A 115343-nucleotide genomic window follows, 5' to 3' on the forward strand; every position below is an offset into this window, starting at 1 on the left:
GTTCATGGCGTGCTGAATGATCTCTTCCGTTTCCGTGTCGATCGAGGAGGTCGCTTCATCCAGTATCAGGATTTTCGGGTTGAAGGCCAAAGCTCTCGCAAAAGAGATCAGCTGGCGCTGGCCCGAACTCAAGGTGCTGCCTTTTTCCACGACCGGTTCATCGATGCCTTTTTCGAATTTTTCCAGAAGGTCTTCGCCCCCGACGTCGATAAGTGCCTGTGTGGCTGTTTCTCTGGAAATAGACGGATTGTCCATCGTGATATTCGTATAAATGGTCCCCGTGAAGAGGAACGGATCCTGGAGCACGATGCCCATATCGTGACGGACAGATTGTCTTGAACAAGCTTTGGTATCCTGACCGTCGATGGTGATTTTACCGGTCTGCGGATCGTAAAAACGGAACAAAAGATTCATGATGGAACTTTTCCCGGATCCGGTGTGACCGACCAAGGCCACAGTCTGTCCGGGCTCGGCTGTGAAGTCGATGTCGGTCAGGACTTCCTTGTCTTCTGTGTAACTGAAGTGAACGCTGCTGAATGACACCCGTCCTTCTGTGACTTCGAGCGACTCAGCCGCATTGTCTTCGGCCTCCATATCCATCAGCTCAAAGACCCGGTCTCCCGCAGCAATAGCCTGCTGGACAAAAGCGATCTGCTGGATGGTCCCTTTGATCGGTTCATACAACCGGCTGACATAATCCCCGAACAGATAGAGCATCCCGACCGAGATCCCCAGCACACCGTTGATGTACCGGGTACTGAAGTAGACCATTAACAGCAGCAGCGAGAAGCGTCTCAAGAAGTCAGCAAAGGTCCACTGAAACGCGGAATCCAGGATGACGTACTTGCGCATCACATCATACCATTTGTCGTTGATTTCTTCGAACTCGCCCTGGATCTTTTCTTCCTGCCCAAAAGCCTGCACGATCTGCATCCCCTGGATCGACTCGTTCAGCTTGCCGTTGATATCCGAGTTGAGGTCCCGTTCCTTCCGGTGAAAATCTCGGGCATACGTCGTATAATACTTGTTCCATAAATACATGACCGGGATCAGGATAAGCAGGGTCAGCGCCAGCCCCTGATGGAAAAAGGCGATCGCCAGATAGGCCCCGATGATATAAAAGACATTGATCAGGATCTGACCGACTGTGGCGACATAAAACTGCTTTCTCAAACTTTCAGTATCATTGGTGATCCGGGCCACGATGCTGCCGGCCGGCTGATTGTCGAAGTAATTGATCGGCAGCTCCTGAACGTGCGTGTACAGCTGATCACGCAGGATCTTGATGACCCCGTTGGCTGCCCGCATCCGATAGATGGCTGAGAAATAACGAAGGATGACGGTCGACACTGTCAGACCGAAATACACAGCAATCAGTTCTATGAGTGTGCCTGTCACAGCTTCACCTTCCTGTGCAGCCGGTGTGATGACGTTATCGATGACACGCTGGGCAATGATCGGTGCGGCCAAGTCTGTCATGGTCGATAAAATCACCAGACTGATCCCAATGGCAAAGTACCCTTTGTAATATTTCATATATTTAAGGAGACGTTTCACTGTTTTCATCTGCCGTCACCCCTTCCATTTTCGTATTCCGGTCGCAATCCGTCCGGAAAATCTTCAGTGCTGTCCGGTGCTGACCCTTTGATTTCCTGCTTCATGAACTGCTCATAATACCAGCCTTTTTCTGCGATCAGTTCATCATGGGTCCCACGCTCAATGATCCTGCCGTTATCCAGCACAATGATTTCATCTGCTCCCTTGACCGCCGACAGCCGGTGGGTAGCGATGATCGTCGTCTTGCCTTGTCTCACATCCTGGATATTGGTGATGATATTCTGCTCTGTCATGGCATCCACCGCTGATAAAGAATCATCCAGGATCAGTATTTCAGGATCCTTAATGAGCGCACGCGCGATCGAGATGCGCTGTTTCTGTCCGCCAGAAATGGAGACGCCTTTTTCTCCGATCATCGTATCCAGACCGCGTTCCATGTTCTTTAAGTCCTCTTCAAAGGAAGCCAGCCGGATACTTCTTAGAATATCCTGGTCCGAGGCTTCTTCTTTACCGAATGCGATATTGTCCCGCACACTACGGCTGAAGAGGACATGATCCTGCGGGACATAGCCGATCAGGGCTCTGACCGATGGATCCTGGTAGTCACTATACGCCCGCTGTCCCATATTGAATGTCCCGGATCCGGACGGGAACTGGTTTAAAAGCTGACGGATCAGGGTCGTCTTCCCTGAACCGGTCTTGCCGACGATCCCCAATGTTTTGCCTTTGGGGAGGGACAAGTCGATCGTATCCAGATTGATCGTTTCGCTGGACGTGTATCGGAAGGTAAAGTCTCTGAAGTCGAAATCGTCGACTGTCCGGGCGTCGACTGTCCCTTCGAAGGTCAGTCCGTCTGTGGCATGGGTGATCTCTTCCACCCGACGCATGGAGGCACTGCCCTGTCTCAAGATCAGAATAAGTTCAGACACGGAGACGATCGGCCAGATCATCATCCCCAGATACATCTGAAAGGCAATGATATCCCCTACAGTCAGAACCCCCTCTGAGACAAGTATGGCACCGTAGCTCAATGCAATCATGGTACTGATGCCCGCAAACGCTTTGACGGTGGGGGCAAAGATAGCTGCGATCTCATTGACGCGGTTATTCTTTTTCAGCAGGTCATTGGTCTGATCCTTGAATTTTGAGATGAAGTCGTCCTCTTTGACATAGGCACGAATGACACGCATGCCGTCGATCATTTCCAGAACATCGTCATTGACAGATGAGAAGGATTTCTGAGCGATTTCGTACGCTTCATCAACCTGTGCCCCTTTGACTTTGATGATATAAGCCATCGGAAGCAGCGGGATTACGGTCGCAAAGGTCAGTGACCAGCTGACGGTGAGGCCCATCATGACGACTAAGGTGGCGGTAAAGCCTGTGGCACTCATCAGGACCAGCATGCCGTATCCCGCCGTGTCAGCCAGCGCTCTGATATCCTGAGTCCCGCGCGCCATCAAGTCACCTGTGCGGAATTTTTCAAAATATGGTGCCCGCATGCGCAGAAAGTGGCGCATCAACGTGCTGCGCATCTGCCGCTGCAATTTATAGGCGCCGGCAAACAGCCCATACCCCCAGATAAAATCCAGTCCATAGGTGATAAAGACCAGAGCGGCAAACTGTATCGTATAGAGACGGAGCAGTTCCCCATCCATTTCACCGGTGACGATCGCATCGACGAAACGGCCGATGATAAAGGGAATAATGACTGCAAAAACATTCGACAGGGACAGTGTGACAAACGATATGATGTACTGCCATTTATGTTCTTTAAAGAAAAATTTTAACTTGATCAAAACATCAAACATGGATGGATCCATCCTTCCTCTATTAAAGAAGCGCTGTTCATTGTATGATTTCGGCTGCTTTAATAACTCTTGATTTTAATACTCAGACAAAAAAAGACAGTCTACCCCCTTTTAGAGAATAGACTGAATCACCCATAACGGGTTTATACTTATCGTTTGCTGATCAAACGGATTCTAGTGTATCTTCCAGGAGGAGTGCACATGACTCGTTTTGCGTTCAATTGGTTTATCGGCGAAGCCTCTACGGGCGTTTACTGTAATCGTCATTGGTGATCCTCCTTCCTGATTTATGTAATAGTTATGAAAACTCTTTTCGCTTACAACTATACACTGAAACGTTTTCAAATACAACAACCATTCGGACTTTTTTAACATTTTTCGGTATCGGATGGATCTGGGCCTGACGCCCAGATCCTTGTGAAGGGCATTTTCACGTGGAGGTTGAACGTGCCCGTTCAACTTCATTCTTGAAGATCTTACGGTCAACACTGAAGCGAGCGGGCCTAAGTTGTCTACCGAAAAGCAATTTTCGCGCGAGTGAACACTTTTGAAGGCTAAATGTCGTGCTCATCTCCACATCTGTGCACCAGTCGACACTTTTGGATGCCCAATGTCGCACTCGTCTCCACATCGCCGCACCAGTCGACACTTTTGGATGCCCAATGTCGCACTCATCTCCACATCGCCGCACCAGTCGACACTTTCTGGCCCCCAATGTCACACTCATCTCCACATCTCCGTATCAGTGAACATTTTCGAGGACTCAATGTCGCACTCGTCTCCACATCTCCGCACCAGTCGACACTTTCTGGCACCCGATGTCGCACGCGTTCAACGAACGTCCTGTGAGCCGACATTGATCGATGTTCCCAGCATCCCCTGCTTCCATAAGCCACAGCCCCAAGCTACCCCTAGACATAAAAAAGAACCTGGACTCTTAAAAGGCGCAGTCACTCATCCAAGCAACTGCATCCTTTCAAGAATCCAGATTTTCAGTTGATGCGCTTATAGAGCTCGATCATCTCTCCGGCCAGGTCACGGTAGGTCATCGCGTTCATCAAATGATCCTCGGCATGGACCAGGAGCAAATTGATTTCCACATTTTCTCCGGATGCTTCCTGAGACAGCAGATCCGTCTGGACTTTATGCGCTTGACTGATCGACTCATCCGCCCCGTCAAGCTTTTTCTGAGCGCGTTCGTAGTCATTGTCCTTAGCGGCATGGATGGCTTCCATCGCGCTGCTTCGTGCATCGCCCCCATGCATGATAAGGGTCATTACAACTTCCATGATTTCATCTCTACGTTCAGGCATGTCTCGTCCTCCTTAAACAGATCTGCTATTCAGTTAGTTTCAAGGCCGTGTTCAACACGTTCTCACCGTTCATGGTCCCGTAGTCCCGCATATCGATGACTTCAATAATGATATCATTCTTTTCAGCCAGGTCTTCAAATTTCGGTTTCATGTACCGCACTTGAGGTCCCAGCATCATGATGTCCACTGGTCTGTCTTTCAGTTTATCTTCCGCTTCCGTTCCTGAAACAGCAAAGATATGAACATCGAGACTTCTTTGCTCAGCAATTTCCTGCATTTTAGTGACTAAGATACTGGTACTCATTCCTGCTGCACAGACGAGCATGATATTTTTTGTTGCCACATCGACCACTCCCAACAATTATTTTCACTTTATCTGAGACACGTTTAAAGCGATTTCTTTAGATTAATCATACACCTCAGGTCTTTTCGTGTCTAGCAAAGCGCGGCGGGAATGCCTGGCTGTCTCTTTAACTCTGCTGTCTGATCTGATCCAGCACTTCATGGACGTTATAGGAAAGGGTCAGCCACTCGTCCAAGGCTTCTTTATTCCCTGAGGTTTCAGGGTCCTGCATGACATCAGCAAATGCTTGGGCTTCCCAGATCAGCGGATTGTCAGCTGACTTATCCAGCTCGACTGTTTGACTTTCACGTGTTTTGGCATCCACCAGTTCGGCCTGTTCAACACCGGTGATGGCATCCAGGACCAGGGTCTGATCCAGACTGTAAACTTCTGAAGGCACCGTCGCGGTCATGATTTTACCGTAATGCAGCGTGACATCGAAATCGGCATACCGAAGGACAGCTGTCCCTTTGCCGTCAACGCCCGTGCGTACTTTCTGTGAGAAGGCATGGACCGATTCAGGTCGGCCGAACCAGCGCAGTGCGGCATAAACGGTATAGATCCCTAGATCATTGACCGCTCCACCATCAAACTTTGGTGAAAAGATCGGCGGTTCTTCTCCGGCTAATACGTTGTCGTAACGTGAAGAGTATTTGGCATAAGTCAGGGTCGCGCCGTATATGCCTTTGAAATCTTTGATTAGCTGGGTCAGTTTCTCGAAATTCGGTTCAAAAATATGACGAGCCGCTTCAACGACGACCACGCCTTTTTCCTTTGCCAGTTCTGTCAACTCTGTCCACTGGTCCAATGAGGTGACCATCGGCTTTTCGACGATCGCATGCTTTCCGTGTTCAATGACGGCTTTGGCCTGACTGAAATGCAGACTGTTAGGTGAAGCAACGTAGATGACGTCTATGTTGTCGTCACTCAGGAAGGCTTCAAAGTCGTCGTAAGCCGCTTCTGCCTGATAGCGTTCCTGGAAAGCCTCTGCTTTTTCCATATGGCGGGAGTACACCCCCTGATAGGCGTATGCGCCACTCTTTTGGGCTGCTTCAATAAACTGTTCCGTGATCATACTTGTTCCGATGGTACCTAACCTCAATTTTGTCATAAAAATCTCTCCTTTACTTCATTGTAAACAATCGATCATGCAAATGAAACAGATAGTCACTTCAACTTATGGTACTTTCTGACAATCCATTCAGTGTGATGGTGACGACTTCCGGACGGTTGTTGATGCGGACGGGAAAGGATGAGTTACCTAAACCGCGTGAGATGATCATGCGCTTAGACGGATCTTCCTCATGGGTGAAGAGCCCAAAATCATATTTAGGGAACAGCCCCTGACCCGGTGCGAACACACCCCCTATGATCGGCAGACGGAACTGTCCGGCATGTGTGTGGCCGCTTAATATCAAATCGGGCGTTTTGGTTTTATCCAGCATATAATGAACAAAATATTCCGGTCTGTGTGCCAGCAGGATTTTGGGAAGGTCCACCATTTCCTTCGTCAGCGTGATCGGTCCGAGTATCGGTTGAGGCAAGCTGGACTGATCCTGTCTTTCGGTCAGTCCCATGAGGGTGATGCCTTCTGCTGATCCTTCCGGCAAAACCACCGCTTCATCTATCAGCAGTTTCACATCCGCCGTCTCCAGAATAAATTGATAGTCACTGAACGAGCCACTCATGATGTCGTGATTTCCTGTGACGGCATACGTCGGCGCGATCTTCGCACACTCTTCGACAAAGCGCCGTAATGGTGTGTCGACGAAATCATCGAGGCCTGCCTGAACAAGATCGCCTGTAAGGAAAATATAGTCCGGCTCCTGTTTTTCAGTCGTATCGAGAATCGTCTCAACAAAACTTTTATTAGTTTTCGGATTCAAGTGAAGGTCGCTTAAATGCACGATCTTCTTCCCCTGCATCGTCTTGCTTAACTTTGGGATCGTTATAGTGTAATGGGAAATGTCAATCATATAAGTTTGTATGTAAATATACACGAGTGCTGCGATACTGAGCACTAAAAATATCCAAGCCATTGTTCTTCCTCCAATATATTGATCTGTGCTGAAAAATCTACCCCTATTGTAACACAGAATGCGTCATGTAAGCGTTCATTATTCAACTGTGATAAACTATGACTAGTTAAACCACTTGTGAGCATACAGGGTTCACTATGCAAAACGAACACGGCCTGCATCATCAGCAGCCGAACCAGGCGAGTACGTGAGCAAAAAATTTCTGTAAAAGTGACTGACTTTGCCGATCATTTAAAGAACGAACCTGCGAGGGTGATTGAGCGGAAAGATCTCAAGGCCATTATTTTAGTGAACCGTGAAAAGTGGAACGGAGACTCCTAAAGACTTTCACCTGTTCGCTCTCACAAAGCGGGATAAATCAAATAAAGGAGACGATCACCTTGTCAAAAAAAGATAAAGCATTCCGTAATGAACCGAGGGAAAACCTTGTTCCCCAGGAATTCCTTAAAGACGAAAAGACTGAAGACAATGCATTTGTGTCCGGCCCTGCTGACGAGGTCAATGAAACAAAGACAAATGAAGCAGAAAAAGCGGATGACACAAAAGCCAAAGATTTTGAGAAATTTGACGTGACGAAGGCGGAAGATTTAAAAGAAGTTAAAGAGGAAGATCAGTAAGTAAGATAATGGGAGATATTAGAAGGTATTGAAACAGATGCATAAAATGAATGGATAAGCGACAGTGCAGGCGATCCTGTGACTGATCGCTTATTTTTCTTGGAAGTAGTAAAGATTTTCGAATGAGATGGAGCGGATGACTTTTCTTTCATAAAAGTCTTCCTGCATGAGTGATACCGTTGCGGCTTTCATCTGAAAGAGGTCTCCCCATTCCATTTGGTAGCGATGCAGGATCAGATCCAGTGGACAGTCCAGTTCTCCGTCGGCATTTTCGATCAGTTCATGTTCTCTTATTAACAGTTCTTTTGATTCAGTTGGTGTGTCGATGACGTAGACAAAACGTTTTTTCATGAGTACCCCTGCTCTCTGACAAGTTATACGACCTATAAGTATTCGTTATTTGTCCCAATTATACTAGAGAAGCCAGGGAGTGTCTGTGTCTAAATTAAGTCATTTGTGAATAATTTCCGCTGGATCGGCAGCTTTCAGTCTTACTTATTTTCATCTCAAATAAATGAAACAAAGTTAACAAGTTGGCTTGCATGAGCATTCATAAGTTGCCAGGAAAAATCAGAAATATCCGAGTGAAAACGTGTATAAATTGTGAACACTTCCGGACTTTCCAAGGAACACTATTCAGTCTGCTCACTAATTTCCGGCTTTTTTTATTGTATGCCTTTTCACTTCTTAAACGGGAGCAATAAATTATTTAATCATTTTATAGTCATATCAGCCTGAAACCGGACACAATCACTTCATGCTGCAAAGAAAGCATTTTCAACCAAATAACCAGTTATTTTTTCTAAAAAAACACTTGTAAAGTAGAATTGAATCCTATAGAATGAGAATCATCATTAAATTCTCATTATTTTTTAATGTAAAAAAACAAGGAGTGATATCATGGAACAGAAAAGAGAACACTGGGGTTCCCGGTGGGGCTTCATCTTAGCAACGATGGGATCGGCAGTCGGTCTTGGTAATATCTGGCGCTTTTCATACGCAATGGGATCTAACGGTGGTTCAGCATTCTTAATTATTTATTTACTCAGCGTTATTCTGATAGGTTTCCCAGTTATGCTTATTGAATTTTCGATCGGCCGACGCGGTCAGGATGACGCCGTCCAATCATTCAAAAAAATCGCGCCGAACACATACTGGTATGTTGCAGGTGGTTTAGGGGTCCTGGCAGCCTTTCTGATCCTGTCGTTTTACGGCATCATCGGTGGCTGGTCTCTGCGTTATACATTTGAGTATCTCGCTGGCGGCATCGCCGGAGATTCACAGGCGTTCTTCCTTGACTTCATTGCTCAGCCCGTCGCCCCTATTTTCTGGTCACTGATGTTTATGGGGCTGACCGTCGTTATTGTTTTACTGGGTGTCCAGAAAGGGATTGAGAAATCCAGCAAATGGATGATGCCGATCCTTAGCCTGCTCGTTATTGGTCTTGCTGTCTACAGCCTGACTTTAGGCGGAACAGCCGAAGCCTTCGCTTTTATGTTCCAGCCGGAATGGTCAGCCTTTACTGACCCAGACGTCTATATTGCCGCTTTGGGACAAGCCTTCTTCACCCTGAGTCTGGGCATGGGCATCATGCTCACATATGGCAGTTATCTGAAACCGGAAGAACGTCTGACATCCTCGGCGGCCGTTATTATCCTTCTGGATACAGGCTTCGCGCTTGTTTCAGGGCTTATGATCTTCCCGGCCCTCTTCGCTTTCGGACTGGATCCAACTGAAGGCGCAGGTCTTGTCTTTATCGTCCTTCCAGTTATCTTTGAAGCTTTAGGCGGTATCGGTGTCTTTGTCGGCCTGCTGTTCTTCGTTCTTCTATCTATCGCTGCTCTGTCTTCAAGTATTTCTTTACTTGAAGTATCCGTTGCCTTCCTGATGGATCGAGTCAATATGACACGTAAAGGTATTACCTTGCTTTTAGGAACGGTCATCTTCTTGTTAGGTATCCCTTCTTCACTCAGTCAGGGTGCCATGGAGATCACTGTTTTAGGCAGCAGTTTCCTGGACTTTATGGATCTCCTGACAGCGAACGTGCTGCTTCCATCAAGTGCCCTGCTGTCTGTCTTGTTCGTGGCATGGACCTGGAGCAAGGAGGATGTGTTTACGCATACGGATCTGGATAAAAGTTCCATGCGCAACTCTTTCTATGGCCTGTCACGTTTCTTCGCTCCAGTCGCCATCACGCTCGTTTTAGGCTTCGGCGTATTCAACTGGCTCTTCGTATAAGCAGCTATTACACTATAACGTAAACACCCGAACACTTCTGTAGGGATCTCTAAATCCCGACAGAAGTGTTTTTTGTGTGAATGCCTAGAAATTACTTGATTATTCGATTGCAAACTGAAATCCAGTCTTCTAGCACTTATAAGTGTGCCATTCGACAGGTAGGGACCCGGACAGCCGTTCTAAGTGTCGAGTTCGAGGTACTTCGGTAAGTAGGCTGCCATAGACTGAATGTAATAGCTGAAGTTGCCTGCCATTCGACACTTACAGTTGATCATATCGTTCCTAACTACCGAACGAGAGCTTTTTCGGTAAGTAGGTTCTGAGCCTCTGATCCAAAGTGTCGAACCATGCTTATATTCGTCAGGTAGCGCCCCCTTTTATCCACCTAATTACTGAACCTGACGGATTTCGGTAACTAGGTGCTTATACTTGCTGTCTAACTACCGAATGCTCCATTATAGCCTTTCAAAGGAATTCATTCACACAAAGAAAAATCCGGAAGAGCTTAAAGGCTCTTCCGGATTTCTTCTTATTGCTTTTAACTCTTAATTATAGATTCGATTTGTCGCTTGAGGAGCTGCCTGGTTTTGAGCTTTCTTTATCGATTTTCTGGTCAGCGCGCTCCAGTTGTTTTCTGGCAAAGTCGCGGCCGCCCAAACCGAATGAGATAGCAAATGCTACGGCTAACCCACCGATGATGAATAAGAAAGCAAGGTTTACAATGTTAGAACCGAAGTTCAGCTGGTCTAATGCCATGAATAAGGCAAAGACGATCACAATATATTTGACTAATTCTCCGGCAAACTTGCTGCCTGTTGAGCTCTTAATAGCGGACGCCAGCATTTTTCCTCCAATAAATGCCAGTCCGATAATGATCGCTGCGAATAAAATGTTCGGCAAGTAAGCAATGACGGCTGAAACGATACTGTTCAGCATTTCCAGATTGAGGGCATTCAATGCTTCAACAAGGAAGAATAGTCCGATCAATGCTGCTACTGTGTTGCCGATGATTTTAGCTAAGTCAAGGTTCATGTTCCCTGATTTGTTCAGGTAAGAAGAGTACTTGTTGAAGCCTGTACCTCTTAGCAAGTCAGTAAGCATGTCTCCAGTAAATTTGGCTATGACGACACCCACGGCAAGCAGGACGATCGCTACCAGAATGTTTGGAATGGCATTAAGGATGGAATTGAGTACTTCGCTGATCGGTTCAGCGATCGTGTCGATGTTGAGCACATCCAGTGCCATGAGGATGATCGGGATGAGGATAAGCACATAAACAGTGTTGGCCAGTACTGATGCCAGGGTCTGCTTATTGTCTTTTACTTTGTCTGCATCCATATCATCGTCATTGGTTGATCCAGCGAACTTGCTCATCATTCTGTCAATGTTCGCTGCCACACCAAGGTTATAGACTAAGTTCTTAACGAATTTAGCTACGTAGAACCCTAACACTAGTATGATTAGGGCTGCAATGATGTTGGGCAGGAAGGCCAGGGCTGTATCGATCATATTGGTTACAGGTTCGCCGATCGACTCCAGTCCGAATGTGGCAAAAATACCGGGCAAGAATAATACCCAAACTAAGAAATACCCCACTTTACCTAACGCTATGACCATTGAATTGCCCTGATCGTTGGTGTCTGCTGCTCCCCACCGTGCCAGCTTACCTGACAAGTTGGTTGCGTCCAGTCCTTTGACTATGGCTTTCTTGACCAATGTTGCCACAATCCATGCAACAAGGATCAGCAGGATCCCCATCAGCAACTGCGGCAAATAATCGATGAAATTCGCCAGTGCATTTTCGAACGAATTAGCTATGTTATCCATTAATAACCGACTCCTTTTCCTTTAATTTTGTTCTTATCTGAACAGTTCAAGTATATCGCTCACTGTATATTTCGCCAAATAATATGCATTGATACAAAAAACATCCCTGTATAAAAACAAGGATGTCTTACCTATTATTCTTCTATATACATATAGTTTTCTGGTTTTTCATCCAGATAAAAGACGCCGACGCCTCCGATACCCAAATGGGCCGCAAGCACTGCGCCGATGTCGAAAATCTGTACTGAGGCTTCGGGCAGGGCTTCCTTGACCATGGCTTCCAGTTTAAGCGCCATTCCATAATCATTGACGTGACTGATAGTAATCAGCTGATCGGTAAAGGACCCGACACCTTTTTTCATGTCTTTGATGATCCGCTTATAGATGCGTTCCTGTCCGCGCACCAGTTTCTTCAGATAAATGCCTGTTTCATTGACAGACAGATACGGTTTGATGTTCAGGGCATCTCCGGCAGACCCGGCCACTTTCGGAAGCCGTCCGCCTTTGACGAGCCACATGAGATTATTCAGCGTGAAATGATACTGGATATGCTCGGCGTTCCATTTCGTCTGCTGAACGATCGTTTCAAAATCCCGTTCGTTCTTCACCATCTCCATAGCCTGAAGTGCTAAAAGGGCTCCCCCGCCGGATCCGCCTTTAGAATCGATGACGGCAATATTCATATCTGGATAGGTGCTGCGGTATTCTTCCACCACCGTCCGGGCGACCTGGTGCGTTCCGGAAAACTGACTGTAAATGGTGATGTAGATCACATCATCCCCCTGTGTACTGGCTTTATCCAGCATATCTAAAATGGCTTTCGGTGAGACCTGGGAGGTCTTTGGCAGGATGCCCTGTGCCATTTTTTCATGGACCTCTTCAAGTGAAATCTCCACCTGATCCAGATGATCTTTTTCATCGATGATGACGCTCAACGGTAAAAAGTCGTAGTCATAGGTTTCTTTCATGTAATCATTCTGGTCGATCCCTGAGTCAATAACTATTCTAATCATGCATTTCTCCTTGTATGAACTTAATTAAGTATTTGTCTTATTTCTTCCGGGCTTACCGGGTCATCAAAATAGCGATTCCAGATTTTCTGAAGGTGCGCCACCGAAACGTTCCCGTAGATCGCCAGGGATTTTTCTTTCCAGCTGTTCAGCAGTTCGGCTTTTCTGTCCCCTTCATGGGAAGGTGCTTTTCTGGCGGTGCCCCTGTTAAGTATTTCATTCGTTTCACTGTCCAGATCCATGCGGTCCTTGACGCTGAACAGGATATCTTCCGGGATCAGCAGCAGGATGCCGTCTCCATCACGGGCGACGAAGAAGAATCCTTTTATTATCAGCGGGATAAAGCCCACGATCTCACTCAAGTCACTGACCCGGTAAACGTTTGTCTCCCGGTCAGGCAGACGCTCAAGGACCTCTTTCAGCACGGGATGATAGATCGTCTCGGCCAGCTCAGTGATTTTTTCGGAGAGTATGGCTGATATCTTCGTCTTGTTCCAGCTTTTTCTGACAGCCACGGACTGGCTCTCGGCTAGTTCCAGCAGGTCTGCTTTCGTGTGACCTTTCAGTAGATCGAACAGTTCGGTCTCTCCATCTTTCCATTTGATAAATGACACATTTTCAGGTGTATTAGTCATGATGATGTCCTTTCCTTTCATCGTTTATCTTTCACGCACTGACTTCTGATCATGCTTCGATCCAGTTGAAATCAAGGATCTCCACTTCATAGTTTTCTTCGATTTCCCTGAGTGCGGCTTCCAGTCTCCTGCGGCAGAGCATGCGGTCGTTCCCGACGATACCGAAACCGATCACGGCTTTATTGTGCAGCTCCATATCACCCACTTCAGCAGCGGCCAAGTGGTGACGATTTTCTGTCCGTCTCAAAATGCTTTTGATGACACTGCGCTTTTCTTTCAGGGAATAGGAATCGAAGATCAATAGGGTTACTTCTACGCCCATCAGGACCATTCCTGCTGCCTCCTTGCTGATTATCGTATCCAGTCTATCTCAGTCATTTCTCAGTCACTTACTCAATTATAACATATTCCATTTTCACATAAACAGTCAACATTTTCTTGTCCGGCCTTAGGGAGGAGCACACACTATATAGTTCACGTTTCGAACATCTTACAATAAGAGCTGTCACAAAAGAATAGACCGCCCGGCAAAGCCTCAACAGAACCCATTGGTCACATTTTTTTACGCACACCTTCACATTTATATGTTAAACTATATAACAGTTACGTTATCATTTTATTTTTAAGGAGACTATTATGCAGTATTTATGGTTAGTTATTAAAGGATTGTTTATCGGTATTTCTAATATTATTCCAGGTGTTTCCGGCGGGACGATGGCTGTGTCGTTCGGCATCTATGATGATGTCATCCATGCTTTCACTCATGTCAGAAAAGAGTTCAAGGCGAGCATGCGTGTGCTGCTGCCGCTCGTCGCAGGGGCTTTGATCGGTGTTGCCGGCTTTTCCATGGTCATCGAATGGCTGCTGGCTGAACACACGTTATACACGGCTTTTGCTTTCGTAGGTCTGATTTTAGGTGGTCTGCCTATTTTGTCCCAGTCGTTCAAAGAGAGTTTGTTTGAAACGAAACGCAAAGCGACCCCTGTCCACCTGATCCTGTTTGCGGTCTTTTTCGTCCTCGTGTCCTGGATGGGCGTGGCGGATGTTTCGGGTGGCGGACCTGAAACGATCAGCCTGGGCATCGGTCCAGTAGTCGCCCTGTTCTTTGTGGGACTCGTATCTGCCGCAGCCATGGTAGTCCCGGGGATCAGCGGCTCACTCTTGATGCTGATCATGGGGTACTATTACGCCGTCGTGTATACGATCAACGGCTTCACTACGAATCTGGCGGCCTTTAATATCACTGAGCTGATCCCTTTCACCGTGCTGCTGATCGCTTATGCTTTAGGTATGGTGGCGGGCATCATTTTGATCAGTCAAGTGATCGATTATTTCTTCACCCATTATCCGAGCTTCACCTACGCATCGATCCTCGGACTCGTCATGGCTTCACCTGTGGCAGTTATTGCCAATACAGATGCGCTGAACGATCTGACGACAGGCAATGCCGTTATTAAACTGGTCATCGCGCTGGTGATCGCTTTAGCCTGCTATGGCTTGACGTTTGCTTTAGGCAAGACCGACGATGCCACAGAAGAACTGCCCGAAGAAACACGCGCATAATAAAACTGAACCACTTCTTTGTTTAAGTCCATAGACATTAAATGAGGGGTGGTTTTTTATTACATTTATTTAATTTAGAAAGGAAGATCATCATGAACGACCGGATCACACAGTTGAAAGAAAAGGAACCCGCAGACAATCCCTACGTCGTCTACTGGATGCAGGCCAGTCAGCGGACGGAGTATAATCATGCGCTGGAATACGCGATAAAGAAGGCTAACGACCTGAATAAGCCGCTTCTCGTTTACTTTGGCCTTACCGCTGATTTTCCTGAAGCCAATGCCAGGCACTATGCTTTCATGCTCCAGGGACTTCAGGAGGTCGAAAAAGAACTGAACAAACGCCAGATCGCTTTCGTAGTGCAGAAAACTTCTCCGGAAAAAGGGGCGCTTGCTCTGTCAGAAGAGGCTGCCTTGATGGTCGTGGATCGCGGCTACTTGCGTATCGAAAGGGACTGGCGCAGTCAGTTAGCGGATGAGATCGCCTGTCCGCTCATTCAGGTCGAAACGAACGTCATCGTGCCCGTGGAGGTCGCATCAGATAAAGAAGAATATGCGGCACGCACGATTCGCAGCAAGATCCACAAGCAGCTTGATGACTATACCGGACCTTTTTCAGAAAGTAAGGTCGATCGACCATCCGCCGATCTGGATCTGCCCTTTGAAAAAGTCGACCTGACAGATATTCCCTCCCTTCTTGACGACTTGGGCTGTGACGCGAGCGTGCCCCCCGTCGACTGGATCACGGGCGGGACTTCTAAAGCCAAACAACGGCTGGCTGCGTTTATTGAGGAAGACCTTGCAGATTATGCTGAAAAGAGGAACGAGCCGGGTCTTTCAGTCACGTCTGACATGAGTCCTTATCTTCATTTCGGTCAGCTCTCACCTTTGTATATCTACCACCAGCTGGAAAACGTTCCTTCATCAGAAAATAAGAAGGCCTTCATCGAGGAATTCGTCGTGCGCAGAGAGTTGAGCATGAATTTCGTTTTCTACAACGAGGCCTACGACACCTATGATTGCCTGCCGGACTGGGCCAGAGAAACCCTGGCCGAGCATGCCGAGGATGAACGCGAAACGGTCTACAGTCTTTTAGAGCTCGAAACGGCGGACACAGGGGACCCTTACTGGAATGCCGCCCAGTCAGAAATGGTCAAGACCGGTAAAATGCACGGCTATATGCGCATGTATTGGGGAAAAAAGATCATCGAATGGACAAAGACGCCAGAAGATGCCTTTTTAAGGGCGCTTTATCTCAACAACAAGTATCATCTCGACGGCCGGGATCCTAACAGCTTCACCGGCATCGCCTGGGTCTTCGGCAAGCATGATCACGGCTGGAAAGAACGTCCTGTTTTCGGTAAAGTCCGTTACATGAACGCCAATGGGCTTGAACGGAAATTCGACATGTCGGATTATCTGGCGCGTATCGGAATGTTGGCAGAGGATAATTAGCTTAAAGACCAAATGATTACACTAACGAACTGACAAGAATTGGCATGCCAGTTATTTCTGATGATTCGGAGAGATTCAGTGAGGTAAGCCGGTCACTTTTGAGGCTGAGATCAACGGTGACTTGTCTTATAGACTTATTTAAAGCAGGCGCGATCAGAAAAATTGCATGCTTTTAGAGAAGATAATCGAAAGAAGTACCGGCTTCTGTGAACTGGGACCCATTCACTCCTTCAGTCAACATTTACTGTAATACTTATAGAAACTGCATGATTGTAGTGTAACGGGTAGATAAAAGTTCTGGCATCTTTTATCTACCCGTTTCTAAAATTTCTGCTGAGTTATTAGAAGACGGGGCTTCTTTTTACAACCAAAAATGTCTTCAGTCTGGAGCGATCAAAAGAAGGGCTTTCTTTTAACCGCTCACCGCCATAACCTAATAGAGTTGGGGAAAGATCGCCTTTCTTTTACTGACTGGGCTCAAACTGTAAACAGGAGTTAGCAGAAGAATGCCCTTCTTTTATCAATTGCACTCTTTCAAAGCATTGAGTTGATAGAATCCTTCCGTAATGATGACCGGTACCAGCTCGGGACGGATCGCTGAAACAAACAGTGCAGCAGTGAATCTGAACTGCTTAAAGGAGCAGTCATAAAAAAACATTGAAAGTGAAAGATCCGGCAGAAGACGGTTGAAGCTGTCTCTGCCGGATCTCTTATTTATATAAACTGCTTTTCAAGATAAGTCCGATTCAAATCTGACGTCCTAGTTTCCGCGCAGTTCCTCGACAGGTCGTAATTCTTCGTCGTCTCCGTCTTCTAATTCCTCAATATACTGAGTCATTATAGCAATTTCTTCCCGCTGAGCTTTGATGATATCATCAGCCAGTGCGCGTACCTGAGGATCACTGATTTCTGCTCGTGTACTCGTTAAAATAGCTATTGAGTGATGTGGAATCATGGCTTTCATGTAACTGACATCCTGAACGGTCGTCTGGCTTCTTTCCAGATACAGTCCTAAACCGAACACGAGGACCGCCGATCCTAAAATAGCATAATTGATTTTTTTGTTCTCATACATCTTCCACATGAACAAGAGCATAACGACTGCCATCCAGGCACCCATGAAGAAGGCCATGTAGAGTTTCGATTCGCTGAACCAGAAATGATCGATCTCAAGAATATTGAAGTACATTAAAAAGTACATCCCGACTGTTGAAGTGAGTATCATAAGTCCAAAGCGTATATAATTTTTCATTTAGTCATTGTCCTCTCTGTGTCATTTTGTCTAACGTGTCTTGTAAAACCGATTCTGTCTTGTCGTCAAAGGCAACGAACAGGACCTTATCGATCGTGTCATCATCCTTTGTCTGTTCGTACACCGTACGGATGGCGATCTCACTGGCTTCTTCAAGCGGATAGGCGTATATGCCGGTACTGATGGCCGGGAAAGCGATGGAACTGATGCCCTTTTCCTTAGCGATGGTGATACTATTTTTGTAGCAGTCTCTCAGTTTTTCCGATTCACCGTGTTTACCGTCCCGATAGACCGGACCCACGGCATGGATAACATAATCAGCCGGCAAATCGAACCCTTTGGTCAGTTTGGCTTCACCGGTCTCTGCTCCGCCCAGCTTTCTGCACGCCTCTTTCAACTTTGGCCCGGCCGCGCGGTGAATAGCGCCGTCTACGCCTCCACCTCCCAGCAGGGATTTGTTGGCGGCATTGACGATCGCGTCGACTTCCAGCCTCGTGATGTCGCCTCTGTGCACTTCCCACTTCATGTATGTCCTCCTTTACAGAAAATAATTGCAAGGTCTGATCGATGACCGCCTGCTGGTATCTCCAGTCCGGAGTCCATTCGATCCGTGCTGAAGGCACCCACACCGTTTTTTTTGTGACCTCCTTATCAATATCGTATAACTTAGGCTGATTTTAGGCAAATAAAAAGCTTAGTCCCGACAGCAGCGTGTTTGAAGCCGTGGATCAGCTTTTTACACACTACTATAGGACTAAGCTTTTAACAGTTAGCCGTTATCTGTAATATTTTCTGTGGTATCGATTTTCTTACCAAAGATATAAATGACGGCAACGACCGCTATCAGAGCTATCGGCAGGACGAGCATGACGGACATACCGAACGCGGACGGGATATAGCCGAAGAGGATGGATATGCCGGCAACCACAAGCGCATAAGGCAGCTGTGTCTTTACATGATCCAACAGGTTGGACCCGGCACCCATCGATGACAGGATCGTTGTATCTGATATCGGAGACGAGTGATCCCCGAAGATGGCCCCTGTTAAAACAGCACCGGCTGACATGACGACAAAGTTCGCATCGCCCGGCTGCATGGCTGTAGCCAGCGGGATAGCCAGCGGCATCAGGATACCCATCGTACCGTATGACGTTCCGGTAGCAAATGAGATGATCGCACCCAGTAAAAAGATGACGGTCGGCAGCAGGAACGGCGGCATCGCGTCACTTAGTAAGGACACAAGGTAATCGGCTGTCCCCAGTTCGCCCATGACGCCTGAAAGTGACCAGGCCAGTAGCAGGACGACCCCTGTGATCATCAGGGTCTTCATACCGTTGACCCAGATGTCAATCCCTTTACTGAAACTGAAATGCCCCTGCAGCTTGCCCATGATCAGGGCAATGATGCTGGCGACCAGAGCAGCCTGGAATAAAACGACGGAGGCATCGGATGCGCCGAACACTTCTCGTAATGTGACGAAAGAGAATGGCGCATTTTCGATCGTCTGAATAAGTGCGGCATTATCCGAGCCTAATATAGCTGAACGGCCGTCAGTATAAAAGCCGATGAAACTGAACAGGATAAGTGAACCGATCGGGATCAGTGCGTTCCACACTGATGGTTTGCCTTTGACAACAACTTCCATTTCTTCGTCAGCGTTATCCAGATGGGAGCCCTTGGCAATGAGTTCGTGCTTGTCACGCGAACGTTCCTGTGCTTTACGCATCGAGCCGAATTCTCTCAAAGTCAAGGACGTTACCAGCACAAAGACCAGCATCAGAATGTTATAAAAACGGTAAGGGATCGTCTGAAGGAAAATCCCGTAGGCATTGACGTTCTGTCCAATGGACTGGTAAGCATCGTTGATCAGTCCCACTTCATAACCGATCCAGGTCGATATCAAAGCGATACCCGCGATCGGTGCGGCTGTTGCATCAATGACAAAAGCCAGACGCTCACGTGAGATCTTCATTTTGTCTGAAACGGGACGCATGATCGGTCCGACGATCAGGGCATTGGCATAATCATCAAAGAAAATCAGGAGACCCAGGAGCCACGTGATCACTTGGGTGCTGACCGGTCCTTTTGCCCGTTTAGCCAGACTTTCAGCAATCGCACGTGCCCCGCCTGTTGAGGTAATAAGTGCGATCAGTCCACCGATCACAAGCACCTGTAAAATGATCCCGGCGTTCCACGGGTCAGAAAGCGACCCCAGGACATAATCCACGATATCTGTAAAACCGTAGAGCATACCTAAAAGGATACTCGCTCCTCCGGCATACTGAATAATGATCGTCCCGGCAAAGATGCCTAAGAACAAGGACAGGACGACGTTTTTAGTGACAAAAGCCAGGATAATGGCCACGATCGGCGGAATCAGCGTCAAGGGCCCCATGGATTGAGCCAGACTGGCTTCAGTCTCTGCCGCAAATACAGGCAGCGGAAGGAGCCACATTAAACCAGCTAAAGCAAGCAGCGGGCTCAGTCGTTTGAGTTGTTTTTTCATTGTTATTCTCCATTCTGTCTAGTTTTGTATAGAAAAAAGCATCCAAGGGCACAATTCCTCAGATGCTTTAGATTCGCATAGTTAAGGATAGTGCTCCACGCAAGCGTGACAGTCATACGCTTATTAAACGTATGCCCAGGAAAACGAGATGACGCTCAGCTTTCCTTCGGCAAAGAACCCTTTCCTGTCATTCGCGGGCAGTCACGCCTCCAGACAGTACTCTTATTCTTCGCACCTCTATCTTATCTTCTATTTTCAACGTCTTTCAGTTTACCTTATTAACTCAGGAGTTTCAAGGGAAAATTTTAATTTGTGCTTTCTGCCTGTGTCATATGTCTAAAGTGTTTCGCACGCCTTGTATGTATGCATCTGGAAGGACACCAGACCTCGCTTGATTCTTTCCTTCATTTTCATTCCCTTTCCACGACTCCACAAAAAATACCGCGTGAAATGAATCTTCACGCAGCCGGCAGTATACACCTTTTCTGTTGTAAATGTAAGTCCCCGGGCAAATCAATCCAGCTCAAAAAGCCCGATCAGTTGTTGTAGTCTTTGTTATCCTGTTTATCTTCGGTTAAGTAAGCCTGATCTATTTTTTTACCTATCACAAAGAATGTCAGAAACAGACCTGAAATAGATGCTGCCAGACTTCCTGCCACAGAAACCGCCGTGATGATCAGTTTTTTTGTTCTACTCATTTTTTCAGCCTCCCATGATGTCATAGAGCCCGCGCTTCATCAGAAAAATATGTGTACATATTTTTCCATTTTTGTTTTTTACTTGTACTACTCATGCCCTTTAGACTTAAATTAGGTCAGGTGCGTGTCTCCCACTCTTTAATCTTAACAAAAATCATAGAGAAGTACTATTTTTTCAATCTGCCGCTCTTTTTCTTTTACAAAACGTGCGACCGTTCCAGGCTATTCTTTATTTGAGCGGGTCACTCTGTGCCAAGAGGAACAGACTCACGAGTCAGCTGTCGCTGCCCTTGTCGTTTTTTTCTGAAGGGGGGCACAGTCACCAAACAAGTCTCAGTGAGTTGGTCATTTCATGACAAAACTCACTGCCCCCGTTACTACCTCATGATGAGCGGGTCACCTTATAAAGGAAAGGACTGACCCGTGCTTGATCAATACACGAGTCAGTCATCTAAATTAAATAGATAAAAATCAGTTTAGTACGCTTTGTTCATGCCGCCGTCGACCAGCAGCTGCTGACCTGTAATATAGGTGTTGGCTCCTGAGACGAGAAAGGCTGCCGCCTTGGCCAGTTCTTCCGGCTGACCATAACGGCCCAGCGGGATTCCCGCTTCAATGGAGTCAGTGACCTCAGCAGCGGTTTTCCCTTCACGTTCGGCCCGCCTGCTGTCAAGTTCCTGTAACCGGTCTGTTTGAATGCGCCCGGCTCCGATCGTATTGACCAGGATGCCGTCTCCGGCCAGTTCCTGTGAAAGGCTTTTTGACAGCCCGAGGATCCCCATCCGAAAGACATTAGACAGAATCAGACCGTCGATCGGCTGCTTGATGGAAGACGAGGCATTATTCAAAATGCGCCCCCTGGTTTCTTTCAAGTCAGGCAGGATTTCCTTGATCATCCGGATATAGCTTAAAAGGGTCAGGTCAAAGGCGTCCTGCCAGTCTTCATCTGTGAACGTCTCAAATGAGCCGGCTGGCGGCCCGCCGGTGTTATTGACGAGAATACTGATCTGTCCAAACGCTTTCCGTGTAGAGGCTGCCAATTCTTTGATACTCTGGGCATTTGTGAGATCCGCGACGCAACAGGAAACCCTTCCTTTGGCATCCATTTCGATCTCACTTTTTGCCTCTATAAGCGTTTCTTGCGTCCGGCTCGCAAGCATCACATTGGCCCCTTCTTTTGCCAGTTCATGGGCGATGGCTTTTCCGAGTCCCGAACTTGATGCCAGGACCAGGGCTGTTTTTCCTGAAAGTTCTAAATCCATCCTATCCTCTCCCTCACTTGTCAACTTATCTGCAGCAACACGTTCCAGCGTTCCCCTCTTCGCCTAAGGCACTACTAAAGAACAGCCCTTTTACTCAGCACCTGTCTCTCTCTGATACGTTACGACCGGTTTTCTTGCGGCGGTCACTTCATCCAGCCGTCTGACGGATTTTGTATAGGGTGCACCGGTGACGTGTTCCGGATTTGCTTCGGCTTCTTTAGCGATCTCGATCATGGCATCCGCAAAGGCATCGAGTGTTTCTTTGGCTTCTGTTTCAGTCGGTTCGATCATCAGGCACTCTTCCACGATAAGCGGGAAGTAGACCGTCGGGGCGTAAAAGCCGTAGTCCAAAAGACGCTTGGCGATGTCCAGTGTTCTGACACCCAGTTTTTTCTGGCGATTGCCGCTCAAAACGAATTCGTGCTTGCAGATCGATTTGAATGGCGTGTCGAAATACGGTTCCAGTCTTGCTTTCAGGTAGTTGGCATGTAAGACGGCATCTTCAGAAACCTGTCTGAGGCCTTCTGCTCCCATCGAACGGATGTAGGCATAGGCGCGTACGTTGACGCCAAAGTTGCCGTAATAGCCTTTCACGCGACCGATCGATTTGGGATGGTCGTAAGTCAATTTGTACATATCTTCATTTTTTTCGATGCGCGGTGACGGCATAAAGTCAGTCAGATAATCGACCACGCCGATCGGACCGGATCCTGGTCCTCCGCCGCCATGCGGTGTGCTGAATGATTTATGCAGGTTCAAGTGAACAACGTCAAATCCCATTTCCCCAGGCGTTGATTTGCCTAAGATCGCATTGGCGTTGGCGCCGTCATAGTACAAGAGCCCGCCGGCATCATGAACGATCCGGGCGATCTCGACGATATCGACTTCGAACAAGCCCAAAGTATTCGGATTCGTCAGCATCAGTCCGGCTGTGTCCGGTCCGATGGCTTCTTTCAGCGCTTCGACGCCGACACGGCCTTCTTTGTTGGATTTGATCTCAACCACATCGAATCCGGCTACGACTGCACTTGCCGGGTTCGTTCCATGAGCGGAATCGGGAACCAGGATCTTCTTGCGCTGTTCGCCTTCCCCATTTGCTTCATGGAAAGCTTTAAAAATCAGAAGGCCGGACCATTCGCCCTGAGCCCCCGCTGCCGGCTGCAGTGAGATGGCATCCATGCCGGTCACTTCTTTCAGGTTTTCCTCCAGTCGGTACATCAGTTCCAGGGCACCCTGCGCCGTCATTTCCGGCTGCAGCGGATGGATGTTGGAAAAACCGCTGTACCTTGCAATATCTTCGTTGACTTTCGGGTTGTATTTCATGGTACAGGATCCAAGTGGGTAAAAGCCGGTTTCCACGCCAAAGTTTTTATTGGATAATGCCGTATAGTGGCGCATCACCTGGAGCTCGGAAATTTCAGGCAGTTCAGCCGGTATCTCTCTTTTTAGATGAGCGGGAATGACGGCGTCCAGGTCCGTCTTTTCGATCGACGATTCCGGAAGGCTGTATGCTTGACGTCCTTTTCTGGAAATCTCAAAGACTAAATCGTTATAGGTTGTATGCATCTATTTTCCCTCCCCTGTTAAAACATCGACCAGTGTATCCATCTCTTCTTTCGTCCGTTTCTCAGTGACACATAAAAGCAATGCGTTATCCACACCCAGATAATCGGACACATCGTAGCCTGAAACAATGCTCTGTTCCAGAAGTTTCTTGGACACCTCTTCGATCGGCTCGTTGCATTTGACAACAAACTCGTTGAAGAAGGCATCATCAGACAGGATCTCCAGCCCTTTGGCTTTCAGCTGATTTTTCACGTAATAGGCATGACTGATATTCTGGTGCGCCATTTCCTGCAGGCCGACTTTCCCGACAGTGGACAGGAACACAGAGCTGGCCAGAGCAGTCAGTGCCTGGTTGGAACTCATATTGGACGTGGCTTTCTCTCGGCGGATGTGCTGTTCACGTGTCTGCAAGGTCATAACGAACCCGCGCTTGCCGTCCTCATCCGTAGTCTGGCCCACGATACGGCTCGGGACTTTACGCATGAACTTCTTCTTCACGGCAAAGTAACCGCAATGTGGTCCGCCAAAACTCATCGGCAGTCCTAAAGGCTGGGTGTCACCGACAACGATATCGGCGCCCAGTTTCCCTGGCGATTCAAGCAGTGCCAGCGCTAAAGGATTAGCCATGACGATGAGCAAGGTTTTTGTTGTGTCACACAACTCTTTGACTTTCTTCAAATCTTCGATGGTGCCGTAAAAGTTCGGGTATTGAATGATGACGGCAGCCGTCTGGTCGCTCACCAGCTCTTTCAGTGACTCCATATCGGTATACGTGCCATCCAGGCTGGCTTCTTTCACGCCGTATTCCATACCGTAAGCATAGGTCCCGACCACTTCTTTGGCCTGCGGATGGATGGCGCCGGAATAGACGACTTCATTCCGTTTCATCGCAGATGTAGCCAGATTGCAGGCTTCCCCAAGTGATGTGAACCCGTCATAGAGACTTGAGTTGGCGACATCCATGCCTGTGAGTTCGCACATCATGGTCTGGAATTCAAACAGGGCCTGAAGTTCTCCCTGACTGGCTTCCGGCTGATAGGGTGTGTAGGCCGTCATGAATTCAGAACGCAGCAGCACATGATTCACGACACTGGGAATATAGTGGTCATATGTACCGGCGCCAATAAAATACGCGTGGGTATCGGTCGTGATGTTCACGTCGGCGAGTGCCTTCATATAACGGGTCAGCGCCTGTTCACTCAGGGCTTCTTCCAGCTCGACGGTCTTTTCTTTCGTTGCCCGGGTGGATTCAGGGATATCTGAAAACAATTCTTTGATCGACGACACGCCGACGGTCTCCAGCATCTCTTTTCGATCTTCTTGGGTCGTTGGCAGGTAACGGTGTTGGTTGTCCAAACTTATCACTCCTCATGTGGCTTTTCCACATCATTCTTATTATGAAACGTTTAACGCAGTCTGTAATAAAAAGGTAGAAAGAAAAGGACAGTTAGAACCTTTTCTTTCTACATGGTCATAGGTTACAGTGTTTAAAGTGTATCCAGATAATCCTGATACGCTTTTTCATCCAGCAGGTCGGAGGTGTCGACGGCATCTTTGGACTGCAGTTCGATGAGCCAGCCTTCTTCATAAGGAGATTCATTCATTTTTTCCGGTTCGTCTTCCAGACTGCTGTTGACTTTTGCCACAGAACCATCCACTGGTGCATAGATCTCAGAAGTTGATTTGACAGATTCGACCGTGGCAAATTCATCTTCCTCGGATAAATCCGTCCCCACTTCAGGCAGCTCGACAAAAACGATATCGCCTAATTGCTCGACGGCGTATTCTGTGATGCCGATACGTACATAATCATCATTGATCACTTCGACCCATTCGTGTTCTTTAGTGTAGAATAATTTAGCTGTATCTGTCATTATGCATTCTCCTTTATTTATAAGTTTTTAGTGTCATCAGTTCTTTAAGAAGTTTTTCTTGGTGACCCTTGCATCCACTGTGTTTTTGCGGATCTGTATCCTGACGGTGTCGCCCAGCTTGATGCCGGCTTTTCTGATGCGCATGAAACCGATGCTTTTACCTAAGGTCGGTGACTGGGTCCCCGATGTGACCTCGCCGATCTCTTCATCGCTTTCGTTGAATACAGGATAGCCTTCTCTTGCGATCCCTCGGCCCTGGACTTCAAAGCCGCGTAACAAGTACGTCGTGCCTGTTTCTTTCTGTTCTTCCAGTGCTTTCTGACCGATAAAGGGTTCCGATTTGTCCCATTTAACGGCGAATCGAAGGCCGGCTTCCAATGGCGTCACTCGTTCGGAAAGATCCTGTCCGTATAACGGCATCCCGGCTTCAAGACGCAGGGTATCGCGTGCGCCCAGACCGCATTCCTGCAGCTGATACGCTGCGCCCGCTTCCAGGAATTTCTTCCAGAGCGTTACTGTCTGGTCCCATTTCACATAGCATTCAAAGCCGTCTTCTCCGGTATAACCGGTGCGTGACAACAGGACGTTATCCAGACCTTCCGCCGAAACATTTTGTCTGAAGTGATAATTCTCGAGGTCCAGTACTTCTTTTCCGAAGACTTCGGCGACGATATCCTTGGCTCGTGGACCCTGGATAGCGATCAGCCCCGTGTCTTTGGACAAGTCGGTCAGCTCGATACCTGCTCCCTTATGCTCATTTAGCCACTGCCAGATTTTCTTTGTGTTCGACGCATTCGGCGTCAGCAGATAGTCGGTCTCACTGAGCTTGAAAATGATGATATCGTCCAGGATACCGCCCGTTTCATTGGTGACCAGCGTGTAGACGGCCTGGTCGGGATCGATATTTTTCACGTCATTCGTGATCAGGCGGTTCAGCCAGTCGGTGGCCTTGTCGCCCGACACTTTGATCTCTCCCATATGCGACACATCAAAGATTCCGGCGTGTTCCCGGACGGCCTGATGTTCTTCTTTCAATTTTGTAAACTGGACAGGCAATGCCCATGATCCAAAATCGATCAGTTTGACATTGTTTTCCTGATAGTACGGATATAACGGCGTGCGCTGCAACTCAGTTTCATCATTTGCCAAAGCTATCCCTCCACACATTTCTTCTGACAAAGTTTTCATCTTTCCCCACTCTGTCTTTTCCTATTCATTTTAACATGATTCCCTTACTTCTGAAACTAGAAAAGGGGAAGATGAGAAATTTAAGTAAGCGCATTCATAACTCTCTAATCTTAGCCTGTTCACCTGCTTCTCTTTTAAGACTTTCAGGGACTTATGCTATACTTGAGGTACTATACAAGGAGGTCACTTTCATGGAAAAAGCAATGTCAGATTTTGTCTACTATAACCCTGTTAAAGTATTATTTGGAAGAAATAAGATCAGCGAACTCGGCGCCCTTATCCCGGACGGTAAAAAGGTCCTGATCACTTACGGCGGCGGCAGCGTGAAACGTTTCGGTACATTGGATCGCGTCAAGGAAGCTCTTCACAGCCACATCGTCGGGGAATTCGGCGGGATCGAGGCTAACCCGACTTATTCCACCTGCATGGAGGCAGTCGAACGGTTCAAGGAAGGCCGATACGACTACCTGCTTGCAGTCGGCGGCGGTTCAGTGATCGATGCGACCAAGTTCATCGCTGCAGCCATCGCATTCGACGGCGATCCAAAAGACATTTTTGGTCAAGGCGTCGGTAAAGGTCTGCCGGTCGAATCAGCCGTTCCTTTTGGCTCCGTATTGACTTTACCTGCGACGGCTTCAGAAATGAATGAAACATCAGTTATTACATTCAAGGAAGAAAAAGCGAAAATCAGTTTCAGTTCCAGGCACGTCTTCCCGGAATTTTCTATCCTGGAACCCGAGCTCACCTACACCCTGCCTAAACGTCAGCTGGCGAACGGGATCACTGACGCCTTCGTGCATGTCATCGAGCAGTACCTGACATACCCAGTCAACGGGATGGTCCAGGACGAATTTGCCGAAGGACTGCTGCGGGTTTTGATCGAGATCGGTCCGGATGTCGTGGATGAAGACAACCATGACTACGCCCTGCGCGCCAACTACATGTGGACGGCGACCCTGGCCTTGAATCGTCTGATCTCCCGCGGCGTACCCGGCGACTGGTCCACCCACGGCTTGGGGCATGAGATCACTGTCCTGAACAACACCGACCACGCCCGCAGTCTGTCAGCGATCCTGCCTGCAGTCATGGTGGTACGCAAACTGAAGAAATGGGACAAGCTCGTTCAGTATGCCGAAAAAGTCTGGGGCATCACAGAAGGCACCGAAGAAGCCAAGATCGATGCGGCTATCCTGAAAACGGTCGCCTTCTTCAAGTCCATCGGCATGCCGACCAACCTTTCAGACGTCGGTGTGGATGAAGCTGATATCGACACCCTGGTCAGACAGCTGAAAGACCACGGTAACGAAGCGATTTCCGAACGCGGCGACCAGACACTGGACGTCTCCTGCGAAATCTACCAGAAAGCTCTGGACCTGAACTTTTAATGGATACGTTCTTGAAGCGCTCGAAAGGAGTGACGTCTGATGAAGCAGCTAAAAATGACCCGTCTTCTGTCTTCCCTTCTCCTCTCGGGTGTCCTGCTAGCCGGCTGCGGCTGGTTCAACGATCCCGATATGGACACAGAGGATCCCGATATGGAAGAAGAAACCCCTTCTGACGAAAACGGGTCAGCAGTGCCGGAAGACGCTGAAGGAGATCCCGGCGAGGAGACTGATCCTGAGGATGAAACAGAAGACGATGATCAGGCTGAAGTGGACCAGGATCTGACCGTCTGGTTCCCCAAGTTTGAAGATACGCTTATGGATTATGAAGGGGAAGGCAACGAATTTGCGCCCTTTACCCGTTATCCGCAGTTTGTCAAAGATGAGTCGATCCAGATAGTCGAATCGACCGGTGGAACGGATGTCGTGACGATCTATGAGTATTCCGAAAATGAAGTCAGAGAAGTTTTCATACGGCCAGAAACCTATTTCCGTGAAGACTTCGCCGATACCGGTCTGGAAAGTGAGCAGGAGGACTTTGAGATCATTCTTCAGCTGCCTCTGGAAGAAGGCCATTCGTGGGAAAGCCCCAGCGGATCGACTTCTGAAATCACGGGCGTCGCTGTCGATAAAGCACTGCCTTCGGGAAATGTGACCGCTCTGGAAGTCACGCGCACATCGGAGAACGGCAGCGAAACGGTCGAGTATTACGCTGAAGACATCGGGCTGGTCGAACGGGTCTTCCGGACAGAAGAGGGTGAAAACATTATAAGCTCAACGCTCAATACACGAGCTGAAAATACCCCGGAAGAATTTCCACTGACGGTCTACAGTGTCGATGACCAGGCAATGGGCCTGGAGCGTACTTCGGTGACGATGGAACTCTATACCAACGAACCGGCCCGGCTGGCCATGGCTGAGATCCTGAGAGGCCAGGCTCCCGATACTGAAACGGCCCGGGTCATTGTGGATAGTACGGAGATCAATTTCATGTACCTGCGTCAGGACGGGGTCGTGCATGCCGACTTCTCTGTCGATCTTGCGGACATGAATGCCGGCTCCGGTGTGGAAGCGCTGATCCTTCAGGGGATCGTCAATACCATCGGCAGTTACTATAATGTGGAAGACGTCCTGCTCACACTGGACAACGAACCTTATGAATCCGGGCATATCGCTCTCGAGGAAGGCGAGACCCTGTCCGTCGACTATTCAAACATCAATGAGTAAGTAACCAAGGCTGTGCACTCTTTTGTCTTTGAGACATCGGAGTGCACAGCCTTTTTCATTTGGACAGCTTTGGATCCCCAAAGCTTTCTTATTGGTCTTGGGATTTTCGTATCCCCGTGTTTGATCGATATTGGGTGAAAGTGTCCACTCGCGAGTTCTCTCTCTCGTGAGTGCGACATTTCGAGCGTGAAACTGTTCACTCGCGGCCTCGCTCTTTCGTGAGTGCAACATTTCGAGCATGAAACTGCTCACTCGCTGATCGAGGCTTGCGTGAGTGCAACATTTCGAGCATGAAACTGCTCACTCGCAAGCTCGCTCTTTCATGAGTGCGACATTTCGAGCATGAAACTGCTCACTCGTGGGCTCGCTCTTTCGTGAGTGCAACATTTCGAGCATGAAACTGTCCACTCACTGATCGAGGCTTGCGTGAGTGCGACATTTTGAGCATGAAACTGCTCACTCGCAAGCTCGCTCTTTCTTGAGTGCAACATTTCGAGCATGAAACTGCTCACTCGTGGGCTCGCTCTTTCGTGAGTGCTACATTTCGAGCGTGAAACTGTCCACTCACTGATCGAGGCTTGCGTGAGTGCGACAATTTGAGCATGAAACTGCTCACTCGCAAGCTCGCTCTTTCATGAGTTCGACATTTCGGTCTAGATAATGCTCACTCAGTCTTTAGACGTTCTGTGAGTAGTCTCTACAGCTGTTCTTTTACTTACGAAAAGAAGCTAGCACGCGGCTAGCTTCTTCTTTAATGCTTTCAACCCTTATCCTTCAATATCAGGATCATCACTCGTTTGCTTGCTGTCGTTTGGCGTAGTGTTGCCAGCCGGTTCTGTGTCTTTGGCTGGTTCTTTAGCGTCTGTTTGCTGACCTGAATCTGAAGCGGGCTTCTTGTTTTCCTCTTTTACCGGTTCGTCTGCCGGTTCATCTTTGACGGGTGTTCCTTCCGTCTGATCTTCATCTGTTGAGTCGGTTTTTGATGGTTCGTCTGTTTCATCTTCTGTTTCTTCCGTCGGCTCTTCTTTTACTGGATCCGTCGTCTTCTCATCCGTCTCATCTTCACCATCAGCGGACTGATTTTCACCTGACTCCTTGTCAGCATCGCTGGCTGAGTCTTCATTAGAAGTATCTGGTTTCACAGACGAATCTTCTGTGGATCCACTGTCTGTTTTGCTTGTTTCCTGCTTGTCAGACGACTGGCTGGCATCATTCTCATTTGACGCATCCGTATTTTGAGAGGCTTGATCCTCTTTTGGTGCCGTCCAGTCCGACTCTGATGACGAGGCTGTTTCGGCCGTCTCTGTCCATTCTGTTTCTTCATTTGCCGACTCTTCTTCAACATCTGAATCGTCAGTCTCTTCATCCAGTTCTGACGTTTCGAGGTCTTCCTCTAAATCCTTGTCTGCCTCTTCTTCATCAGCTTCTTCTTCATTAGCGGTGCTGTCTGCTTTTTCCAGATCATCTGTCCGGTCGTCAGTATTCTCTTCAGTGGCCGTACCTTCTTCAGCCGCATCCACTGCCGAATCCACGGCCTGAAAGTCCTGTCGGTCGATACGGTGCTGGGCACGTCCGATGCCGATCGTCACAATAATAAACAAGATCAGGACCAGTGCCGATATGATGCTGGATGCCGCTTTGTTTTCTTTAATAAACGAACCTAAGGAGTGAAAACTATCAGCGAGTAACTTTTTCATAAGACGTCTCCTTTTCAACCTATTTTTAACCAGTATAACACAGCTGCCGTAAACTGATGAGCGTTTTTCGACAAAAAGCTATATATTATATAAGAATAATCAAAAAACATCCCCTTGACTGCTGCTAAACAGTCAAGGGGATGAGTCATTTTCAGTCTGTTTTAATTATTTGATCAATTCGTAAATGGCTTCTGCATAGATGGCCATAGCGTTCATCAGGTCATCCACGGCCATGAATTCATTGGCCTGGTGCATGGTGTCCACACTGTTCGGGAACATTGCGCCGTACGCGACACCGCGTTCCATCAAGCGGCCGTAGGTTCCTCCGCCAATAACCATTTCATGGGCATCCAAGCCTGTCTGACGGTGATACACATCTAAAAGTGTCGTGACTAAAGGATCTGTTGCCGGTACATAATGCGGCTCTTTCCCTACTGCTTTAGAAAGTGAGACGTCGTAGTCTGACAATTTCGTCTTGAAGGTCTCAAACAGTTCATCTTCCGTCGTGCCTTGAGGGTAACGCATGTTCACAGTTATCTTCCCGCCTTCATTCGCTTTGAATGAGAAGACGCCAGGGTTGGATGTCAGCTCACCCATGGTTTCGTCGGTGATAGCGATCCCCAGTTTTTCACCTTTAGGGTCATCGTGAAGATATAACGTCGTCAGTTCCAGGAAGGCTTTGGCATCTTTGGCAAAGTCGAAATCTGAAAGGTAACGAGCAAGGAAGGTCGCCGCGTTGACTCCGCTGGCTGGCTTACTTCCGTGAGCCGCTTTACCTGTGAATTCTAATGTTACTGTATCGCCATCCACAGCAGCTACGCCTGAGACAGGTAAGCCGTCTAAGAAATCAGCCAGACCGGACTGTAAGGTTTCCGGATTCTTACTTTTAACAACAGCGACTGCGTCTTGTGGGACCATGTTCGGACGCAGACCTGATTCAAACTGAACCAGTTCTTCTGATCCGCCGTCTACCGCCCCTTTGGTTTCGATAAAGACGGTCGCATTCCCTTTTTCACCGTTGATGATCGGGAAAGTCGCATCAGGTGAGAACCCAAAGTCCGGCTCCTGTTCTGTTTCCAGATAATGCTTGATGCCTTTCCATTCACTTTCTTCATCCGTACCGATGATGAAACGGACTTTTTTAGATACGGGCAGATCAAGCTCTTTGATCATTTTCAGTGCGTAGTAAGCTGCCACACCAGGTCCTTTATCGTCACTTGAACCACGGGCATACAGACGACCGTCTTTGATGACCGGTTCAAAGGGATCGGTATCCCAGCCTGTCCCTGTTGGTACAACGTCGACGTGAGCTAAAACGCCCATCAGCTGATCGCCGTCACCGTATTCGATGTGGCCGGCCCAGTTGTCGACGTTCTTGGTTTCAAAACCGTCACGTTCGCCTAATTTAAGAAAAGCTTCCAACGCTTCTTTGGGACCAGGTCCTACTGGGGCATCGTCTGTCGCTTTGTCATCGTCGCGGACAGAATCGATTTTCAGCAAGTCGAATAAATCTTCGAAAAACACATCCTTGCGTTTCGCCGCTTCTGCTTTCCAGTCAATATTTTGTGTCATTTAATCGTCCTCCTTGATTGAGTAGCTAAATTTACTCTCTTTTATCATTTTATCATTAATTTCATGAAACGCCAATCAATGTGTCGAATCTTTGTCGGAAGATTTCCGCCTTGGCTTTCTGCTCCGGTATTTTCCTCTCTCGAACAGTCGCTTTGGCGTGATTCTTTCGGTCAGAAGTACTAAACTAAGGGTAAGAACATTTGTCAATTTCAGGAGGGATATCACATGGAAAAAATCACTAAAGAAAAAGTCAGAGCCTTTATGCCGACCCGTGAACGCGACAGCTACAAAGGGTCATACGGTCGGGTCCTGTTCGTCGGCGGTAACGAGCATATGGGCGGCGCGATCATCCTTGCCGCTTCTGCCGGGGTATACAGCGGTGCAGGCCTGGTCACAGTGGCCACGCATCCGTCCAATAAAGCGGCTCTGCATGCCCGTCTGCCTGAAGCCATGTTTGTGGATATGACCGATTCACGGCAGCTGAAGCATTACGTCGAGTCTATGGATATGATCGTACTTGGGCCAGGCCTCGGACGTGATGAGACATCTCTTGCTGTGCTGCAGACTGTCTACGAGACCGTCAAGTCTTATCAGATCCTTTTGGTGGACGGCGACGGCATCTATCTGCATGTCAATGAGACGGTGCCTGAACCTGATGCCACGCTGATCCTGACGCCTCATCTGGGCGAATGGCGCACACTCACCCATCTGGCGCCCGATGACCAGTATGACGATGTCAATCTGGGCTATGCCAAACAGCTCAATGCCATCGTCGTGCTAAAAAAAGCCCGTACAGAAGTCTATTGTGACGATGAAGTCTGGGAAAACACGACTGGCAATCCGTCCATGGCGACCGGCGGGATGGGCGATACTTTGGCCGGCATGATCGGCGGCTTCGTTCCCCAGTTCGACACGCTCAAAGAAGGGGTCCTGTCAGCCGTGTATCTGCACAGCTATATCGCGGATGATCTGAGTCTGACTCATTATGTGACCCTGCCGACCGCAATCATCGAAGAGATCCCGAAAGTCATGAAGGAATTCTCCACAGACAAACACAGACGCTGGCTCTGATCCAGACAGCTCACAGACTCTTTGTCTTTCGATCACGCATGCGTTCACACTATTTTCCATTGCCAGTCATCATGAGAAACGATACAATTAAACAGTGACCAAGTTTACTGTGAAGGATGAACTCAAATGAAAAAGAAACTGTTGTGGATCAGTGGATGGACCTTTATCCTCGGCTTTATTCTGATGTATCTGAATTTTCAGCTCGTATACTTTCTGGGTATCGCAGCGATTTTCGTGTTTACGCTCTGGCAGATGCCAAAAGCCAGCGGTGAATATTCCGATGAAGAATATGCGTATGAAAAACGCCGGACGATCTGGACGCTCAGCATTGCAGCCGCTTATATTTCAGCCGGCTTTCTCGCACTTATTCTGCAGACGTTCGTTTTGTAAGGCAAGCCGTTCAACAATCAGAAAAAAAGACATGAACCGTTCGGTGCTCCCCTTTTCAAGCTAAAGGCGAGGCTTAGACGGTTCATGTCTTTTTCTTCCTAATTTAACTGTTTCTCAGCATGTCGATTTCTTTATCCGTAAGTGGTCGGTAAGATCCCAGTTCCAGCTGCGGATCCAGTTTCAAATCGCCCATCGACAGGCGCTTCAAGTAGATCACCGTTTTTCCGACAGCCGCCATCATGCGTTTGACTTGATGGAATTTACCTTCCTGGATGATGACTTCCACGCGTGACGTACCGGACGCTTCGTCCGTTTCCAGAATGATCAGTTCAGCCGGCATAGTCAGAAAGGATTCGTGGTCGTCAGTGAGCGTGATGCCTTCTTTGAAGGTCTTTACATCTTCTTCCGTGACCAGTCCTTCGACTTCAGCAAAATACTTCTTGTTCACATGGTGTTTGGGTGAAAGCAGACGATGAGTCAGCTTCCCGTCATTGGTCAGGACCAAAAGGCCTTCTGTATCGATATCCAGACGACCGACCGGATGCGGCTCCTGAAGACTGTCTTGAGGTTCCAGCAGATCCAGGACCGTTTCGTGGACATGGTCTTCCGTCGCGCTGATGACCCCTTGGGGTTTATTCAGCATGAAGTAAACAAATTCCTGATAATCGATAATTTCCCCTCCGACCGTCACGGTATCTGTCTCAGGATCGACATGGATTTTTGGGTCGACGATGATTTCATCATTCACTTCGACGATTTTCTTCTTCAGCAGTTTTTTCACTTCTTTGCGTGTACCTAAGCCGCTGTGGGCCAGTAATTTATCTAAACGCATAAGCTCTCCTTTCGTCTCGCTCTGTAATTTATGGTAAGTCTAGTTCATTCTCAGTTTACGTCTGACGCTGGCAGCTTTCGCTCCGACCAGTCGATCAGCCAGTCGCGTTTTCAGTGCCAGTGATCCGTATATGAGGATACCGACAACGGCAAGTATCGCCAGGGCGAGCAGTGACTGGAACCGGCTGTTGTAGTCGATAACGAAGTTCAGACCGACTTTCGTCAGTCCAGTACCTGCCCCCATCACTAGAGAGATCAGGAAGATCAGCAGTGAACGCCTGAAGAGACGTGTGGCAGAATAATGCGTGTGTTTGTGCATGATTTTCATCATCAGTCCGCAGCTGACCAAAAAGCCTGCGATTGCTGACAAGAGCATGCCATATGGTCCGACCAGCCAGACGAACAGCACTTGACTGGTGATTTTAACAGCCAGTCCCGTAAGCAGGGCTTTGATCGCCGGACGTGTCAGGTTAGAGGCCTGCAGGATATTACCCAGGACGGCATATAAAGCAACAAAAATGCTCATGGCAGCCGATACCTGTGTGATGCTGGTCCCCAGGTCGCTCTGACCGTAGAAAATGGCATACAGCGGCTCGGCAACGATAGCCATACCGATGGCCGCCGGGAACATGGCAAACAGCAGGAGCTGCACAGCTTTTGAAAACTGTCTTCTGACTTCATTCATATTCTTCTTGGCGATCAGGTCACTGATCAGCGGAACAGAAGCGATCGACAGCGCCGTGCCGAACGATGTCAGCACCATGATCAGCTTATGCGCATTCCCCTGCGTGATGCCGTAAGTCTCTTCGATCATGTCAGGACTCATATCAGAAAACGCCCGCATCAGCGGACTGTATGTCAGCTGGTCGACCATCTGGAAAACGATGATCCCTGTAGCAATGATGATAAAGGGGATCGAGGTTTTGATGATATTGACGATCAGCTGATTCGGCGACACCGATACCTTGCCTGCACTCTCTTCCGGTGCATAGTCAAAGGCCGTCTTCATATGCTTGAGGTTATAAGCCAAAAAGCCAAGCGAAAAGATCGCCCCGACAAAAGCCGCAAAGGTAGAAAAGGCCACGGCAGTGACGACTTCTCCCCCCATCACCTGTCTGATCATATAGACGGCACTTAAAAGAAAGATGATCCGGGTCAGCTGTTCCAGGATCTGCGAGATAGCTGAAGGCGCCATATTGTTGTGGCCCTGAATGAAGCCGCGGGTCACACTCTGTGAGGGGATGATAAGTAAGGCCGGCGTCAGTGAACGCATGACCAGGACGGCTTCACTCGTATTCGCCGACGGACTGGACTGAGCGATCAGCGGCGCAATGAAGTACATCACCAGCGCCGACAAGACACCAGTAAAGGCCATGATTTTAAGCCCCTGCTTGTAAATGCCTTTGGACACTTCATACTCGCCCAGGGCATTGTAGTAACTGACCTGCTTTGAGATCGCCGACGGCACGCCCGCTGTGGCCAGCGCAAGGAAAAAGCCATAAGGCGTATACCCCATCTGATACAGCGCCATGGCTGCATTTCCGGGTTCCTGACCGCCCATCCAGGCGAACCAGGGGATGACATACAAGGCTCCCATGATCCTGGACGTCATGCTTCCGGCTGTCATCCATGCAGCGCCGCTGACCATTCTGCTATCGTGAGAATCGTCTGTGTGACCTGCCTGTTTTGTTGTATCGTTAGTCATTGCATTGAAACCTTCTTTCAAAGTATCTTTTTACGTTAAGCTAAAGATCAAGTTTTATACTTTAACATTAAATATAGTGGATCATTTTTTATTCAGAAAAAAAGGAGCACGCGGCTCCTTTTGACCTAACTTCTATTTTACTGTTTTAATGATTAAGGCGCAATCTTTTAGCGTAAAGATTCACGAAACGTACCAGAATTGTCATTCATTCGTTATAATCCCTTTCTTCTGACAACTGCTGACTGGCAAACAGCTGATAGAGAGGGTGGGTTTGCAGCAGTTCGTGATGCTGACCCATGCCAGTCAACCGTCCCTCTTCGATAAATAGGATCTTGTCTGCATCCAATATCGTTGACAGCCGATGGGCAATGACGAAGGTCGTCCGTCCCTCCATCAGTTTGTTCAAGGCCTGTGAGACGATCCTCTCTGACTGACTGTCCAGGCTGGCTGTTGCTTCATCCATCATCAGGATCTTAGGGTCTCTTAAAAAGGCCCGGGCGATATTGATGCGCTGGCGTTGTCCGCCAGACAGCTTGATGCCGCGTTCACCGATCTCTTCATCAAGCTTATCCGGGAACTGCTCGATGAAGGTTTTTGCATAGGCCATTTCAAGTACTTCCCATAACCGGTCCTCTGTCAGGCTTTCCGGTTCCGGCAGGCCGTAACAGAGGTTTTCTCTTATCGTGCCTGACATCATCGCGTTCTCCTGCGACACATAGCCGATCTGACTGCGCCAGGACTGCAGACTGATCTCTTCGATGGGTAAATCCCCCACTCGGATCTCACCGCTGTCCGGCTTATAAAACCGTTCGAGCAGAGCGAAGAGTGTCGATTTCCCGCCCCCGCTCGGTCCGGCAAAGGCGATTTTTTCTCCCGGTCGTGTTTTAAAAGAGACCTGACTAATGACTTCCTTATCTGCTTCATAGGAAAAGCTCACGTTATCAAAGATGATCGGCAGATCGTCGATGGCGACGTCTTTCCCCTGAGACTTCTCTTCTTCTTTTTCTTCAAGAATATGAGCGATACGCTCTGTCGCACCGGCAGCTTTCTGGATCTGCATGAAAAAATTCATGAAGGTCGTGATCGGAAAAATGACCTGGAAGAGATACAGCAGGAAAGCGACCAGCTGTCCGGTCGTCATGTCGCCCCGCGCCACCCTTACCCCGCCATACCCGATGACGAAGACCATAACGCCCATCATCAACGTGTACATCAAAGGACCGATAATGGCGATATACTTGCCTTCTTTCAGACCGATGCGATACAGTTTGCCGATATTCTGCTCGCCTTTGTTTTTTTCGAAAACTTCTGCTGTCGAAGACTTCATCAGTCGGATCTCTGCGATCGTCTGCTGGACTTTTCCGGAAAACTGAGCCGTCTCGTCCTGCATCTCCCGGGAAACTCTGGCGATCCGCTTGCCTAATGGACGCGTCAGTATCAAAGCCAGCGGCACCGCTGTCAGCATGACCAGTGTCATCTGCCAGTCCATGACGATCAGGATGAAGAAAATCCCGACCAGGGTCAGGATCCCGTTGATGAACTGCGGAAAGAAGGATGAGATCAGGTTCTGCACGATGGATGTATCATTCGTCAGCCGGCTGACGATCTCTCCGGATGCATAACGGTCAAAAAATGATACCGGGAGCCTGATGATCTTGTTCCAGAGAAACTCTCTCAAACCCGCCACCACATGCTGCCCGATTTTATGCAAGACATAATTTGAAAAACCGTTGAATAAAACCTGTACGATGAAGATGCCGATGACGGCGGCGATCATCCACGGCGTAAAGAAATCGAAGGCGATGCCGTCGATAAACTGCTGGGTGGCCAGCGGGATCATCAGCTGGGTCAGTGTGGAGATGATGCTCCCAGCCAGACCGATGGCGATCAGCCCTTTGGATATATTAGTCGACCACAAAAGGCGGCTGAATTTTTTCAAATCCTGCTTGGTCGGTGTTTTGCCTTCTCTTTTTCTGTCCATTCATTCTCTCCTCAATCCCTGTCTCACTATATGTTATAACTCTTTCCTTTATTTTAACGTATCCAACTGAAGTAAGCCATTGAAAATGAAGAGGATGAGCCGCCCGGCTCATCCTCTATCCTCCTTTGTTCTTCATTCTCCAGTTTTCCTGATTATCATCCCCGACTTTTTCTGAAAAAGACAATTTTGTCGGTTGCTGTGCTGTTTTGCTGCGTATTACCGGAACTCGAAAGCCGGTGTCAGTTTCAGTTTTGAAATTGCATGCTTATTTCGGGAATTCAAGACCGAAAGTCACTTCCCCTTCCGAGAATATAGCGCTATTCCCGAAACTCACTGTTAAAAAGCGCGTGAGTTCCGCTTATGGAGTTCTATAGCACTATGTCAAAAATCAAATCGTCTGCGAGTACCGGTTATCAGCCGGTACAATAGGAACTCGCTCACTTTGGCTAATCCGGGTTACGGTTATCGGCTCTTATAATAGGAACCCATGCCCTTTACAACTACCCAGCTGGGGTTATGGCGCTTCATAACAGGAACCCGTTGACCAGCGATCGATCGAGTTATAGTTATCAGTCTCGGTAACAGGAACTCGCACACCTGCATCGCTTGAGCTACGGTTTAAGACGCTTTCCGACAGAAACTATTTGTTCTTTCCATCTAAATCAGTCAACCCCAGTGATGTTTTTCATTTAAATAGGAAAAGGAATCAGCCTGAGCTGATCCCCTCTCCATTGAATCCTTTTAAAAAATCAATTCGCTACAATATTGACCAGTTTACCAGGAACAACGATCACTTTGCGGACCGTTTTCCCTTCGATAAATTCCTGGATACGTTCATTTTCCATAGCCATCGCTTCCAGCTCATCCTTGGAGATGGAACTTGAGACCTGTGCCTTCGAACGGACTTTACCGTTCACCTGGAAGACCACGGTGACTTCGTCTTTGACCAGTTTCGTCTCGTCAAACGCAGGCCAAGGTTCGTAAGAAATGCTTTCTTCAGATCCGGTCACTTTTGCCCAAAGTTCTTCGCCCAAGTGCGGTGCTACAGGAGCCAGCATCTGAATGAACCCTTTAACGTACTCTAAAGGCAGACCTTCTGTCTTATAAGCCGCATTCGTGAAGACCATCAGCTGAGAAATAGCGGTATTGAACTGAAGAGCTTCAAAGTCTTCGGTCACTTTTTTCACCGTCTGGTGGTAGACCACTTCAAGCGACTTGTCGTTATAGGTCGTGATGCGGTCGCGAAGTTTGCCATCTTCGTCAACGAACAGACGCCAGACACGGTCAAGGAAGCGGCGTGAGCCTTCCAGTCCTTCTTCGCTCCAGGCGATCGCTGCGTCCAGTGGTCCCATGAACATCTCATAGACTCTCAGCGTGTCTGCTCCATACTGGTCGACCACATCGTCCGGATTGACGACATTGCCTTTTGATTTCGACATCTTCTCGTTGTTCTCGCCCAGGATCATCCCCTGGTTGTACAGTTTCTGGAATGGTTCTTTGGTTGGGACCAGGTCCAGATCGTACAGGAATTTGTGCCAGAAGCGCGCATACAACAAGTGCAGCACGGCATGCTCTGCCCCGCCGATGTACAAATCGACCGGCAGCCATTTTTTCAGTTTTTCAGGATCTGCCAGCATCTCTTGGTTGTCGGGATCGATGAAGCGCAGGAAGTACCAGGAGCTGCCTGCCCACTGCGGCATGGTATTGGTGTCGCGTTTGCCTTTCATGCCTGTTTCTTCATCTTCGACATTGACCCAGTCGGTGATGTTCGCAAGCGGTGATTCGCCCGTTCCTGACGGTTTGATTTCCGTCGTTTTCGGCAAGATCACAGGCAGTTCTTCTTCAGGGACTGCCTTTGTCGTACCGTCTTCCCAGTGGATCACAGGGATCGGTTCGCCCCAGTAACGCTGGCGGGCAAAGAGCCAGTCTCTCAGACGATAGGTCGTTTTTCGTTCACCGATGTTTTTCTCTTCAAGGAAGGCAATCATCGTGTCAGTGGCTTCTTCAAGTCCCATACCATTGATAAAATCGGAATTGATGTGCTTGCCGTCGCCGACAAAGGCTTCTTTCGTGGTATCGCCGCCTTCAAGGACAGGACGGACTTCCAAGTCGTACTTCTGTGCAAACTCATAGTCGCGTTCATCATGTGCCGGTACCGCCATGATCGCGCCCGTTCCATAAGAAGCCAGAACATAGTCGGCGATCCAGATCGGCATCTCTTCTTCAGTGACCGGGTTGATGGCGTAGGCTCCTGTGAAGACGCCCGTTTTGTTTTTATTCAAGTCTGTTCGTTCCAGATCGGATTTTTTATCCGCTTCTTTACGGTAGGCCTCGACCGCTTCTTTCTGTTCGGCTGACGTGATCTTGTCGACCAGATCAGATTCCGGTGCCAGTACTGCATACGTTGCCCCGAACAGGGTATCCGGACGTGTCGTGAAGACGGAGAAGGATGCTGATGAATCTTTGACGTCAAAGGTCACTTCGGCCCCTTCGGACTTCCCGATCCAGTTGCGCTGCATGTCTTTGATGTGTTCAGGCCAGTCCACGTCTTCCAAGTCTTCAAGCAGACGGTCGGCATAGGCCGTGATCTTGAGCATCCACTGTTTCATCGGCTTGCGGTAGACCGGATGTCCGCCGCGCTCTGATTTTCCGTCGATGACTTCTTCATTGGCCAGAACCGTGCCTAAAGCCGGACACCAGTTGACAGGGACTTCTGCCTGATAAGCCAGGTCATGTTCCATCAGCTTCGTAAAGATCCACTGCGTCCATTTATAGTACTTTGGATCTGTGGTGTTGATCTCTCTGTCCCAATCATAACTGAACCCAAGCGAATTGATCTGACGCTTGAAGGTCTGGATATTTTTTTCCGTGAATTCAGCCGGGTCGTTACCTGTGTCCAGGGCATACTGTTCAGCCGGCAGTCCAAAGGCATCCCAGCCCATCGGATGCAGCACATTATAGCCCTGACTGCGTTTCATCCGTGAGATGATATCCGTCGCAGTATAGCCTTCCGGATGACCGACGTGCAGGCCTTGTCCGGACGGATACGGGAACATATCAAGGGCATAAAAGAATTCCTTGTTGTCGTCTTCTGTAGCCTTGAAGGTATGATTTTCTTCCCAGAAATCCTGCCATTTCTTTTCGATATCGTGATGATTAAAAGACATGTTGTTTCTCTCCTTTTTTGATTAGCTTTTCTTAATCGTTGTTCGATGATTACAGCGACAAATAAAAAAGCCCATGGTCAGCATAATTTCACTGATCATAGGGCGTTAAATTCGCGGTACCACCTATATTTGCCGTCCGATACTCAAAGAATACCGGGCAGCCTCTTTCCTTAACGCGGAGAACGTCCTTAAGGCTCTGACACCTTAAAGCTGCATCGACTGCCGGCGAGTTCAGTTATCGTCTCGTGTATTTTCACCACCCATACACTCTCTAAGTCAGACAAATCACTTACTACTCCTGCAAAGCATTTAAATCTTGGTCTTATCATACCAAAGCTTTAAGACCGTCGCAACACTTATTTGACGCTGAATGCGTACTCGGACCGAAACCGGCTTTGATTTAAAAAAATCGTATGCGGGGGAATGTCTTTTTGGGCGTTGAGCATCTTCACAAGTGAACAGAAAAAGTGTCGTCACTTGTGAAGATGATCGTCAAACGTGAGCAGTGAGTCCTAAAATCTCCTCCACTTGTCCCGCAAACAGCTTATCGGAACAAGTGAAGCTAAAGTAACCGGTCACTTGTTCTAAATACCCTGCAACAAATCTGAACATAATTAAAAACCAGCCACGCGATACGCAGCTGGTTTTCTCATTATATCAGACCGTCAAACGCTGATTCACAAAAATCAGATCGCTTTTCAGGCCGTTCATTTCTTTCAGTTCGCTGACTGACAGGTTCAAACCTTTAGCTATGTGTGATAATGTATCGCCCGCTTTCACAGTATAGGCCTTGACTTCTGACTCTGATTTTACTAAGCCAGTCCTTTCAGGTTCAACCGCCGGGACGTTCACAGTCAGATTCTGACCGACAAAGATGATGTCACTGGTCAATGCGTTCCACTTTTTCAGCTGACTGACACTTACCTTGTATACTTTCGCAATGCGGGAAAGCGTGTCACCTGCTTTGACCTGATACGTCAAACGTGTATTTTTTTCAGGCGCGGATGATTCAGCGGGTTTTTCTGCCGCGTGTTCCTCTTCTTTTTCCTGTACTGACTCCCTGACAGTCAATTTCTGACCGACGAAAATGATGTCGGTGGTCAGTTTGTTTACTGATTTGAGATATGAAACAGTCGACTCAAAATGTCTGGCGATTCGACTTAAGGTATCCCCCGATTTTACTGTATAGGTTGCAGAGGACGTTGTTTGTTCTTTTTCAGTTTTTCCGCTGTTTTCCTTCACCGGTTTTTCAGCCGGCTTAGACGGTTCAGGCTGGGCTGTTTCTGCCTTGTCAACAGGAACGCTCAATCTCTGCCTGACGCGGATCAGGTCAGAAGAAAGGCCATTCCGTTCTTTCAGCCGAGCGACCGTCGTCTCAAAACGCCTGGCAATGTATCCCAACGTATCACCTGACTTGACGACATAGCTCGTCTCCTCTCTGTCGCTAGAGGGAGGGACCACTTCCGGCGTTTCCGGTTTTCCTTCTTTTTCAGTCACCGGCCGCTCTGATTCTGGTTTTGTATCAGGAACAGCTGAGTCTGGAAGGGTCAAACGCTGTCCGACATAGATCCGATCGGACAACAGCTTGTTGGCTTTCTGAATAGCGGCGACCGTCGTACCATAGCGTTTGGCTATCTGGGATAAGGTGTCGCCACGGACCACTCGTACGAAGGAGGCGGTTTGCTCCTCCTGGTCTTTTTCAGCGCTTTGTTCCTGGTCCGCCATAGGCTTTTTACTTTCTTCCGGTGTATTATCTGCTGCTGAGACGGTCAGCTTCTGTCCCACATAAATGACGTCTCCGGTCAGCCTATTCCATTGTTTCAGCTGAGAAACAGTGGTGCTGAAACGCTTGGCGATTTTTGAGAGCGTGTCCCCGCTGACCACCTTGTAACGGTCTGCGGTGCTTGCCGTTTCGGCCCCCTCTTTTTCCTCTTCGACTGGGACATCAGTCGGGCCATCTTCACCTTGATCCGGCTGCTCTGTGACATCTTCATCTTTGTCCCGGTGATCAGCCGGATGCTCTGGTTTTTCCAGGCCAACTTCAGACTGTTCACCGGTCGGTCCTGCTGGCACGACGAGTTCCTGTCCGACGAATATCAGATCACCGGTCAGTTTGTTGGCTGTTTTCAGCTCCCGCAGCGTCGTATTGAGCTTCTGAGCGATCCTGCTCAACGTATCACCGCTGACGACTTGATATGTCGTTGCATCTTCAAATGGATTTTCCGGTGTATCCGGCAGGTTATTTTCTGAACTGTCTTTATTCAGCTCGACGATATCAAAACGGGTCAGGTCGAACTGTTCAATGATCCTGTTCAGTTTGGATGCATAGGTCGGATCCGTTGCGTATCTTCCCTGCAGCCAAAGGGTTGCATCCCGGTAACTCGTTGTGTTCTCGGCCCAGGTCCCTGAGTAGAATGCTCCGTTGCTTCTCAAGCCTCTGCGCAGCAAGTCGGCATTATCCTGAAGGGATTCCTCGTAGGACGGGTATTTCTTGAAATCATCAATGATCGTGATCCAACCTGTACTTTTATAATATTCCTGCGTACGCTTGGCGACCGACTGTCCATTATAAGTTCCTTTTATGCCGAACAGATTATGGTTCGGTGGAGCGGATAAACTGCTCTTACCATAACCCGATTCAAGGCTCGCCTGAGCGATCATCACGGAGGCGTACAAATTCTGTTCACTGGCCACACGCTGAGCATAACCGGAAATGTTCTCCACAAACTCGGCAGGGGTGGCTAGATTGTTCAGGTCACTCGGTTTCGTCGGCTGCGGTTTCCGAGCTTCTTCTTTTCCAGCTTCGTTGACAGCCAGGACATGCCCGACAGATAACCGATTCACATCAGAGATTTTATTCAGTGCGGCGAGCGTGTTGACCGTTGTTCCGTAGGTCTGGGCGATTTTTCCTAAAGTATCACCTGACTTGACGACATAAACCAATGGTTCCTCTAAATCATCAGTTGTAGTCACCCGGCTTGTTTCAGTCTCCTGGACTTCGTCGCCCTTTTCTTGAGTCTTGCTATTTCTACCATCGACTGTGGATATACCATCCTCTGGCTTTGTGGGTTTTTCATTTTCTTCTTTCAGGTCACCGGTCAGTTTTTCATCATCAGACAAGTCGGTCTCAGTCGTTATAGACAAAGGAGTTCTTTTCTCACTGTCTGTTTTATTCTGTTTTTTGAAAACAGCATCATTAATATTTTTTTCAATTTCAACCGGTTTTTCTGACTTGGTATTCAGCTGCTGATTTAGTAAAATAGTAAATATAGTATCCAGCTGGTCGTAAGATAATGAATGATTATGTAATTGCTCCAGGATCTCGTGTCCCCCGGCCAGTTCGATCATTTTTATCAGCTGTTTTTTTATGAACTTTAATTCTTCTTCATCTTCCTGAGTCCGTCCACTGTCACTTTGAAGTGAACCTTCGGCTTCGCTATCAAGCGTGTCATTTGTATCGATCTGGTGATACTGCTCATACAGTTCCTGCAGTTTTTCTTGGTCTACATCTAATCCTTCAGCGTCTACCGCTTGAGGTGTTCCGCTCATAGTGATCAGTCCTGCGAGTATCCCGGTAGATACAAAGAGGAACCTGGTCCTGATTTTCAGCTTAGCTTTTGGTTCCAGGGGCATGTATTGTCTTTTAGTCATCAAAGTGATTGCTCCTTCCCGATATGAAACCGCTTATATTTATACATTATATCGCTCTTTTATGAAAGTTGAAATACGTAAAAAGTTCTAATTTATCTTTGTAACCTAATTGTAATATTATTCACGCTGTACTTTTATGCCCCACTTTTTCTGTAAATAACCTGCAGGGGGCAGACATTCACCGAACGACCGGCAAATCATCCCGGATCACATTTTAAAAGGAGGACACGGATATGCTGCATTCAGCACTTTCATATACACAAAATTTAATGAGGCAGGCTGTACGGATAGGCGATACCGTGATTGACGCGACTGTCGGCAACGGTCATGACACGTTGACGCTTGCCCACTGTGTCGGAGACAACGGACAGGTCATAGGTTTCGACATTCAAAAATCCGCCCTCGACACGACCCAAAAGAAACTGATCGAAGCCAAACTTGATCATCGCGTCACTCTTTACCATAAGGGACACGAAGAACTTAACGATGTCCTGTCTCCTTCTCAGGAAGTCTCCTTAGTCGTCTATAACTTAGGCTATTTACCTCATGGGGACAAATCGATCGTGACGCTTCCCGAAACGACTATAAAAAGTATCGAACAGGCATTAGACCATTTAAAACATTGTGGTCTGCTCCTGCTTATGATCTATTACGGCCATGAAGGCGGCCGGGAAGAAATGGAAGCCGTGACAGATTATGTAAAACAGCTGCCGCAGAATAAATATTCTGTTTTGAACTATCAGTTCATCAATCAGAAACACTCACCACCTTTTATGATCGCCATCGAGAAAAGGTAGGTTAGAAAAGCCTTCCTGCAAAGACTGATGGATGAAACCACAAAAAAACCATTCGATGAAAATCATCGAATGGTTTTTTCTTCTATCAGATTATTTAGATTTGATAAATGTCTTACCGATCGCTTTAGGTGCGACAGCTTTCCCGACGACACCGACCAATACGATAATAGTCAAGAGATATGGCATGATTTGCAGCCAGATCCCTGGTATGTCCTGAATAATTGGGATATAGTTCCCGATACGTGCCAGACTCTGAGCAAACCCAAAGAAGATAGCTGCTCCCATGGCGCCCAGCGGGTTCCATTTACCGAAGATCATTGCAGCCAATGAGATAAATCCTTGACCAGCAATGGTCAGGACACCAAATTCATTACTGATGGCCTGAGCCTGAATCGCACCACCGATCCCGCCTAATAATCCGGAAATCAGTACACCGGCATATTTCATGAAATAAACATTGATCCCTAACGTTTCTGCGGCATGCGGGTGTTCACCTACTGAACGAAGGCGCAGGCCAAAACGTGTTTTGAACATGACCACCCAAGAAATGACAGCTACCAGAATACCCAGATATGCTGGACCGGAAGTATTCTCGAAAAAGATCGGTCCGATCACTGGAATTCTATGCAGCAGGAATATATTAGCCCGACCGAAAGGTTCTGCCAATGGCCCTGTTTGAGCAGCACCATAAATAGCACGTGTCAGAAACACTGCCAGAGCAGGGGCAGCCAGGTTGATAACAGTACCTGAAATGATATGATCGGCACGGAGATGTACTGTCGCCACAGCGTGAATAAGCGAAAACAGGATTCCGATCAGAGCACCTGCAAGCAGTCCAAGCCATGGAGTCATGTCACCAAATGTACTTGTAAACGTCAGATTGAAGATAGCTGATGCGAAGGCTCCCATGACCATGATGCCTTCCAGCCCGATATTAACGATCCCGCCACGCTCAGAGAATGCCCCGCCTATGGCAGTAAAAATCAGTGGAGCGGCATAGATCAGAGAACTTGAAACGATCAACTGTAACAATGAAACAATATTCATGCCTATTCTCCTCCTTTTTCTGCAGTTTTACTGCTGCGCATTTTATCCAGTGCCACACGAATGATATAGTTCGCGCCGACAAAGAAGATGATTGCAGCAATAACGATATCGGCCATTTCATCTGGTACACCCGCGCGGTTAGGCATAAAGCCGGCTCCGACATCAAGGACACCGAATAAAATAGAAGAGAAGAATATTCCGATCGGATTACCTAAACCAAGCAAGGCTACGGCGATTCCGTTGAATCCTAAGCTTGGCAGTCCACTCTGAGTAAAAATGTTACCAAATGTACCCAAGCCATGAATGGCCCCACCTAATCCTGCTAAACCACCACTGATCAGCATGGATAAAATGATATTCCTCTCAGCACTCATACCAGCATAAGTTGAAGCATCCGGGTTCAATCCTACTGCTCTGACTTCAAAACCGGCTGTCATCTGAGTCATGAATACCCAATATAAAATAACTACAGCAATAGCAATGAATAACCCCATATTGATTCGTGATCCCTGTGTCAGGGTCGTTAACCAGCCGACTCTCAGGCTCGCATTCTCACTGACTCGTTCTGTTGTGTTCCCGGTAGTCAGGACACTTCTTATGATGTAGTTAGTTAAATGCAGCGCTGTATAGTTCAACATGATCGTAACGATAACTTCACTTGTGCCAAAATAAGCGCGCAAGGCCCCGGCAATACCAGCCCATACAGCACCGGCAATGATCGCAGCACCAATACTCAGCGTAAGCAGGATGATTCTTGGCAGATCAGGGAAACTTAGAGCTACCCATATGGCAGCAACCCATCCAGCCAGCAGTTGACCAGCGACACCAATATTGAAGAATCCCGCTTTAAATGCAATAGCAAACCCCAAACCAGTAAATGTCAGGACTGTAGCTTGTCTCATCGCTTCACCCATGAAGTAGGGGCTGTTGAATACACCCGCTAACATTGCCTGATACGCCTCGATCGGATTATAGCCGAAAAACAGCATTAGAAGAGCTCCAAAAATGAATCCTAAAAGAATGGATAAAGTAGGGATGAGCAAGGCATTTAATCTATTTTGATTCGTCGTTAGCAACAGTCTCACGCTCCTTTCCATCTTCTTCAGCAGTTCCGGCTGCTCCAGCCGTTCCCGCTTTAATATCTTTATTGGCTAATTCCTGTTTCGCTTTTTCAAGCGGCACACCAGCCATCAAGAGACCCAATTCATTTTCTGACGTTTCGTCTGCATTGACAACAGCAATGATTTTTCCATCGTACATAACAGCAATTCGGTCAGATACATTCATAACTTCATCTAATTCATAGCTCATAAGCAATACGCCTTTTCCATTATCCCGCTGTTCTATCAGACGCTTATGAATATATTCGATCGCACCGACATCCAGCCCACGTGTTGGCTGTGCTGCAATCAGTAAAGCAGGATTTCTGCTGATTTCACGCGCAATGATCGCTTTCTGCTGATTACCGCCAGACAGTGAAGCCGCTGTAGATTCTTCGCTTTGTGTACGGACATCGAACTCTTTGATCAGTTTCTTAGCGTATTCTTTGATTTTGTCATGTTTCAAGAATCCATTTTTGCTGAACGGTTCCTGATAATACTGTTGAAGACTCATGTTTTCTTCCAGCTTCATAGGCAAGACCAGACCGTGACGATGTCTGTCTTCAGGAATGTGTCCTAACCCGGTCTCAGTGATTTCACGGGGTTTTTTACCTGTGATATCCTGACCGTCAAGTTTGATCGTCCCCGATTCTACTTTGGTCAGACCTGTAATGGCCTGAATGAGTTCTGACTGGCCGTTGCCGTCAACACCGGCTATACCTAAAACTTCACCTGCTTTGACTTCAAGATCGATACCTTTTACTGCATCTAATCCACGAGATTCTTTTACAGTCAGGTTTTTGATTTCAAGAACAGGGCCTTTGGGCTTGCTGGCTACTTTATCGACTTTAAATGAAACAGAACGTCCGACCATCATGTCAGCCAGTTCCTGCTGAGACGTTGTTTTTACGTCGACCGTGTCGATACTCTTACCACGACGAATTACTGTACAGCGGTCAGCAACTTTTTTGATCTCATCCAGTTTATGCGTGATCAGGATGATCGATTTGCCTTCATCTGTCAGTTTTTTCATGATATCCATCAGTTCATCGATTTCCTGTGGCGTCAGCACCCCTGTCGGTTCATCGAAAATCAGAATGTCCGCTCCTCGGAAAAGTGTTTTGAGGATTTCAGCACGCTGCTGCATTCCGACCGTGATATCTTCGATACGGGCAGATGGATCGACCGTCAGTCCATAGCGGTCCGATAATTTTTTTACATCTTTTTCAGCGCCTTCTTCGTCCATCAGTCCGTAATGATGCTTCTCTTTACCTAACATAATGTTCTCAGCTACTGTAAATTTATCTACGAGCATGAAATGCTGATGCACCATACCAATACCTAACTGATTCGCTTTTTCTGGGGAATCAATTATTTCTTTCTTACCGTTTACGTATATTTCTCCTGAAGTCGGTTCTAACAATCCAGACAATATGTTCATCAACGTGGATTTCCCCGCACCATTTTCTCCTAAAAGGGCGTGAATCTCACCTTTTTCGACATTTAAATGAATATTATCATTCGCTTTGAATTCGCCGAATTTTTTTGTAATGCCTTTCATTTCTATGACTTTTTCTGTCTGTGCCACTACCGATCCCTCCCTATCTTCGTTATATTTTATAACATTACACATTATTACTTATTCAAAGTATTTGTGCAAGTGATTTAATTGAATTATTAGAAAAAGCGCCAGCCGATAGACCAGCGCTTAACTATTAACTTCTAGAACTCTGAACTTTAAAGTATTTAATTATTCTTGACTGTATGAAAATTCTGGTACTTCGATTTCTCCGTCAATGACGCCTTGACGAACTTCTTGTACGGTTGACCAAGCATCTTCAGACAGGTTACCTTCTACCAAGTCAACACCGCCTTCTTCTAAACCATAAGCAATCGTTTCACCACCAGGGAATTCACTCTCCATAGCTGTGTTAGCAGATTCCTGGATAGCTGTTCCTACTTTTTTGATTGTTGAAGTCAACGTCAGGTTTCCGCCGTCGTATTCGCCTTCTTCTTCCTGGTCACGGTCAACACCGATCACCCATAATTGAGTGTCTGGATCTGATTCCATACGGTTACGGGCTTCAGTAAATACACCGTTACCTACCGCACCAGCTGCGTGATAAATGACGTCTGCTCCGTTTGAGAACATACCCGCTGCGATCTGCTGACCAATACCTGCGTCACCAAATGATTCTGCGTACTGTACGTCTACTTCGATGCTGTCATCAACGTGAGCAACACCTGCTGTGAATCCTGTTTCGAAACGGTCGATGATCGGTCCGGCGATCCCACCGATAAATCCGACTTGGCCTGTTTCAGTTGTTTCTGCTGCTGCAACACCTGCTAAGAATGCTGCTTCATGGTCTGCAAAAGTAAGAGATACAACATTGTCGCGGTCAGAAACATCATCGACGATACCGAAGTGCTGATCCGGGTTCTGATCTGCTACCTGGTTGACTGAGTCTAGCAGCAAGTAACCAATACCATAAATAATGTCATAGCCGTCTGCTAAAGCCTGATTCAAGTTAGGCACGAAGTCTGCTGAGTCATCTGACTGGTAGTAAGCATACCCTTCGCCTTCTTCTAGTCCGTGTTCTTCGCCCCATTCCTGCATACCTTCCCAGGCTGACTGGTTGAATGAACGGTCGTCTACGCCACCTTCATCGGTGATCATTGCGATTGAAAAATCAACAGCTTCTGTATCTTCAGCTGTGTCTTCACCGGCATCTGATCCTGTATCTTCTTCTTCAGTTGCTGGCTCGTCAGATGCTCCATTTGATGCATCTTCACCTTGACAAGCTGCTAAAAGAAATGCTGATGAACCAATTGCGAGTAAACTTCTTAACTTCATTTTTGACACGATAATTCCCCCTACTGTTTTTTAGTTGCTTTAAGGGACAAAGAAGTTCTATTACAGAAAACCACTTGAGAATACTGTAATAGTTCAACTGTTAACCCTTTCATGGATATATAGTAACACTCCTGTAATAAAAAGGAAAGTTAAAATTTTTTAATCTTACTTTAAATCCCCCTCATTATTTACACATACTTACTGTTCTTCTGATTGAGCCCCAGTCTGATGCATCTCTTCCTCCGTGACAAGGACTTCTCTCGGTTTGGATCCTTCATGCGGGCCGACGATCCCCCTCACTTCCATTTCATCAACGATCCGCGCTGCCCGGTTGTATCCGATCCTGAAACGTCTCTGTAACAATGAAATGCTGGCCGTCTGCATATCGACGACGAGATCGACCGCATCGCTGTACAAGTCATCTTCTGATTCGCCTGCCTCAGTTTTCGGTTCATCTTTAGGGATCATTTCTTCTACATAATTAGCTTCCTGCTGATCTTTTACAAAGTGTACAATGGCTTCCACTTCATCATCTGAAATAAACGCCCCCTGCACACGGGTCGCTTTATTGGCGCCCATAGGCTGAAAGAGCATGTCTCCCCGGCCTAAAAGTTTCTCCGCTCCATTACTGTCTAAAATGGTACGCGAGTCGGTCCCGCTGGATACGGCAAACGCAATACGTGACGGAACATTCGCTTTAATGATCCCCGTGATGACGTCCACACTGGGGCGCTGCGTAGCCAGGATCATATGGATCCCTGCAGCCCGGGCCATTTGAGCAAGCCTGATGATCGCATCTTCGACTTCATTGGAAGCCACCATCATAAGATCCGCCAGCTCATCAACAATGACGACGATGAACGGCAGGGGCAATAAGCCTTCGTCATCTTCAGCGTTCTTCTTCTTGACGTACTGATTGTAGCCCTCCATATTTCGGGTACCGCTGGCCGCAAACAGTTCATAGCGCCGTTCCATTTCCTGAACCACTTTTTGCAGAGCCTGAGCGGCTTTCTTCGGGTTGGTGACTACAGGTGTCAATAGATGTGGAATACCGTTATAAACGTTCAATTCGACCATTTTCGGGTCGATCATCATCAGCTTGACTTCATTTGGTTTCGCTTTAAGCAAGAGACTGGTGATCATGCCGTTGATCGAGACGGATTTCCCTGAACCGGTCGCACCCGCGACAAGCAAATGGGGCATTTTAGCCAGATCTGCCATGGCCACATTGCCGGCGATGTCTCGTCCTAAAGGTACTTCTAAAAGTTTGTCTTTATTATTCGCTTGTCCTTCGATCGTATCTCTAAAGGATACGGTCGAAACTTCCGAGTTCGGCACTTCGATCCCGATGACCGCTTTACCAGGGATCGGGGCTTCCATACGAATGTCTTTGGCAGCTAGCGCCAAGGCCAGATCGTCAGCTAAGTTGACGATCTTGCTGACTTTCACACCGGTGGCGGGCTGGATCTCATATTTCGTTACCGCCGGCCCGAGATTGGCTTTGGTCACTTTGGCTTTGACACCAAAACTTTCAAAGGTTTCTTCCAGTTTTTTAACGTTTTTCTGGATGATCGAATATTCATCCGACTGATCAACGGCTTCGTGTTCAGCTAGAAGGGTAACAGGCGGAAGTTTATACGACTGGTTTTCTTCCTCGCCGATCTCAAACTCCACTGGGCCATCTTCGTTGCCTTCATCTGACTGACTGGCCTCTTTGGCCTTCTTCGCAGACTCTTGATTTTCCGTCTGCTGCTTGTATTTGGCCTGCAGCTCCTGATAGCCTTCGATTTCCAGTGCAGTCTGCTCAGATTCCTGCTCCTGAAGCGGTGCGATGGTGTCTTCGGAGGGATCCGCAGGCTGAGTGGCCATTGCTTTGTCTGCTTTCTTTTTCGCCTTTTTAGACTTAGCTTTGCTTCTATTTCTGGTTTTTGCTTTTTCAGAACGCTTGGCTCTTAATGCCTTGAAGCCATTACCTATCCACATAAGGACAGCTTTGAGCGCATGTCTTATGCGGTCAAACAGTTGACGGTAGGAAAACTGGAAAAAAGTCATGATCCCGAAAAAGACGAGCGCAATGATCATCAGATATGTCCCCACTACACTGAACAGGAAGTAGCTGATACTGAAGAACAGCGCACCGATCATGCCACCACCTATATCGGTCCCGACACTGTTAGACATGAACTGCGGCCAGAAAAAACGCCAAGTGGCCTCGATACTGTTTATGGAATCAGTTATGATCGGCGCGAACCATCTTGAGTGCAGGTAAACGAGCCAGGCTGTATATAAAAGCGCCCCGCCTCTCGTTCGATGCCCTTTCAAACTTGGCCAGTCCCCTTTGAGGATGAGATATATGCCTAATCCTAATAAAATAATTGCTGAAAACGTGTAGGTTTCGCCGACGAACAGACGCAGGACATTGGTAAAAAAGCGCCCAACGAATCCGAACGATCCTAATGTCAGGATACTCACGAACGACAGGATGAATCCGATCCATTCCGGAGCTACAACGTGCTGTTTTTTCTTTGGCCTTCCTCGTTTCTTTGTGCGTGCCATTTCTGCACTCCTTCCTTTATATTCTGATTAATTATAGCATGAAATGTCCTTTCAAGGTAGGTCGGCCCAAAATCTGAGTGTCCAGCGATCCTTATTCTTTGACCTTTACCGCTACAGACAAGTAAACTGTTACTATAAGAATGTATCTACAGCACTATCAAAGAGGAGGATCTAGGATGGGCTCTATTTTTAAAGATTTTTTTGATCAGGGAAAAGACAGGGAATCCAGTGGGGAAGTCATTTATGCGAATGACCCATCGGAAAATATCAGCGAACAGAAAATCAGGGCCGATATTTCTGGACGCGTGCAGGGAGTGGGGTTCCGCTTTTCTACCAAACAGACCGCGGATGAGTTAGGGATCAAAGGCATTGTGCGTAATGAACCTGATGGAACGGTTCATGTTGAAGCCATGGGTGACCGGGAACAATTGAGCCGCTTTATCGAAGCCCTGCGCAAAGGCCCTTCACCAGCGGCGCAAGTGGAAAAAGTTGTCGTGACCTATGACGAAAACATTGAAGAAAAATCAAACTTTTCCCAGGCTAATTGAATTCTTTCTTCCATTAAGGTATAGTGGTCAATAGCATGTTAGAAACCACACCACTACTTTAACTTAAAGGATTGAATAGAATTGAAAAACCGTACTAAAAGATGGCTATTATCAGGTGGAATGCTTTCCATCGTTTTATTTTTATCAGGATGTATGCGAGTCGATGAGGCCGGCGATCCTACCGGAGGGTTTTCCCAGTTCCTCTTTGACTACCTGGTTCTGCCGACGCAGCAGTTTATAGAAATTCTGGCGGATTTTACAGGCAGTTACGGATTGGCGATCATCGCCATCACTTTTATCGTTCGTATTTTGATCTTACCTTTATCGATCAAACAACAGCGTACGACTATGGAACAGCAGGCTAAAATGTCGACGGTCAAACCCGTTACCGATGAGATACAGGCCGAAATGAAAGAAACCGACGATCCAAAAGTAAAACAGGAACTGCAGGCGGAAATGATGGAGATTTACCGCGAGAACAACGTCAATATGCTTGGCGGTTTGTCCGGCTGTCTGCCTTTGCTGATCCAATTGCCGGTTTTCACCGCAATGTTCCAGGCGATCCGCATGTCCGAATCCATTCAAAGCGCCACATGGTTAGGCATCAATTTGGGTGATCCAAGTATCTTGCTTGCCGTATTTACCGGTATCCTGTATTTCGTCCAGACAAAAGTCATGCAGGCCGGCATGCCTGAAGAAACGCGCAAGCAGTCAGGTGCCATGATGTACATGAGTCCTGTGATGATCCTGATGTTCTCGATCACTGGTCCGGCTGGTTTGACCTTGTACTGGTTCGCCGGCGGATTTGTCGCGATCGGTCAATCACTGATCACGAACCTCTACTACAAGCCTAAACTGGAAAAAGAGATGGAGAAAAAGCACGGGGGCAAACCTGTCATCAAACGTAAGAAACGCAAGCGTAAAACAGTTCAAGCCACAGAAACTGAGACAGAAGCAAACCAGCTGAATCCTGCGCCTTCCGCTAAAGACAGACGACGCAACCGTAGTCCGTTTGAACAGAAAGAACGCAGAAATTCCGGTAAACAACAGCGCAATAAATAACAGGATGATAAAAGGAGACGCCGCGGCGTCTCCTTTTTCTTTTTGCCTTTTAAATGGGGGCGACGAGGTGTCCCGTGACACCTCGTTTCATTTTATCTTTTAAGGTCTTTAGAGTGGTAAGCAATCGCCCCTGGCGATTGCTGTCCTAATATGGATGCAGCATACTCAAAGTGCGCGCTCATCAAGCTTTCTGTTAGTGAGTTCGACATTCTGGTGGTGTAACTGTCGATTCACGTTCTCCGCTTTCTGCGAATTCGACATTTCGGTTTCGTAACTGTCGATTCACGTTCTCCACTGTCTGCGAGTTCGACATTTCAGTCTCGCAACTGTCGATTCACGTTCTCCACTGTCTGCGAATTCGACATTTCAGTCTCGCAACTGTCGATTCACGTTCCCCACTGTCTGCGAATTCGACATTTCGGTCTCGTGACTGTCGATTCATGTTCTCCACTCTCTGCGAGTTCGACATTTCAGTCTCGCAACTGTCGATTCACGTTCTCCACTGTCTGCGAATTCGACATTTCAGTCTCGCAACTGTCGATTCACGGTCTCCGCTGTCTGCGAGTTCGACATTTCAGTCTCGCAACTGTCGATTCACGTTCCCTACTGTCTGCGAGTTCGACATTTCGATCTCGTGACTGTCGATTCATGTTCTCCACTCTCTGCGAGTTCGACATTTCGGTCGCAAAACTGTTGACTCGTCTTCCCCACTACCCGCGAATTCGACATTTCGGTCTCGTAACTGTCGATTCACGTTCTCCACTGTCTGCGAATTCGACATTTCGGTTTCGTAACTGTCGATTCACGTTCCCCACTACCCGCGAGTTCGACATAAAGTTGATTTATTATCTCTATCGTTTAATTTAAGACTCCTTAATAATCGACCTATCCTCCTTTTAACAAACTTCCCCGCTATCCATTCGTACACTAGTGACGTGGTCAGATCTGTTTCAGGGAATAGCATCTTTATTTCGTTCATATGGTTCAACAGCAAAGCATCCGCACTAATTTTCCTTCCACAATCAAGACAGATTGCCTGACGCTCACTCAGTTTCAGATTAAATGAGCAGCAGTCCGGACAAATCAGTCCCTTCTTCAATTCCTCGTACTTATACTCCTGGGGCGTTCCTCGATACGTTTCGCCGCTTCTGCTTTCCGACTGAAGTTTATTAAGGATACGCTTGCTTTCAATAGAAGACTGGAGCTGAGCATTTTTCAGTTTGGTGAAATGCGTGCTGATTTGCGTCGGTAGAATAAATGGGTTAGTGATCCTGGCATCATACAAGGTGAAATCAGGACTGACAAAGATCACAAAGGAACAGATCTCAAGGGATTCGGTCCACTGACTGATCATCTGCTGCAGAACTTTTTCTGTCCGATACAACTGAACACTCGGACAGATAAAATCCTTGCCTTTGAGCCGACGGAACTGTCCGGCTAACTGCTGGTATTCTCCTTCATAATTTTTCACTTCATATAGATAGAGTATATTCCCGATAACAACCAGGGCATCTATCTGGGCTGTGGAACCGTTATAAGTGACTAGCCGGTCGTTTAAAACTAGAACATCCGTGCCGAGATGTTTCTGAATCAGCTGGTCAAAAAGCTCCTCTCCTTCAAAACCCTTTTTCAGATTCAGCAGGTACTGCTTCTGTGAATGTGGCAGCCGGCTTCTGCTGTTGAGCGACTCCATTATTTTTAACTGTTCCGATTTGTTTCTTGTCGCTGTTTCCATGTTGTTCCTCCTGTTCTATAGACTATTAAATCTTCCTTCATTAGTAGATATTGTCCAACCGATCAAAAATTAACTTTTTTTGTCAAAAAAAACGGACCATACAATTTGATGTACGGTCCGGAGTCTAAACTTCGCTGTTTTATTCTTCATCGATGTTATTTGCTTTCTTTTTTGGCACTGACTGATCTTCTTTAAGTTTCGGCAATTCGATCCTGAAAATAGAGCCGTGATGCAGGACACTTTCTGCCCAGATTTTTCCATGATAGCCTTCAATCAGCTGTTTAGCGATAGACAAGCCCAGTCCATTCCCGCCTTTGTGACGACTCCTTGCTTTGTCGACGCGGTAGAAACGGTGGAAAATCTTCTCGGTATCTTCTTCAGTCATCCCTTCACCGAAGTCCTGAACGGCGATCTGAACGTTCGGCCCATTGTCGGACACGCTCAAATGCACCACTTTCTGATCGGTGGAATATTTCACTGCATTGTCAAGCAGGATGATCAGGATCTGCTCCAGATGATTACGGTAAATGTTCACGAACGTTTCTTTGTGCAGATCATCATCCAGTATGAAGGTGAAGTCAGGATGGACCAGCTTGAAGTTGTTATAGGTCTGATTGATAAGTTCTCGAACGGATGTCCGTTCATTTTTATAATGGATCTCCACCTGTTCGGCACGTGACAAGTCGAGCATCTCCTGCACCAGACTCTTCATGCGTTCGATTTCCTGAAGTGACGCACTGAGTGACTCGTCTAGAACCACCGGATCGTCTTTACCCCAGCGATTTAACAGCTTCATGTGCCCTTCTACGACAGCCACGGGTGTGCGCAGCTCATGGGACACGTCTTCAACGAACTGTTTCTGCTGTTCGATGTTCCGCTGCATCCGATCAAGCATGGCATTGTAGGCATTGGCCAGCTCTGTCAGCTCATCATTCCCATCGCCCACATCGATACGTTCACGGGACTCGGGATCTTTTTCAATGATGTGCATGGCTTCGGTCAACCGACGGATCGGCTGAAGGAAGGAAATAGCTATAATATAACCGATGACCCCACTAAAGAGCAGGGCGATTACTCCGGTCAGCAGGATCGCACCTAATACACTTCTAAACAATTCGTGATAGGACGACAAGGTATTGATGACCTGGACGTAGCCGATCCGTTGATTGTTTAAAAAGGAGTACACAGGTGTGACCGCTGAAAGAGCTTCGCCGTTCGGTCCTTCTTCGATCGTTTCGATCTGAAGTGTTTCATTCGGTTCGAAAGCGATATCGACGTCATTGGTTTCGTACAATAGTTCTGCTTCAGGATTATAGACTCTGATCACGATGCTCCCCTGACTTGCACGCAAAGGGGTGCTTCGCTGATTCTGCGACTCTTCCAGTATAGGCATTTCAGGTGTCAAGTATAACTCCTGCTGGAGCAAAACATCTTCGACATCTTCTTCGGTCAAATCATAAAAATGCTGACCGAATCGTTCCGTTAAATTTACCATGACGTTTCTTACAGCCTGCTGTTCATTATCGATCATGATCTGCTGAAACGTGATGAACAGGATCGTAGAAAATATGGTATAAGTCAAGAATAATGCAATCGCAGCCCCGATAGTCCACTTCCATCTCAAAGAAATACGTTTTGTTTCGTTTATTCCTTTCGTATCAACGGCTGCTTGAGGTTTCACGTACGCATCACGTATCCTGTACCTCTGACCGTTTGAATGTAGCTTTCTTTTCCTGGCACATCGATCTTGTTACGCAGATATCTGATATAAACATCGACGACGTTGGTTTCCACTTCCGTTTCATAGCCCCAGACTTTATTTAATAGGACTTCACGGGAAAGGACCACGTTCAAGTTCTCCATCAGTTCAACGAGCAGTTCGTATTCTCTTTTCGTCAGTTCAATGATGTCGTCTCCGCGTTTGACGACACGGTTTTCTTTTTCGACCGTAATGTCTTTATACGTGATCGTCGTCTGACGGCTGACGTTTTCTTCGGTTTCGATTTCGATACGACGAAGCAGTGCACGCATGCGCGCCAATAATTCTTCGATCGCGAAAGGTTTGACGACATAATCATCGGCACCATGATCGAAGCCGGAGACACGGTCAATGACAGAATCGCGGGCAGTCATCATGATGATCGGCACATTGCTTACCTGACGGATACGCCTTGCAACGTCAATACCGTTCAATTCGGGAAGCATCAAGTCGAGCAGGACGATGTCCCATTCTTTATTTTCATCGACCGCAGCTTCCAGACCTGAACGTCCATCAAATCGGACCTCCGTCTCGAATCCTTCGTGTGTCAATTCCAGTTCGACAAAGCGAGCTAAGTTCTTTTCGTCTTCTATAATTAAAATCTTTGCCACATTTTTCACTCCTACTGTTTTTTATGCGTTTATGAGTTTAAATTAATCTGATTATTCCTGACATTACGCCCTTTCAGTTTACCACAATTCTAAATAATTAGAAATGTAAGACTCCTCTAATTTAAACATTATAACAAGTTATAAATTTTATAACAAGACAATAGCAGGTTTTCTGAAAGAAAACCTGCTATTGTTGATTATTTGATTCGATCAGTTTGGTTTAGTCCCAGCTTTCTTCGCCTTCATTACCATACCAGTCGAAGTGGAACGTTCCTTCTTTGTCGACACGCTGATAGGTATGCGCACCGAAATAGTCACGCTGTGCCTGAATGATGTTGGCCGGCAAGCGTTCTGAACGGTAGGAATCGTAATAGGCGATCGCAGATGAAAAGGCCGGTACAGGAACGCCTGCCTGCACTGCCAGTCCAACGAGATCTCTTACTGACTGCTGGTATCTTTCAGCAATATCCATGAAATATTCATCCAGGACCAGGTTTTTCAGTTCCGGTTCACGTTCATACGCTTCTGTGATTTTCTGCAGGAAGCGCGCACGGATGATACAGCCGGCACGGAAAATCTTGGCGATCTCGCCATATTCGAGGTTCCAGTCATGCTCTTTAGATGCTGTCCCCATTTGGGCGAAACCTTGTGCGTAACTCATGATTTTACTGAAGTACAGCGCTTCACGCATTTTTTCGATCAGTTCTTTTTTGTCGCCTTCGTATAGTTTAGCTGCCGGTTTAGGCAGGACTTTGCTGGCTTCCACGCGTTCTTCTTTCATGGCTGAAATATAACGGGCAAAGACAGATTCAGTGATCAGCGGCAGCGGGATCCCCAGGTCAAGCGCACTCTGGGATGTCCATTTACCGGTCCCCTTGTTGCCGGCACGGTCTAAAATGATGTCGACCATGTCTTTTCCTGTTTCAGGATCTTTTTTCGTCAATGCATCGGCTGTGATCTCGATCAGGAAACTGTCCAGTTCGCCTTCGTTCCATTCGTTGAAGACTTCTGCCGCTTCTTCATTCGACAAGCCGACCATATTTTTCATCAGGTCATAAGATTCGGCGATCAGCTGCATGTCACCGTATTCGATGCCGTTATGCACCATCTTGACGTAGTGGCCGGCGCCATTCGGCCCAATGTAAGTCACACATGGTTCGCCGTCGGCCGGTGCTTTGGCTGCGATTTTTTCAAGGATCGGTGCGACCAGATCATAGGCTTCTTTTTGTCCGCCCGGCATGATCGCAGGTCCTTTAAGCGCGCCTTCTTCCCCGCCAGAAACGCCGGTACCGATGAAGTTGATGCCTGAGTCTGCCAGTTCACTGCTGCGACGCATCGTGTCCTGATAGAATGTGTTTCCGCCGTCGATCAGGATATCCCCTTCATCCAAGTAAGGCAGTAACTGCTGGATCACAGCATCCGTTCCTTTTCCGGCTTGAACCATCAGCAAAATCTTTCTTGGTTTTTCAAGCGAATTGACGAATTCCTCCAGTTCATAGGTTGCTACGACATTTTTGTCAGGGTTTTCCTCGACCACAGCTGTCGTTTTTGATGACGTACGGTTATACAGCGACACGGAATAGCCACGGCTCTCGATATTCAAAGCCAGGTTTTTACCCATGACAGCCATTCCGATGACGCCGACTTGTTGTTTACTCATTGATCAAACTCCTCCTATTATTTCGTGCTGAATTAGTTATCTCTTTTGTTACAGAGTTTACCTTTATATATTAACAAAATATGAACACTTTTGAAACTCTCAACTTGTCCCTTGCATTTCACCGTTACTTTCAGTACACTTATAGCTGAAATGAATAAAGAAAGTGGGTGCACATCCTATGGCTAACAGAAAAGATAAAGGATCTACAAGCACAATGACTCGCATCATGATTGGTATTCTTGTTCTGACGATGGTTGTCCCAGTATTTGCTTCATTATTGAGCGTATTATAATCAACAATCAAATAAATATCCTGGAAAAATCTCTTGTCTGGTCTTCAGACAGGAGATTTTTTAATTCCAGTCGATTTTTTAGACGCGTGTTTTTTTCTTTCCGGCCAGTTTCAGTAATTCCCCTGCTGTGTCTTTCGTCAGCTGAGTCAGTTCATCTCCGGAAAGCATGCGCGCGATCTCTTCTACGCGGGCATGCTCTACAAGACGTTCCACACTCGTCTGCGTGCGTTCGTCGTCCGTGGTTTTTTTGATGTAGAGATGCTGATCAGCCATAGCGGCGACCTGCGGCAAGTGCGTGATACACAGGACCTGGGAATGCTTGGCGACCGAATAGATCTTGTCCGCGATCGCCTGAGCGACACGGCCGCTGACGCCGGTGTCGACCTCATCGAAAATGATGCTTGTGATCCCCTGCGACTGAGAGAAAATCGTCTTCATAGCCAGCATCATGCGCGACAGTTCCCCGCCGGAAGCCACTTTACTCAGTGCTTTCAACGGTTCTCCTGGGTTTGTGGAGACGAAGAATTCGATTTTATCGATCCCCTGTTCAGTCAGCACCGGATCAGCCGCTTCAGAACCTTTGAAGGCCACTTGAAATTTCACTTTCTCCATGTAAAGTTCTTTCAGCTGTTCCTGAATACTGTTTTCCAGTACGACTGCTGTCTCTTTTCTAAGCACTGACAGTTTTTCAGCCAGTTTCCGTGCTTCTGTCTGTGCTGTTTTTATTTTTTTACTTAATCCATCGACTTGTTCTTCTCTGTTTTCAAGCTTTTTCAGTTCTTTTTCTGACTTTTCAAAATGATCCAGGATGGCTTCAACAGAATTCCCGTATTTCCGTTTCAGCTGCTGAATAAAGTTCAGGCGGGTCTCGATCTCGTTGAGACGCTCTTCATCATACTCCAGACCGTCCAGTTCCGAATAAATATCACTGGCCGCTTCTTGAAGCTGGAAAAAGGCTGTAGACAAACTTTCCGCTATCTGCTTGAATGACTCGTCGATGTTTTCTACAGCAGCCATCTTTTCCATGGCCTGACCGACACTGTCGAGTCCGCTGTATTCTTCTCCTTGAAGGGCCGCATAACTGGAAGATAAGGCTTCGACGATCGCTTGATGGTTCGCCAGCTTCTTCTCTTCTTCCAGCAGCTCTTCTTCTTCCTTTGGATGCAGCTGGGCCGCTTCGATCTCATCGACCTGATACCTTAAAATATCCAGCCGCTGAGCAAGCTCCTGTTCGTTGAACACCCACTGTTCGCGTTCCTTTGTGAGCTGTTTAAAGTCATGAAAAACCTTCTGATAGTCTTTTTTCAGCTTCAACAGTTCTTTGGGTCCAAAGTAATCGAGCAGATGGCTGTGATTCTCCGTCACCATGAGTTCCTGATGTTCATTCTGACCGTGAATGTCGATAAGATGACTGCCGATTTCTTTCAGTACGGCAATCGTTACGATACTGCCGTTGATACGGCAGACGGTCCGACCGCTTGCAAAAATCTCACGCTGAATAAGCAGGGTATCGGCTTCGTGTTCGATTTCATGTTGACTGAGCAGATTCAAAAGCTCCGCCGAAGGCCTGAAACCGAATTCCCCTTCCAGGACACACTTCTTTGCACCGAAACGGACGAATTCCGTCGAACCTCTTCCGCCGGCCAGTAAGCCTACCGCATCGATGATAATGGACTTTCCTGCACCGGTTTCCCCTGTCAGGACAGTCATGCCCTCTTTAAAGTCTAATTTCAATTCTTCTATTATTGCAAAATTCTTGATTCGCAACGATTCTAACAAAGACAAACCTCCTAGTCTGTTGGTGGTCGTGTTATATAAAGGAGATGATCCTTCTCTGGAAACGTTCTGCACTTTCTTCGTCACGACAGATGATCAAAACTGTATCATCTCCTGACACACAACCGAACATCTCACTGTACTTCGCTGTCTCGATCAGAGATCCCAGCGCAAAGGCATTTCCAGGAAGCGTACGGATCAAAACAAATTCTCTCTGCGTGTCGATGGATACAAAGGCATCTCTCATCAAGCGTGAGAGTTTTTTTGATATATCGTAATTCATTTCAGGAGGAAGATTATACCGATAACCGCCGTCCTGAGCAGGTACTTTCACCAGCTGCAGTTCTTTGATGTCTCTGGATATCGTCGCCTGAGTGACCTCGATCCCTCTTTCGTGAAGTTTATCGACGAAATCTTCCTGCTTCCTTATCACATCCTGCTGAACGAGTTTCCTCAGCAATTGATGTCTTTCTTTCTTTTTCACTTTTATTCACTCCTATGCATGTTTTCCTCGTTGTCAGTTCCACAGGTCGTCAGTATATTTATACAGTTTATTCACTCTTATTATACTTCTTTTTACTGTGTATGCCAATATCAACACTTTGGAAAACCCTGTTCTTTTTAAAATAGGAACTGCATAGAAAGAGACATTTATTAATATTATAATCGATTATATACAGTGATCAGTCCACAAATAGCGCGTCGCTGATGGCACTGTTCATATGTTCCTCTTTGCTCAGCGCTATCTTTTCACTTAAAGCGATATGCGCCAGAAATTCCTTGTTTCCCTTCCCGCCTTTGATGGGCGAGGGAATCACTCGTTTCACTTGGAAGCCCTGATCATAGAGATAGTCGACACTGTCTCTCACGACATATTCATGAACGGAACGGTCAGTGATGATGCCTTTTTCGCCGACATCCTCTTTCTGAGCTTCAAACTGCGGTTTGATCAGCGCTACGACTTCGCCGCCTGGTGCCAATATCGTTTTCAATGTCGGAAAGATTTTCTGTAGAGAAATAAACGATACGTCGATCGTCGCAACTTCTGGTCTGCCTTTTTTGAAATCACCGATCGTGACATGCCTGAAGTTGGTCTGTTCCATCACTTCGACCCGCTTATCGATACGCAGTTTCCAGGCCAGCTGGTTCGTGCCGACATCCAGAGCATAGACCAGTTTCGCCCCCTGCTGCAGACACACATCAGTAAAGCCCCCCGTGGATGCCCCGATATCCAGGACGATGCGTCCAGTTAAATCGATGCCGAAAACTTCGAGTGCTTTTTCCAATTTTCTGCCGCCGCGGCTGACATAGAGCTGATCTGCCCCTTTGATATAGACCGTGGTATCCCCAGGCCATTTTTCTCCGGCAGTAAATATTTGCTCTTCCTTTTCTGTATAGGCTTTGCCGGACATAATGAACCGTTTTGCCTGTTCCCGGTCTTCGGCCCATCCTTGTGCTATAAGTAAATCATCTGCCCGTTGTTTTTTCACTTTTTCACCTCGCTGTCGACACGTTCACTTCAATTTCAGGGACAGAATAAAGGACGCCAGCAGTTCTTTGTCATAATCACTATGCCGCCTTTTTATCGCCTCGTTCAGTTCCAGCGCGTCATCCAGATGTTCATCGAAGCGCGCCTGTGCACCTTCCAGTCCAAGCAGAGCGGGATACGTGCTCTTGCCGTGTTTGGCGTCTGCTCCCACACGTTTCCCGATTTCTTCTTCTGTACTGGTGACATCCAGGATATCATCTCTGATCTGGTAAGCTACCCCCACTTTGTCAGCGATCGTATCCAGATCTGTCAACGTAACTTCATCTCTTTCAGTTAAGAGGCCCGCTGCTCTGAACGCAAAGCGAATAAGCATGCCCGTTTTGCGGGAATGTATCGAGGCGAGCTCTTCAACACTCAGGTCTTTGTTCTCGCCGTCCATATCTGCCTGCTGGCCCCCGACCATCCCCTCATGGCCTGAAGCTTGAGCCAATTCTCTGATCAGCGAAAGCTTGACTTTATCGGCAAGGTTCCCTTGCGTCAGTATTTCAAACGCTTTGGTCAAAAGTGCATCGCCAGCCAGTATAGCCGTCGCTTCAGTATACTTGATATGGCTGGTCGGTTTGCCTCTTCTCAAGTCATCGTCATCCATGGCAGGAAGATCATCATGAATAAGAGAATACGTATGGATCATTTCAAGTGCGGCAGCTGCCGGTAATGCCTGTGTATAATCTTGATCGAAGGCCCTGACCAGCGCAAGCAAAATCAGCGGGCGGAGGCGTTTCCCGCCGGCTTCAAGAGAATAGCGCATGGCCTCTTCGATGGCCGTCTGGCTTTTATTCTGAATAAGATCCGTTAGATAGTTTTCAAATGACTCTTTGTATGCTTCTGTAAACGTCTGAAACTGCATAGTCGACTCCTTTTATGTCATTAAATAATAGCTTAGTCTTCAAGTATTTCTTCATTTCCATTTTCATTGACCATTTTTGTTACTGTTTTTTCCGCATCTTCTACGATACCTTTACAATAACGACTCAACTTAATGCCTTCCTGGAACTGATCCAGTGCTTCTTCCAGCGGGACATCGCCCTGTTCGAGTTTCTGAACGATGGTTTCCAGCTCTTTCATTGCTTCGTCGAATGTTTTCTCTTTATCCATTTGTTTCTCCTTTTCATTCCATTTCTTTCTTGATTGTCTCTGCCACTCTTGCTTTTATAAGACCGTCCGATACTGTGATATCGATCGGGTCATCCGGCTTCACCTGTTCGACCGATTTCACTATGCCCCCTTTTCCCTGGGTGATGGCATACCCTCGGCTCAGAATCTTCAGTGGGGATAAGTGGTCAAGCGACTGGATCAGGTTATTCACATCGTTCTCTTCGTTTTTCACAAGTTGTCTGGCTGAAGTCATCAGCTGTTTGGTAAGTGCATCCAGATTTCCGGCAGCCTGTCTGACCTGGGTTCCAGGATGGTAGGCTTTTAGTTCCTGATCCAGTAGATGGACCCGGTACTTCTCTTCTTTCACCTGGTTATCTGCTGTCCGGATCAGCTGATCTGTCAGCTGGTCAAGGTTCTGACTGTATCCGTCATACAGGCGTCTGGGCTGTCTGAAAATATACGAACGCTCCAAACGGTCGACACGTTCCTTTTCCCGTCTGATGATCGTCGTCATTGCCTGCATCACCCGCTGACGGTTCTGACCGATTCGGCCGACTTCTTCAGTCAGTACAGGGACAGCCAGTTCTGCAGCCGCCGTCGGTGTCGCAGCTCTGATATCAGCAGCCAGATCGGCCAGGGTCGTATCGGTCTCATGTCCGACAGAAGAAATGACAGGTGTCTGTGCGTTTGCAATGGCCAGCGCCACTCTTTCTTCATTAAAAGGGAAAAGGTCTTCGAATGACCCGCCTCCACGTCCGACGATCAGCGTGTCCAGGTTATATTCATCTGCCTGACGGATACCTCTGACGATGGAATCCGCGGCTTTTTCTCCCTGGACGACAGCGGGAAACAGATACAGTTCCACGATCGGGAAACGGCGTTCGATCGTCGTCTGGATATCCCGGATAACGGCTCCGCTCTGGCTTGTTACGATCCCGATCTTTTGCGGGAACCGTTTAAGCGGTTTCTTCCGGTCGAGATCGAACCAGCCTTCATCGGTCAGTTTTTTCTTTGTCTGCTCGTAAGCGGCGTACAGCTGCCCTAAGCCTTCCGGTTCGATATGATCGACATAAAGCTGGTAGGAGCCAGTTTTTTCATACACAGACAGGCGACCGACCGCCAAGACGCTCATCCCCTCTTCGAGATCCATAGAGAGGTTCTGCTGCTCTTTGTAAAACAGAACGGCAGACAGTTTCGCCCCCTGGTCTTTTATGCTGAAGTACTGATGCCTGTTTCGTCGCTTTGGATTGTAATTTGAAATTTCTCCTTTGACGAAAACACGCTCCAGATAAGGGTCATAATCAAATTTTCGCTTCACGTAACGTGTTAACTGAGTGACTGTTAAGTACTCCTGGTCCATATCATACTTTCCTTCCTGCTTTTTCAGTGCTGTTTGTTATGTAAATAGAAAAAGAGCAGAAAAGCAGACGGTTCTCCGCCTTGCTTTTCGCCCTCGTTTACTGCTCGTCATTCATCTCAATTTTGAGCTCATCCATAACAAAAGCAGATAATTTGGGAACGACAGAAAAAGTGCTATCTATTGTCAGCTATACTCTGAAGTATACCGTTGACGAACTTACTCGACTTGTCATCATTGAACGTCTTTGTCAGTTCGATGGCTTCGTTCATGACGATGCGTTTATCGACAGCCGGCTGGTATACTAATTCGTATGTCGCTAATCTCAGCAGTAATAAGTTGGTTCGCTCCAGACGGTTTATCGTCCAGTTCTTCAAATGCTTTGTAATGGTCTGATCGATCTCGTCGCGATGTTCCTGCACACCTGTGACTAAAACTCTCAGATAAGCCAGGGCATCGGTGACGATTTCTTCACTATTTTTCTTGCCTGGTAGTGCAGCGGCCATCGCTTCTTCGATCGTACGGTCGTCTTTATGAGACAATGTACTATCCAGGGCTAACTGAATGGCTTCATCTATGGTCAATTCTTCATGGGTAGCTAATTGGAAAAGAGACTGAAAGGCTTTTTCCCGAATTACACGCCTGACAGTGGTCACTCTTCCTCATCCTCTTCTCTGTCCAAGTCAAACAAGTCCTGGAATGATGTTTTTTCAGGTACGATATCTGCAATATGGATATTCACTTCTGCTAAAGTGATATCTGTCATATGGAAGATCTGTTCACGCACTTTCTTCTGGATGGCCTGCGCCACTTCAGGTACGTTGACGCCAAATTTGAAGTAGCAGTATATGTCTACTTTCAGACCGTCTTCATCAGAAGTTAAATGCACACCTTTTTTATGATTCGGTTTCCCGAAAGCGATTTTCATTTTTTTGGTAAATTTCCCCTGCATGGCATACACGCCATCCACTTCATTCGCCGCAATACCAGCGATAACTTCAAGCACTTCGGGGGCGACTTCGATTTCACCTAAAGGATTGCTCTGGTTCGTTCTCATCACTTTTTCTTCCACTGTCGTTCCTCCTTTAAAATGGTTCAGCAAACTTTTAATTAAGCACGGGAGACATATGTGCCTTCAGCTGTATTGACGACCAGTACATCATCTTTGTTGACAAACAGGGGAACAGTCACGACTGCACCTGTTTCCAGTGTAGCAGGTTTTGACCCGCCGCCGGATGTATCACCGCGGATGCCCGGTTCAGTCTCGACGACTTTCAGCTCCACTTTTGTCGGCAATTCAACGCCTAGAACTTCACTGCCATACATCATGATGCTGACTGCCATATTTTCTTTCATATATTTCAGTTCTTCTTCGATGCGCTCGCCAGGGATCTCCAGCTGTTCATAAGTATCCGTATCCATGAATACATGGCTGCCGTTATTGTCATACAAGTACTGCATGTTTTTATTCTCTATATGCGCCGTTTCAAATTTTTCACCGGCTCTGAATGTCACATCCTGAAGAGCACCTGTACGCAGATTTTTCAGTTTAGAACGAACAAAAGCGGCTCCCTTACCAGGCTTGACATGCTGAAATTCCATGACACGCCAGATGCTTCCATCATATTCGATCGTTAATCCATTTTTTAAATCACTTGTAGATATCATTCGTTTTCCTCCTAGTTACCTTTCGACCGGAATTGAATTACCGATACGATTGCTTGCTTCTATTGTATCATGATTAAATATGAAAACCTATTTTCACAGTTAAATTTTTCTGTAAATTTAACTTTTTTAAAGCTGGATCAGTTCTTTGGTTACATTCATCAGATTACGGCTGCCGTCTTTCGTGATGACCAGATCGTCTTCGATTCTGACCCCGCCTAAACCGGGGATATAAATACCGGGTTCATTGGTGATCACATTGCCTTCCACCAGCGGTTTGTCATTGCGGAAGTTGATCCCGGGGTTTTCGTGAACCTCCAACCCGATGCCATGACCGGTAGAATGACCAAACGCATCACCGTATCCTTTTTCCGTAATGTAGTCACGAGCTATCGCATCCAGTTCTTTACCTGTGATACCAGGTCTGGCCGCCTCGTTAACTTTCAGCTGAGCATCCAAAACGATCTGGTGGATCTTTTTCAGTTCTTCGCCGGGGTCGCCTAAAGAAAAGGTGCGGGTCATATCCGAGACATACCCTTTATAGTAGCAGCCGAAATCGATCGTGATCATGTCGCCTTCTTCGATCACCTTGTCGCTGGCCACACCATGAGGCATTGCCGACCGTTTGCCGCTGGCCACGATAGTGTCGAAAGAGACACTTGTCGCACCCTGTTCACGCATCAAAAAGTCAAGTTTGTTGGCGACAGCTATTTCTGTCACTCCGGGTTTAATGAAGTTTAGAATCTCTTCAAAGGCGTTCTCCGTGATCCTGATCGCCTGCTGGATCGTTTCGATTTCGTCTTGGTCTTTGATTTCACGCAGAGATTCCAGCAGACCACTGCTCGGATTCAATTCGCATGGCAGCAAGTCTCTGATCTGATCGAATGTAGCATAGGTCACGAAGTCTTTTTCAAAACTCAACACGCTGATTTTTTCCTTTTCAACGATGGTTTTCACTTCTTCATAAATCGGTCCTGTATTTTGAATCACTTCAAAGCCGACAGCCTGTTCTGAAGCTTGTTCCGTGTACCGGAAATCTGTGACAAAGAACGCTTTAGTCTGTGTCACCACACTCAGCCCAGTTGAGCCAGTGAATCCGGAGGCATATCTAAGATTGTATGGGCTGGTGATCAGTATTGCTTCGATATTCTGTTCTTTCATCTTGTTCTGAATTTTTTCTACACGTGACATCATTACACCCTATTCTATAATTTGAATTCCACTCTGTTCATTTTTTTATGAACACTCCTTTATCATTATAGCAAAGTAGTGGTGAAAAATAAACGCACGCCGGTATGTATGTCCATTGACCGAATATTAAGAAAGAGCATACTGTTAAGACTTTTATGTCTCACTACAGAAATGCTCTATCGTCTGTCCAGTTGATTTAAAAAGTTCTAGATCCTAGTGATTGAAATCCTTTTTTTAGGTCATTCCCGAAGCAAATCATTCGTTTCCTGTAAGCGTCTCTATTACTTCCAACGTTCCAGTCGATTCCCAAGACATGCCCGTGCTGCTGTTTTCATCAGTTGAAAACACATCACCAGTGTCTGAGTCTTCTGGAATGATCAGTATGCCCTTGGGATTTGGTTCCGGTTCGATGCGAAGCATCTGACGACGCGTATAATGGTTAGTCAAATGGGCTACGAGTGAATAGTCTGTATCCGTTTCTTTAATGATTTCCACGTGACCCTGGCTGAAATAGAGGGTGGCTGCTTCCACCTCTTCCCGTACAAGTCTGTCTTTGAGCAAAGACTCACTTACTTCGATCAGTGCTTTTGCTTCATAAGCCTGACTGATCTGATGCAGCTGCATCAGCTGATTATTAACGATAGCTGTCACGGACAGGATAAGAAACGAGATGAACAATAGTAAGTGAAAAGTCGACAGCAGCAGACTACCTTCTTCATTTGTCCTTAACTTCTTATCCATCATCCACTGTCCTGTTCATTCACACGTAACTTGGCGTTGTATTCTTCTCCATTTTTAAATTCCACCCGAATCGATAAAGCTTCTTCAAGCAATGAGAATTCGACAGCCAGCACCTCCAGCAGGATCGGCTGATGACCAAGCGCCCCTACCTGCCGCCTTATGATCTGAAAACGCCGTTCATACGTGATGTTCTCTATCCGCTGACCGACTGGATCAAACTTCTGAAAAGAGATCTGTTCTCTACTAGCTGAAACATTTTCACTATCGATCAGTTCGTGTTCCAGCTGGTTGATAAAGAGATGCCACTCGATTTGCCGTTCATCTTTTATATGACTCCGTGTCGTCTGGATCTGTGAAATGGCAAATGAGAACAGCAGTACACAGCTGCTCAGGATACTTAGAGCGAGGATGACTTCCAGCAGTGAAAAACCTTTGTCACTCTTCACGTGTACGTTCATGGATTCCACTCCGCGGTTATGAGCTCGACGCTGCTGACCAGATCCTCTTCAGCGTAAATACGAATACTGCTGGCTATTTCAATGCTGTGAGCTTTTACATCACCTGATACGAACTGGCGGCTCTTCAGATCACCCTGATCGTAAAACAAAGCAGTTTCGTATAAGAAGCGGTTCAGTTCAACGTTTGTTTTGGTCTGCTCCCTTATAACCATCAGCTCCATGGCAAACGGAAAGACGACGCCTATAAACAGGGCCAGTATGCTGAGGCTGACAAGACTTTCAAGCATGACAAAGCCGCCATCTTTTTCATTCAATGACAAATCGTCCACTTCCCATCTGAAAACTCACGGTCACTCTGCCGTGAATGGTGCTGAAATTCAATTCGTTGATGTTCCCCAGATTACCTGAACTTTTTGAAAACAGATATTCTTTTGATGTGCCGTATAAAGAGATGGATTCAGGTAAATAGAGGATGTGATTGGCCGGATGATCCGTGTTTTCCGTCCCAGTGACTCTGAACCGGATCAGCCGGTTGGTCGGCCGCACTTCCATGTTCGTCCAGTGGTCGTTGACGACCGCCTCTGTCTGGATGAGCGTGATCCCCGAGCGCAGAGCTTCAAAAAACAGCTGCGTTTCCGTTTCTTTTTTCAGCTGGGCAAAGTGCATCACCGGAAAGGTGGCCAGCAGTGACACGAGCGCTAAGACCAGCAGGACTTCAATGAGTGTAAATCCGTCGTCTTTTGCGAAAAAGGTGATCATGAGCTACTCCTTCACTCAGGGTCCACTCGTTACTGTTTTCTCGCTGACCACACCATCAGTGATTGTATACTTTTCATCAGCTTTAGCGAACTGCTTATCGGTAATATATTTGGCATCTTTGAGTACCGTCAGTGAAGCCGGGACCTCGTCATTATCCATCTTGTACATATCCACCTGGTTCTGAAGCACGCTCACCAGTGCTTCCTCTCCAGTATTGGCGGCATCGGTCTGTCGTCCGGACAGGTTCGGCACAAAAAGCAGAAGCAGGACCGAAATAATGAAGAGCACCAGTGACATTTCGATCAAAGTAAAGCCTTCTTCCCGTTTTATCCATGCATTGATTTGCTTCATTTTTTTTCCTCTTTTCCTAAAATGTCTGCAGCGCATTGAAGGTCGGCAGCAGCAAAGCCGCGTAAATCGCCACGATTACAAGCGCCACGAATATAAAGATGATCGGCTGAACCCAGTTCATCACCTGTTCGAGCTGTTTATCAAATTCCTCCTCGCACTCTCTGGCATACATTTCCAGCTCCTGCCCCAAATGACCCGATTTCTCTCCCTGCCTGACCACCAGAGTGACTTCTTTTTTCAAGAAGCTCAGTTTCTGGAGACTATCATGAAAGGACTTCCCCTGCTTCATTTCCATTTCTATATGTTCGCCCATTTCAGTGATAAGTGGCGACAAGGCATTCTGTTTCATGATCGTGACGACTTCCAGGAGGCTGCTGTTACCTTTGAGCAGAAATCCCCATTCGCTGGAGAAAAACTGGCTCCAGTATAAGGTGAACAGCGACGACCTGGTCCATCGGGTCAGCCACTGCAGGCGGTTCATTGGTGTCAGTTTCCTTCCCTTATTCATGAACAGCAGAAGGATGAATAGAGCGACAAGACTGCCTGCAGCCAGGATCTCGGGCGCATGATAGACCCCTCCAACGACAAGGCGGGTCCCAATATCAAGTTGTTCTGTGTGGACAGCCGTCAATTCGCTGATGTGCGGCAGGAGGATGAACCGCATCGCCAGCAGCATGATCATCACAAATACCAGGAGAACAGCGGGATACTGTAAAAGGGCCTGCATTTTCCGTTTTCTTTCTGCCTGTTTTAGCAGCTGACTGCCCGCTTTCACCGCCGTCTGAGCCAGTTGGCCATGAAAAAGCGAGAAATACAGCTGGGCACACACCACGTCGGAAAAACCTGCCTCCTTCAACGCTGTGGAAAACAGTTCGCCGCGACTGACTTCGGTGTGAATGACTTCAATCATCTTTTTGGCATCACTTTCCACGATGGTTTCCAGAAAAACCAGTGCTTCCTGAAGGGAAAATCCGTCTAACAGCAATTGACCGCAGCGCTTCAGGAATCGCCCCTGCCTTACTGTTTCTTTATGCGTTCGAAATATAATAACGGTGGTAGGTTTTTTCAGTGATATAGCCATTCAATAACACCTTTTCCAGTAAATGATTGAAATCCCGGCTGCCGTTTTTTTCCCGTAGCGATTTTCCGGCAGCATTCTTCTCCAGTACAGCTGAAAGTTCTGCAGCGGTCATCACTTCAAATAAGGCCAGCCGCTTTTTCCCTCTTTCGTGATGCGAACAGTACGTCTGACAATTCGTTCCACACAGCGGACAGTACAGCGGCAGCAGGGTCTGAAAGGCGACGCCGATCAGGGTCTGTTTGAGTAACGATAGCCCGACGCCTAACTCCTGCATCCTTGAGATGACCCCGCTGGCATTTTTGGCATGAATGGAAGCCACTATAAGGTGACCGGTCAGGGCACCGCGTATCACCATGCGGGCTGTTTCCTCATCGCGTATCTCTCCAACAATAATAACATCCGGGTGGTGCCTTAGGCTGGACTTCAAAAGGTGCTCATAGGAGATGCCAGCTGTCTCGTTGACCTGCGTCTGAAGGAAGCTGCTTTCTTCTATCTCCACCGGATCCTCGACGGTAATGACCTGCTGTTTCTCTCCCTGCATGCGGTTTTTGATCAGGTGGTACATGGTCGTGGTCTTGCCTGAATCCACCGGACCCGAAAACAGCAGCAGGCCGGATTTTGCCTGAACCAGCCGCTCCAGTTTCTCCCACTCGTGGGAAAAGAACGTTCCCAAAACGCCCTCTCCTTCTTCTTTCTGTTTCAGCAGGCGAATGACGAGAGATTCCTGCGACTGATAGTTGCTGATCGTTGAAAATCGGCAGTCGATGGCTTTTTCGCTCAGCTGGAACGTGGTACTGCCGCTCTGGGGTCGCCGCTTCTCTCCCACATCCATGTTCGACAGGAATTTAAAGTAGGAAATGAGCCGGGTGCCTTCTTCCCGGTCCAGATAATACTGTTTCTCCATCTGACCATTCAGGCGAAAGTAAACGTCGTAATGTTTCTGTTCAGGCAGTATATGGATATCACTTGTCCGGTAAGAATCGGCCATGGTGAGCAGGTGACCGGCAAAGGCCTCTGTGTCCATCACATCCTCCCTTTCATCAATTATTTGTCCTATCTTATATATTGTCCTTTTATTTTTTTGCTCACGAAAAAAACCTTGAATAAATGGAAAAATTTTCTCCACCTACTCAAGGTCTTATTTCGATCTGTTAAGTTTTTTCGTGATCACTCATTAAACTTCTGCGTTATGGTAGACTTCACTGACATCATCGTCGTCTTCCAGTGCATCGATCAGGTTTTCAAATGTTTCTTCCTTATCGGCAGGCACCGGCAAGGTCGTCTGCGGGATCATGGTCAGCTCTGCCTGATCCAGCGTAAAGCCCGCTTCTTTTAGTGCATCTCTAACGGCAGTGAAGTCTGTAGCTTCCGTATAGATTTCAAAGACTTCGTCACTGGTTTCCAGTTCTTCTCCACCTGCTTCAAGCACTTCCATCAGCATGGTATCTTCATCTGCATCAGTCGTTTCACGGTCGATAGCGATGTAGCCTTTACGGTCGAACATGTAGCTTACAGAGCCTTTTTCGCCTAAAGAACCGCCATTACGGTCAAACGCGACTCTGATATTGGTACTTGAACGATTCAGGTTATCTGTCAACGCATGAACCAGTATAGCGATCCCGTTAGGTCCATAGCCTTCATAAACCACTTCATCATAATTATCACCTTGTCCGGCATCGGTTGCGCGTTTGATCGCCCGATCGATATTGTCGTTAGGCATGTTGTTCGATTTTGCTTTGTCCACAGCCAGACGCAGGGAGGCGTTCATTTCCGGATCCGCTCCGCCGTCTTTCGCTGCTTTGTAAATTTCTTTAGATAATTTCTGGAAGATCTTTCCACGTTTGGCATCCTGTGCGCCTTTACGCTGCTTGATATTGTTCCACTTTGAATGTCCTGCCATCACAATTCCTCTTTCCTGAATTTGATTTACATTTTTCCTTTGTTATTATACCAAAATCTCCAGCTATATCAACCGGACAGAAAAAGAGTGGTGTCGCTTACAACCCACTCCTTATCCTTTATTCCTTTCTCACTGATCAGAATCAAGATCTGAAGCGCAGTTTCTGTCGTCTTCTCCCCTTAGGTCTGGCAAGCAAGGCTATTACTACCCCGACAAGCGCACCGGCGGTATCCAGCATCACATCTTCCATGAGCGCCGTACGCTTCGGATGAAAAGCCTGTCTCAACTCATCAAAAGAAGCATAACCGACCGAAAGCAGCAGGGCCACTAAAAACGTGAGCCACGGTTGAGCCATCCGGTTTCTTAGTCCCAGGAACCAGAATAATCCCAGCAGGAAGTAGGAGACAAAATGCGCCCCTTTTCTGATGAAGAATTCTATAAATCCTATGTAACCACGTGCGGCAACGCTCACTTCGCTGCCGGCATACATAAATTCGATCCGTTCAAAAAGTCCACTCAAAGGTTCGCCTTCCAGCCACTGGTGAAGCAGGGGCTGTACATTCTGGTCTTCATACCCCATCGAGGAGCTGTAATACAGCAGAGCCATGACACCAAACGCGAGCAGCAGATATACATTGTCTATAGGTCTTACTTTTCTATTCATTCTCATACACCTCATTCAGTCAATACCTCTATTCTAACTGATGTGTCTGGATATGGAAAGAAAAAAACGATACAATAAAAACAGTCTAATTTAAGGGGAGAGATAATCAATGACAGCATCACAGAATTGGAATATGGACAGCGTCTTTGAAGGGGGAAGTCATTCAGAGGCTCTGCAATCTCGTATTAAAGAGCTAGACACACTGATCCAGGCGACTCTGACTCAAATCAGCGCATGGCAGCCTTCAAAAGATCATCCGGAGTTCAACGAACTGGCCGCATTCCTTGAAAATAGAGAAACCATCGGCAACGGCCTGTCTGAAGCCGGAACCTTTGCCCGCGGTCTGTTCTCAGCCAATACTAAAGATCTTCAGGCTGCAAAAGTGGTGAATCAGCTCAGTACCGTCGCCAGTCAGATGAGTGAAGTGGAAACCCTCTTCATGAAAAAGCTGAAAGACGTGCCGGAAGATGAATGGAACACTTTAGTAGCCACCGAACCGTTCAAACAGAGTGCCTTCCCACTGCAGGAAAAAAGGGAAAAAGGTCAGAAGTTATTATCCGAAAAAGAAGAAAAAATCATCCAGAAGCTGTCTCTGGACGGATTGAATGGGTTCGGCAATATGTACCAGACCATCGTCAACAGTGTCAGCGTGCCGTTTGAGGAAGACGGTAAGATCATTTACCTTTCAGCCGGACAGGCAGCCAACAAGCTGACAGGGTCTGAAGATCCGGCTGTCAGAGCACGTCTGTTGAAGGACTGGGAGATGGCCTGGAAAGAAAAAGCGCCGCTGTTTTCCGATACACTGAACCATCTGGCCGGGTTCAGACTACAGACCTATGATTTGAGAGACGAGAAAGATTTCTTGACGCCGCCGCTTGAATACAACCGCATGAAAGAAGAGACGCTGAACACCATGTGGGACACGATCACTGAGAACAAGCCGAAAGTAGTCACATTCCTGAACCGCAAGGCAGCACTTATGGGCAAAGACAAGCTCAACTGGGCCGATGTGACGGCACCTGTTTCTGTCGGTGATTATGAACCGAAGACCTATTCATTTGAAGAAGCACAGGACTTTGTGACCACTCACTTCGGAACATTCAGTCAGGAAATGCAGGATATGGCACAGCGGGCTTTTGATGAAGGCTGGGTCGAGGCTGAAGACAAAGAAGGCAAGCGTCCCGGGGCCTACTGCTCCAATCTGCCCGAAAGCAAGCAGTCCCGTATCTTCATGACGTTTTCAGGCAGTGCCAACAACGTGTCGACACTGGCTCATGAATTAGGTCACGCCTATCACAGCCACGTCATGCGTGATCTGCCGGCATTGAACCGCAGCTATGCCATGAATGTAGCCGAAACAGCCAGCACCTTTGCGGAAATGCTGATATCTGACGCGACTGTTGAAGCCGCTGCCTCTGAAGAAGAAAAGATCGCCCTTCTGGACAGTAAAATCTCACGTGCGGCGATCATGTTTATGAATATCCATAGCCGCTTCCTGTTCGAAAAACGTTTCTACGAAGCCCGTCAGAACGGTCTCGTCAACGAAGAGGAACTGAGTACCATTATGGAAGAGGCACAAAAAGAAGCCTTCCTGGATTCGCTGGACACTTATCACCCGACGTTCTGGGCAAGCAAACTGCATTTTTACATCACAGGGATCTCATTCTACAACTTCCCATATACATTCGGTTTCCTGTTCAGTCTGGGGATTTATTCCAAAGCCAAGCAGGAAGGACAGTCCTTCTCCGATAACTATCGCAACCTGCTGAGAGATACGGCCAGCATGACGACGGAAGACCTGGCTGAAAAGCACTTGGCAGTCGACCTGACTCAGCCGGATTTCTGGCAGTCAGCGATCGATGAGATCTTAACAGATATCGATGAGTACCTTGCATTGACCGCAGATCGTGTTTAACATCAATCTGTGAACAAAGTCGATTGGAAAGGAGCAGCACACTCTTTCAGGGTGACCGCTGCTCCTTTTTGCTTTATCTGCGTGTTGATTTCCTGATGATAGATTGATTGCGCTCAGTCAGTCTACACTTATAGCCGAGTACTGTCTATCGGACCGGCAATGGACGTGCTGAAGAGGCGTTGATACCTGAATAAGCTCAATGTCCCCTTCATTAAGCTCGCCAAGTTTATACATGGGGCTGAGTACGTCTAATGTCCCCTCCATTAGACGTACTCGCTGCTGGTCAGCATTTGGGTGCCCCTTATTCCTTCATCATTAACACTGCTCAGAATGTTTGCTCCCTCAGCACGTCGAATGCATTCGTCATTGACAGTACTCGCGCGTCATCTGAATGGAGCCCGCCTATTGCCCCCTCCATTTCCCTCGCTCACATTTTTTTCTGATCCGAGTACGTTTATTGAAGGCTGCATTCGGCTCACTCAGCATAATTCTTAGTACGACTATATCGAATTAAGACTCTGCATCTTGTAAATCCAAGAATATCTGCCTAGAAAGTGAGTCTGGTATTCTTTCGACAAGTCCTAGTGAGAACGATCCTTCATACGCTCCTCTCTTTTCCCGAATTCAAAGATCTGTTCAGCTGCTTCGACCGTTTTTTTGTCTTACTGCCCTTCCGTATAGTCGATTCTCGTCCACTGACGAGAATCATCCTTTCAACGCTAAAAGCCCTGATGACAAACCATCTCTGGTTTGTCATCAGGGCTTTTTGTTACACTATACTCTTTTTAGTACCTTCCATATCCGACAAGACGGCGTCCCCAGTAATTCGAGTGGACTTGAGTGTACGCGACACCCGTACTTGTCTGTGCACCGATGAATTGTCCGTTACCGACATAGATGCCCACATGACTCACACGTGACCCGTTTTCAGAGAAGAAAACCAGATCACCGGGACGCGGGTTCGATACCTTCTGTGAAGACGCGTATTGACCGGCGGCGGAACGTGGCAGGTTTACTCCAACTTGTCTGAAGACGTAACTGGTAAAGCCTGAACAGTCAAAGGCTCGGGTCGTTGACCCGCCGTAAAGGTAAGGTGTGCCTAACACACCATTGGCATACGAGCTGATCTCTTCCCATGTCACCCCACCGCTTGACTGTTCAGGAGCCGGTTTCGGATCAGGTTTCGGCTTGCTTGTTTCTTTAACCGGCTGTGTTTCTTGACTTGATGAAGCTGCTTCCTGACTGCTCGATGATTCAGATGATGAAGAGTGAGCTTCACCGACAGAAGCATTTTCAGCCGGTCCACTTTCCTGAGATGAAGAAGCGGCAACTTCTGCCTCTGCACGTCTTCGCTCTGCTGCTTGAGCGGCCTGGGCTGCTTCTTCTCTGGCAGCGACCAGCTCCATTACTGCTTTTTCGGCCTCTGCCTTTTCAGACAAGAAGCGGTCCCGGTCTTCTTCTGCTGTTGCTCGTGCAGAAGCAAGCTGGGCAACCAGCACTTCTTTTTCCAGACGCTGCTGTTCCAGTTCTTCAGACATGCCTTCCAGCTCAGCGGCTAAAGCATTCTGCCGGACGATCGTTTCTTCAGTCTGTTCCTGTTTTTTAATGACTGCCTGCTGATCCCTCACCTGTGCATCGACCAGTTTGCGGTTTGTGCCCACAAGGTTGGCAACGACATCGATGCGTCCAAGAATATCACTTAAGGAGTCAGCATCAATGAGGAATTCAATGAAATTGACTGCCTGACCGTCCACCTGGATTTTTCTAGCCTGTTTCTCCAGCTGTTCATTCCGCATTTCAATAACGGCTTCGAGTTCTAAAACTTCTTCCTGCAATGCTTTCATTGTTGTATGGGCTGCTTCCAGCTTTTCAACAGCCTCTGTGACCCGTTCTTCATTTGCTGAAATTTCCTCATTGATCGCTTCCAGTTCATCCTCGGTCGTTTGGACGTCAACGTGTAAAGAATCGATCGTCCCTTCCAAGTTATGTATCTTGTTTTCAGTGTCTTCGATTATATTCATGTTTTCCTGAATAGCTTCATCGTACTCGTTCGCCAGAACTTCGGGTGTAAGCGCAAGTGAACTCACTAACAATGTACTTGTCAATGCAGATACAATCAATTTCTTTTTCAACGGACTTTCCCTCCATATTTAAGTAAATTAACATCGATAAAAATATATACCCCATCAGCAATGAACATGCTTTTTCCCTGACTATGGCTAAGTATAACATGTGTAAATAATAAGCTGGTTTCATTAAGGTTACGCTTCCGTGTCACTTAGACGTCTTTCCCAAGTCCAAAAGTACCGATTACTTGCAATTTAGCGCCCCAACACCTATACTTTTTAGTGATTACACTTAATTGTTTTTATGTATTGAAATGTATCCTAGGAGGAAAAAGTCATGAGTGACTACCGCGTATTATTGTATTACAAATATGTACACATTGAAGATCCGGAAAAATTCAGAGATGAACATATGAAACTGTGTCAGGACATTGGGCTGAAAGGACGCATTCTCGTATCCGAAGAAGGGCTGAATGGCACCTGTTCAGGAACAGTCGAGCAGACAGACCGTTACATGGAAGCCGTCCGTTCGGATGAACGCTTCAGTGATATTTATTTTAAGATCGACGAAGCCGATGGGCATGCCTTCAAAAAAATGCATGTGCGCTACCGTCCGGAAATCGTTTCATTGAAGCTGGGGGAAGAAGACCATGATGCCAGCAAACTGACCGGACAATTTCTCGATCCGGTTGAATGGAGAGAAGCTCTGGAAGACGAAAACACCATCGTCCTGGATGCCCGTAACGATTATGAATACGATTTAGGACACTTTAGAGGCGCCATTCGTCCCGATATCCGTTCGTTCAGAGAACTGCCGGAATGGATCAGGGAAAACAAAGAGAAATTCATGGACAAGCGTATCGTCACCTATTGTACCGGCGGGATCCGCTGTGAAAAACTGACGGGCTGGCTGATGAAAGAAGGCTTTGAAGATGTCGGGCAGCTGCACGGAGGGATCCACCACTACGGAACCGATCCACAGACACAAGGTGAAAAATGGGACGGTAAAATGTATGTCTTCGACGAGCGTATCAGCGTCGACATCAACAAAGTGGATAAGAAAGTCATTGCCAGAGACTGGTTTGACGGCGAACCGTGCGAACGTTACGTCAACTGTGCCAATCCCGAATGCAACCGTCAGGTCATCATGTCAGAAGAGAACGAACACAAGTATTTAAGAGGCTGTACGCATGAATGTCGTGTGCATCCTCGCAACCGCTATGTTGAGGAACACCAGCTGAGCCGTGAAGAGGTTGCAAAGCGTCTTGAAGCTATCGGTGAAAGTCTTCCTGAAAAGGTATAGCTGCTTTCCCCCTCTGCGTCCGTCTTTCGCAGAGGGACCAGCTGCCCCGGCGTTTCTTAACAATTTCGACACAAAACCGGATTAGTTCCGGGAATCCCCTGCCTTTCGTTTTATTTTCTCTCTGATTTTGCTATAATATACCAAGTCATATCACTATATAAACTAAATAAGGAGCCTATAATGAAACGATCTGAAAATGAAGAACAAAAACAGTCGGAAGAAACCACAGAAACTGAACAGTCATCGCGTTTCGAATCCGTTGTCTATTACTTCGATATCTTTTACCGTGTCGTTAAAGCTTTAGTCATTTTACTCATTATCGTCCTGCTCGTTGCCGGCTCTCTTGGAGCTGGGACGGCAGTCGGATACTTTGCCTCTCTTGTTCACGGCTCAGAGATACCGGAACGGGAGGAAATGGTCGATCAGATACAAGACTACACGCGTAAATCCAGCATGTATTATGCAGACGGCAGTCTGATCAGCGATGTCCGCTCAGATCTCCTGCGTACGCCCGTCCCTCTTGATAATGTCTCAGACCTCTTGATCAATGCGGTTGTTTCTACAGAAGATGAATACTTCTTCGAACATGAAGGTGTGGTGCCCAAAGCGGTCGCCCGAGCTTTAGTGCAGGAACTTTCTGATTCCGGAGCAACGACTGGTGGATCGACTTTAACGCAGCAGCTGATCAAGCAGCAGATTTTATCTCCTGAAGTCACGCATGAGCGAAAAGCAAACGAGATCCTGCTTGCTTATCATCTGGAAAATGAGATAGACAAAGATCAGATACTGGAAGCTTATCTTAACGTTTCTCCTTTTGGACGTAACAACAAAGGACAGAACATTGCAGGTGTCGAAGAAGCTGCACAAGGCATATTTGGCGTCTCAGCGAGCGATGTATCGCTTCCTCAGGCCGCATTCATAGCCGGACTGCCACAGCGCCCCATCGTATTCAGTCCTTACACGCAATATGGTCAGATAAAAGAAAGCCATCGCTTAAGTATTTCACGCCAGCATGAAGTCTTGTTCCGTATGTACCGTGAAGGTCATATCACTCAAGAAGAATATGAAGAAGCTCGTGCCTACGACATCACTCAGGACTTTATCAATCAGGAAAACATCGACTATGATGATAATTCTTATGTTTATGACGTAGCCTATCTTCAGTCATTAGACCTGCTTGCCCAAAAATTCATGACTGAAGAAGAAGTCACGGATGAAATGCTCGAGGAAAATCCTGACTTGGCCAATGAATACCAAGATCGTGCCGAGTATGCCCTGAAGAATCAAGGGTATAAAGTTTACACGACGATCGATAAGGATATCCACGATACACTCGAGCGAGTTACAGCTGAATATATCGATCAGTTAGGCCAGGAAAGATCTTATACGTATGAAGACAGTGAAGGTGAAACACAGACAGTAACAAAGCCCATCAATACAAGTGGTGCCATGATCGACAATCAGACCGGTCGTGTACTGGGCTTCATCGGCGGACGCGATTATAACTATTCACAGTTTAATGTAGCATTCGACGGGAACAGACAACCAGGTTCAGTCATTAAACCGTTGGCTGTGTATGGTCCGGCCCTTGACGAAAACTTGATCACTCCTGCCACCATTATTCCAGATACGCCTTATACAGTGCCTGACTGGAATCCGGAAATCGGAGATTACGTGGATAAACCTGTCGGAAACGCGACAAGGATCACGAATGAGTGGATGACCACCCGAAGAGCTCTCACGATTTCTCAGAATATTCCAGCTTCCAAAATCTGGATGGAGTTAAAAGAAAAACATGATCCTGGTGCTTATGTCAGACGTGCTGGCTTAGGTCCGGAAGACATTCCAGATTCAGAATTTGATAATGCTTCTTTTGCTTTAGGAGGACTAGGTGAAGGTCCAGCTCCTGTTGACTTGATCAGCGCTTTCTCAAGTATAGGTAATGACGGCGTACACGTCGAACCCTATGTGATCGAGCGTATCGAAAACAGCAAAGGTGAAATCGTTCATGAACATGAATCAGAAGATACAAGAGTATTCAGCTCAGCAGCCAACTATCTGCTGGTTGACATACTGAGAGATGTTGCCGTTCAGGGGACAGCTCGCGGCACCATGGATAACCTGCCATTTGATGCCGACTGGATATCAAAAACCGGTACAACTCAAGATCGGGTGGATATCTGGTATGTTGCAGGTACCCCTCGCGTCACATTCGGTACCTGGATCGGTTATGGGACAAACGAAATCAAACTGGGCGATGACTTCGGTATTCATCCGAGCCGCCGTAATCGAAATTTCTGGGCAGAGCTTGTGAGCGCCGTTTACGAAGTGAACCCAGATGTCTTTGGGATCGGGGAGCAATTCCCTATGCCATCAGATGTGACGTCTGATTCTGTCATACAGGCAACAGGAATGAAGTCAGGAACTGTAGAAACACCTGGAGGCAGCACCTTCAACTATTCAGGCCCTACTCATACAGAACTCTTCAAGGAAGACAATGTACCTGGCCCAACTGTCTATGACTTTGCCATTGGAGCAAGCGATGAAGAACTGGCCCGATTCTGGGGAGGCAGACGCCCTTCAGAGGAGTCGGATGATGGTGAAGACGAGTCTGACAATGATGAATCCGACGATAACAGCGACTCAGATTCAGAATCAGAGTCTGGTGATAACGAAGAAGAGTCTGAGCCAGAAGAAGAAGAGGAAGAAGAAGCTGATTCCGAACCTGAACCTGAAGAGGAAGAAGAACCGGAATCCGATCCGGAAACGGATGAATCATCTGATGAAGACAGTAATGATTCTGAAGAATAAGATATAAGATATTAGGTTGTACAATAAAGAGACTGGGGATTCATTCCCCAGTCTCTTCTTTTATTAGCGACTAGTTCCCAAACATTTTTCCCAGGAAGTCGTCTCAATAACGCTTTAGTGACCTGTTCCTGAACAATTTACTCAGGAAGTCGTCTCAACAACAGTTTGATTCTCCACCGACATCATCGAAGAACTTGCAGCAGCTCGTATTTTTTAGGACCTTTATTACATAGCGAAAGAGGCGGGGTTACCCCAGCCTCTTCTCATCTCACCTTTTTATTTCGTCGTGCCTTTCTTCCCGATCGTATAAGGTAACGTGATCGTTTTTTCTTCTATTTCTTCTTTATTCATCAGTTTCGTCAACAGACGCATGGCTACCGCACCAATATCGTAAAGCGGCTGTTCTACTGTTGTCAGTCTTGGTCGAGACATGGCAGTCAGCTTCGAGTTGTTCGATGTGACGATTTCAAAATCTTCAGGTACGTTCACGCCACGATCCAGTGCCGCATTCAACACGCCTAAAGCCAATTCGTCATCAGCAACGACCGCTGCTGTTGCCCCCGCTTTATTAAGCTGTTCATAAACGGCTTCCCCTACTTTATATGTGTATTCAGACTGTAAGACCAATTCTTCTTCATAAGGGAAAGCGGCTTTTTCCAAGGCATGCTTGTACCCGTTCAGGCGATAAACACCATTGATCGGTTCTTCATGACTCTCTGAAATGAACGCTACTTTTTTGTGGCCATTATCGATCAGCATCGTGGTGGCTTCTTCTGTGGCTTTTTCGTAGTCGATGTTGACGCTGCCTACCTGCTCGTCCGGATCCACTGTACCAGCTAATACGACAGGTGTGCGGGAACGTGAAAATTCAGCACGCAGTTCATCCGTAATCTTGTTGCCCATAAAGATAACACCATCTACCTGTTTCGCCAGCAGTGTATTCAGTACCTGTACTTCTTTTTCTTCATTTTTATCTGAGTTTGCCAGGATGATATTGTATTTGTACATCGTCGCAATGTCATCGATCCCGCGAGCAAGTGATGAGAAATAAAGGTTGGTAACGTCAGGGATAATAACCCCTACCGTTGTGGTCTTTTTACTCGCCAGTCCACGGGCCACTGCATTCGGACGATAATCCAGACGGTCGATGACCTCTAGTACTTTCTTTCTGGTTGTTGGTTTAACGTTCGGGTTGCCATTGACGACACGTGAGACGGTCGCCATCGAGACGCCTGCTTCACGGGCAACATCGTAAATCGTAATTGTCTGTTTATCCATGATATGACTCCTTCTAAAGAGATTTGATTTTTTGTGAGCGCATTCTTCTTAATACAGAATAACAGAGTCCGCTTACAATTTCAATTATAAGATGTAATTTTCATGAAACTTTCTAACTCTTTTTCAGAAAAGGCTTTCTTCAGCTATACTATGGCCTTTTTTTCTGATAAACTTAATTTAAATTACAGAAAAGAAGGGCTACTTATGACATTGATAAAGAAACTTCAGCAGACGATGCACGATGAAAACATAGACATGCTTTATTTTGATGAACCACTGACCGTCGCTTATTTAACCGGTTTTGAAAGCGAGCCGCACGAACGTGTAGTGGCTGTTCTAGTCTTTAAAGACAAAGTCTGGATGATCGTCCCGGAACTTGAAAGACAGGCGGCTAAAACCGCTGCCGTATGCGACTTCATCCTTTCATATAGGGATGAAGTCTCTCCCTGCTCCCTCCTCAAAGATGCATTAAAAGACGAGAGCGATACGATCAAAACCGTCGGTGTAGATGAACATTCGCTCGTGGTCTCACGTTATCATGCTTTAGAAGACGTATTCTCAAATGCAGCATTCATAAACGCTACCGCGCTCATTCAGCATCTGCGAGTGATCAAGCAGCCTCATGAAATCAACATCATGAAAGAAGCCGGTCGACTAGCTGACAAAGCGCTGGAAATCGGCATGTCTTCACTAAAAAATGGCATCACTGAAGCAGAAGTCGTTGCCTTGATCGAATATGAAATAAAAAAACACGGGGTCGAAAAGATGAGTTTTCCGACCATGGTGTTATTCGGTGATCGCGCTGCGAGTCCTCACGGCAATCCGGGCAGCCGCAAGCTCCAGCCGAATGAGTGGGTCCTTTTTGATTTAGGGGTCGTTTACCATGGCTACACGAGCGATATGACCCGGACAGTCGTTTACGGTAAAGCAGATAAAAAGACGCAGGAAATCTACAAAGTCGTTAAAGATGCTCAGGAAAACGCCCAAGCTTTCGTCAAGCCTGGCGTACAGGCCGGTGATATCGACAGGACAGCCCGCCAGCATATCGAAAAGGCAGGCTACGGTGAGTACTTTTCTCATCGATTGGGACACGGGTTAGGCAAATCTGTTCACGAATATCCGAATATCGCACCAGATGTTGCACTGAAAATCGCAGAGAATATGTGTTTCTCGATAGAACCCGGTATATACATTGAAGAGTATTACGGTGTCCGTATCGAAGACTGTGTCTATGTCACAGAATCCGGAGCCATCCCATTTACCCGCACAACAAAAGAATTGATCGAACTCCCTATAACAGAATAGAAAAAGGTCCTGCCGCAAGACGTTCGTGTCTTCTTGCGGCAGGATCTTTTTGTCTGTCAGTCTATGAAAATGAAATCTTCTTTTTCAAGTTTTCTTTTGTCGAAGTCTGCCATCACAGTCAAGGTCCCATCTGATTCGAGAATAATAGCCGAGATGCCTTCAAACGACACGTATCCTGATTTTCTTATCGCCTGCTTCAATTCATTTCTGTCCACCCGCTCTCTTTTCATCGCTTTTTCCTGAAAGGTATCATTGTAATAGAGTAACGCAGGTTCCGACTTTAACATGGATCCTACCGATTTGAACCGGACAGATAACCAGGTAGCGATGTGCTGCAGGACAACCAGCATAGCGAAGGTCAGTATACCATTCCAGAAAGCATTCTTATAGTTCACGATCGTCGTAGCTAAAACCGATCCTAAAGCAACAGTCACGATAAAGTCAAAGGCATTCATCTTGGATAACGTTCTTTTTCCTGATGCTCTCAAAATGAGAACAATGGAAACGAAACTCACCACACTGATCGCAATGAGCTTGACAGCATCAATCAAACTAATGATCGTCATTTGAATCCTTCTTTCTATTTTTACTTTTTTTATCCAGGTCTTCTAATGTATCCAGGTCCTTCTCTTGACTTTTCTCTTTTGGAAGAACGGAAATCGTTCCATCTGTTTCCAGAATGACAGCCCCCACTTCTTCTATTCGACCGATTCCCTGTTCACGCATGGCCTGCAGCACCTCCGACTTGGGAATGCGTTCCTTTTTTAATATGGATTCATAATAGGTACCTTCATAAAAAAGTAATGTCGGGTTAGCTTTCAGCAGAGTGTCAAAAAAGGCGTATCTTGAAGAAAGAAGACTGGAAAAGAACTGAAACAGCAGCAGCAGAAAGATGACATATATCCCCTGATACAAGTTTTCCCTGTAATTTATCAGCATGTTTCCAAAAACCGCACCCAGTGAAACCGTAATGATGAAATCAAAGGCATTCATCTTAAGTAGTGTGCGTTTACCGGATAATCTGAGCAGAAACAGAACAATGATATAGCTGAAAAACGTGACAAGGAAAAGTTCTCCCATCTGTTCGATGTCCAAGTTCCCACTCCCCCTCTGGTGCCTGATGTGACTTTTGCCGTTTTATGTATGAAAAAGGATGCGATAACGACCGCATCCTTCATCCTAACTTATTATTATTTTTCTACTTGTTGTCAGGATTGAAATAAGTGGCATCTGTTTTGTCATCTTCTGAGTCCAACTGAGACTCGGCGCTTACTGCACGAGACGTTGTCTGCGGTACAGTCGGATCATTTTTCTTAGTTTCTTCTTTATTCATTTTTCCTTTGACTTTTTCAGCCGTTTCTTTGGCTTCTTTTTTGATTTTATCCAGATTTTCTCCGGCTTTCTCCATGTTTTCTTCAGCTTGACCACTTAACTGTTCATAACTTGCAGAAGCATCTTTCTTATAGTCTTCCGTTTTCCTGCTGACAGAATCTTTTAGTTCCATCCCTTTGTCTTTTGCTTTATTCACGTAGTCTTTGGCCTGATCCTTCGTTTTGACCGTACGGTCCTTGATGTCACCGCGTACTTCTTTACCTGACTTAGGAGCCAGAAGAAGTGCAGTCAATCCTGCCACAGCAGCACCAACGAATGTTCCGAGTACAAATCCCTTGACTTCATAGACTTTTTCGAGTTTTTGCATCAACATAATATAAAACCTCTCCTTTTTTTGATTAAATGAGTGTTCTGTTATTTTCTTCTATCTCTGCTCATTGCCGAGCCTACTCTTTTTGCAATACCCACAGAGGCTCCGCGTTTGGAAATAGTAGCTAAGCTCGAACTCAAGTTGCGTGTGGAATGATTCAGACTGGATACAGATTCGCCTAAATCTCCAACAGCTTTGAATAATGGGTCGGTCAGACCAAGTTTACCGTTCACATCATCCAATGTGACATTCGACTTATTAAGTAAACCTTCAACCTCGATCAGCAGAAGATCGGCATCTTTTGTTATCGTGCTTAGACTTTTATTTGCTTCCTCCACTGTCGTATTCAGTTCGGAAACCATTTTTGCTACCTTGAACAGCACGTAAACCAGACCTAAAACAAGTACTGCAAAAGCAATTGCTGCAATTAATGCTGCTATTTCTCCACCTGTCATAATTATCCCTCTTTCTTATATTCTGTATGAGTTAAGGTTACCACTTTAGTTGATTTAAATGCAACTAAGAAGAATTGAGCTCACGATTAAATTGTATCTTTTGAAAATCATGTTAAAATAATAATTGACTCTATCATTTATTGGAAAATAGGAAAGGAGCTTATATGGATCAACCAAATGATGTACTGCAAGATGTGGATGAGCAATTGAATTTATTTGCTGCATTCTGGGAATCCATTGAATGGCAGGAGATCGCTTTTTCGATTTTCATCATTGCCATTCAAATTTTACTGGCCGTCATTGTTTTTCTTATCTTAAAAAGGATCGGACGGTATGTGATCGAGAAAGTCTTTACCCGCTACATCAAGGAAAAGCATACGGTACCCAACCGCTTGAATACTCTGCATAAATTAAGTAAAAATATTTTCAATGCTGTTCTTTACTTTTTCCTGGTTTACGTGATCCTTGAACTTATCGGTATTCCTGTCGGTACACTACTGGCCAGTGCTGGTGTCATCGGTTTAGCGTTATCTTTAGGTGCCCAGGGATTTGTAGCTGATATCGTAAATGGGTTTATGATCCTGCTTGAAAAACAGATCGATGTGGGCGATGTGGTGGAGATCAGTGGTCTTACAGGAACCGTGGAAGATGTAAATCTGAAAACCACACAAGTAAAGGATTTTGACGGGACCCTGCATTTTATCCCCAACCGGGAAATCACTATTATCAGTAATCGGTCCCGGGCTGACATGCGTGTGCTCATTCAGATCAGACTCTATCCCTCTACCAGCTTGCAGGATGTGAGGAAAGTCATGGAACAGGTGAACAAGGAGTCGATTCCTGAATATGATGAAATCACCATTGCACCGACTGAAATTTCCTTTGTGCCTGTAGGTCCCGGCCAGCTTGCCGTCCAGATCATTATGTATACTAAATCCGGGACGCAATATGGTATGCGCAATATTTTTTATGAAAAGTATGTGGACGCGCTGACAAAAGCAGGTATCGACCTTCCCAATGTCACGCTTGAGCTGCCGAATGGTTAACTTTTGCCAGCCTGCAGTTTTATTTAAAAAACCACTTCGATCGGCTTATAACTAAGCGGATTGAAGTGGTTTTTCTTTAGCTATTGTGCAACGATTTCTTTCTCTTTAACTATATATTTCTTCTCGAACTCATGAGCGATGCGATTCGTTCCTTTAAGTATTTCGCTGCGGGTGATGATTCCTTTAAAATAGCCTTCTCTATCAACAACGGTGATAAACGCATTATCGACGAGCATATGCAGAACATCCTCCAGTTCAAAATCTTCTAATACGTAAGGGAAATCCCTGTCCATGACTTCACCGACTTCGATGTCTCCCAATTTTTCAAAATGAACATCCTGTATGTCCATGATCGTCTGCATGATCGTCGGCATCGAGATGAGCCCACGCATCTTGGACTGATCATCCAAGACCGGGACCACAGCATACTTATCGGTCGTCAGCAGCAGCAGGGCATGATTCAGTCTGTTTTTTATACCAACGACAGCCACCTGCTCAGCCGGTTTGACTAAGGTCGTTTCACTCTCGATCAGCAGTTTTTTTACCTTTTCGCCTATCATTTCTTCACTCCTCGTACCCATTCTCCTCACTTACATTGTACCCCTATTTTCTCTGAATTCCAAAATAAAGCCATCATTTTAGAGAACATTCTTAGAATTTTTCGAACATTCTTATCAATAACGCTGTTTATCGTGGTTAAGACCTTTTAATAAATGAGAAATCAATGAGGAGTTGGATCTACTGGTCAGTGAATGAAACCGTGGTATTCAAGTCAAGCAGGCTATTATGATCCTGATCGTAATATGTCAGTTCAGCTTTGGACAAGCCCTCATCCAGCTGCATTACTAGATACGTTCCTTTATCTCTATTTCTTGGCTGAGCAATACTGCCCGGGTTTATAAAGACGATGCCGGCTTCTTTTTCCACTTTTGGAATGTGGGTGTGACCGTAAAAGACAACGTTGACGTCTGCTGCTCTGGCTTCTTCGATCAGTCTCTCATACGAGCGTTTCACACTGTGTTTATGCCCGTGTACGAGCAGATAGCGTAAGCCGTTGATATATTCCGTCCGGCTCAACTGGAATTTATTCGTGATATCCATATTCCCAAGGACCGTTTTGTACGTCTGCCACAGCGGATGGTCTTCCATTAATTCTGAATCACCGCAGTGCACCCATTCATCGGTATCTTCCTGATGGATCATATAAATTTCTTCCATAAAATACGTATTTCCGTGATTATCACTGACCACTACTATTTTCATCAAGCCACTCCCTTTCCACTAGTCGTTCAGCCAGTCATCCAGATGACGTTCCAGCTTTTTCAAGGCATCTGCACGATGGCTGATCTCATTTTTCTCAGACTGGGTGCATTCGGCCAGAGTTTTCCCTTTTTCGGGCAGATAAAACAGCGGATCATAGCCGAAACCATTCTCTCCTCGAGGAACACCGGCGATTTCCCCATCCAGTCTGCCCTCGATGACCAAAGAGTCTTTCCCGGGACGGGCTAGTGCAAGGGAACAGTGAAAATGTGCCTGTCTTTCGTTCTCATTGTGATCGGCAAGTGCGTTCAGTAATTTGGCGTTATTTTTCGCATCGTTCTTCTCTTCCCCGGCATAACGGGCAGAATACACGCCCGGCTGGCCATGCAGCGCATCCACGACCAAGCCGGAATCATCAGCCAGAACAAGCGTATCCAGTTTTCCCGAAATCGTTTCTGCTTTCAGCAGCGCATTTTCATTAAACGTTTCCCCTGTTTCTTCCACGTCTTCGATATCAGGAAAATCCAGCAGCGTGACGATGCCGTATCCTTTTTTATTGAACAGCGCTTCAAATTCTTTCGCTTTTCCTTTGTTTCGTGTCGCTATGACGATCGTATTCTTTTCAGTCATCTGTTTTTTTCAACCTTTCCAGTTCAATACTTTTTATATCGAGCTGATCTGTTTCCAGCCAGTTCTCTACAATGGTCCGGAACATCGCTACCGGCCCTGTCGTAAAGATCCGGATCGTTCTCTCTTTCGCCTCGTCAGCTTCCAGCTTATTTTCATCTAAAACACTTTCCACTTCATAAGACGTCAGGGCCCCCGAATCGATTAAAGTCACATCAGGACCTAAGACCTCCTGAATAAAAGGCGCAAGCAGCGGGAAGTGTGTACAGCCTAAAATGACCGTATCCATTTCCGGCGTTTTGAACCCCGTCAGTTTATCATCGACCAGTTGCCTTGCTTCAGCAGATTCATAGGCATTGTCTTCTACAATATCTACGAACTCCGGACAAGCGAGGCTTTTGACCTGCACTCCTTTGTCTTTGTCTAAAAGTGACTGCTCATAGAATCCCGATTCGACTGTGCTGACTGTAGCCAGTACGCCGATCTGCTTGGTGCCTGTGGTCGAAACTGCCGCCTGACTTCCCGGTCCCACGACGCCAATGACAGGGACATCCACCTTGCTCCTCACTATTTCCAGGGCATGGGCAGTAGCCGTATTACAGGCGATCACGATCATCTTTACATCCTGATCCAGCAGGAACTGGACCAGCTCAAGTGTAAAGGTGATGATCTCCTCTTTTGTACGGTTTCCATACGGGCACCGCTTGGTATCTCCTATATAAACAAACGACTCGTTGGGTAACCGGTCTTTCACAGCTTTCAGCACTGTCAAACCACCCACACCTGAGTCGAGTAATCCTATTGGTTTATTCAACATATTTATACAACCTTATCTCAGTTACTGTCTTATATTTTAATTAACACGCTCACTTATAATTAAATCAGCACCTTACTATAGAAACCTCGTTAAAAAAAAGGTAAAATAAATAAGTATGATTTTTGTCTCCTCTTCCATTATAAAGAATCTTGTGGAAAAGTGAAAGACAAAACGCGTATACATTAGAGACGAAAAGCGAGAGGTGAAACTATGCACGCTGAAAACCAACACACATCCCACTTAGACAGTATCAGTCTCTTAAGAGATGCTCTTTTGCCCAACCTGCTTAAAGAAGATGAAGAAGATATATTGTATTGGGCCGGAAAAGAACTGGCTCGTTCTTTTACCTTTTCATCCCTGGAGGATCTTATTCAACAGACCCGCACCGTTTTTGCAGGCGATTTGACTCAGACAAAAGCTACCCGAAAGACCCTTCATTATGACTGGACCGGCCTTTTAGTCACACATCGGCTGTCTGATAAGACCGATCCTACTTTTTCATTGGAAGCCGGCTTTCTTGCAGAAGGCTATCAGCAGGTGACTGGCACTTACACAGAAGCCACCTATACGGTCTACCCCAAAAAATCCCTGGTCACTTTTTTACTGCAATCCGACTCTCAAGTATCTTTGAGTGACTAATATAAAAACCCATGCTCCTGACTGCTGTTATCGAAACAGCCTGTCACAGCATGGGTTTTTCCATTCAATGAATCTCTTTAATCATGTCTCTGACACCATACCGGGCACTCTTTGCGATCATTTCCACACTGCTGTTGCCATAATGTATTCCCGATACCAGCTGGCCGTATATTCTTAGATTGGAAATCGGCTTGCCTTTTCTGTCGATCGCACACATCGACGGATATTCGATCAGAGCTCCCCCATAACGATAAGGCGTCAGTATTTCATCCTCTATCATCTGTCTGACTAAAGGCTGCTGAAGATGAAGATGACGGGTCAGATCCATCTGCTGTCCTGTGCCGTTCACTATATAATCGCAGGACTGTTCTTTATGATCGTTGAACATCACATTGAACCGTTCTTTTTCTTTCTTGATAGACTGGATATCACTCAACAGCTTAACTTTACCTCCAGAGATGTCATTGATTAGATGTCGGGCTGTTTTTTGCGGGATGGGCGCTTTGAAAAACGACCACTTTCGTCCAAACTCTTTCAGGAACACATCTTTTTCTTCATCTGAAAGAGCGTTCCACAACAGGGCATAGCAGTCTCGCATCTTGCGGATAAGCGCCTGAAACTTCCCTAACTCTTCTTTGTGCTGCAGGTCTTTCTGCATGCCTTCGACCGTTCCTTCGCCCAGATTCTGCCAGACCCAAGACAGGTCGATGCCGTGGTCGGCCGTCTCTTTTTGGAACCATTCTTTGATCCGGTCAAGGGACACTGATTCTGTGTTTTCTTCTATCAGATGCTGGATGCTCTCCCGGCAGATATAGTGGGTGTGTGTTTCGGGTTCATGTCCTCTCACGGATGAGAACCGGCCTTCCAGAGATAGAAAAGTCAGTTCCGCTTTAGGATGCGTCTTTTTTATATATAAATACGTGTCAATGGCAGTCAGTCCGGTCCCGAGGATACCGATCGCCGGCGCCTCATTCTTAAATGACAGCTTTCTCACCGCCGGGTATGGGTTATAGATATAATGCGTCTCTCCCTTTAATTCATAAGGATCCTGATAAGCCAAATGACCGATACAGAGATGCACACTGTCCACCTGTTTTTCTGTCCGCTCAGTCGTGATTTTAAACTGACCGTTTTCAAGGATATTTACAGCCTGAACTTTTTCACGCACGGTCGTCACATTCAGCCTTTCAATCAACCTCAGTGCCTCTTCATATATATACTCGCCAAATAAACTGCGCGGCAAATGAGTATTTTTCAAGTCAGTCAAGTTTCTCTTTTCTTTCACCCATTCAAGGAAATCCTCCTGATTATCAAGGTCGATACTCATCGTTTCAGTATACTGATTGATCAGCAGAGCTTCGTCATCCGGCTGATAAGGAAAGCCTGTCCCGAAACCTTCGATGTCGGAGAATACTGTGATAGACAGAGGCTCTTTCATTTCCTGTGTGGTCTGTTTATCGAGTTCTTTTAAAACACTGATGCCGGCTACCCCTAAACCAATAATCCCTATATGCATGCGTCGCTCCTCCAGCTCGTCATTTGTCCTTTTAATCATACCAGAATTTAAATGTAAATTAAAAAGATGCTGACAGATCCGACCGAATTTTCATCCGTTCGACAGCCCATCTCTACTGCCAGAGGAAGAGATACGACAGGTGCGTTTCTTTCCTACAAACAAAAAAAGTGATCAATCTTCGTTAAAAGAAAAATCACTTTAAGTTTATAGATTTACGTTTAAAGATACTCTATTCAATGTGTATACTTCGTCCTCGCATACTTCGACAAACCTGACTTCTCTTGCATCCCAGGACATCAGATCATTGAACGTGTAGTTGTTTTTTCTCAAAACGACATCCAGAGGACAATCGATTTCGTCATCTGCGTTATGCAGAACATCCCGGTTTTCGACTTCCAGTTCCACAGTTTTGTCTTTACATTCGATCAAGTATCTGTACTGAATCGCTGGTGTCAATACAGACTGGTTTTCTTCACTATGAGACATTACATCACTCTCCAGGCAAGTTAAGAATAGGCGGACGATTCGATAGATATACAGTCGGATCTATAACACGATGAACATCAAAAGTGGTATGGATCCCGTAATTATTAACATCATTTTATATCACGCAAACGCAAATGTATAGTCCCTTTCCAGTTATTACTAGTTATATATGGCGGAAAGTCATAGATTAGACACATTATAATTGTAAGGATACTTAACTTACTAACTAGATTTAAAACAGAAAAAGGGAGCAAAGCGTTTGGACTTTGCTCCCGGTCAACTATTGATTATTGATGCTGTTCTAATTTAGAAAGGATCTGTTCTTTGCTGTGGTAGCCAATCAGTTTGTCTACGACTTCGCCATCTTTTGTTACGAGTAAGGTCGGAATACTCATGACTCCGAATTTGCTTGGTGTAGCCTGGTTTGCGTCGACATCCATCTTGAAGTAGTTGACACTTCCGTCTGACTCTTCATTCAATTCGTCGATGACAGGTGACTGCATGCGACAAGGTCCGCACCATGCTGCCCAGAAGTCTGTTAGGGCTAAGCCTGATTCTGTTTCCTGATCGAAGTTTTTATCTGTTAATTCTCTTACCATTATAATTCCTCCTATATATTCGCTTACTTATTAAAAGTAAGTTACTCTTTCCATTTATTAGTATAGCAAATTCTTATATTGTTGTCTACCGTTGTGTTTCGTTTTATTTAAAGGTGACGATCGTCGCGCCGCTGCCACCCTGGTTTGCCGGTGCATCATTGAATGACTTGACCTGAGAATGTTTTTTCAGATACTGATGCACGCCTTTTCTGACGGCTCCGGTCCCCATGCCGTGAATGATCGTGACTTTCGGGTAGTTCGCCAGTAGAGCCTGATCCAGATACTGATCCACTTTGTTCACAGCTTCCTCCACACGTTCTCCTCTGACATCTATTTCAGTTGACACCCCCGCGCTGGATGAACGCTTGACTGAAACACGCTGCTGGGGTTCTTTTTCAGCTGCCACCTGTACCAGGTCAGATTCATGCAGTTTCATCTTCAGCATGCCCATTTGAACGACCCAATGCTTATTATCGGCTTTGTCGATGACCGTTCCTCTTTGACCAAAGGACTGGACTTCGACGCTGTCGCCGACTTTCAGCGTTTTTTTCTTTTTCTGTTTATTGAGTACTTTATTTTTCTTCAGACTTTCTTCTTCCGCCTTCAAATTGGATAAGCGGGTCTGTGCGTCAATGAATTCGTGTTCTTTGAGCGGTTCATTCATATGACCTTCAAGCTGTTTCTGTCTCAAGTCTTTTATTATGGCTTCCGCTTCCTGTTTCTTCTTCTCTAAATAAGTGTTGGCTTCTTTCTCCGCTTTTTTACGGAGGCGTTCTTTTTCTTCCTGATACGCTTCGTATTCCGCCTTGAGTTCTCTGTGGAGCCGCTGAGCATTTCTCAGTTCTTCAGTGGCTTTGCCGGCTTCCGTTTCAGCCTGTCTGCGCTTGCCTTCCAGATCTTCGATCATCTGATCGACACTCTGGCTCTCGCCGCTCATCAGCTGTTTGGCTGAATCGATGATCATGCCATCCAGCCCTAAGCGTCTGGCGATTTCAAAGGCATTACTTCTTCCGGGGATACCGATCAGCAGACGATAAGTCGGGCTCAATGTATCCACATCGAACTCCATACTCGCATTGATCGTTTCCAACCGGTTATAACCGTAAGCCTTCAGTTCAGGATAATGGGAAGTGATCATGACGTAGCTGCCCCGCTGAGCGATCGCATCCAGGATCGCTATGGCCAGAGCCGCTCCTTCCTGAGGATCTGTCCCTGCCCCCAGTTCATCCAGCAGGATCAGGCTTTTATCATCCATCTGTTTCAGGATATTGACGATCGTTGTCAAATGTGACGAGAAGGTCGACAGGCTCTGCTCGATGGACTGTTCGTCCCCGATATCGGCAAAGACACTTGAAAAGATGCCCATCGTACTGTCTTCCTCGGCTGGGAGGAACAAACCGGACTGCCCCATCAGCTGAAGCAGACCGAGGGTTTTCAGAGCCACTGTTTTCCCGCCGGTATTCGGACCAGTCACGATCATGGTTTTGTACTCTTCGCCGATGATGATATCGTTCGGGACCACTTCATCTTCAGCCAGCAGTGGATGGCGAGCCTGATACAGCTCGACGTGGTTTTCACTGCTTACTCTCGGTTTGACCGCTTTGATCGCTTTGGCATAACGGCCTTTCGCCTGGATCACATCCAGATCGACCAGCATTTTGAGATGCTCTTCCAGCTCTTCCCTGAAGGGTTCTATCTCAACGGTCAGTTCTGCCAGGATCCGGTCCACTTCGTGCTTGGCCTCCACCTGATACTGACGAAGGCGGTTGTTCAAGTCGACGACACTCTGCGGTTCGATGAACAGGGTCTGTCCGGTCGAACTCTGGTCATGGACCACTCCGCCAAAGGTCGAACGGTTCTCTGCCTTGACCGGGATAACGTACCGGTCGTTACGCATCGTAATCAGTGCATCAGTCAGAAAACGTGCCTGAGACCCTCTGACGATACTTTCCAGTTTCTGACGGGCCCGCCCTTCCGTCTGTTTGATGCCGTCCCGCAATCCTTTAAGTTTCGCACTGGCATCGTCCAGGACGTACCCTCCCTCATCAACGATCGAGAAGATTTTTTTCTCTAAAGCATTAAAGGTCTGCAGTCCACTGATTTTGTCATAAAGGCGGTTCAGGGGGATGTCCTCTTCTTCCGCTTTTCTGAAAAATGTTTTTATTTCCCGAAGTGTCCGGAGCATTCGACCGATCTGAGCCACTTCTGTCCCGTTCAGTGTTCCCTGAACTCTTACGCGTTTCAAGTGCGGCCTTATATCTTCAAAGGCCGCCAGAGGCATACCGCCTCTCAATCGCATCAGCAGGACCGCATCCTCGGTTTCTTCCAGCTGCTCCAGGATTCGTTCCTGGTCGCTGGACGGACGGATGGTGAGCACTTTTTCTCTGCCTAATTTTGAAACGGTGTGCTGGCTCAACTTTAAGATTACTTTTTCATATTCGAGTGTTTTAAATGACGATTGAAATGTTTCAGTCATGCTTTCTCTCCTTAAATAAATGGATCAGGCTTTTCTTCTGTTCTGTCACTCTACAAAAAAGTTGATTGAAAGGCATCATACTGATGTTTTCCTTCAACCAACTCTCCTTCTTATATCTTTAAATTATTCTTCAATACCCTGTGCTACCCACCAGTCATAGACCTGCTGTGATAATTCAGGGGTGTCCGTAACGATTTCTCTGGCAAGCGCACTGGACTCGAACTGTTGTTGAATTATGGCTATCGGCATCATTGACAGTACAAAGAGAACTAAGAAAACCCCTATGTAATGAACAATGAAACTTAACACCGCTCCGCCGATCGCATTTACTGTACGCACGACCGGCAGATCAGCCAGTGCCTGGAACAAGCCGCCGATGACTCGTGTAAGCAGCCAGCCGGTAAAGAGAAGGACCACGAAGGATACCCCATTATAAAAAGGGCTGTCCAGTTCAAACAGAAAGTCCATCCCGTATAAAACGAACGGATTTGCTGAAGTGGATGAAGGTGTCGGATACGGAACGAACATTTCAGCATAATCACTGAGCATCTGATAGTAGTTCAGTGCTATCCAGAATGAAACGGCATAGCCGATCGTCAGGACCAGCTGCAGGATCAGCCCGCGTCGTGCTCCGCTATAAAGTGATAATAATAATGTAAAGATTATAATTCCTGTTAACAGCATACTTTTCTCCTTGTTCCCTGCAGTTAGTTTTCTTTTGTCTGTTCCAACTGCTTATATTTTTCTTTCCATTCGTTCAATTCATTTCGCATGGCCAGCTGATCAGATACTGCATTGATCGCCAGCAAGATGGCTCTCTTTTCTTTATCCAAACCCTTGGTCATTTCTTTCAGTTGGGTTAATTGTTCGTCTACTGTTTCAGCAACAACGCGCATGTGCTTTTCAGGCTTTGAACCAACAATTGTGTATGTTTCTCCATCTATGGTTGCTTTAAATCTTCGCTTCCCTTCGGACATGACACAGCCCCCTCGCTTCTCAAATTCTTTATTATAATAACATGAATTCGCTAAAAGTGCATTAGTTACAAGGTTTTTTATACGATTTATTGGAAGATGCAAAGCTGTTTCAATAAATCATAAGAGCAGTAAAGTCCTATATCCCCGCGTTCGACAGTCAGGTTTATTCCATTAAAGTCTAAGTGCCGAAGTTTGAATGATTCGGTACTTTAGAAGAGACCTCTTTATCCTACTAGCCGAATATCACATGTATTCGACACTTTGAAAACAGGCTTATACTTCTAATTGCCGAACATAGACGTATTCGACAATTAGCAGTGCCTGCCATTGATTTACATACCTAACTTGAGGTAATTTCGGTACTTTCCAGCCTGGAACCTTTTCCTAATGACCGAAGTTCTCATTCTTCGACAGCTACGTTATGATATCTTATTCCAAAGTGTCGAACCTACCTTCTCGCTTTCCAGTCACTGCTAAAGATATCAGACGATAAAAAGAGACTGGCCGTATATTACTTCCCAGTCTCTTTTTTATTTCGTCATAAGATTATTATTTCACTAACGGATCTCCGCATTCAGTTCTTCAACTAACGCTTTTTTGATCTGTTCAAAGTCACTTGTGACTTCCTCTTCTTTCAGCGTGGCTTCAGGATTCTGATAAGACAGACTGTACGCCATCGATTTCTTGCCCTGTTCGATATTCTCGCCCTGATAAAGGTCAAAGAGTCGGATGGATTTTAGCCATTTTCCACCGTTTTCTTTCATGACAGAAAGAACCGTTTCATGGAGGACTGTCTCGTCTACGACAAAGGCCACATCTCTTGACGTGCCCGGATATTTAGGGATAGATGAATAGATCAGCGGTTCTTTGTCTGTATCCAGCAAGGCATCCATGTCGATTTCAAATAAATAGGTCTCTTTAAGATCGCGTTCGTCTGCCAGCTGAGGATGCAGCTGACCGAGCACACCCACGACCTGACCCTGCCATCTGACTTTGGCTGTGCGTCCCGGATGCAGTTCCGGATAAGTATTGGTCGGCACGTAACTGATTTCGTCCGATACACCGATGACCGTAAACCATTCTTCCAGGATACCTTTCACTGCATAAAAATCGACCGGCTGCTCGTCTTCCTGCCAGTTCGCTTCAACACGGGATCCGGTCAAGGCTCCAGCTACATGCGTTACTTCTCTCGGCAGTTTACTGTCTGTCACAGGATAAAAGACGCGTCCGATTTCATAAAAGCCGACATGCTTGTTCTGACGGGCCACATTGTACTGCACATTGTCCAGCAGACCACTTAACAGGCTTTTGCGCAGAGCCTGATGTTCTTCACTCATCGGCCAGTCCAGTTTCACAGGTTCTCCCTCGACACGCGAAAAGGCTGCAGCTTTCTCGTTCGTCGTCAGTGCATAACTGATGGCCTGAGACAAGCCTGCTCCTTCCATGAAATGACGGGTATCGCGGACACGCTGCTGTTTGTGGGTCAGCTCCCCTGGAATCGATTCACTTTTAGGAAGGGTTGCAGGTAAACGGTTATAGCCGTGCAGGCGCACCACTTCTTCGATGATATCTGCTTCGATCTCGATATCCCAGCGTCTTGGCGGTACGGTGACAGTCAATTCACGCGTGGACGTTTCACTGTCAAAGCCTAAGCGGTCCATTAAATGAACGACTTCATCCATGACCAAATCTGTGCCCAATGCCTGATTGATCCTCTCCAGAGCAATGGTCACTTGTTTACTTTCCGGCTGGATCGCTTCGACGCGGGCAACGCCGCTTACGACTTGGCCGTTTCCAAGGTCGGCGATCAGTTGTGCCGCATGATCCAGTGCGCGTTCAATAGCTGCGGTATTCAGCCCTCTTTCAAAACGTGCACTTGACTCGCTTCTCAAATTCAGTGACTGCGCTGTTTTTCTGATGACACTAGATTCAAACAATGCGGATTCCAGTGCGATCGTCTGTGTAGCACCCGTTACATGAGTATTTTCACCGCCCATGACACCGGCTAAGGCGACTGGTTTTTCGCCATTGGTGATCACAAGGTTGCCGGGATTCAGACGGCGTTCCTGCCCGTCAAGGGTGACCAGTTTTTCATCCTGCTCGGCTCTTCTCACGCGGATCGTTTTCGACTCCAGCGCATCGTAGTCGAAGGCATGCAGGGGCTGGCCGTATTCCAGCATAATATAATTGGTGACATCAACCACGGCATCGATGGGCCGGATACCGGCATTCATAAGTTTACGCTGCAGCCACATTGGGCTTTCCTGTACCGTGACGTCTTTGATGACACGCATCTTGTAAACGGGGACATCCTGTGAGTTATCCACAGATACATGAATATAGTCACTGATATTCTCAGATCGATCTTCCGAAACGGTCACTTCAGGGAAGGCCGGTTTCTGTGACAAAATAGCCCCCACTTCATATCCTACACCGCGCATGCTCAAGGCATCGGCACGGTTCGGGGTGATGTCCAGCTCGATAAACGCGTCATCCAGCCCGATATACGGCAAGACACTGTGACCGGTCTTAGCTTCCATTGGCAGGACGTAGATCCCATCTTCCGCTTTTTTAGGCACGACAGCCTCTGCAAAACCGAGTTCCTGCAGGCTGCAGATCATCCCGTTGGATTCCACTCCACGCAATTTGCTTTTTTTGATCTTCAATCCATTCGGAAGCTTGGCGCCCGGTAAGGCAACGATCACTTTCTGACCGGCTTTCACGTTCGGTGCACCGCAGACGATCTGTTGGGGCGCCTCCTGATCGACATCGACCGCGGTCACTTTCAGATGGTCTGAATCGGCCATCTCTTCAGCTGTCAGGACTTCTCCGACAACAAGGTTATCTAACGTTAGAGACGGTAAGGTCACGTCATCCACTTCGATACCTGTCAAGGTGATCTGGTCAGCCAGTTCAACCGGCGCTATGTCGCTTAAATCTAAATATTCACTTAACCACTTCACTGATACTCTCATGCTCTTCTACCCTTTCCTCTTGAATTGTTCTAAGAACCGCTGATCGTTGAGATAAAAATTGCGGATGTCATCCACACCGTATTTCAGCATGGCGATACGATCAGGTCCCAGTCCGAATGCGAAACCGCCATATTTCCTGGAATCGACACCGGACATCTCCAGCACATGCGGATGGGTCATACCGGCACCGAGGATCTCGATCCATCCGGTCTGCTTGCAGACATTACAGCCTTTACCGCCGCATTTGAAGCAGGACACGTCGACCTCAACAGACGGCTCCGTGAACGGGAAATAACTCGGACGGAGACGGATCTCTCTTTCTTCTCCGAACATCTTTTTAGCCAGAAGTTCCAGCGTCCCTTTCAAGTCAGCCATGGTAATGTTCTCGTCAATGACCATTCCTTCGATCTGGTGGAACTGGTGAGAGTGTGTGGCGTCATCCGTATCACGACGGTACACTTTTCCGGGACTGATCATTTTAAGCGGTCCATTTGCAAAATCATGCTGTTCCAGCGTCCGTGCCTGGATCGGCGAGGTATGCGTACGCAAAAGGACGTCTGGAGTAATATAGAACGTATCCTGCATGTCACGGGCCGGATGATTTTGCGGCAGATTGACGCGTTCAAAGTTATAGTAATCGGTTTCGACTTCTGTCCCTTCGATCACCTGGTAGCCCATACCTAAAAAGAGGTCTTCGATTTCTTCCATGATCTGAGTCAGCACGTGGGGTTGTCCCGTCGTGACTTTCTTACCGGGAAGCGTCACATCGATCGTTTCTTCAGCCAGCTGTTTTTTCAGGGCTTCCTGTTCAAGCGTTTCTTTTTTCTCAGACAAACGAGCAGTGATTGCGTCACGCACTTCATTGGCTAATTTACCAAGGACCGGACGCTGTTTTGGTGTAAGGTCCTTCATTCCCTTAAGGACGCTTGTGACTTCACCCTTTTTCCCTAAATATTTGACACGCAAACTCTCCAATTCTTTTAACCCTGCCGCATTCCCTATTTCTGCTTTGGCCTCTTCAAGCAGCGCTGTTAACTTCTCTTCCATTTCCATCGTCATGCTCCTTTACTTTAACTATGCGTTTTGCATACTATCTTTTTTTGACAAAATAAAAAACCCCATCCCAATAGAGGGACGAGGTCAACACGCGGTACCACCCTTGTTCAAAAGTTTCCTTTTGCACTTCTGCATAACGGCGCATACCGAGATCACTTACCGATCTACATACCTTTCTGCTCAAAGGATCCTTACAGAGAGGTGATGAAAGTGAACTTCCGCAAATGATCCAATCGATGCTTTCAGCCGGGGCACCGTTCTCTAACCTTGTCTCATCAACGTACTCTTTTTCATCTCTTGTTTTAGTCTATTTCACAGATCCACTGATCTGCCCATTCCTGAATTTCAGTCATGACATTTTTAAGGGATTTTCCTTTTTCAGTTAAACAATAGCCTGATTTCATCTCACAGGAATCGTCCAAGTCTCTTGTTACAATATCTTCTTTTTCAAGCTCTTTCAAGCGTTCAACTAACACGCGGTCGCTGACGCCGGATATTGACTGAGATAAATCTTTAAAACGACGAGGTCCATCCAACAATACATCAATAATCAAGCCTGTCCACTTTTTACCTAGGATGGCAAAGGTCTGTTCAAACTTCGGGCAAATGACTTTATCTTGAACTGTATCTGTTGTAGCCATTTCTATCATATGCTGTCACCTCTACTTTCACACTAAACAGTATACCACTAACAGAATTAAAATGGTACGCCCCATTCCGAATTTTCAAAATTTAGATTTTCGTTCACAATTACAGAAATTCGATCAGCATGGTCGCAATAGTAAAGTAAATGATCAGACTCAGCGAGTCATTGATGGTCGTTATAAAAGGTCCTGAAGCTACTGCCGGATCGATCTTGAATTTATTGATGATGGTCGGTATGGTCGTCCCGATAACGGTCGCCAGACTCACTGTGATGAACATGGACACAGCGATGATAAAGGCCAGTACGGGATTGCCGTAAACCACCACAACGATGCCGATCATGACGATCCCGGCGATCAGACCCATGATCATCCCGGCACCCAGTTCATTTTTTATGGTCTGGAAGAAGCTGTCTTTGTCCCGGTCATCATCGACGGTCAGATTTCTGACCGCAACAGCCAGCGACTGCGTTCCCACATTACCGGCTGTCCCCATCATGATGGGCATGAATGCGGCCAAAAGGACCACCGATTCCAGGGTCTCTTCAAAGATGCCGATGAGTCCGCCAGTGATCATGCCCAGAAACAACAGGACAACGATCCAGGGAATACGCGCTTTTGCTGTAGAGAGTGGCGAAGGTTTGCGGCGGTCTTCATCTCCACGACTGATCGCAGCAAATTCGTTGAAGTCCTCCGTCGTTTCCTCTTCTATAATATCCATGACATCATCGACCGTGACGATGCCCTGCATAGTTCCGTCAAAGCCCAGTACAGGGGCGGCGAGCAAGTCGTAGTCCTGAATGACACGCGCCACGTGTTCCTGGTCATCACTGACTTTAACAGAAACGACCTGGTTGAACATGATATTTTCCACGATCTCATCTTCCGGTGACAGCAGCAGGTCTCTTAAAGACAGCACACCTACAAGTCTTTCTTTATCATCGATAACATATAAATAATAAATCGTTTCTGCTTCACGGCCGATCTTTCTCAAACGTTTGACGACTTCAGCCATAGATTCTGTATTTTTGATGGCAATGAACTCTTTCGTCATGATCGAGCCGGCAGTTTCTGCCTCGTAAGCCATGATTTCCTGAACCCGCTGGCTCTCTTCATCGTCCATCATGTCCAGCAATGTCTGATTATCTGTCTCGTCACTCTCAGTCAGGAATCGAGCCACGTCATCCGCAGCCATTGTATTGAAGACTTCAGCCATATAGGCATCCGGCAAGTACTGGACGGCAGCTTCCTGATCTTCCGTTTCCATCCATTCGAATATTTCCGCAAACTCTTCAGGCGTCAGAAATTCAGATATTTTACGTTTCTTATCTGGATACAGCAGATGAAACACTTCATGCTGGTCCCGGTCATGCAGTCTTAAAAACAGTTCTCGAAAAGCCTGCTTGTCGTTTTCTTTGGCTGCCTTAAATATGTGTTCGTAGGTTTTCTGTTTATTGCTTTTTACTAGTTTCATGGTCAAAACACCCTTCTCTATGCCGGTTTGGCGATGGTACATAATATAAAGCTAACTGGTTCTTATAATTATTGATTGACAAGGGAACCGGATCCATTCGCCTCACCTCCATTTTCCGAGAATTTTTTAAGAAGGTATCATAGAAATACATCACTGACTGATCACCTTAAAGATAAATATACAGTCAAAAAAACACGCTGCGTTATGAGCGTGTCAAGAAAATGAACGGTATGTCATCTCCCAAAACACCTCTGTCGTTGAGCTTCAGCTTCACATGGCATAGAGAAATGTTCTCAGCTACGTTAAGAATCCCCTTCATCCGAAAATTCCTGCTGACCCGTTGGCGTCTTTAGACATTTCCGGGCAGTAGCGTGTCTCCATATGGTAGCCTCACCTAACAAGGTTACTGTTATCTTTCGTACTAATCATAACGAATCTTATTTACTCAAGCAAGCAATAATTATCATATCAACTGTAACAGGAAGCGACTTTTGGGAAATGTCGATACGAAGCGTTATCTTTGTAGCAGTCTCCCAGATTACTTATACTTAATGAGTAAGGACACACGTTTCAAGTCGATTATTCAAGGAGGGTTACAATGAACAAAAGAAAACTGATCGTTCTATTTATGGCTGCCTTAACCTTAGGTGCCTGTACAACAGAGGATGATCCCGGCGAAACAGAAGGCCTGGATCCGATCGAGGAAGAAGCCGCTATAGAAGACGAACCCAACGAGGCCATCATTACAGAGGAAGATCTGGCGCCGGTGAGCGATGAAGAGCTCGAACAGGCTGAACTTGTTGAAAATCTGGACGAATATGAAGAGTTTGCTGAACAGGACGGCTTTGATCCAAACGATTATGACGCTTATTTAGTCTCAGAAGGAACAAGACGTGTCTTCGTATTCATGGAAGGCGATGTGCAAATCTTTAAAACCATTTATGTCGAAGAAGACAACAGTCTGGAGATCATCGACGTAGCCAATGAGCAAGTCATTCAGAATTCACCGATTTAAACTTTTTGATCCATTTATTTTAAGAAAGGACGGTTTTAATGAGCAGAGAAGAAAATCTTAAATCTCAAAAGCCGAAGAAAGAATATTTGATGGATGATGACCGCCAGAATCTGGACCCGGTCCCGCAAGTGGAAAGTGATGCCTATAAACCGGCAGATAAAATGAAAGGCTTCAATACCATCGTGACCGGTGCAGACAGCGGTATCGGCCGTGCGGTGGCCATTGCCTTTGCCAAAGAAGGCGCAAATGTTGCCCTGGTCGACTTAGAAGACAATGAAGATCTTAAATCAGCCAAGGCACGCATTGAAGAATTAGGCGTGAAATGCCTGACTTTTGCCGGCGATGTGGGTGACGAAGATTTTGTTAAAGAGACAGTGAAGGCTGTTGCGGATGAATGGAACACTATCCATGTCCTGGTCAATAATGCTGCCGAACAGCATGCCCAGGAAAGCCTCATGGATATCAGTGCAGAACAGCTGGACCGGACATTCCGGACGAATATCTTTTCAACTATCTTCTGGTCACGGGAAGTCTTCCCCTACTTAGCTGAAAACGGTGCGGTGATCAACTCCTCCTCCGTTACAGCTTACAAAGGATCTCCCGGACTGATGGATTATGCGTCGACTAAAGGGGCCATCATCGCCTTTACCCGGTCGCTGGCTCAGAACAAAGAGTTCATCGAGAAGAAAGTCCGCGTGAACGCTGTGGCTCCAGGACCTATCTGGACACCGCTTATCCCGGCCACTCTAGGCAGTTCTTATGAAGAACATGCGGGTGTGCCGATGGATCGTCCCGGTGAACCTTACGAACTGGCGCCGGCTTATGTCTACCTCGCCACGAGTGATTCCAGTTATGTCACCGGCCAGACGCTTCACGTCAATGGCGGCACCGTCGTCAACGGCTGAGTTTTATATATTATGTATAAAGAAACCCGATGAATCTTGGTTCTACGTCAACTAACGTTGGTGAAGAATAATAGCTAAATATTTTTAAGTTATCGGAGAGTACATCTCAGCTACCTAGGCAGCTGATGTGTGCTCTTCATTTTTTTTGACAGATTCCTGTTCTATTTGTTGATTAAGCTTGAAGTGCAATATGATTCTATTCTTGTAATTGGCAAAGTTGCGGTAGCCGTAGGCTACTCGGTTCAGGACCTTTATTTTATTATTGATGCCCTCGATCCGTCCGTTGTTGTACGGATAAATAAAGGTATGGCGTATCGCACTTAGATGTTTTCTCAACGTCCGCAGGCTTGTCTTCATCTGAGGGGACACATCCGGAGAACAAGGCTGATTCAATATAGCCGACAATCGTTCAAAGTCGTTCGCTTCAACGGCCGCAATGATAGACTGATACAAAACGTAGGTGGCCTTTAATGTTGGATCATAGGTAAGTATTTCCGATAGAATGGCTGCTTCAGTTCGTTGACCGAACAGGCGGTAGAAGGTATAGGTCGTATAAGTGATATTTTTTTCTTTCTTAAGTAACTTTTTCCAGTAGCGTTTTAACCGTCGATACTTTTTCTGATCTTCGCCATTTGAGTTGTTCAGTTGGTTCATTATTGTCACCCGTGTTTTATTCATTGAGCGATTAATAAGTTGGATGATGTGGAAATGATCAATGATAATATGAGCGTTAGGAAATAGCGTGGGTATGAAGCTCATATAACTGGCGTTCATGTCTATCGTTATGGTCTTCACTTCGCTTCTTTGCTTGAGGCTGTATCGAGACAAGAAATGTTGAGTGACATAACGACTGTCTTTAGCTGGTAAGATATCCAAAATATCGCCCGTTTCTGCATCAATGTATTCAAAAGCCATGCGCCCACTGGCGTATTTAAATTCGTCAAAAGACAAGTTTTCTGGTAGTGAATGATAATGTGGACGGTAACATTCACCTTCTGATGTAAGGACACGCTGAACACTCGCTTCTGAGACATTGGTGTGCTTGGCTATATCTTTTACCGATCGGGTTTCACCGGATTGAGTCAAGATTTGTGCTTTTATGTAGTTCGAGACGAAGCAGTTACGTTCAACGACGGGGGTCTGAGCAGTAAAACTTTTACCACAGCGCTTGCACATAAAACGCTGTTTTCTGATACGCAAGTATGTAGGCAAGATCCCCGCCATGGGAAAGGTTACCCGAGAGGTCTGAGTTCCATTTTTATAAATACTAAACCCTACATTGGGCGCCTCGCAGTGCGCACATTCTTTAGGTACATAGGACAATGTGCAGTCAATGAACTTACATTTCTTACCCTTAAAGTCACCTTTGGTGACGCAATCATCGGAAAAAGTGAGATGTTTATCTTGAATATCTAGAACGTTTCGCATATTATTTGAAGTAGGCAAGTGGGTTCCTCCTTAGGTGATGTTTTCGTCGACTATTATTCTACAGGAGAACTCACTTGTTTTCTAATATAAACAAAAGGACGTTAGTGAGATTCTCTCTCACCAACGTCCTTTATTGTACAACCTGAATCTTCTGATTCATCGGGTTTTCTCGTTATTAAGCTGTCCGGAACTGACTTTCCCGGTTATTAATCGTTCAGCTGCATACTGACTTAGTTCCCTGCCGGTGATCCCGGTAGCAGTACTTATATCAATATAAAAGTGAGAGAATTAGCGTCACTATCGATTTCAGCACTTTTTTGCGCCCAAGAAAGATCAACAGCGCCACAAAGACCCCAAGCACAACATAAATATAAGTATCCTTTACGTATTATACTGCAAATGACCAAGTCAACAAGCTGTCTTCAGTTGAGTCTGCCATTTTATTGTTGAAATGACAAACTGGCTCGTTACTCACATCCGAGTTTGCCATTTTTAGAAGAAAACGACACACTCATTCATTTTTGATTTTTGAGCCGGTCACTTTATAGTTAAAATGACCGGCTCAGGTTCCTGTTAAGTCTGACTTTGTTATTTCGAACCCAAAATGACAAGATCAGACTTATTTATATTTTGAGTGTGTCATTTCACTGCCATAATGACACGCTCAGCTCCTGTTTGTATATCGAGTGTGTCATCCATGAACTGTAACGTCACGCGCATCCACATTTTCCTCCGAGACTCGCCTCTTCTTTACTAAACGGTCCATAAAGTAAAAAAATGATACAACGAAAAAGCTGTTTCCATTTATGTCCAAAGAACTTGAACATAAGTAGAAACAGCTTCTAAACGCAATCGGTATTATAACAAGTGAACTAAGCGTGAACCACTCTTAGTTTCAAGCTCCACTCAGAAATTTTTTCTTTCACTTTCATTCTTACTGGCGTTGATACTTCATTAATGGCGCAGTATTTATCCACACACGTCACAACAAAGCTTTCTTTATATAGAGGGATTCCAGATTTTCTGGTGGTTAAAAACATATGTTTCAGGATGATATCTTTTTCAAGCTCACTTAATTCAGTCAGGCGTTGAGCATTTTTAACTGCGATTTTTGGGTGAACACAGTTGTGAGAACCTTCATTCATCGACGCGATCTCTTCTCTGCCTTCATGAAAGAAATCGTGCAGCAGACCAGCTCTGGCAACTGCTCTCACGTTAAGGTTCAGGCGTTTGGCGATCTTATAACTTACATAGGATACAAATAATGAATGGATCAGTCGTGTTGTATAGTGGTGATGTGTAATATCATCTAGTTTAAGTAAATCTTCATCTTTAAGTAAATCTTCGACTAATGTCATATAGTCTGTGTCATTTTCCCAAATTGAACGAACAAATTCCATGGAAAGTCTCCTTTTCAAACGAGTCAGTGATGTCTGCAGTCGTACGCTATGCGACTGTCCATAAATTATCTTACTCCTTAAAGTGAAAAAAGAAAAGGAAACAATCCGTTTTTAAAACGTTTTCAAGGCGTTTGTGACAATTTTGTCAAAAACGCCTGATCAATGATAAAGACTGAACATCAATATACTGGCTGCGATCGCGACGTTCAGCGATTCTGCCTGACCTTTAATAGGAATATACAGATTTTCATCCGTCTGTTCTAATATCTGAGGATTCACGCCGTTCCCTTCGTTTCCTACGATCAGGGCAAACTTTTCCTGCGGTTCTATCGAACGATACGAGACCGCTCTTTCATCTAAAGCTGTACCATAGACAGGAATACCTCTGTCTTTAAACACGCTGATCCATGTTTCGATGTCATCATGGATGATACTCAAGTGAAAGTGGCTGCCTTGAGCTGACCGCAGTGCTTTCGGATTAAACAAGTCCACGGACCCTTTTCCGATAATGACGCCTTCAAAGCCTGCAGCATCAGCGGTGCGTATCAGGGTGCCGAGATTTCCCGGGTCCTGTACTTCATCCAGCATCAAGACCGGTTTATCTCCTCTTAAACTTTCAGGTGATTCCTGACTTTTTATAACGGCCAGTACCCCCTGTTCGGTCACGGCATCGCTCAGCATGCTGGAAATTTCTTCTGTTACCTCTACAGCGTCTATCTCTCTTTCTTCATATAAATAAGCGTAGTCTGTAACCTTATCCTCTCTGATGACCAGTACGTCGATCTCAGCATCAGATTTCATGGCTTCTTCTACTAAATGCAGACCTTCTACAAGGTATCGGTTTTGTTTTTTTCTCCCTTTTCGTGTGAGCAGCTTTTTCCATTCTTTAACTTGTTTGTTCTGTGTCGATTCGATTCTCTCCATATCGGTTATTCCTCCAGGCATTAGTCTTCTTCATTCAGTATACACGACAAAAAAAAAGAGAGAAAGCTGTTTTGCTTTCTCTCCTGGTATAGAGTCTTATTTACTTATCTGATATAGTTCATGGCATTGACCGGTGTACCGTTTTTATAAACGATGAAGTGCAAGTGAACGCCTGTTGAACGTCCAGTCGTACCCATGATTCCCAGTTGCTGTCCTTGAGAAACTCTCTGTCCCGGCGCAACACTTAAGTTAGGCTGCATGTGAGCATATAGTGTTTCATAGCCATCACCATGATCAATGATTACACGGTAGCCATATGTTCCAGAGTAAGATGCTGATTTAACTGTCCCTGCACGAGAAGCACGGATCGGTCCGCCTCCAGCAATATCTGTTCCGTTATGGAACGAGCGTCTACCTGTTACAGGATGGACACGGTAGCCAAAGTGTGAAGTATATCGGCCATTTGCCGGACGTAACCAGCCGCTGTTTGATGAAGCATTACTTGAGCTGTTAGATGAGGCATTGCTTGAGCTGTTTGAAGAGGTTGTAGCTTCCTCTTTTTTATTGGCTGCGGCCGCGGCTTCTGCTTTAGCTCTTGCTGCGGCTTCTGCTTTAGCTTTCGCTTCTGCTTCTCTCTGCGCTTTTTCCTGAGCGATACGGATCGCTTCTTGTCTGGCACGTTCTTCTTCGATAATGCGCTGTTTTTCAGCTTTCATTTCTTCATTTAAAGTGCTGGTGCGTTCTGCAAGGATCGCCTGTTCGTTGATGAATGAATCTCTTTCTTCAGCAGTCATTTCATATTTCTCTGCGATCTGAACGATTTTGTCATCTAATTCTAGACGCTGGTTCACTAAATTATTACGGCTGATTTCCAGTTGAGCTTTTACTTTTTCCATCTCTTCCTGTTCAGCTTTAACTTGTTTTTCGTTTTCTTCTAAAGCATTCTGGTCGGCGATCTGTGCATCCATGATCTCCTGGTTTGCAGTAACCAGTTTATTTACGACGTTGATGCGACCAACTAAATCAGATAAGCTTTCAGCTGACATCAATAAGTCGATGATGTCTGAAGCGCTGGCGTTCGTCTGAACCGAACGAGCCTGTGATTCCAGCTGTTCGTTGCGGGAATCGATCTGTTTCTGCAGCTGTGCGATTTCTTCCTGCAGGCGTTCGATTTCTTCTTTGATACGCTGGATTTCTTTTTCCTGTTCACTGATCTCCACTACTAACGTGTCGATGTCTGCCTGAAGTGCCGTTACTTCTTTTTCCAGCTGAGCTTTTTCTTTTTCAAGCGCAGCCATTTTTTCTTCACGACTCTGTATTTCACCGCTCACTTTTTGCGATTCTTTTCTCAGTTGTTGTTCCTGCTGCTGAAGTTCATTTAATCTCTGAGAAGCATCGACTTCCATCGGACGCAAGAATGGTGCTGCAAGTAACACTGAAGCCATTGCTGTAACGATACGTTTTTTATTCACTCTGAAAAACTCCTAATCCATCATTTTTTTGATCAGCGACTCTTCCTGATCATTCTATTATTTACGTTTAAATATCAGTTTATACCTTTTAAGTTTGCTCGCTTAGAGGGAGCACTAGATATATGATAGCATAGGATAATCGAACCTAAGATTTAAATCCAATGACAAAAGATATGCGTCTTTGTTACACAACTGTATTATTTGAAGGAAAATTGGCGAACCGTAACTTTAAAAAACGCTGGTATAAAGGGATTTGTCGTTTATTTTTTGAAAATATATAAGAAATCATCTTCAAAAAGTAGTGAACAAAAGGTGACAAATCCCTTTTTCATTTGACATAATTTCTCACTTTCTCGTATAAAAATCCTCACGCTGTATCTTTGCACAGACACATTTCTTCTGCAAAGCTCCCTGTCGAGTTATGTTTGCCGTGCCTTATCGCATTTTTTTCTTTTAAGACGACATGACACTTTAGACTTACAGTTTCTCTGTGAATTTGCTATTCTATATTAAGTATAGAAAGGAAGACGAATATGGTCACGTTTAAATCCATCGCTACACACAGCGCGCTGATCGATGAGAATGAGTTTTTTGCACAGTATTATGATCCAGCTGCGTTATTCAGATATGATTCCAATTTTTTTCAGCTGAAGTATTCACCGACGCGGGAAGAATTTGAACTGATCGAATCGATGCACCTCGTTTTCTCATTAGAGAACGGTCTGAGTCATGTCAAATTCTACTGGCCCGAAAATCAGGGCATCTTGCCGGATACTTTGGACTATTTAAATGAAGCTGAGTATGGACTGGAAAAGCTTGAGCTTTACTCACTAGACCCCGCTCAATATACAGGGAAGGAGAAAAATCCGGACATTTCTGTAGAAGTCGTACAGGCTGATCAGCTGGCTTCATTCAAACGACTTAATTATATAGAAGACAAAACGGTATCTGAATCTTTCGCGGAGTCCAAACAGACTTATTATGACCGTCTTTACAGGGACGCATCGGTGACGTTTCTGCTTGCTTGCTTCCAGGGTGATCCGGCCGGTTCCTGTATTACGATCGAAAGTGACGCGGGACTGGAACTGGATGATCTCTTTACCCTTGAAACATACCGGTTCAAGGGAGTGGCGACGGCATTGCAAGCCTTCGTTATTGAAGAAGCACTGGCAAAACAGACCCTTGTCTTCCTTGCGGCGGATGCGGAAGATTCTCCTAAAGAGATGTATAAAAAAGCGGGATTCAACTATGAAGGCTTTCGTATCGGCGCACAAAAAGTTATCAAAGGAGAAGGTTAAATGAGTAAAGAGATAAGACGACTAACACAAGACGATCTTGCTTACTACCAAAACATGCAGACAGGCTTGGATGACGACTATATGTTGTGGGCCTTTCACCGTATCATCAGTGGACCCAATCATCTCTTCGGCTTGTTTGTGTCTGATGAACTCGTTGCCTTGTCGGGCTTCACCGTATTCAAAGATCACTATGCCATGCTGGGGCGTTTAAGGACCGACGAGCGTTATAGAAAAAACGGCTACGGGACAGAAATAGTCAGATACAGTTTGGAGCAGGCCCTCTTGCATCCGGATGTAAAATGGATCGGCGCCAATACTGAACAGCATAACAAAGCCTCACAGGCAGTCCTGAAAAAAGTCGGTCTGCCTCCAGTAACACTGCTTTATGCCGCTCAAACAGATTCAGTCAGCAGTCTGATCAAAGACGATTCCACGCACTGGGCTGAAATAACGGATATCTCCGAGAAGGCGGACTGGATCAGACGCACGTACCTTGATCCATCTTTTGATAAAAAGGTTTTTCCGCTTGAAGCGTACTACCCTTTCCCTGTCAGTGAAGAACTGTTCGAAGGGTCCCTTGACGACTGGCACTTTTACGAGAATGCAGATAAATCTCGCTGCGTCATCCTATGGGAAGAATTTAAAGGCATGAATTACTTACATGTAGTTTATCCGTGGCACGATTTTATGGAACAGCCGGGTTTGTTCAGAACCATTCAGAAAAATCTGAAGGCTGCCCAGCAAAAAGATCGTGACACAGTGATCTGGTGGGATCTATCTGAAAGAGAAGCTGCCCTTCTTCCAACGGATCATCCTTTCGATCTGCCTTCCCCTTGGATCCTGCATGGCTTATCCAAAGAGGCACTTTTGTCTGACGACGTTTCTGAATCATTCGAACGGGCAAACACATTGATCCAGGATGTAGAGAAAGAGCTGCAGGATTTGGAGCAGATTATTGAAAAAGAGACAGAAACGCTTGATGCACTTGAAAATCAGCTTCATGACCATACAAACAAGGAGTAAAATGCAAAAAAAAGATAACCGGCTGACTTATACTCAGCGGTTATCTTTTTTTATCTTATCTTATAACGCTTTATCGTCCACGGCTTCCAGAGCGTCATCGATCGTTTTCACGACACGCTCCAGCGAGCCTTCTTCAAAAGGTGAACGCAGATTGGCTGTTTCTACTGTTTCCAGGAAGCTCTTCGTGCCGCCTGCTTCACAGATGGCCATATAGTCTCCCCAGGCTTTGTCATCCTCATCGACGATGGCACGTTGCCAGAACTGCAGGGCGCAGACTTGTGCAAGCGTGTAGTCGATATAGTAAAACGGCGAGGCAAAGATATGTCCCTGTCTGAACCAATACGTCCCTTTATCCAGGAAATCACTTTCAGAATAATCACGCTGCGGCAGATACTGTTTCTCCAGTTTTCTCCAGC

101 protein-coding genes and 2 riboswitches (2 of these 103 running past the window's edge) are annotated in these 115343 nt (G+C 46.5%); of the genes, 21 read left to right on the forward strand and 80 right to left on the reverse strand.

Features of this window, described 5'->3' with window-relative positions:
* The 6 genes from BM049_RS04320 to BM049_RS04345 form a co-directional block, all read right to left on the reverse strand.
* On the reverse strand, nucleotides 1-1566 hold the 5' portion of the coding sequence (locus tag BM049_RS04320; protein WP_091528953.1) for an ABC transporter ATP-binding protein. It extends 192 nt beyond the left edge of the window; 1566 of the gene's 1758 nt are visible here — the first part of the coding sequence; its start codon is at nucleotides 1564-1566; the stop codon falls past the left edge of the window.
* On the reverse strand, nucleotides 1563-3368 hold the full coding sequence (locus tag BM049_RS04325) for an ABC transporter ATP-binding protein (RefSeq protein ID WP_091528955.1): 1806 nt from the start codon (nucleotides 3366-3368) through the stop codon (nucleotides 1563-1565). The genes BM049_RS04320 and BM049_RS04325 overlap by 4 nt, the downstream gene beginning before the upstream one ends.
* Nucleotides 3369-4360: 992 nt before the next feature.
* On the reverse strand, nucleotides 4361-4681 hold the full coding sequence (locus tag BM049_RS04330; protein ID WP_091528956.1) for a PTS lactose/cellobiose transporter subunit IIA: 321 nt from the start codon (nucleotides 4679-4681) through the stop codon (nucleotides 4361-4363).
* A 25-nt stretch (nucleotides 4682-4706) separates the two neighbouring features.
* The gene (locus BM049_RS04335; protein ID WP_245751856.1) at nucleotides 4707-5024 is read right to left on the reverse strand and encodes a PTS sugar transporter subunit IIB; all 318 of its coding nucleotides are present in this window, start codon (nucleotides 5022-5024) and stop codon (nucleotides 4707-4709) included.
* Between the two features lie 127 nt (nucleotides 5025-5151).
* On the reverse strand, nucleotides 5152-6135 hold the full coding sequence (locus BM049_RS04340; protein WP_091528958.1) for a Gfo/Idh/MocA family protein: 984 nt from the start codon (nucleotides 6133-6135) through the stop codon (nucleotides 5152-5154).
* A 61-nt stretch (nucleotides 6136-6196) separates the two neighbouring features.
* Nucleotides 6197-7063, reverse strand: a complete 867-nt coding sequence (locus BM049_RS04345) for a metallophosphoesterase (protein ID WP_091528959.1) — start codon at nucleotides 7061-7063, stop codon at nucleotides 6197-6199.
* A gap of 380 nt (nucleotides 7064-7443) precedes the next feature.
* Between BM049_RS04345 and BM049_RS04350 the strand changes: the two genes are divergently transcribed.
* Nucleotides 7444-7680 carry a hypothetical protein gene (locus BM049_RS04350; RefSeq protein WP_091528961.1) on the forward strand — a complete coding sequence of 79 codons (237 nt, stop codon included), beginning with the start codon at nucleotides 7444-7446 and terminating at the stop codon, nucleotides 7678-7680.
* A gap of 90 nt (nucleotides 7681-7770) precedes the next feature.
* Here BM049_RS04350 and BM049_RS04355 read toward each other — a convergent pair whose 3' ends face one another.
* The gene (locus tag BM049_RS04355; protein WP_091528962.1) at nucleotides 7771-8031 is read right to left on the reverse strand and encodes a hypothetical protein; all 261 of its coding nucleotides are present in this window, start codon (nucleotides 8029-8031) and stop codon (nucleotides 7771-7773) included.
* Nucleotides 8032-8580: 549 nt separating this feature from the next.
* Here BM049_RS04355 and BM049_RS04360 point away from each other — a divergent pair.
* Nucleotides 8581-9918, forward strand: coding sequence for a sodium-dependent transporter (locus BM049_RS04360; protein ID WP_091528964.1), 1338 nt, complete (start codon nucleotides 8581-8583; stop codon nucleotides 9916-9918).
* A gap of 549 nt (nucleotides 9919-10467) precedes the next feature.
* On the opposite strand, the gene BM049_RS04365 is transcribed toward BM049_RS04360, so the two are convergent.
* From BM049_RS04365 to BM049_RS04380, 4 genes are all read right to left on the reverse strand, one after another.
* Entirely contained in the window at nucleotides 10468-11745 is a 1278-nt protein-coding gene (locus tag BM049_RS04365) for a mechanosensitive ion channel (RefSeq protein WP_091528966.1), read from the reverse strand.
* A 134-nt stretch (nucleotides 11746-11879) separates the two neighbouring features.
* Nucleotides 11880-12758 carry a DegV family protein gene (locus BM049_RS04370; protein ID WP_091528968.1) on the reverse strand — a complete coding sequence of 293 codons (879 nt, stop codon included), beginning with the start codon at nucleotides 12756-12758 and terminating at the stop codon, nucleotides 11880-11882.
* Nucleotides 12759-12778: 20 nt separating this feature from the next.
* Nucleotides 12779-13390 carry a hypothetical protein gene (locus tag BM049_RS04375; protein WP_143079452.1) on the reverse strand — a complete coding sequence of 204 codons (612 nt, stop codon included), beginning with the start codon at nucleotides 13388-13390 and terminating at the stop codon, nucleotides 12779-12781.
* 49 nt (nucleotides 13391-13439) lie between these two features.
* Complete coding sequence (locus tag BM049_RS04380) at nucleotides 13440-13721, reverse strand: DUF503 domain-containing protein (protein WP_091528971.1); 282 nt, start codon at nucleotides 13719-13721, stop codon at nucleotides 13440-13442.
* 305 nt (nucleotides 13722-14026) lie between these two features.
* Here BM049_RS04380 and BM049_RS04385 point away from each other — a divergent pair, with 305 nt between their 5' ends.
* Nucleotides 14027-14953 carry a DUF368 domain-containing protein gene (locus tag BM049_RS04385; RefSeq protein WP_091528973.1) on the forward strand — a complete coding sequence of 309 codons (927 nt, stop codon included), beginning with the start codon at nucleotides 14027-14029 and terminating at the stop codon, nucleotides 14951-14953.
* Between the two features lie 92 nt (nucleotides 14954-15045).
* On the forward strand, nucleotides 15046-16407 hold the full coding sequence (locus tag BM049_RS04390; RefSeq protein ID WP_091528974.1) for a deoxyribodipyrimidine photo-lyase: 1362 nt from the start codon (nucleotides 15046-15048) through the stop codon (nucleotides 16405-16407).
* A 760-nt stretch (nucleotides 16408-17167) separates the two neighbouring features.
* Here the strand turns inward: BM049_RS04390 and BM049_RS04395 are convergent.
* The 9 genes from BM049_RS04395 to gcvT form a co-directional block, all read right to left on the reverse strand.
* Nucleotides 17168-17659, reverse strand: a complete 492-nt coding sequence (locus BM049_RS04395) for a DUF305 domain-containing protein (protein WP_091528976.1) — start codon at nucleotides 17657-17659, stop codon at nucleotides 17168-17170.
* A 4-nt stretch (nucleotides 17660-17663) separates the two neighbouring features.
* Entirely contained in the window at nucleotides 17664-18185 is a 522-nt protein-coding gene (locus tag BM049_RS04400) for an O-acetyl-ADP-ribose deacetylase (RefSeq protein ID WP_091528978.1), read from the reverse strand.
* Between the two features lie 243 nt (nucleotides 18186-18428).
* Nucleotides 18429-20165, reverse strand: a complete 1737-nt coding sequence (locus BM049_RS04405; protein ID WP_091528979.1) for a Na+/H+ antiporter NhaC family protein — start codon at nucleotides 20163-20165, stop codon at nucleotides 18429-18431.
* An 80-nt stretch (nucleotides 20166-20245) separates the two neighbouring features.
* A riboswitch (Lysine riboswitch) is annotated at nucleotides 20246-20413 on the reverse strand.
* 288 nt (nucleotides 20414-20701) lie between these two features.
* Entirely contained in the window at nucleotides 20702-20863 is a 162-nt protein-coding gene (locus BM049_RS11800) for a hypothetical protein (RefSeq protein WP_177188589.1), read from the reverse strand.
* Between the two features lie 476 nt (nucleotides 20864-21339).
* A complete protein-coding gene (locus BM049_RS04410; RefSeq protein WP_091528981.1) occupies nucleotides 21340-22125 on the reverse strand; it encodes an SDR family oxidoreductase in 786 nt (261 codons plus the stop codon).
* 90 nt (nucleotides 22126-22215) lie between these two features.
* Nucleotides 22216-23691, reverse strand: coding sequence for an aminomethyl-transferring glycine dehydrogenase subunit GcvPB (gene gcvPB, locus BM049_RS04415; protein ID WP_091528983.1), 1476 nt, complete (start codon nucleotides 23689-23691; stop codon nucleotides 22216-22218).
* Nucleotides 23692-25047 carry an aminomethyl-transferring glycine dehydrogenase subunit GcvPA gene (gene gcvPA, locus BM049_RS04420; protein ID WP_091528985.1) on the reverse strand — a complete coding sequence of 452 codons (1356 nt, stop codon included), beginning with the start codon at nucleotides 25045-25047 and terminating at the stop codon, nucleotides 23692-23694. It abuts the gene before it with no gap.
* 131 nt (nucleotides 25048-25178) lie between these two features.
* Nucleotides 25179-25565, reverse strand: a complete 387-nt coding sequence (gene gcvH / locus BM049_RS04425; RefSeq protein ID WP_091528986.1) for a glycine cleavage system protein GcvH — start codon at nucleotides 25563-25565, stop codon at nucleotides 25179-25181.
* A gap of 36 nt (nucleotides 25566-25601) precedes the next feature.
* Nucleotides 25602-26714, reverse strand: coding sequence for a glycine cleavage system aminomethyltransferase GcvT (gene gcvT, locus BM049_RS04430; RefSeq protein ID WP_245751857.1), 1113 nt, complete (start codon nucleotides 26712-26714; stop codon nucleotides 25602-25604).
* Nucleotides 26715-26944: 230 nt separating this feature from the next.
* On the opposite strand from gcvT, the gene BM049_RS04435 reads away from it, so the two are divergent.
* Nucleotides 26945-28138: an iron-containing alcohol dehydrogenase gene (locus tag BM049_RS04435; RefSeq protein ID WP_091528988.1), complete on the forward strand. Its 1194-nt coding sequence runs from the start codon at nucleotides 26945-26947 to the stop codon at nucleotides 28136-28138.
* A 39-nt stretch (nucleotides 28139-28177) separates the two neighbouring features.
* The gene (locus tag BM049_RS04440; protein ID WP_091528989.1) at nucleotides 28178-29362 is read left to right on the forward strand and encodes a GerMN domain-containing protein; all 1185 of its coding nucleotides are present in this window, start codon (nucleotides 28178-28180) and stop codon (nucleotides 29360-29362) included.
* Between the two features lie 767 nt (nucleotides 29363-30129).
* Here BM049_RS04440 and BM049_RS04445 read toward each other — a convergent pair.
* A complete protein-coding gene (locus BM049_RS04445) occupies nucleotides 30130-31059 on the reverse strand; it encodes a putative sodium/potassium/calcium exchanger (protein WP_091528991.1) in 930 nt (309 codons plus the stop codon).
* A 165-nt stretch (nucleotides 31060-31224) separates the two neighbouring features.
* Nucleotides 31225-32631, reverse strand: a complete 1407-nt coding sequence (pepV, locus tag BM049_RS04450; RefSeq protein ID WP_091528993.1) for a dipeptidase PepV — start codon at nucleotides 32629-32631, stop codon at nucleotides 31225-31227.
* Between the two features lie 225 nt (nucleotides 32632-32856).
* Here pepV and BM049_RS04455 point away from each other — a divergent pair, with 225 nt between their 5' ends.
* Together BM049_RS04455 and BM049_RS04460 are read left to right on the forward strand one after the other, a co-directional pair.
* Entirely contained in the window at nucleotides 32857-33702 is an 846-nt protein-coding gene (locus BM049_RS04455; protein WP_091528994.1) for an NAD(P)H-hydrate dehydratase, read from the forward strand.
* A 126-nt stretch (nucleotides 33703-33828) separates the two neighbouring features.
* A complete protein-coding gene (locus tag BM049_RS04460; protein ID WP_091528996.1) occupies nucleotides 33829-34092 on the forward strand; it encodes a hypothetical protein in 264 nt (87 codons plus the stop codon).
* A 103-nt stretch (nucleotides 34093-34195) separates the two neighbouring features.
* Here the strand turns inward: BM049_RS04460 and BM049_RS04465 are convergent, their stop codons facing one another.
* The 5 genes from BM049_RS04465 to BM049_RS04485 all read right to left on the reverse strand — a co-directional run bounded on the left by BM049_RS04465 (nucleotide 34196) and on the right by BM049_RS04485 (nucleotide 45427).
* Nucleotides 34196-34924, reverse strand: a complete 729-nt coding sequence (locus BM049_RS04465) for a pseudouridine synthase (RefSeq protein WP_091528997.1) — start codon at nucleotides 34922-34924, stop codon at nucleotides 34196-34198.
* 39 nt (nucleotides 34925-34963) lie between these two features.
* Nucleotides 34964-36628: a putative polysaccharide biosynthesis protein gene (locus BM049_RS04470; RefSeq protein ID WP_091528999.1), complete on the reverse strand. Its 1665-nt coding sequence runs from the start codon at nucleotides 36626-36628 to the stop codon at nucleotides 34964-34966.
* A gap of 205 nt (nucleotides 36629-36833) precedes the next feature.
* The gene (locus BM049_RS04475) at nucleotides 36834-38609 is read right to left on the reverse strand and encodes an ABC transporter ATP-binding protein (protein ID WP_091529001.1); all 1776 of its coding nucleotides are present in this window, start codon (nucleotides 38607-38609) and stop codon (nucleotides 36834-36836) included.
* A 749-nt stretch (nucleotides 38610-39358) separates the two neighbouring features.
* The gene (leuS, locus tag BM049_RS04480; RefSeq protein WP_091529002.1) at nucleotides 39359-41776 is read right to left on the reverse strand and encodes a leucine--tRNA ligase; all 2418 of its coding nucleotides are present in this window, start codon (nucleotides 41774-41776) and stop codon (nucleotides 39359-39361) included.
* Between the two features lie 657 nt (nucleotides 41777-42433).
* Entirely contained in the window at nucleotides 42434-45427 is a 2994-nt protein-coding gene (locus BM049_RS04485) for a muramidase family protein (protein ID WP_091529004.1), read from the reverse strand.
* A 233-nt stretch (nucleotides 45428-45660) separates the two neighbouring features.
* On the opposite strand from BM049_RS04485, the gene mnmM reads away from it, so the two are divergent.
* Nucleotides 45661-46224: a tRNA 5-(aminomethyl)-2-thiouridylate-methyltransferase MnmM gene (mnmM, locus tag BM049_RS04490; protein WP_091529005.1), complete on the forward strand. Its 564-nt coding sequence runs from the start codon at nucleotides 45661-45663 to the stop codon at nucleotides 46222-46224.
* Nucleotides 46225-46314: 90 nt separating this feature from the next.
* On the opposite strand, the gene BM049_RS04495 is transcribed toward mnmM, so the two are convergent.
* From BM049_RS04495 to BM049_RS04515, 5 genes are all read right to left on the reverse strand, one after another.
* A complete protein-coding gene (locus tag BM049_RS04495; protein WP_091529007.1) occupies nucleotides 46315-47271 on the reverse strand; it encodes an ABC transporter permease in 957 nt (318 codons plus the stop codon).
* Nucleotides 47272-47273: 2 nt separating this feature from the next.
* Nucleotides 47274-48350 carry an ABC transporter permease gene (locus BM049_RS04500; RefSeq protein WP_425426036.1) on the reverse strand — a complete coding sequence of 359 codons (1077 nt, stop codon included), beginning with the start codon at nucleotides 48348-48350 and terminating at the stop codon, nucleotides 47274-47276.
* Nucleotides 48325-49959 carry an ABC transporter ATP-binding protein gene (locus BM049_RS04505; RefSeq protein WP_091529010.1) on the reverse strand — a complete coding sequence of 545 codons (1635 nt, stop codon included), beginning with the start codon at nucleotides 49957-49959 and terminating at the stop codon, nucleotides 48325-48327. Before BM049_RS04505 ends, BM049_RS04500 begins: the two co-directional genes overlap by 26 nt.
* 162 nt (nucleotides 49960-50121) lie before the next feature.
* Nucleotides 50122-51225 carry a BMP family lipoprotein gene (locus BM049_RS04510; protein WP_091529199.1) on the reverse strand — a complete coding sequence of 368 codons (1104 nt, stop codon included), beginning with the start codon at nucleotides 51223-51225 and terminating at the stop codon, nucleotides 50122-50124.
* 198 nt (nucleotides 51226-51423) lie between these two features.
* The gene (locus BM049_RS04515) at nucleotides 51424-53781 is read right to left on the reverse strand and encodes an FtsK/SpoIIIE family DNA translocase (RefSeq protein WP_091529011.1); all 2358 of its coding nucleotides are present in this window, start codon (nucleotides 53779-53781) and stop codon (nucleotides 51424-51426) included.
* 176 nt (nucleotides 53782-53957) lie between these two features.
* Between BM049_RS04515 and BM049_RS04520 the strand changes: the two genes are divergently transcribed.
* Both BM049_RS04520 and yidC read left to right on the forward strand, forming a co-directional pair.
* Complete coding sequence (locus BM049_RS04520; RefSeq protein ID WP_091529013.1) at nucleotides 53958-54329, forward strand: acylphosphatase; 372 nt, start codon at nucleotides 53958-53960, stop codon at nucleotides 54327-54329.
* 153 nt (nucleotides 54330-54482) lie between these two features.
* A complete protein-coding gene (gene yidC / locus BM049_RS04525) occupies nucleotides 54483-55391 on the forward strand; it encodes a membrane protein insertase YidC (protein ID WP_177188590.1) in 909 nt (302 codons plus the stop codon).
* A gap of 814 nt (nucleotides 55392-56205) precedes the next feature.
* Here yidC and BM049_RS04530 read toward each other — a convergent pair.
* The 23 genes from BM049_RS04530 to BM049_RS04640 all read right to left on the reverse strand — a co-directional run bounded on the left by BM049_RS04530 (nucleotide 56206) and on the right by BM049_RS04640 (nucleotide 76035).
* Complete coding sequence (locus BM049_RS04530) at nucleotides 56206-57126, reverse strand: nuclease-related domain-containing protein (RefSeq protein ID WP_091529016.1); 921 nt, start codon at nucleotides 57124-57126, stop codon at nucleotides 56206-56208.
* Between the two features lie 139 nt (nucleotides 57127-57265).
* Complete coding sequence (locus BM049_RS04535; RefSeq protein WP_245751858.1) at nucleotides 57266-58807, reverse strand: HAMP domain-containing sensor histidine kinase; 1542 nt, start codon at nucleotides 58805-58807, stop codon at nucleotides 57266-57268.
* Complete coding sequence (locus BM049_RS04540; protein WP_091529018.1) at nucleotides 58804-59496, reverse strand: response regulator transcription factor; 693 nt, start codon at nucleotides 59494-59496, stop codon at nucleotides 58804-58806. The genes BM049_RS04535 and BM049_RS04540 overlap by 4 nt, the downstream gene beginning before the upstream one ends.
* Before the next feature lie 220 nt (nucleotides 59497-59716).
* Nucleotides 59717-61156 (reverse strand): NADP-dependent phosphogluconate dehydrogenase, encoded by a 1440-nt coding sequence (gndA, locus tag BM049_RS04545; protein WP_091529019.1) that lies wholly within the window; start codon nucleotides 61154-61156, stop codon nucleotides 59717-59719.
* Between the two features lie 370 nt (nucleotides 61157-61526).
* Nucleotides 61527-63227 (reverse strand): DNA repair protein RecN, encoded by a 1701-nt coding sequence (gene recN / locus BM049_RS04550; RefSeq protein ID WP_091529021.1) that lies wholly within the window; start codon nucleotides 63225-63227, stop codon nucleotides 61527-61529.
* A 31-nt stretch (nucleotides 63228-63258) separates the two neighbouring features.
* Nucleotides 63259-63708, reverse strand: coding sequence for an arginine repressor (gene argR, locus BM049_RS04555; protein WP_091529022.1), 450 nt, complete (start codon nucleotides 63706-63708; stop codon nucleotides 63259-63261).
* Between the two features lie 199 nt (nucleotides 63709-63907).
* Complete coding sequence (locus BM049_RS04560) at nucleotides 63908-64714, reverse strand: TlyA family RNA methyltransferase (protein WP_091529024.1); 807 nt, start codon at nucleotides 64712-64714, stop codon at nucleotides 63908-63910.
* Between the two features lie 24 nt (nucleotides 64715-64738).
* Nucleotides 64739-65620 carry a polyprenyl synthetase family protein gene (locus BM049_RS04565; protein ID WP_091529025.1) on the reverse strand — a complete coding sequence of 294 codons (882 nt, stop codon included), beginning with the start codon at nucleotides 65618-65620 and terminating at the stop codon, nucleotides 64739-64741.
* A gap of 32 nt (nucleotides 65621-65652) precedes the next feature.
* On the reverse strand, nucleotides 65653-65868 hold the full coding sequence (locus BM049_RS04570) for an exodeoxyribonuclease VII small subunit (RefSeq protein WP_091529027.1): 216 nt from the start codon (nucleotides 65866-65868) through the stop codon (nucleotides 65653-65655).
* A 13-nt stretch (nucleotides 65869-65881) separates the two neighbouring features.
* Nucleotides 65882-67228, reverse strand: coding sequence for an exodeoxyribonuclease VII large subunit (gene xseA / locus BM049_RS04575; RefSeq protein WP_091529029.1), 1347 nt, complete (start codon nucleotides 67226-67228; stop codon nucleotides 65882-65884).
* Between the two features lie 173 nt (nucleotides 67229-67401).
* On the reverse strand, nucleotides 67402-67881 hold the full coding sequence (nusB, locus tag BM049_RS04580; protein WP_091529030.1) for a transcription antitermination factor NusB: 480 nt from the start codon (nucleotides 67879-67881) through the stop codon (nucleotides 67402-67404).
* On the reverse strand, nucleotides 67878-68282 hold the full coding sequence (locus BM049_RS04585) for an Asp23/Gls24 family envelope stress response protein (protein WP_091529202.1): 405 nt from the start codon (nucleotides 68280-68282) through the stop codon (nucleotides 67878-67880). The genes nusB and BM049_RS04585 overlap by 4 nt, the downstream gene beginning before the upstream one ends.
* A gap of 53 nt (nucleotides 68283-68335) precedes the next feature.
* Nucleotides 68336-68893: an elongation factor P gene (efp, locus tag BM049_RS04590; protein ID WP_091529033.1), complete on the reverse strand. Its 558-nt coding sequence runs from the start codon at nucleotides 68891-68893 to the stop codon at nucleotides 68336-68338.
* A gap of 126 nt (nucleotides 68894-69019) precedes the next feature.
* Nucleotides 69020-70084 (reverse strand): M24 family metallopeptidase, encoded by a 1065-nt coding sequence (locus tag BM049_RS04595; protein ID WP_177188591.1) that lies wholly within the window; start codon nucleotides 70082-70084, stop codon nucleotides 69020-69022.
* A gap of 252 nt (nucleotides 70085-70336) precedes the next feature.
* Complete coding sequence (locus tag BM049_RS04600; RefSeq protein WP_091529036.1) at nucleotides 70337-70822, reverse strand: hypothetical protein; 486 nt, start codon at nucleotides 70820-70822, stop codon at nucleotides 70337-70339.
* Nucleotides 70822-71280: a competence type IV pilus minor pilin ComGF gene (gene comGF, locus BM049_RS04605; protein ID WP_091529038.1), complete on the reverse strand. Its 459-nt coding sequence runs from the start codon at nucleotides 71278-71280 to the stop codon at nucleotides 70822-70824. Before comGF ends, BM049_RS04600 begins: the two co-directional genes overlap by 1 nt.
* Nucleotides 71277-71600, reverse strand: coding sequence for a hypothetical protein (locus tag BM049_RS04610; RefSeq protein WP_091529039.1), 324 nt, complete (start codon nucleotides 71598-71600; stop codon nucleotides 71277-71279). Before BM049_RS04610 ends, comGF begins: the two co-directional genes overlap by 4 nt.
* A complete protein-coding gene (gene comGD, locus BM049_RS04615) occupies nucleotides 71587-72039 on the reverse strand; it encodes a competence type IV pilus minor pilin ComGD (RefSeq protein WP_091529041.1) in 453 nt (150 codons plus the stop codon). Before comGD ends, BM049_RS04610 begins: the two co-directional genes overlap by 14 nt.
* Nucleotides 72040-72054: 15 nt before the next feature.
* Complete coding sequence (gene comGC, locus BM049_RS04620; protein ID WP_245751859.1) at nucleotides 72055-72390, reverse strand: competence type IV pilus major pilin ComGC; 336 nt, start codon at nucleotides 72388-72390, stop codon at nucleotides 72055-72057.
* Between the two features lie 16 nt (nucleotides 72391-72406).
* Entirely contained in the window at nucleotides 72407-73471 is a 1065-nt protein-coding gene (comGB, locus tag BM049_RS04625) for a competence type IV pilus assembly protein ComGB (RefSeq protein ID WP_091529044.1), read from the reverse strand.
* Nucleotides 73419-74495, reverse strand: a complete 1077-nt coding sequence (gene comGA / locus BM049_RS04630; protein ID WP_091529046.1) for a competence type IV pilus ATPase ComGA — start codon at nucleotides 74493-74495, stop codon at nucleotides 73419-73421. Before comGA ends, comGB begins: the two co-directional genes overlap by 53 nt.
* Before the next feature lie 150 nt (nucleotides 74496-74645).
* Complete coding sequence (locus BM049_RS04635) at nucleotides 74646-75371, reverse strand: YebC/PmpR family DNA-binding transcriptional regulator (protein WP_091529048.1); 726 nt, start codon at nucleotides 75369-75371, stop codon at nucleotides 74646-74648.
* A gap of 142 nt (nucleotides 75372-75513) precedes the next feature.
* Complete coding sequence (locus BM049_RS04640; RefSeq protein ID WP_091529049.1) at nucleotides 75514-76035, reverse strand: VanZ family protein; 522 nt, start codon at nucleotides 76033-76035, stop codon at nucleotides 75514-75516.
* Between the two features lie 109 nt (nucleotides 76036-76144).
* Between BM049_RS04640 and BM049_RS04645 the strand changes: the two genes are divergently transcribed.
* Nucleotides 76145-77950, forward strand: coding sequence for a M3 family oligoendopeptidase (locus BM049_RS04645; protein ID WP_091529051.1), 1806 nt, complete (start codon nucleotides 76145-76147; stop codon nucleotides 77948-77950).
* A 785-nt stretch (nucleotides 77951-78735) separates the two neighbouring features.
* Here BM049_RS04645 and BM049_RS04650 read toward each other — a convergent pair.
* The gene (locus BM049_RS04650) at nucleotides 78736-80082 is read right to left on the reverse strand and encodes a C40 family peptidase (protein ID WP_091529052.1); all 1347 of its coding nucleotides are present in this window, start codon (nucleotides 80080-80082) and stop codon (nucleotides 78736-78738) included.
* 271 nt (nucleotides 80083-80353) lie between these two features.
* Between BM049_RS04650 and trhO the strand changes: the two genes are divergently transcribed.
* Both trhO and BM049_RS04660 read left to right on the forward strand, forming a co-directional pair.
* Nucleotides 80354-81319, forward strand: a complete 966-nt coding sequence (trhO, locus tag BM049_RS04655) for an oxygen-dependent tRNA uridine(34) hydroxylase TrhO (protein WP_091529054.1) — start codon at nucleotides 80354-80356, stop codon at nucleotides 81317-81319.
* A 180-nt stretch (nucleotides 81320-81499) separates the two neighbouring features.
* Nucleotides 81500-84130 (forward strand): transglycosylase domain-containing protein, encoded by a 2631-nt coding sequence (locus BM049_RS04660; protein ID WP_091529055.1) that lies wholly within the window; start codon nucleotides 81500-81502, stop codon nucleotides 84128-84130.
* Between the two features lie 276 nt (nucleotides 84131-84406).
* On the opposite strand, the gene ccpA is transcribed toward BM049_RS04660, so the two are convergent.
* Nucleotides 84407-85408, reverse strand: coding sequence for a catabolite control protein A (ccpA, locus tag BM049_RS04665; protein WP_091529057.1), 1002 nt, complete (start codon nucleotides 85406-85408; stop codon nucleotides 84407-84409).
* A 204-nt stretch (nucleotides 85409-85612) separates the two neighbouring features.
* Here ccpA and BM049_RS04670 point away from each other — a divergent pair, with 204 nt between their 5' ends.
* Nucleotides 85613-86713: a M24 family metallopeptidase gene (locus BM049_RS04670; protein ID WP_091529204.1), complete on the forward strand. Its 1101-nt coding sequence runs from the start codon at nucleotides 85613-85615 to the stop codon at nucleotides 86711-86713.
* Nucleotides 86714-86769: 56 nt separating this feature from the next.
* Here BM049_RS04670 and BM049_RS04675 read toward each other — a convergent pair whose 3' ends face one another.
* The 4 genes from BM049_RS04675 to BM049_RS04690 all read right to left on the reverse strand — a co-directional run bounded on the left by BM049_RS04675 (nucleotide 86770) and on the right by BM049_RS04690 (nucleotide 88870).
* Nucleotides 86770-87279, reverse strand: coding sequence for a DUF421 domain-containing protein (locus tag BM049_RS04675; RefSeq protein WP_091529059.1), 510 nt, complete (start codon nucleotides 87277-87279; stop codon nucleotides 86770-86772).
* On the reverse strand, nucleotides 87266-87808 hold the full coding sequence (locus tag BM049_RS04680; protein ID WP_091529060.1) for a DUF421 domain-containing protein: 543 nt from the start codon (nucleotides 87806-87808) through the stop codon (nucleotides 87266-87268). Before BM049_RS04680 ends, BM049_RS04675 begins: the two co-directional genes overlap by 14 nt.
* 103 nt (nucleotides 87809-87911) lie before the next feature.
* Entirely contained in the window at nucleotides 87912-88418 is a 507-nt protein-coding gene (locus BM049_RS04685) for a YtxH domain-containing protein (RefSeq protein ID WP_091529062.1), read from the reverse strand.
* Between the two features lie 41 nt (nucleotides 88419-88459).
* Nucleotides 88460-88870: a DUF948 domain-containing protein gene (locus tag BM049_RS04690; RefSeq protein WP_091529064.1), complete on the reverse strand. Its 411-nt coding sequence runs from the start codon at nucleotides 88868-88870 to the stop codon at nucleotides 88460-88462.
* Between the two features lie 164 nt (nucleotides 88871-89034).
* Between BM049_RS04690 and BM049_RS04695 the strand changes: the two genes are divergently transcribed.
* Nucleotides 89035-89916, forward strand: coding sequence for a mechanosensitive ion channel family protein (locus tag BM049_RS04695; protein WP_091529065.1), 882 nt, complete (start codon nucleotides 89035-89037; stop codon nucleotides 89914-89916).
* Nucleotides 89917-89996: 80 nt separating this feature from the next.
* On the opposite strand, the gene cbpB is transcribed toward BM049_RS04695, so the two are convergent.
* The 4 genes from cbpB to racE form a co-directional block, all read right to left on the reverse strand.
* Complete coding sequence (gene cbpB, locus BM049_RS04700) at nucleotides 89997-90476, reverse strand: cyclic-di-AMP-binding protein CbpB (protein WP_091529067.1); 480 nt, start codon at nucleotides 90474-90476, stop codon at nucleotides 89997-89999.
* Between the two features lie 178 nt (nucleotides 90477-90654).
* Nucleotides 90655-91179, reverse strand: coding sequence for a metallophosphoesterase family protein (locus BM049_RS04705; RefSeq protein ID WP_091529068.1), 525 nt, complete (start codon nucleotides 91177-91179; stop codon nucleotides 90655-90657).
* A gap of 18 nt (nucleotides 91180-91197) precedes the next feature.
* Nucleotides 91198-91806: an XTP/dITP diphosphatase gene (locus tag BM049_RS04710; protein WP_091529070.1), complete on the reverse strand. Its 609-nt coding sequence runs from the start codon at nucleotides 91804-91806 to the stop codon at nucleotides 91198-91200.
* A complete protein-coding gene (gene racE / locus BM049_RS04715) occupies nucleotides 91799-92620 on the reverse strand; it encodes a glutamate racemase (RefSeq protein ID WP_091529071.1) in 822 nt (273 codons plus the stop codon). The genes BM049_RS04710 and racE overlap by 8 nt, the downstream gene beginning before the upstream one ends.
* Nucleotides 92621-92830: 210 nt before the next feature.
* Between racE and BM049_RS04720 the strand changes: the two genes are divergently transcribed.
* Nucleotides 92831-93259 carry a DUF2507 domain-containing protein gene (locus BM049_RS04720; RefSeq protein WP_091529073.1) on the forward strand — a complete coding sequence of 143 codons (429 nt, stop codon included), beginning with the start codon at nucleotides 92831-92833 and terminating at the stop codon, nucleotides 93257-93259.
* 64 nt (nucleotides 93260-93323) lie between these two features.
* On the opposite strand, the gene BM049_RS04725 is transcribed toward BM049_RS04720, so the two are convergent.
* From BM049_RS04725 to mgtE, 10 genes are all read right to left on the reverse strand, one after another.
* Complete coding sequence (locus tag BM049_RS04725) at nucleotides 93324-94775, reverse strand: FAD/NAD(P)-binding protein (protein WP_177188592.1); 1452 nt, start codon at nucleotides 94773-94775, stop codon at nucleotides 93324-93326.
* A gap of 204 nt (nucleotides 94776-94979) precedes the next feature.
* Nucleotides 94980-95261 (reverse strand): hypothetical protein, encoded by a 282-nt coding sequence (locus BM049_RS04730; protein ID WP_091487446.1) that lies wholly within the window; start codon nucleotides 95259-95261, stop codon nucleotides 94980-94982.
* Between the two features lie 287 nt (nucleotides 95262-95548).
* The gene (trxA, locus tag BM049_RS04735) at nucleotides 95549-95860 is read right to left on the reverse strand and encodes a thioredoxin (RefSeq protein ID WP_091529076.1); all 312 of its coding nucleotides are present in this window, start codon (nucleotides 95858-95860) and stop codon (nucleotides 95549-95551) included.
* A 103-nt stretch (nucleotides 95861-95963) separates the two neighbouring features.
* A complete protein-coding gene (locus BM049_RS04740) occupies nucleotides 95964-98336 on the reverse strand; it encodes an endonuclease MutS2 (RefSeq protein ID WP_091529078.1) in 2373 nt (790 codons plus the stop codon).
* 123 nt (nucleotides 98337-98459) lie between these two features.
* Nucleotides 98460-99020 (reverse strand): CvpA family protein, encoded by a 561-nt coding sequence (locus BM049_RS04745; protein WP_091529079.1) that lies wholly within the window; start codon nucleotides 99018-99020, stop codon nucleotides 98460-98462.
* A 23-nt stretch (nucleotides 99021-99043) separates the two neighbouring features.
* Nucleotides 99044-99313, reverse strand: coding sequence for a cell division protein ZapA (locus BM049_RS04750; protein WP_091529081.1), 270 nt, complete (start codon nucleotides 99311-99313; stop codon nucleotides 99044-99046).
* Between the two features lie 557 nt (nucleotides 99314-99870).
* Nucleotides 99871-102288: a phenylalanine--tRNA ligase subunit beta gene (pheT, locus tag BM049_RS04755; RefSeq protein WP_091529082.1), complete on the reverse strand. Its 2418-nt coding sequence runs from the start codon at nucleotides 102286-102288 to the stop codon at nucleotides 99871-99873.
* 6 nt (nucleotides 102289-102294) lie between these two features.
* Entirely contained in the window at nucleotides 102295-103341 is a 1047-nt protein-coding gene (gene pheS / locus BM049_RS04760; protein WP_091529084.1) for a phenylalanine--tRNA ligase subunit alpha, read from the reverse strand.
* Between the two features lie 305 nt (nucleotides 103342-103646).
* Nucleotides 103647-103994 (reverse strand): winged helix-turn-helix transcriptional regulator, encoded by a 348-nt coding sequence (locus BM049_RS04765; protein ID WP_425426035.1) that lies wholly within the window; start codon nucleotides 103992-103994, stop codon nucleotides 103647-103649.
* Nucleotides 103995-104094: 100 nt separating this feature from the next.
* The gene (gene mgtE / locus BM049_RS04770; protein ID WP_091529085.1) at nucleotides 104095-105462 is read right to left on the reverse strand and encodes a magnesium transporter; all 1368 of its coding nucleotides are present in this window, start codon (nucleotides 105460-105462) and stop codon (nucleotides 104095-104097) included.
* A gap of 242 nt (nucleotides 105463-105704) precedes the next feature.
* Nucleotides 105705-105871, reverse strand: a riboswitch (M-box (ykoK) riboswitch).
* A gap of 189 nt (nucleotides 105872-106060) precedes the next feature.
* On the opposite strand from mgtE, the gene BM049_RS04775 reads away from it, so the two are divergent.
* On the forward strand, nucleotides 106061-106477 hold the full coding sequence (locus BM049_RS04775) for a hypothetical protein (RefSeq protein WP_091529087.1): 417 nt from the start codon (nucleotides 106061-106063) through the stop codon (nucleotides 106475-106477).
* Between the two features lie 38 nt (nucleotides 106478-106515).
* Nucleotides 106516-107382, forward strand: a complete 867-nt coding sequence (locus BM049_RS04780) for an SDR family oxidoreductase (protein ID WP_091529089.1) — start codon at nucleotides 106516-106518, stop codon at nucleotides 107380-107382.
* 114 nt (nucleotides 107383-107496) lie between these two features.
* On the opposite strand, the gene BM049_RS04785 is transcribed toward BM049_RS04780, so the two are convergent.
* The 4 genes from BM049_RS04785 to BM049_RS04800 all read right to left on the reverse strand — a co-directional run bounded on the left by BM049_RS04785 (nucleotide 107497) and on the right by BM049_RS04800 (nucleotide 112606).
* The gene (locus tag BM049_RS04785) at nucleotides 107497-108828 is read right to left on the reverse strand and encodes an ISL3 family transposase (RefSeq protein ID WP_091529090.1); all 1332 of its coding nucleotides are present in this window, start codon (nucleotides 108826-108828) and stop codon (nucleotides 107497-107499) included.
* Between the two features lie 854 nt (nucleotides 108829-109682).
* Nucleotides 109683-110210, reverse strand: a complete 528-nt coding sequence (locus tag BM049_RS04790; RefSeq protein WP_091529092.1) for an HD domain-containing protein — start codon at nucleotides 110208-110210, stop codon at nucleotides 109683-109685.
* 159 nt (nucleotides 110211-110369) lie between these two features.
* Nucleotides 110370-111134, reverse strand: a complete 765-nt coding sequence (locus tag BM049_RS04795) for a TrmH family RNA methyltransferase (protein WP_091529094.1) — start codon at nucleotides 111132-111134, stop codon at nucleotides 110370-110372.
* A 104-nt stretch (nucleotides 111135-111238) separates the two neighbouring features.
* Entirely contained in the window at nucleotides 111239-112606 is a 1368-nt protein-coding gene (locus BM049_RS04800) for a peptidoglycan DD-metalloendopeptidase family protein (protein ID WP_245751860.1), read from the reverse strand.
* Between the two features lie 533 nt (nucleotides 112607-113139).
* On the opposite strand from BM049_RS04800, the gene BM049_RS04805 reads away from it, so the two are divergent.
* Both BM049_RS04805 and BM049_RS04810 read left to right on the forward strand, forming a co-directional pair.
* Nucleotides 113140-113904: a GNAT family N-acetyltransferase gene (locus BM049_RS04805; protein WP_091529096.1), complete on the forward strand. Its 765-nt coding sequence runs from the start codon at nucleotides 113140-113142 to the stop codon at nucleotides 113902-113904.
* The gene (locus BM049_RS04810; protein ID WP_091529099.1) at nucleotides 113905-114927 is read left to right on the forward strand and encodes a GNAT family N-acetyltransferase; all 1023 of its coding nucleotides are present in this window, start codon (nucleotides 113905-113907) and stop codon (nucleotides 114925-114927) included.
* A gap of 60 nt (nucleotides 114928-114987) precedes the next feature.
* On the opposite strand, the gene BM049_RS04815 is transcribed toward BM049_RS04810, so the two are convergent.
* A protein-coding gene (locus tag BM049_RS04815; RefSeq protein WP_091529100.1) for a M3 family oligoendopeptidase crosses the window boundary here: on the reverse strand, nucleotides 114988-115343 show its 3' portion. Its footprint extends 1342 nt past the window's final position; 356 of the gene's 1698 nt are visible here — the last part of the coding sequence; its start codon lies beyond the right edge, outside the window; its stop codon occupies nucleotides 114988-114990.

It is taken from the genome of Alkalibacterium subtropicum, from assembly GCF_900112455.1.
GTDB lineage: Bacteria > Bacillota > Bacilli > Lactobacillales > Carnobacteriaceae_A > Alkalibacterium > Alkalibacterium subtropicum.

Excerpts from the sequence above, each read along its gene's own strand:
- efp (WP_091529033.1), bottom strand. The coding sequence starts at position 68,893 with ATGATATCTACAAGTGATTTAAAAAATGGATTAACGATCGAATATGAT.
- ccpA (WP_091529057.1), bottom strand. The coding sequence starts at position 85,408 with ATGGATAAACAGACAATTACGATTTACGATGTTGCCCGTGAAGCAGGC.
- gcvPB (WP_091528983.1), bottom strand. The coding sequence starts at position 23,691 with ATGCATACAACCTATAACGATTTAGTCTTTGAGATTTCCAGAAAAGGA.
- pheS (WP_091529084.1), bottom strand. The coding sequence starts at position 103,341 with ATGGAAATGGAAGAGAAGTTAACAGCGCTGCTTGAAGAGGCCAAAGCA.
- BM049_RS04670 (WP_091529204.1), top strand. The coding sequence starts at position 85,613 with ATGACATTGATAAAGAAACTTCAGCAGACGATGCACGATGAAAACATA.
- comGB (WP_091529044.1), bottom strand. The coding sequence starts at position 73,471 with ATGGCTATATCACTGAAAAAACCTACCACCGTTATTATATTTCGAACG.
- yidC (WP_177188590.1), top strand. The coding sequence starts at position 54,483 with ATGCGAGTCGATGAGGCCGGCGATCCTACCGGAGGGTTTTCCCAGTTC.
- BM049_RS04725 (WP_177188592.1), bottom strand. The coding sequence starts at position 94,775 with ATGCATATAGGGATTATTGGTTTAGGGGTAGCCGGCATCAGTGTTTTA.
- BM049_RS04635 (WP_091529048.1), bottom strand. The coding sequence starts at position 75,371 with ATGGCAGGACATTCAAAGTGGAACAATATCAAGCAGCGTAAAGGCGCA.
- BM049_RS04365 (WP_091528966.1), bottom strand. The coding sequence starts at position 11,745 with ATGGATAACATAGCTAATTCGTTCGAAAATGCACTGGCGAATTTCATC.
- BM049_RS04710 (WP_091529070.1), bottom strand. The coding sequence starts at position 91,806 with ATGACTGAAAAGAATACGATCGTCATAGCGACACGAAACAAAGGAAAA.
- BM049_RS11800 (WP_177188589.1), bottom strand. The coding sequence starts at position 20,863 with ATGAGTAGAACAAAAAAACTGATCATCACGGCGGTTTCTGTGGCAGGA.
- BM049_RS04745 (WP_091529079.1), bottom strand. The coding sequence starts at position 99,020 with ATGCTGTTAACAGGAATTATAATCTTTACATTATTATTATCACTTTAT.
- BM049_RS04460 (WP_091528996.1), top strand. The coding sequence starts at position 33,829 with ATGAAAAAGAAACTGTTGTGGATCAGTGGATGGACCTTTATCCTCGGC.
- BM049_RS04675 (WP_091529059.1), bottom strand. The coding sequence starts at position 87,279 with ATGACGATCATTAGTTTGATTGATGCTGTCAAGCTCATTGCGATCAGT.
- BM049_RS04510 (WP_091529199.1), bottom strand. The coding sequence starts at position 51,225 with ATGAAGTTAAGAAGTTTACTCGCAATTGGTTCATCAGCATTTCTTTTA.
- BM049_RS04375 (WP_143079452.1), bottom strand. The coding sequence starts at position 13,390 with ATGACTAATACACCTGAAAATGTGTCATTTATCAAATGGAAAGATGGA.
- BM049_RS04410 (WP_091528981.1), bottom strand. The coding sequence starts at position 22,125 with ATGGATTTAGAACTTTCAGGAAAAACAGCCCTGGTCCTGGCATCAAGT.
- BM049_RS04495 (WP_091529007.1), bottom strand. The coding sequence starts at position 47,271 with ATGAATATTGTTTCATTGTTACAGTTGATCGTTTCAAGTTCTCTGATC.
- BM049_RS04570 (WP_091529027.1), bottom strand. The coding sequence starts at position 65,868 with ATGGATAAAGAGAAAACATTCGACGAAGCAATGAAAGAGCTGGAAACC.
- mgtE (WP_091529085.1), bottom strand. The coding sequence starts at position 105,462 with ATGAAACTAGTAAAAAGCAATAAACAGAAAACCTACGAACACATATTT.
- comGA (WP_091529046.1), bottom strand. The coding sequence starts at position 74,495 with ATGGACACAGAGGCCTTTGCCGGTCACCTGCTCACCATGGCCGATTCT.
- BM049_RS04765 (WP_425426035.1), bottom strand. The coding sequence starts at position 103,994 with ATGATAGAAATGGCTACAACAGATACAGTTCAAGATAAAGTCATTTGC.
- BM049_RS04340 (WP_091528958.1), bottom strand. The coding sequence starts at position 6,135 with ATGACAAAATTGAGGTTAGGTACCATCGGAACAAGTATGATCACGGAA.
- pheT (WP_091529082.1), bottom strand. The coding sequence starts at position 102,288 with ATGAGAGTATCAGTGAAGTGGTTAAGTGAATATTTAGATTTAAGCGAC.
- BM049_RS04740 (WP_091529078.1), bottom strand. The coding sequence starts at position 98,336 with ATGACTGAAACATTTCAATCGTCATTTAAAACACTCGAATATGAAAAA.
- BM049_RS04345 (WP_091528959.1), bottom strand. The coding sequence starts at position 7,063 with ATGGCTTGGATATTTTTAGTGCTCAGTATCGCAGCACTCGTGTATATT.
- BM049_RS04600 (WP_091529036.1), bottom strand. The coding sequence starts at position 70,822 with ATGGATAAGAAGTTAAGGACAAATGAAGAAGGTAGTCTGCTGCTGTCG.
- BM049_RS04360 (WP_091528964.1), top strand. The coding sequence starts at position 8,581 with ATGGAACAGAAAAGAGAACACTGGGGTTCCCGGTGGGGCTTCATCTTA.
- BM049_RS04445 (WP_091528991.1), bottom strand. The coding sequence starts at position 31,059 with ATGAAAAAGTTACTCGCTGATAGTTTTCACTCCTTAGGTTCGTTTATT.
- BM049_RS04390 (WP_091528974.1), top strand. The coding sequence starts at position 15,046 with ATGAACGACCGGATCACACAGTTGAAAGAAAAGGAACCCGCAGACAAT.
- comGC (WP_245751859.1), bottom strand. The coding sequence starts at position 72,390 with ATGAAGCAAATCAATGCATGGATAAAACGGGAAGAAGGCTTTACTTTG.
- BM049_RS04530 (WP_091529016.1), bottom strand. The coding sequence starts at position 57,126 with ATGGAAACAGCGACAAGAAACAAATCGGAACAGTTAAAAATAATGGAG.
- gcvH (WP_091528986.1), bottom strand. The coding sequence starts at position 25,565 with ATGACAGATACAGCTAAATTATTCTACACTAAAGAACACGAATGGGTC.
- BM049_RS04385 (WP_091528973.1), top strand. The coding sequence starts at position 14,027 with ATGCAGTATTTATGGTTAGTTATTAAAGGATTGTTTATCGGTATTTCT.
- BM049_RS04595 (WP_177188591.1), bottom strand. The coding sequence starts at position 70,084 with ATGATGTCACGTGTAGAAAAAATTCAGAACAAGATGAAAGAACAGAAT.
- BM049_RS04380 (WP_091528971.1), bottom strand. The coding sequence starts at position 13,721 with ATGGTCCTGATGGGCGTAGAAGTAACCCTATTGATCTTCGATTCCTAT.
- trxA (WP_091529076.1), bottom strand. The coding sequence starts at position 95,860 with ATGGTAAGAGAATTAACAGATAAAAACTTCGATCAGGAAACAGAATCA.
- BM049_RS04520 (WP_091529013.1), top strand. The coding sequence starts at position 53,958 with ATGGGCTCTATTTTTAAAGATTTTTTTGATCAGGGAAAAGACAGGGAA.
- BM049_RS04330 (WP_091528956.1), bottom strand. The coding sequence starts at position 4,681 with ATGCCTGAACGTAGAGATGAAATCATGGAAGTTGTAATGACCCTTATC.
- BM049_RS04400 (WP_091528978.1), bottom strand. The coding sequence starts at position 18,185 with ATGAAGTGGGAAGTGCACAGAGGCGACATCACGAGGCTGGAAGTCGAC.
- cbpB (WP_091529067.1), bottom strand. The coding sequence starts at position 90,476 with ATGATAGGCGAAAAGGTAAAAAAACTGCTGATCGAGAGTGAAACGACC.
- BM049_RS04465 (WP_091528997.1), bottom strand. The coding sequence starts at position 34,924 with ATGCGTTTAGATAAATTACTGGCCCACAGCGGCTTAGGTACACGCAAA.
- BM049_RS04720 (WP_091529073.1), top strand. The coding sequence starts at position 92,831 with ATGCACGCTGAAAACCAACACACATCCCACTTAGACAGTATCAGTCTC.
- BM049_RS04660 (WP_091529055.1), top strand. The coding sequence starts at position 81,500 with ATGAAACGATCTGAAAATGAAGAACAAAAACAGTCGGAAGAAACCACA.
- trhO (WP_091529054.1), top strand. The coding sequence starts at position 80,354 with ATGAGTGACTACCGCGTATTATTGTATTACAAATATGTACACATTGAA.
- BM049_RS04795 (WP_091529094.1), bottom strand. The coding sequence starts at position 111,134 with ATGGAGAGAATCGAATCGACACAGAACAAACAAGTTAAAGAATGGAAA.
- mnmM (WP_091529005.1), top strand. The coding sequence starts at position 45,661 with ATGCTGCATTCAGCACTTTCATATACACAAAATTTAATGAGGCAGGCT.
- BM049_RS04705 (WP_091529068.1), bottom strand. The coding sequence starts at position 91,179 with ATGAAAATAGTAGTGGTCAGTGATAATCACGGAAATACGTATTTTATG.
- BM049_RS04730 (WP_091487446.1), bottom strand. The coding sequence starts at position 95,261 with ATGTCTCATAGTGAAGAAAACCAGTCTGTATTGACACCAGCGATTCAG.
- comGF (WP_091529038.1), bottom strand. The coding sequence starts at position 71,280 with ATGAACGTACACGTGAAGAGTGACAAAGGTTTTTCACTGCTGGAAGTC.
- BM049_RS04640 (WP_091529049.1), bottom strand. The coding sequence starts at position 76,035 with ATGAATAGAAAAGTAAGACCTATAGACAATGTATATCTGCTGCTCGCG.
- BM049_RS04325 (WP_091528955.1), bottom strand. The coding sequence starts at position 3,368 with ATGTTTGATGTTTTGATCAAGTTAAAATTTTTCTTTAAAGAACATAAA.
- comGD (WP_091529041.1), bottom strand. The coding sequence starts at position 72,039 with ATGATCACCTTTTTCGCAAAAGACGACGGATTTACACTCATTGAAGTC.
- BM049_RS04775 (WP_091529087.1), top strand. The coding sequence starts at position 106,061 with ATGAACAAAAGAAAACTGATCGTTCTATTTATGGCTGCCTTAACCTTA.
- BM049_RS04475 (WP_091529001.1), bottom strand. The coding sequence starts at position 38,609 with ATGGACAGAAAAAGAGAAGGCAAAACACCGACCAAGCAGGATTTGAAA.
- BM049_RS04485 (WP_091529004.1), bottom strand. The coding sequence starts at position 45,427 with ATGACTAAAAGACAATACATGCCCCTGGAACCAAAAGCTAAGCTGAAA.
- BM049_RS04695 (WP_091529065.1), top strand. The coding sequence starts at position 89,035 with ATGGATCAACCAAATGATGTACTGCAAGATGTGGATGAGCAATTGAAT.
- leuS (WP_091529002.1), bottom strand. The coding sequence starts at position 41,776 with ATGTCTTTTAATCATCACGATATCGAAAAGAAATGGCAGGATTTCTGG.
- BM049_RS04780 (WP_091529089.1), top strand. The coding sequence starts at position 106,516 with ATGAGCAGAGAAGAAAATCTTAAATCTCAAAAGCCGAAGAAAGAATAT.
- BM049_RS04750 (WP_091529081.1), bottom strand. The coding sequence starts at position 99,313 with ATGTCCGAAGGGAAGCGAAGATTTAAAGCAACCATAGATGGAGAAACA.
- BM049_RS04585 (WP_091529202.1), bottom strand. The coding sequence starts at position 68,282 with ATGAGAACGAACCAGAGCAATCCTTTAGGTGAAATCGAAGTCGCCCCC.
- BM049_RS04515 (WP_091529011.1), bottom strand. The coding sequence starts at position 53,781 with ATGGCACGCACAAAGAAACGAGGAAGGCCAAAGAAAAAACAGCACGTT.
- BM049_RS04685 (WP_091529062.1), bottom strand. The coding sequence starts at position 88,418 with ATGTTGATGCAAAAACTCGAAAAAGTCTATGAAGTCAAGGGATTTGTA.
- BM049_RS04790 (WP_091529092.1), bottom strand. The coding sequence starts at position 110,210 with ATGGAATTTGTTCGTTCAATTTGGGAAAATGACACAGACTATATGACA.
- BM049_RS04405 (WP_091528979.1), bottom strand. The coding sequence starts at position 20,165 with ATGAAAAAACAACTCAAACGACTGAGCCCGCTGCTTGCTTTAGCTGGT.
- BM049_RS04440 (WP_091528989.1), top strand. The coding sequence starts at position 28,178 with ATGAAGCAGCTAAAAATGACCCGTCTTCTGTCTTCCCTTCTCCTCTCG.
- xseA (WP_091529029.1), bottom strand. The coding sequence starts at position 67,228 with ATGGACCAGGAGTACTTAACAGTCACTCAGTTAACACGTTACGTGAAG.
- BM049_RS04435 (WP_091528988.1), top strand. The coding sequence starts at position 26,945 with ATGGAAAAAGCAATGTCAGATTTTGTCTACTATAACCCTGTTAAAGTA.
- BM049_RS04645 (WP_091529051.1), top strand. The coding sequence starts at position 76,145 with ATGACAGCATCACAGAATTGGAATATGGACAGCGTCTTTGAAGGGGGA.
- BM049_RS04455 (WP_091528994.1), top strand. The coding sequence starts at position 32,857 with ATGGAAAAAATCACTAAAGAAAAAGTCAGAGCCTTTATGCCGACCCGT.
- BM049_RS04370 (WP_091528968.1), bottom strand. The coding sequence starts at position 12,758 with ATGATTAGAATAGTTATTGACTCAGGGATCGACCAGAATGATTACATG.
- BM049_RS04805 (WP_091529096.1), top strand. The coding sequence starts at position 113,140 with ATGGTCACGTTTAAATCCATCGCTACACACAGCGCGCTGATCGATGAG.
- BM049_RS04690 (WP_091529064.1), bottom strand. The coding sequence starts at position 88,870 with ATGACAGGTGGAGAAATAGCAGCATTAATTGCAGCAATTGCTTTTGCA.
- BM049_RS04810 (WP_091529099.1), top strand. The coding sequence starts at position 113,905 with ATGAGTAAAGAGATAAGACGACTAACACAAGACGATCTTGCTTACTAC.
- BM049_RS04395 (WP_091528976.1), bottom strand. The coding sequence starts at position 17,659 with ATGAAAAATTATATACGCTTTGGACTTATGATACTCACTTCAACAGTC.
- racE (WP_091529071.1), bottom strand. The coding sequence starts at position 92,620 with ATGTTGAATAAACCAATAGGATTACTCGACTCAGGTGTGGGTGGTTTG.
- gndA (WP_091529019.1), bottom strand. The coding sequence starts at position 61,156 with ATGAGTAAACAACAAGTCGGCGTCATCGGAATGGCTGTCATGGGTAAA.
- pepV (WP_091528993.1), bottom strand. The coding sequence starts at position 32,631 with ATGACACAAAATATTGACTGGAAAGCAGAAGCGGCGAAACGCAAGGAT.
- BM049_RS04355 (WP_091528962.1), bottom strand. The coding sequence starts at position 8,031 with ATGAAAAAACGTTTTGTCTACGTCATCGACACACCAACTGAATCAAAA.
- BM049_RS04565 (WP_091529025.1), bottom strand. The coding sequence starts at position 65,620 with ATGCAGTTTCAGACGTTTACAGAAGCATACAAAGAGTCATTTGAAAAC.
- BM049_RS04470 (WP_091528999.1), bottom strand. The coding sequence starts at position 36,628 with ATGACTAACGATACAACAAAACAGGCAGGTCACACAGACGATTCTCAC.